This is a genomic window from Porphyrobacter sp. ULC335 (assembly GCF_025917005.1).
GTDB lineage: Bacteria > Pseudomonadota > Alphaproteobacteria > Sphingomonadales > Sphingomonadaceae > Erythrobacter.
The window spans coordinates 1,353,194-1,464,444 of sequence record NZ_CP078091.1 but is presented as its reverse complement, the minus strand read 5'-3'; the positions used below and the strand labels follow the sequence as shown (position 1 = coordinate 1,464,444).

The 111,251-nt window shown below is 63.9% G+C and carries 111 protein-coding genes, 1 tRNA gene, 1 pseudogene and 1 riboswitch (2 of these 114 running past the window's edge); of the genes and pseudogenes, 53 read left to right on the top strand and 60 right to left on the bottom strand.

Annotation, left to right across the window (positions count from 1 at the left end; translation table 11 throughout):
- Positions 1 to 21 carry the 3' end of a ligase-associated DNA damage response endonuclease PdeM gene (pdeM, locus tag KVF90_RS07160; RefSeq protein WP_264394159.1) on the top strand. Its footprint begins 690 nt before the window's first position, so the window shows 21 of its 711 coding nt (coding positions 691-711); its start codon lies beyond the left edge, outside the window; its stop codon occupies positions 19 to 21.
- On the opposite strand, the gene KVF90_RS07155 is transcribed toward pdeM, so the two are convergent.
- Complete coding sequence (locus tag KVF90_RS07155) at positions 18 to 524, bottom strand: MarR family transcriptional regulator (RefSeq protein WP_264394158.1); 507 nt, start codon at positions 522 to 524, stop codon at positions 18 to 20. The genes pdeM and KVF90_RS07155 overlap by 4 nt on opposite strands.
- Positions 525 to 851: 327 nt before the next feature.
- On the opposite strand from KVF90_RS07155, the gene infC reads away from it, so the two are divergent.
- The 6 genes from infC (at position 852) to KVF90_RS07125 (ending at position 8,085) form a co-directional block, all read left to right on the top strand.
- Positions 852 to 1,370: a translation initiation factor IF-3 gene (gene infC, locus KVF90_RS07150; protein ID WP_264394157.1), complete on the top strand. Its 519-nt coding sequence runs from the start codon at positions 852 to 854 to the stop codon at positions 1,368 to 1,370.
- Positions 1,371 to 1,656: 286 nt separating this feature from the next.
- Positions 1,657 to 2,778, top strand: a complete 1,122-nt coding sequence (locus KVF90_RS07145) for a DUF547 domain-containing protein (protein WP_264394156.1) — start codon at positions 1,657 to 1,659, stop codon at positions 2,776 to 2,778.
- A gap of 133 nt (positions 2,779 to 2,911) precedes the next feature.
- Complete coding sequence (locus KVF90_RS07140; protein WP_264394155.1) at positions 2,912 to 4,126, top strand: DUF547 domain-containing protein; 1,215 nt, start codon at positions 2,912 to 2,914, stop codon at positions 4,124 to 4,126.
- A 77-nt stretch (positions 4,127 to 4,203) separates the two neighbouring features.
- Positions 4,204 to 5,664 (top strand): SLC13 family permease, encoded by a 1,461-nt coding sequence (locus KVF90_RS07135; protein ID WP_264394154.1) that lies wholly within the window; start codon positions 4,204 to 4,206, stop codon positions 5,662 to 5,664.
- 166 nt (positions 5,665 to 5,830) lie between these two features.
- A complete protein-coding gene (locus KVF90_RS07130; RefSeq protein WP_264394153.1) occupies positions 5,831 to 7,144 on the top strand; it encodes a cystathionine gamma-synthase family protein in 1,314 nt (437 codons plus the stop codon).
- A 104-nt stretch (positions 7,145 to 7,248) separates the two neighbouring features.
- Positions 7,249 to 8,085 (top strand): SDR family NAD(P)-dependent oxidoreductase, encoded by an 837-nt coding sequence (locus tag KVF90_RS07125; protein ID WP_264394152.1) that lies wholly within the window; start codon positions 7,249 to 7,251, stop codon positions 8,083 to 8,085.
- 15 nt (positions 8,086 to 8,100) lie between these two features.
- Here KVF90_RS07125 and KVF90_RS07120 read toward each other — a convergent pair whose 3' ends face one another.
- Entirely contained in the window at positions 8,101 to 8,634 is a 534-nt protein-coding gene (locus tag KVF90_RS07120; protein ID WP_264394151.1) for a J domain-containing protein, read from the bottom strand.
- 180 nt (positions 8,635 to 8,814) lie between these two features.
- Between KVF90_RS07120 and KVF90_RS07115 the strand changes: the two genes are divergently transcribed.
- Entirely contained in the window at positions 8,815 to 8,961 is a 147-nt protein-coding gene (locus KVF90_RS07115; RefSeq protein ID WP_264394150.1) for a hypothetical protein, read from the top strand.
- Here the strand turns inward: KVF90_RS07115 and pal are convergent, their stop codons facing one another.
- The 12 genes from pal to hisB form a co-directional block, all read right to left on the bottom strand.
- Positions 8,962 to 9,483: a peptidoglycan-associated lipoprotein Pal gene (gene pal, locus KVF90_RS07110; RefSeq protein ID WP_264394149.1), complete on the bottom strand. Its 522-nt coding sequence runs from the start codon at positions 9,481 to 9,483 to the stop codon at positions 8,962 to 8,964.
- 26 nt (positions 9,484 to 9,509) lie between these two features.
- Positions 9,510 to 10,907, bottom strand: a complete 1,398-nt coding sequence (gene tolB, locus KVF90_RS07105; RefSeq protein WP_264394148.1) for a Tol-Pal system beta propeller repeat protein TolB — start codon at positions 10,905 to 10,907, stop codon at positions 9,510 to 9,512.
- A 1-nt stretch (position 10,908) separates the two neighbouring features.
- The gene (locus KVF90_RS07100; RefSeq protein WP_264394147.1) at positions 10,909 to 11,721 is read right to left on the bottom strand and encodes an energy transducer TonB; all 813 of its coding nucleotides are present in this window, start codon (positions 11,719 to 11,721) and stop codon (positions 10,909 to 10,911) included.
- Positions 11,722 to 11,734: 13 nt separating this feature from the next.
- Positions 11,735 to 12,172, bottom strand: a complete 438-nt coding sequence (locus KVF90_RS07095; RefSeq protein WP_264394146.1) for an ExbD/TolR family protein — start codon at positions 12,170 to 12,172, stop codon at positions 11,735 to 11,737.
- Positions 12,172 to 12,870 (bottom strand): protein TolQ, encoded by a 699-nt coding sequence (gene tolQ, locus KVF90_RS07090; RefSeq protein WP_264394145.1) that lies wholly within the window; start codon positions 12,868 to 12,870, stop codon positions 12,172 to 12,174. Before tolQ ends, KVF90_RS07095 begins: the two co-directional genes overlap by 1 nt.
- A gap of 4 nt (positions 12,871 to 12,874) precedes the next feature.
- The gene (locus KVF90_RS07085) at positions 12,875 to 13,324 is read right to left on the bottom strand and encodes a YbgC/FadM family acyl-CoA thioesterase (protein WP_264394144.1); all 450 of its coding nucleotides are present in this window, start codon (positions 13,322 to 13,324) and stop codon (positions 12,875 to 12,877) included.
- 237 nt (positions 13,325 to 13,561) lie between these two features.
- Positions 13,562 to 13,945, bottom strand: coding sequence for a histidine triad nucleotide-binding protein (locus tag KVF90_RS07080; protein ID WP_264394143.1), 384 nt, complete (start codon positions 13,943 to 13,945; stop codon positions 13,562 to 13,564).
- Positions 13,946 to 14,260: a phosphoribosyl-ATP diphosphatase gene (locus tag KVF90_RS07075; RefSeq protein WP_264394142.1), complete on the bottom strand. Its 315-nt coding sequence runs from the start codon at positions 14,258 to 14,260 to the stop codon at positions 13,946 to 13,948.
- A 14-nt stretch (positions 14,261 to 14,274) separates the two neighbouring features.
- A complete protein-coding gene (gene hisF / locus KVF90_RS07070; RefSeq protein WP_264394141.1) occupies positions 14,275 to 15,039 on the bottom strand; it encodes an imidazole glycerol phosphate synthase subunit HisF in 765 nt (254 codons plus the stop codon).
- The gene (gene hisA, locus KVF90_RS07065) at positions 15,036 to 15,767 is read right to left on the bottom strand and encodes a 1-(5-phosphoribosyl)-5-[(5-phosphoribosylamino)methylideneamino]imidazole-4-carboxamide isomerase (RefSeq protein ID WP_264394140.1); all 732 of its coding nucleotides are present in this window, start codon (positions 15,765 to 15,767) and stop codon (positions 15,036 to 15,038) included. The genes hisF and hisA overlap by 4 nt, the downstream gene beginning before the upstream one ends.
- The gene (gene hisH, locus KVF90_RS07060; RefSeq protein WP_264394139.1) at positions 15,764 to 16,390 is read right to left on the bottom strand and encodes an imidazole glycerol phosphate synthase subunit HisH; all 627 of its coding nucleotides are present in this window, start codon (positions 16,388 to 16,390) and stop codon (positions 15,764 to 15,766) included. The genes hisA and hisH overlap by 4 nt, the downstream gene beginning before the upstream one ends.
- Positions 16,383 to 16,991, bottom strand: coding sequence for an imidazoleglycerol-phosphate dehydratase HisB (hisB, locus tag KVF90_RS07055; RefSeq protein WP_264394138.1), 609 nt, complete (start codon positions 16,989 to 16,991; stop codon positions 16,383 to 16,385). Before hisB ends, hisH begins: the two co-directional genes overlap by 8 nt.
- A gap of 172 nt (positions 16,992 to 17,163) precedes the next feature.
- Here hisB and KVF90_RS07050 point away from each other — a divergent pair, with 172 nt between their 5' ends.
- From KVF90_RS07050 to KVF90_RS07035, 4 genes are all read left to right on the top strand, one after another.
- Positions 17,164 to 17,643 carry an SspB family protein gene (locus KVF90_RS07050; RefSeq protein WP_264394137.1) on the top strand — a complete coding sequence of 160 codons (480 nt, stop codon included), beginning with the start codon at positions 17,164 to 17,166 and terminating at the stop codon, positions 17,641 to 17,643.
- Between the two features lie 5 nt (positions 17,644 to 17,648).
- Complete coding sequence (locus tag KVF90_RS07045) at positions 17,649 to 18,065, top strand: hypothetical protein (protein ID WP_264394136.1); 417 nt, start codon at positions 17,649 to 17,651, stop codon at positions 18,063 to 18,065.
- Positions 18,066 to 18,107: 42 nt separating this feature from the next.
- Complete coding sequence (gene gmk / locus KVF90_RS07040; protein WP_264394135.1) at positions 18,108 to 18,758, top strand: guanylate kinase; 651 nt, start codon at positions 18,108 to 18,110, stop codon at positions 18,756 to 18,758.
- 124 nt (positions 18,759 to 18,882) lie between these two features.
- The gene (locus KVF90_RS07035; protein ID WP_264394134.1) at positions 18,883 to 20,541 is read left to right on the top strand and encodes a hypothetical protein; all 1,659 of its coding nucleotides are present in this window, start codon (positions 18,883 to 18,885) and stop codon (positions 20,539 to 20,541) included.
- Between the two features lie 21 nt (positions 20,542 to 20,562).
- On the opposite strand, the gene KVF90_RS07030 is transcribed toward KVF90_RS07035, so the two are convergent.
- The 3 genes from KVF90_RS07030 to KVF90_RS07020 form a co-directional block, all read right to left on the bottom strand.
- Positions 20,563 to 21,375: an SDR family oxidoreductase gene (locus KVF90_RS07030; RefSeq protein ID WP_264394133.1), complete on the bottom strand. Its 813-nt coding sequence runs from the start codon at positions 21,373 to 21,375 to the stop codon at positions 20,563 to 20,565.
- 4 nt (positions 21,376 to 21,379) lie between these two features.
- The gene (locus KVF90_RS07025; protein WP_264394132.1) at positions 21,380 to 22,519 is read right to left on the bottom strand and encodes an acyl-CoA dehydrogenase family protein; all 1,140 of its coding nucleotides are present in this window, start codon (positions 22,517 to 22,519) and stop codon (positions 21,380 to 21,382) included.
- A 149-nt stretch (positions 22,520 to 22,668) separates the two neighbouring features.
- Positions 22,669 to 23,862 carry an acyl-CoA dehydrogenase family protein gene (locus KVF90_RS07020; RefSeq protein WP_264394131.1) on the bottom strand — a complete coding sequence of 398 codons (1,194 nt, stop codon included), beginning with the start codon at positions 23,860 to 23,862 and terminating at the stop codon, positions 22,669 to 22,671.
- 211 nt (positions 23,863 to 24,073) lie between these two features.
- On the opposite strand from KVF90_RS07020, the gene KVF90_RS07015 reads away from it, so the two are divergent.
- From KVF90_RS07015 to KVF90_RS06980, 8 genes are all read left to right on the top strand, one after another.
- On the top strand, positions 24,074 to 25,510 hold the full coding sequence (locus KVF90_RS07015) for an MFS transporter (RefSeq protein ID WP_264394130.1): 1,437 nt from the start codon (positions 24,074 to 24,076) through the stop codon (positions 25,508 to 25,510).
- Between the two features lie 78 nt (positions 25,511 to 25,588).
- Positions 25,589 to 26,923, top strand: a complete 1,335-nt coding sequence (locus KVF90_RS07010; RefSeq protein ID WP_264394129.1) for an acyl-CoA dehydrogenase family protein — start codon at positions 25,589 to 25,591, stop codon at positions 26,921 to 26,923.
- 152 nt (positions 26,924 to 27,075) lie between these two features.
- On the top strand, positions 27,076 to 28,164 hold the full coding sequence (locus KVF90_RS07005) for a zinc-binding dehydrogenase (RefSeq protein ID WP_264394128.1): 1,089 nt from the start codon (positions 27,076 to 27,078) through the stop codon (positions 28,162 to 28,164).
- Positions 28,164 to 29,234, top strand: a complete 1,071-nt coding sequence (locus KVF90_RS07000) for a phosphotransferase family protein (protein WP_264394127.1) — start codon at positions 28,164 to 28,166, stop codon at positions 29,232 to 29,234. Before KVF90_RS07005 ends, KVF90_RS07000 begins: the two co-directional genes overlap by 1 nt.
- A 117-nt stretch (positions 29,235 to 29,351) precedes the next feature.
- Complete coding sequence (gene dapD, locus KVF90_RS06995; protein WP_264394126.1) at positions 29,352 to 30,188, top strand: 2,3,4,5-tetrahydropyridine-2,6-dicarboxylate N-succinyltransferase; 837 nt, start codon at positions 29,352 to 29,354, stop codon at positions 30,186 to 30,188.
- 116 nt (positions 30,189 to 30,304) lie between these two features.
- Positions 30,305 to 30,592: a hypothetical protein gene (locus tag KVF90_RS06990; RefSeq protein ID WP_264394125.1), complete on the top strand. Its 288-nt coding sequence runs from the start codon at positions 30,305 to 30,307 to the stop codon at positions 30,590 to 30,592.
- Positions 30,589 to 30,810 carry a DUF2945 domain-containing protein gene (locus KVF90_RS06985; RefSeq protein WP_264394124.1) on the top strand — a complete coding sequence of 74 codons (222 nt, stop codon included), beginning with the start codon at positions 30,589 to 30,591 and terminating at the stop codon, positions 30,808 to 30,810. The genes KVF90_RS06990 and KVF90_RS06985 overlap by 4 nt, the downstream gene beginning before the upstream one ends.
- Before the next feature lie 114 nt (positions 30,811 to 30,924).
- Positions 30,925 to 31,086 (top strand): hypothetical protein, encoded by a 162-nt coding sequence (locus KVF90_RS06980; RefSeq protein ID WP_264394123.1) that lies wholly within the window; start codon positions 30,925 to 30,927, stop codon positions 31,084 to 31,086.
- Here the strand turns inward: KVF90_RS06980 and KVF90_RS06975 are convergent, their stop codons facing one another.
- Positions 31,087 to 32,385, bottom strand: coding sequence for a dipeptidase (locus KVF90_RS06975; protein WP_264394122.1), 1,299 nt, complete (start codon positions 32,383 to 32,385; stop codon positions 31,087 to 31,089).
- Positions 32,386 to 32,448: 63 nt separating this feature from the next.
- Here KVF90_RS06975 and KVF90_RS06970 point away from each other — a divergent pair, with 63 nt between their 5' ends.
- Positions 32,449 to 32,889, top strand: a complete 441-nt coding sequence (locus KVF90_RS06970) for a cupin domain-containing protein (RefSeq protein ID WP_264394121.1) — start codon at positions 32,449 to 32,451, stop codon at positions 32,887 to 32,889.
- Positions 32,886 to 33,287, top strand: coding sequence for a DoxX family protein (locus KVF90_RS06965; protein WP_264394120.1), 402 nt, complete (start codon positions 32,886 to 32,888; stop codon positions 33,285 to 33,287). The genes KVF90_RS06970 and KVF90_RS06965 overlap by 4 nt, the downstream gene beginning before the upstream one ends.
- Before the next feature lie 80 nt (positions 33,288 to 33,367).
- Here KVF90_RS06965 and KVF90_RS06960 read toward each other — a convergent pair whose 3' ends face one another.
- On the bottom strand, positions 33,368 to 33,622 hold the full coding sequence (locus KVF90_RS06960) for an SWIB/MDM2 domain-containing protein (protein WP_413677019.1): 255 nt from the start codon (positions 33,620 to 33,622) through the stop codon (positions 33,368 to 33,370).
- A 28-nt stretch (positions 33,623 to 33,650) separates the two neighbouring features.
- A complete protein-coding gene (locus tag KVF90_RS06955) occupies positions 33,651 to 34,241 on the bottom strand; it encodes a YbhB/YbcL family Raf kinase inhibitor-like protein (protein WP_264394119.1) in 591 nt (196 codons plus the stop codon).
- 241 nt (positions 34,242 to 34,482) lie between these two features.
- Here KVF90_RS06955 and KVF90_RS06950 point away from each other — a divergent pair, with 241 nt between their 5' ends.
- Positions 34,483 to 35,964, top strand: coding sequence for a S41 family peptidase (locus KVF90_RS06950; RefSeq protein ID WP_264394118.1), 1,482 nt, complete (start codon positions 34,483 to 34,485; stop codon positions 35,962 to 35,964).
- 26 nt (positions 35,965 to 35,990) lie between these two features.
- Here KVF90_RS06950 and KVF90_RS06945 read toward each other — a convergent pair whose 3' ends face one another.
- Positions 35,991 to 36,398 (bottom strand): GFA family protein, encoded by a 408-nt coding sequence (locus KVF90_RS06945; RefSeq protein WP_264394117.1) that lies wholly within the window; start codon positions 36,396 to 36,398, stop codon positions 35,991 to 35,993.
- 29 nt (positions 36,399 to 36,427) lie between these two features.
- A complete protein-coding gene (locus KVF90_RS06940) occupies positions 36,428 to 36,856 on the bottom strand; it encodes a COG3650 family protein (protein WP_264394116.1) in 429 nt (142 codons plus the stop codon).
- 69 nt (positions 36,857 to 36,925) lie between these two features.
- On the opposite strand from KVF90_RS06940, the gene KVF90_RS06935 reads away from it, so the two are divergent.
- Together KVF90_RS06935 and KVF90_RS06930 are read left to right on the top strand one after the other, a co-directional pair.
- Entirely contained in the window at positions 36,926 to 38,161 is a 1,236-nt protein-coding gene (locus tag KVF90_RS06935; protein ID WP_264394115.1) for an FAD-binding domain-containing protein, read from the top strand.
- A gap of 72 nt (positions 38,162 to 38,233) precedes the next feature.
- Positions 38,234 to 39,454 carry a hypothetical protein gene (locus KVF90_RS06930; RefSeq protein WP_264394114.1) on the top strand — a complete coding sequence of 407 codons (1,221 nt, stop codon included), beginning with the start codon at positions 38,234 to 38,236 and terminating at the stop codon, positions 39,452 to 39,454.
- A gap of 18 nt (positions 39,455 to 39,472) precedes the next feature.
- On the opposite strand, the gene KVF90_RS06925 is transcribed toward KVF90_RS06930, so the two are convergent.
- Positions 39,473 to 39,685: a hypothetical protein gene (locus tag KVF90_RS06925; RefSeq protein WP_264394113.1), complete on the bottom strand. Its 213-nt coding sequence runs from the start codon at positions 39,683 to 39,685 to the stop codon at positions 39,473 to 39,475.
- A gap of 89 nt (positions 39,686 to 39,774) precedes the next feature.
- Positions 39,775 to 39,987, bottom strand: coding sequence for a cold-shock protein (locus tag KVF90_RS06920; RefSeq protein ID WP_264394112.1), 213 nt, complete (start codon positions 39,985 to 39,987; stop codon positions 39,775 to 39,777).
- Positions 39,988 to 40,251: 264 nt separating this feature from the next.
- On the opposite strand from KVF90_RS06920, the gene KVF90_RS06915 reads away from it, so the two are divergent.
- Positions 40,252 to 41,007: a GGDEF domain-containing protein gene (locus tag KVF90_RS06915; protein WP_264394111.1), complete on the top strand. Its 756-nt coding sequence runs from the start codon at positions 40,252 to 40,254 to the stop codon at positions 41,005 to 41,007.
- 43 nt (positions 41,008 to 41,050) lie between these two features.
- Here the strand turns inward: KVF90_RS06915 and KVF90_RS06910 are convergent, their stop codons facing one another.
- Positions 41,051 to 41,593, bottom strand: coding sequence for a hypothetical protein (locus tag KVF90_RS06910; protein ID WP_264394110.1), 543 nt, complete (start codon positions 41,591 to 41,593; stop codon positions 41,051 to 41,053).
- Between the two features lie 123 nt (positions 41,594 to 41,716).
- Between KVF90_RS06910 and KVF90_RS06905 the strand changes: the two genes are divergently transcribed.
- On the top strand, positions 41,717 to 42,172 hold the full coding sequence (locus KVF90_RS06905; protein ID WP_264394109.1) for a YaiI/YqxD family protein: 456 nt from the start codon (positions 41,717 to 41,719) through the stop codon (positions 42,170 to 42,172).
- Positions 42,173 to 42,204: 32 nt separating this feature from the next.
- Here the strand turns inward: KVF90_RS06905 and KVF90_RS06900 are convergent, their stop codons facing one another.
- Positions 42,205 to 42,942, bottom strand: coding sequence for a DNA-protecting protein DprA (locus tag KVF90_RS06900; RefSeq protein ID WP_264394108.1), 738 nt, complete (start codon positions 42,940 to 42,942; stop codon positions 42,205 to 42,207).
- Positions 42,939 to 43,775, bottom strand: coding sequence for a ComF family protein (locus KVF90_RS06895; RefSeq protein WP_264394107.1), 837 nt, complete (start codon positions 43,773 to 43,775; stop codon positions 42,939 to 42,941). The genes KVF90_RS06900 and KVF90_RS06895 overlap by 4 nt, the downstream gene beginning before the upstream one ends.
- 249 nt (positions 43,776 to 44,024) lie before the next feature.
- Here KVF90_RS06895 and KVF90_RS06890 point away from each other — a divergent pair, with 249 nt between their 5' ends.
- On the top strand, positions 44,025 to 44,159 hold the full coding sequence (locus KVF90_RS06890; RefSeq protein ID WP_264394106.1) for a hypothetical protein: 135 nt from the start codon (positions 44,025 to 44,027) through the stop codon (positions 44,157 to 44,159).
- 53 nt (positions 44,160 to 44,212) lie between these two features.
- Positions 44,213 to 45,100 carry a DUF6929 family protein gene (locus KVF90_RS06885; RefSeq protein ID WP_264394105.1) on the top strand — a complete coding sequence of 296 codons (888 nt, stop codon included), beginning with the start codon at positions 44,213 to 44,215 and terminating at the stop codon, positions 45,098 to 45,100.
- On the opposite strand, the gene KVF90_RS06880 is transcribed toward KVF90_RS06885, so the two are convergent.
- From KVF90_RS06880 to KVF90_RS06840, 9 genes are all read right to left on the bottom strand, one after another.
- Positions 45,097 to 45,480, bottom strand: coding sequence for a DUF6632 domain-containing protein (locus tag KVF90_RS06880; protein WP_264394104.1), 384 nt, complete (start codon positions 45,478 to 45,480; stop codon positions 45,097 to 45,099). The genes KVF90_RS06885 and KVF90_RS06880 overlap by 4 nt on opposite strands.
- A gap of 289 nt (positions 45,481 to 45,769) precedes the next feature.
- Positions 45,770 to 47,011, bottom strand: a complete 1,242-nt coding sequence (locus KVF90_RS06875) for a DUF4263 domain-containing protein (RefSeq protein WP_264394103.1) — start codon at positions 47,009 to 47,011, stop codon at positions 45,770 to 45,772.
- Positions 47,004 to 48,908: a phosphomethylpyrimidine synthase ThiC gene (gene thiC, locus KVF90_RS06870; protein ID WP_264394102.1), complete on the bottom strand. Its 1,905-nt coding sequence runs from the start codon at positions 48,906 to 48,908 to the stop codon at positions 47,004 to 47,006. Before thiC ends, KVF90_RS06875 begins: the two co-directional genes overlap by 8 nt.
- A 40-nt stretch (positions 48,909 to 48,948) precedes the next feature.
- A riboswitch (TPP riboswitch) is annotated at positions 48,949 to 49,058 on the bottom strand.
- Between the two features lie 38 nt (positions 49,059 to 49,096).
- A complete protein-coding gene (locus KVF90_RS06865) occupies positions 49,097 to 49,693 on the bottom strand; it encodes a DUF2585 family protein (RefSeq protein ID WP_264394101.1) in 597 nt (198 codons plus the stop codon).
- Between the two features lie 158 nt (positions 49,694 to 49,851).
- Positions 49,852 to 51,126, bottom strand: coding sequence for a S41 family peptidase (locus tag KVF90_RS06860; RefSeq protein ID WP_264394100.1), 1,275 nt, complete (start codon positions 51,124 to 51,126; stop codon positions 49,852 to 49,854).
- Positions 51,123 to 52,403, bottom strand: coding sequence for a metal-dependent hydrolase family protein (locus tag KVF90_RS06855; protein WP_264394099.1), 1,281 nt, complete (start codon positions 52,401 to 52,403; stop codon positions 51,123 to 51,125). Before KVF90_RS06855 ends, KVF90_RS06860 begins: the two co-directional genes overlap by 4 nt.
- Positions 52,404 to 52,475: 72 nt before the next feature.
- Positions 52,476 to 53,237, bottom strand: a complete 762-nt coding sequence (locus KVF90_RS06850) for a sulfite exporter TauE/SafE family protein (protein ID WP_264394098.1) — start codon at positions 53,235 to 53,237, stop codon at positions 52,476 to 52,478.
- A gap of 1 nt (position 53,238) precedes the next feature.
- Positions 53,239 to 53,766, bottom strand: coding sequence for a rhodanese-like domain-containing protein (locus KVF90_RS06845; RefSeq protein ID WP_264394097.1), 528 nt, complete (start codon positions 53,764 to 53,766; stop codon positions 53,239 to 53,241).
- Positions 53,763 to 54,095, bottom strand: coding sequence for an ArsR/SmtB family transcription factor (locus KVF90_RS06840; RefSeq protein ID WP_264394096.1), 333 nt, complete (start codon positions 54,093 to 54,095; stop codon positions 53,763 to 53,765). The genes KVF90_RS06845 and KVF90_RS06840 overlap by 4 nt, the downstream gene beginning before the upstream one ends.
- A gap of 64 nt (positions 54,096 to 54,159) precedes the next feature.
- Between KVF90_RS06840 and KVF90_RS06835 the strand changes: the two genes are divergently transcribed.
- Complete coding sequence (locus KVF90_RS06835) at positions 54,160 to 55,020, top strand: MBL fold metallo-hydrolase (protein WP_264394095.1); 861 nt, start codon at positions 54,160 to 54,162, stop codon at positions 55,018 to 55,020.
- Positions 55,021 to 55,032: 12 nt separating this feature from the next.
- Here KVF90_RS06835 and KVF90_RS06830 read toward each other — a convergent pair whose 3' ends face one another.
- Entirely contained in the window at positions 55,033 to 55,959 is a 927-nt protein-coding gene (locus tag KVF90_RS06830; RefSeq protein WP_264394094.1) for a MipA/OmpV family protein, read from the bottom strand.
- A gap of 153 nt (positions 55,960 to 56,112) precedes the next feature.
- Here KVF90_RS06830 and crtY point away from each other — a divergent pair, with 153 nt between their 5' ends.
- From crtY to KVF90_RS06795, 7 genes are all read left to right on the top strand, one after another.
- Entirely contained in the window at positions 56,113 to 57,375 is a 1,263-nt protein-coding gene (gene crtY, locus KVF90_RS06825) for a lycopene beta-cyclase CrtY (RefSeq protein WP_264394093.1), read from the top strand.
- Positions 57,372 to 58,934, top strand: a complete 1,563-nt coding sequence (locus tag KVF90_RS06820; RefSeq protein WP_264394092.1) for a phytoene desaturase — start codon at positions 57,372 to 57,374, stop codon at positions 58,932 to 58,934. Before crtY ends, KVF90_RS06820 begins: the two co-directional genes overlap by 4 nt.
- Positions 58,931 to 59,512 carry a TIGR00730 family Rossman fold protein gene (locus KVF90_RS06815; protein ID WP_264394091.1) on the top strand — a complete coding sequence of 194 codons (582 nt, stop codon included), beginning with the start codon at positions 58,931 to 58,933 and terminating at the stop codon, positions 59,510 to 59,512. The genes KVF90_RS06820 and KVF90_RS06815 overlap by 4 nt, the downstream gene beginning before the upstream one ends.
- An 8-nt stretch (positions 59,513 to 59,520) precedes the next feature.
- A complete protein-coding gene (locus tag KVF90_RS06810) occupies positions 59,521 to 60,516 on the top strand; it encodes a phytoene/squalene synthase family protein (protein WP_264394090.1) in 996 nt (331 codons plus the stop codon).
- Positions 60,517 to 60,599: 83 nt separating this feature from the next.
- Positions 60,600 to 61,094 carry a hypothetical protein gene (locus KVF90_RS06805; protein WP_264394089.1) on the top strand — a complete coding sequence of 165 codons (495 nt, stop codon included), beginning with the start codon at positions 60,600 to 60,602 and terminating at the stop codon, positions 61,092 to 61,094.
- Positions 61,091 to 63,040 carry an acetyl/propionyl/methylcrotonyl-CoA carboxylase subunit alpha gene (locus tag KVF90_RS06800; RefSeq protein WP_264394088.1) on the top strand — a complete coding sequence of 650 codons (1,950 nt, stop codon included), beginning with the start codon at positions 61,091 to 61,093 and terminating at the stop codon, positions 63,038 to 63,040. Before KVF90_RS06805 ends, KVF90_RS06800 begins: the two co-directional genes overlap by 4 nt.
- 234 nt (positions 63,041 to 63,274) lie before the next feature.
- On the top strand, positions 63,275 to 64,828 hold the full coding sequence (locus KVF90_RS06795) for an acyl-CoA carboxylase subunit beta (RefSeq protein ID WP_264394087.1): 1,554 nt from the start codon (positions 63,275 to 63,277) through the stop codon (positions 64,826 to 64,828).
- 82 nt (positions 64,829 to 64,910) lie between these two features.
- Here KVF90_RS06795 and KVF90_RS06790 read toward each other — a convergent pair whose 3' ends face one another.
- Complete coding sequence (locus KVF90_RS06790; protein ID WP_264394086.1) at positions 64,911 to 66,173, bottom strand: multidrug effflux MFS transporter; 1,263 nt, start codon at positions 66,171 to 66,173, stop codon at positions 64,911 to 64,913.
- Positions 66,174 to 66,300: 127 nt separating this feature from the next.
- Here KVF90_RS06790 and dinB point away from each other — a divergent pair, with 127 nt between their 5' ends.
- Positions 66,301 to 67,431 carry a DNA polymerase IV gene (gene dinB / locus KVF90_RS06785; protein ID WP_264394085.1) on the top strand — a complete coding sequence of 377 codons (1,131 nt, stop codon included), beginning with the start codon at positions 66,301 to 66,303 and terminating at the stop codon, positions 67,429 to 67,431.
- A gap of 265 nt (positions 67,432 to 67,696) precedes the next feature.
- Here the strand turns inward: dinB and KVF90_RS06780 are convergent, their stop codons facing one another.
- From KVF90_RS06780 to KVF90_RS06750, 7 genes are all read right to left on the bottom strand, one after another.
- Positions 67,697 to 68,176, bottom strand: a complete 480-nt coding sequence (locus tag KVF90_RS06780; protein WP_264394084.1) for an NUDIX hydrolase — start codon at positions 68,174 to 68,176, stop codon at positions 67,697 to 67,699.
- Entirely contained in the window at positions 68,176 to 68,790 is a 615-nt protein-coding gene (locus tag KVF90_RS06775) for a 6-phosphogluconolactonase (RefSeq protein WP_264394083.1), read from the bottom strand. The genes KVF90_RS06780 and KVF90_RS06775 overlap by 1 nt, the downstream gene beginning before the upstream one ends.
- Before the next feature lie 76 nt (positions 68,791 to 68,866).
- Positions 68,867 to 69,328, bottom strand: a complete 462-nt coding sequence (locus tag KVF90_RS06770; protein WP_264394082.1) for a Dps family protein — start codon at positions 69,326 to 69,328, stop codon at positions 68,867 to 68,869.
- A 122-nt stretch (positions 69,329 to 69,450) separates the two neighbouring features.
- Positions 69,451 to 70,014: a hypothetical protein gene (locus KVF90_RS06765; protein ID WP_264394081.1), complete on the bottom strand. Its 564-nt coding sequence runs from the start codon at positions 70,012 to 70,014 to the stop codon at positions 69,451 to 69,453.
- A 31-nt stretch (positions 70,015 to 70,045) separates the two neighbouring features.
- Positions 70,046 to 71,419 (bottom strand): alkaline phosphatase PhoX, encoded by a 1,374-nt coding sequence (locus KVF90_RS06760; RefSeq protein WP_264394080.1) that lies wholly within the window; start codon positions 71,417 to 71,419, stop codon positions 70,046 to 70,048.
- A 10-nt stretch (positions 71,420 to 71,429) separates the two neighbouring features.
- Positions 71,430 to 72,467: a phytase gene (locus KVF90_RS06755; RefSeq protein WP_264394079.1), complete on the bottom strand. Its 1,038-nt coding sequence runs from the start codon at positions 72,465 to 72,467 to the stop codon at positions 71,430 to 71,432.
- Positions 72,467 to 74,836: a TonB-dependent receptor plug domain-containing protein gene (locus KVF90_RS06750; RefSeq protein WP_264394078.1), complete on the bottom strand. Its 2,370-nt coding sequence runs from the start codon at positions 74,834 to 74,836 to the stop codon at positions 72,467 to 72,469. Before KVF90_RS06750 ends, KVF90_RS06755 begins: the two co-directional genes overlap by 1 nt.
- A 220-nt stretch (positions 74,837 to 75,056) precedes the next feature.
- Between KVF90_RS06750 and KVF90_RS06745 the strand changes: the two genes are divergently transcribed.
- The 10 genes from KVF90_RS06745 to KVF90_RS06700 all read left to right on the top strand — a co-directional run bounded on the left by KVF90_RS06745 (position 75,057) and on the right by KVF90_RS06700 (position 88,799).
- Complete coding sequence (locus KVF90_RS06745) at positions 75,057 to 75,851, top strand: SDR family oxidoreductase (protein ID WP_264394077.1); 795 nt, start codon at positions 75,057 to 75,059, stop codon at positions 75,849 to 75,851.
- Between the two features lie 129 nt (positions 75,852 to 75,980).
- Positions 75,981 to 77,051, top strand: coding sequence for an NAD(P)-dependent alcohol dehydrogenase (locus KVF90_RS06740; RefSeq protein ID WP_319641058.1), 1,071 nt, complete (start codon positions 75,981 to 75,983; stop codon positions 77,049 to 77,051).
- Between the two features lie 251 nt (positions 77,052 to 77,302).
- Positions 77,303 to 78,265: a DUF6733 family protein gene (locus KVF90_RS06735; RefSeq protein ID WP_264394076.1), complete on the top strand. Its 963-nt coding sequence runs from the start codon at positions 77,303 to 77,305 to the stop codon at positions 78,263 to 78,265.
- 331 nt (positions 78,266 to 78,596) lie between these two features.
- Positions 78,597 to 79,547 (top strand): TorF family putative porin, encoded by a 951-nt coding sequence (locus KVF90_RS06730; protein WP_264394075.1) that lies wholly within the window; start codon positions 78,597 to 78,599, stop codon positions 79,545 to 79,547.
- A 113-nt stretch (positions 79,548 to 79,660) separates the two neighbouring features.
- Positions 79,661 to 81,946 carry a penicillin acylase family protein gene (locus KVF90_RS06725; protein WP_264394074.1) on the top strand — a complete coding sequence of 762 codons (2,286 nt, stop codon included), beginning with the start codon at positions 79,661 to 79,663 and terminating at the stop codon, positions 81,944 to 81,946.
- 188 nt (positions 81,947 to 82,134) lie between these two features.
- Positions 82,135 to 82,866, top strand: coding sequence for a Crp/Fnr family transcriptional regulator (locus KVF90_RS06720; RefSeq protein WP_264394073.1), 732 nt, complete (start codon positions 82,135 to 82,137; stop codon positions 82,864 to 82,866).
- A 429-nt stretch (positions 82,867 to 83,295) separates the two neighbouring features.
- Positions 83,296 to 85,422: a tetratricopeptide repeat protein gene (locus tag KVF90_RS06715; RefSeq protein ID WP_264394072.1), complete on the top strand. Its 2,127-nt coding sequence runs from the start codon at positions 83,296 to 83,298 to the stop codon at positions 85,420 to 85,422.
- A gap of 161 nt (positions 85,423 to 85,583) precedes the next feature.
- The gene (locus KVF90_RS06710; RefSeq protein ID WP_264394071.1) at positions 85,584 to 86,906 is read left to right on the top strand and encodes an MFS transporter; all 1,323 of its coding nucleotides are present in this window, start codon (positions 85,584 to 85,586) and stop codon (positions 86,904 to 86,906) included.
- Positions 86,907 to 86,960: 54 nt separating this feature from the next.
- The gene (locus tag KVF90_RS06705; protein WP_264394070.1) at positions 86,961 to 87,404 is read left to right on the top strand and encodes a hypothetical protein; all 444 of its coding nucleotides are present in this window, start codon (positions 86,961 to 86,963) and stop codon (positions 87,402 to 87,404) included.
- Between the two features lie 99 nt (positions 87,405 to 87,503).
- Positions 87,504 to 88,799, top strand: a complete 1,296-nt coding sequence (locus KVF90_RS06700; protein ID WP_264394069.1) for an MFS transporter — start codon at positions 87,504 to 87,506, stop codon at positions 88,797 to 88,799.
- A gap of 213 nt (positions 88,800 to 89,012) precedes the next feature.
- Here the strand turns inward: KVF90_RS06700 and KVF90_RS06695 are convergent, their stop codons facing one another.
- The 8 genes from KVF90_RS06695 to KVF90_RS06660 form a co-directional block, all read right to left on the bottom strand.
- The gene (locus tag KVF90_RS06695) at positions 89,013 to 91,367 is read right to left on the bottom strand and encodes a glycosyltransferase family 2 protein (RefSeq protein WP_264394068.1); all 2,355 of its coding nucleotides are present in this window, start codon (positions 91,365 to 91,367) and stop codon (positions 89,013 to 89,015) included.
- The gene (locus KVF90_RS06690) at positions 91,364 to 91,756 is read right to left on the bottom strand and encodes a GtrA family protein (protein WP_264394067.1); all 393 of its coding nucleotides are present in this window, start codon (positions 91,754 to 91,756) and stop codon (positions 91,364 to 91,366) included. Before KVF90_RS06690 ends, KVF90_RS06695 begins: the two co-directional genes overlap by 4 nt.
- Complete coding sequence (locus tag KVF90_RS06685; protein WP_264394066.1) at positions 91,753 to 93,840, bottom strand: hypothetical protein; 2,088 nt, start codon at positions 93,838 to 93,840, stop codon at positions 91,753 to 91,755. The genes KVF90_RS06690 and KVF90_RS06685 overlap by 4 nt, the downstream gene beginning before the upstream one ends.
- Positions 93,833 to 94,990 (bottom strand): NAD(P)/FAD-dependent oxidoreductase, encoded by a 1,158-nt coding sequence (locus KVF90_RS06680; RefSeq protein ID WP_264394065.1) that lies wholly within the window; start codon positions 94,988 to 94,990, stop codon positions 93,833 to 93,835. The genes KVF90_RS06685 and KVF90_RS06680 overlap by 8 nt, the downstream gene beginning before the upstream one ends.
- The gene (locus tag KVF90_RS06675; protein WP_264394064.1) at positions 94,990 to 96,012 is read right to left on the bottom strand and encodes a hypothetical protein; all 1,023 of its coding nucleotides are present in this window, start codon (positions 96,010 to 96,012) and stop codon (positions 94,990 to 94,992) included. Before KVF90_RS06675 ends, KVF90_RS06680 begins: the two co-directional genes overlap by 1 nt.
- Positions 96,005 to 96,862, bottom strand: coding sequence for a sugar phosphate isomerase/epimerase family protein (locus KVF90_RS06670; RefSeq protein WP_264394063.1), 858 nt, complete (start codon positions 96,860 to 96,862; stop codon positions 96,005 to 96,007). Before KVF90_RS06670 ends, KVF90_RS06675 begins: the two co-directional genes overlap by 8 nt.
- A complete protein-coding gene (locus tag KVF90_RS06665; protein ID WP_264394062.1) occupies positions 96,859 to 97,839 on the bottom strand; it encodes a hypothetical protein in 981 nt (326 codons plus the stop codon). The genes KVF90_RS06670 and KVF90_RS06665 overlap by 4 nt, the downstream gene beginning before the upstream one ends.
- 345 nt (positions 97,840 to 98,184) lie before the next feature.
- On the bottom strand, positions 98,185 to 99,774 hold the full coding sequence (locus tag KVF90_RS06660) for a hypothetical protein (protein WP_264394061.1): 1,590 nt from the start codon (positions 99,772 to 99,774) through the stop codon (positions 98,185 to 98,187).
- 910 nt (positions 99,775 to 100,684) lie between these two features.
- On the opposite strand from KVF90_RS06660, the gene KVF90_RS06655 reads away from it, so the two are divergent.
- Both KVF90_RS06655 and KVF90_RS06650 read left to right on the top strand, forming a co-directional pair.
- The gene (locus KVF90_RS06655) at positions 100,685 to 103,000 is read left to right on the top strand and encodes a TonB-dependent receptor (RefSeq protein WP_264394060.1); all 2,316 of its coding nucleotides are present in this window, start codon (positions 100,685 to 100,687) and stop codon (positions 102,998 to 103,000) included.
- Positions 103,000 to 103,797 carry an SDR family NAD(P)-dependent oxidoreductase gene (locus KVF90_RS06650; protein ID WP_264394059.1) on the top strand — a complete coding sequence of 266 codons (798 nt, stop codon included), beginning with the start codon at positions 103,000 to 103,002 and terminating at the stop codon, positions 103,795 to 103,797. The genes KVF90_RS06655 and KVF90_RS06650 overlap by 1 nt, the downstream gene beginning before the upstream one ends.
- Positions 103,798 to 103,810: 13 nt before the next feature.
- On the opposite strand, the gene KVF90_RS06645 is transcribed toward KVF90_RS06650, so the two are convergent.
- Genes KVF90_RS06645 through KVF90_RS06635 form a run of 3 tightly spaced genes read right to left on the bottom strand, consistent with a single transcriptional unit; the run spans position 103,811 to position 107,413 of the window.
- Complete coding sequence (locus tag KVF90_RS06645; RefSeq protein WP_264394058.1) at positions 103,811 to 104,455, bottom strand: TetR/AcrR family transcriptional regulator; 645 nt, start codon at positions 104,453 to 104,455, stop codon at positions 103,811 to 103,813.
- 43 nt (positions 104,456 to 104,498) lie between these two features.
- Complete coding sequence (locus tag KVF90_RS06640) at positions 104,499 to 105,590, bottom strand: VOC family protein (protein WP_264394057.1); 1,092 nt, start codon at positions 105,588 to 105,590, stop codon at positions 104,499 to 104,501.
- Entirely contained in the window at positions 105,587 to 107,413 is a 1,827-nt protein-coding gene (locus KVF90_RS06635; RefSeq protein ID WP_264394056.1) for a PQQ-binding-like beta-propeller repeat protein, read from the bottom strand. Before KVF90_RS06635 ends, KVF90_RS06640 begins: the two co-directional genes overlap by 4 nt.
- Before the next feature lie 50 nt (positions 107,414 to 107,463).
- Here KVF90_RS06635 and KVF90_RS06630 point away from each other — a divergent pair, with 50 nt between their 5' ends.
- Positions 107,464 to 108,471, top strand: coding sequence for an alpha/beta fold hydrolase (locus KVF90_RS06630; RefSeq protein WP_264394055.1), 1,008 nt, complete (start codon positions 107,464 to 107,466; stop codon positions 108,469 to 108,471).
- A gap of 35 nt (positions 108,472 to 108,506) precedes the next feature.
- On the opposite strand, the gene KVF90_RS06625 is transcribed toward KVF90_RS06630, so the two are convergent.
- The 4 genes and pseudogenes from KVF90_RS06625 to KVF90_RS06615 form a co-directional block, all read right to left on the bottom strand.
- Positions 108,507 to 108,749, bottom strand: coding sequence for a phage integrase central domain-containing protein (locus KVF90_RS06625; protein ID WP_264394054.1), 243 nt, complete (start codon positions 108,747 to 108,749; stop codon positions 108,507 to 108,509).
- Positions 108,750 to 108,786: 37 nt separating this feature from the next.
- A pseudogene (locus KVF90_RS17425) lies at positions 108,787 to 108,867 on the bottom strand (DUF4102 domain-containing protein); the annotation flags it as partial.
- Positions 108,868 to 109,058: 191 nt separating this feature from the next.
- Positions 109,059 to 109,132 (bottom strand) — tRNA-Gly (locus KVF90_RS06620).
- On the bottom strand, positions 109,112 to 109,504 hold the full coding sequence (locus KVF90_RS06615; RefSeq protein WP_264394053.1) for a hypothetical protein: 393 nt from the start codon (positions 109,502 to 109,504) through the stop codon (positions 109,112 to 109,114). Before KVF90_RS06615 ends, KVF90_RS06620 begins: the two co-directional genes overlap by 21 nt.
- Between KVF90_RS06615 and KVF90_RS06610 the strand changes: the two genes are divergently transcribed.
- Both KVF90_RS06610 and KVF90_RS06605 read left to right on the top strand, forming a co-directional pair.
- A complete protein-coding gene (locus KVF90_RS06610) occupies positions 109,482 to 109,985 on the top strand; it encodes a DUF2141 domain-containing protein (RefSeq protein ID WP_264394052.1) in 504 nt (167 codons plus the stop codon). The genes KVF90_RS06615 and KVF90_RS06610 overlap by 23 nt on opposite strands.
- 25 nt (positions 109,986 to 110,010) lie before the next feature.
- Positions 110,011 to 111,251, top strand: the 5' portion of a protein-coding gene (locus KVF90_RS06605; protein WP_264394051.1) for a carotenoid oxygenase family protein. Its footprint extends 238 nt past the window's final position; 1,241 of the gene's 1,479 nt are visible here — the first part of the coding sequence; its start codon is at positions 110,011 to 110,013; its stop codon lies beyond the right edge, outside the window.

Below are 111,251 nucleotides of genomic sequence, written 5' to 3'. Positions count from 1 at the left end.
GGCCAGAAGACGCCGGGCTAATCGCTCAGGCGCTCCAGCACCAAGCCGACTGTCACCACACCCTCGCGCGTCAGGTTGATGAAGGTGACGCGCCGGTCGGCAGCGGATTGGGTGCGAATCACAAGACCCCGCTGTTCAAGCCGGTCAATGATCCTGAGCGCGGTCGTCTCGGGACAGCCCGCTATGAGCTGAAGCGATTTGGTCGAGACTTTTGCTCCGCCAGCGAATTGCCTGAACAATTCGAGGAGCATGTTCCACGCGGGAATGCCGATGATATCCGGGCCGATGGCGTCGTCGCGAACCTTTGCGCGACTTTGCTCTTTGGCCGCCACGACGCCAAGCTGCATGGCATTGCGTTCAATCCGCGCGGCCCTCGAAAACATCGGGTAGGTCGACCGGACGTGTTCCGAGTTGCAGTCCTGATCGATGGAATCTGCGAGCCGAAGAATTGTGGCTGCCAAATCGCGCAATGATGCTGACGAGAAATTCGACTCAAGTCCCTTCAGCAGCTTCTCGAATTCCACGTGGGGCCCCGGATTACGTCAATTACAGATCAGCCTCGCACCGGTTTTGTCGCTGTAATTGCAAAAAGTCAGCATAAACTGCTGATTTGGGTAAAAAAATTATACTTGGTTACAACCCGGCCGGAATTTTCATCCGATTTGAATGTATCACCGCCTCCGTTCTGGACCCTGTCGGCTGGCCGGCAGAACCCTTTTGTGGTGCCCGCGCTCGCTCGCGGCAGGACGGCGCAGACTCACCTAGCGCTCGCCACCGTTTCGGACTAAGGAGCGCGCAGCACGTAAGCCACCACAGGAGAACACCCCATATCACGTCCACCCCGGCGCTCGATGGCCCCGCCCGTAAAAAGCGGCCCGCGATTTGATAACATGATCAATGTCCCCAAGGTCCGCGTCATCGATGACGAAGGGGAAAACCTTGGTGTGATGTTCACCCGCGAAGCGATTGAGCAGGCCAACGAAAAGGGCCTGAACCTCGTCGAAGTGTCCCCCAATGCGGACCCGCCGGTGTGCAAGTACCTCGATGTCGGCAAATTCCGCTACGAAGCGCAGAAGAAGGCCAACCTGGCGCGCAAGACGCAGAAGACCCAGGACATCAAGGAAGTGAAGATGCGCCCGAACATCGACACGCATGATTATGACGTGAAGATGCGCAACGTCACGAAGTTCATCGAACATGGCGACAAGGTGAAGATCACCCTGCGCTTCCGCGGGCGTGAAATGGCGCACCAGCACCTCGGCATGGACCTGCTCAAGAAGGTGCAGGAAGACGTGGCCGAAGTCGCCAAGGTCGAAGCCTTCCCGCGGCTCGAAGGCCGCCAGATGCTGATGGTGCTCGCGCCCAAATAAGCGCGCTGTCAGTTCGGACATGAGCAAGGGGGCGGGTCGCGAGGTCCGCCCCCTTGCCGTTTCGCCGCCCCGTTCGACGGACTGCTTGCAGACTCGACAAAGCGCCGATGCAAACCGATTGCGGGCAACACCTTGGCCTGCGTTGATGCTATTGAATTGTCACGGGGGACAGGCAGGCGCCAGCTGGTCCCAGACCCCGCGCAGACCCCCTCTTGCCCGCTTTAGACCCGCTCCAGACCTCGCCACACCCCGCTTGCCGGGATTGTTTCACGGGAAACATCAAGCCATGCCGTTCCTGCCCTTCGTCCGCCCTGCGTTGCTGGCCACAGCCCTGATCGCTGCCGCTCCGGCCTATGCCCAGATGCAGTCTGGTGATGCCGACCTTGCGACCTTCGCGCCTTCCAAGACGCCGAACAACGACAAGATCGATTATGCGATCTGGGACGAGGCGATGAAGAACATCGTCATCTCGATGGGCCCCTCCCTGCGCGAAGGCGCGCCCCGCCCCGATCCCAGCTTCGGCACCCGCCGCCAATATGGCCACGTCTCGCGCTACCGGCTCGAAGGCACGCGGGTGATGTTCAGCTTCCTCGATCCCGACGTGATCGCCAGCTTTACCGAGTATCGCAAGGATCTGGAAAACACGGCGAATATCGTCGACATCCAGTCGCTTAGCCGCAACGAGCAGCTCGCCTTCTGGATCAATCTCCACAATGTCGCGATGGTCGAACAGATCGCCAATGCCTGGCCGGTCCGCCAGCCGCGCGAGATTCAGATCGGCGGCGTCCCGCTGGATGAAGCGCGCTTCATCACCGTGGAGGGCATCAAGCTGTCGCCGCGCGATATCCGCGAGAAGATCGTCTACCGCCACTGGAAGGATCCGGTCGTGATCTACGGCTTCTGGCGCGGCGAGATCGGCAGCCCTTCCCTTCAACGCGAGGCTTTCAACGCCGATAATGTCGGACGCCTGCTGGTCCGCGGCGCGGCCGATTTCATCAACTCGCTGCGCGGCTCGCAAGATCAGGATGGCCGCCTTCAGGTCTCCGAATACTACCGCGAGGCAGCCCCGTTCTTCTTCCCGAATTTCGAGTCTGATGTCCGCGCCCACCTGACCCGCTACTCGGACGAGAAGACCAACGCGCTCCTCGGCCAGACAAGCGGCGCGGACGCGGTGATCAAGGAATACGACATCGCCGATCTCGAAGGCGGCGTGCGCGAGCCGACCTATTCGAACATCACCTCCGGCGGTGTCTCGGTCAGCTTCCGCATCCCGCAAAGCATGGCCGCGCTGCTCAAGGAACGCGAAACCAAGTTCCAGGAGATCATCCGTCAGGGGCGCACCGGAACGGTCACCTTCAGCAACATCACTCTCCCAGGCGTCGAAGGCGAGCCGAGCGAGATCGAGTAGTCAGCGCTCTTGCGCACCCCGACTGTGACCTTCCGCACCTTCAACCTGCGTGAAGCTGCATTCATCGTGGGTTTATCCACCTGATATATCGTGCCTTTCGGACGGGCTCGATTCATCTGGTGGGAGAGATGAGATGCTGCCGAAAGTCGTGATTGCTCTGCTGGCCGGGTCATATCTGACCCTGCCTGCCATCGCTGCCGCCGAAACACCTGAGACCTACCGACAGACCGAAAGGCAAGAGCGCCATTTCGTCCCCGGCCTTACACAGGCCGATGATGAAGCCTCGTTTTCGGACGAACGGCTGGCGATCTTCACTCCGACCAGCGATCCCATTCGCCACAAGATCGATTACGAGATCTGGGATTACGCGCTTAAGAACATCCTGATCTCGATGGGACCTTCAAACCGGCAGGGTGCGCCGAGCCCTGCGTCCCTCACCGGCTCGCGGCTGAAGAGCGGGCCGCAGTCGCGCTACAGGCTCGAAGGTTCGCTCGTGCTGTTCCGGTTCTTCGACAAGAAGGTCGTCGAAAGCTTCACCGAATACCGCCAGGATTTGGAGCGGGTAGTCGAGATGCATGACATATCGGCCCTGCCGCGCAACGAACAGCTGGCGTTCTGGCTCAACTTCCACAACATCGCGATGATGGAGCAGATCGCCAAGGAATGGCCGGTGCGCGAGCCGCGCGACATCACGATCGGCGGCGAGCCGCTGGACGAGGCGAAGTTCATCACTCTGCGCGGCATTCCGGTCTCGCTGCGCGACATCCGCGAGAACATCGTCTATCGCCACTGGAAGGATCCCAAGGTGATCTACGGCTTCTGGCGCGGCGAGATCGGGATGCCGCATCTCCAGTCCCATGCCTTCACGGGGGCTAACGTCAGTTCGCTGCTGGATGTGGCCGCTGCCGATTTCATCAACTCGCTGCGCGGCACCCAGAAGAATGCCGGCAGGCTGGCCGTGTCGGAGCTTTATGCCGAAGTCGCGCCATACTACTTCCCCAATTTCGAGAGCGACGTGCGCGCGCATCTGGCGGGTTATGCCGAAGAGCCCGTCACGGAACTGCTGACGGAAACCAGTGGTACGGACGCCACGATCCGAGAAGCCGACATCGCCGATCTCCACGGCGGCGCGCGCCCGTCCAGCTATCAGCCGGTCGTGTCCGAGCCCGGCATCACCTCGGATCGACCAGTCTGCACCGAGCAGTTGGGGCAGGCGGCGTGTGATGTGATGTACGCCCGGTCGCTTAAGCTGCAGCGCATGAAGCGCCGCGATCAGGCGACCACGCGCGTGTTCTTCTCGAACATCGATCTGCCGGGTGATCCGCCGAACAAGAATGCGGTCGAATAGCGCGCCGCTTGCCGAGGCAGGCTCCGGGCTGATAGTCCTCCGGCCGGGCCATCAGGGCCGGAGGGATCAACGCGCACATGACGGCACGCCATATCGGCCTTCTGCTTGGCCCGCTGGCCTTCGCCCTGACGGCTCTCGTCGCCCCGCCTGCCGGAATGCCACCTGCGGCGTGGCTCGTTGCGGGGCTGACCTTGTGGATGGCCGCCTGGTGGATGACCGAGGCGGTGCCGCTTTCGGTAACGGCACTTCTGCCCTTTGTGGTCCTACCACTGGCGGGCGTCGCCAATGCCGAGAAAACCGCGAGCACCTATTACTCGCCGATCCTGTTCCTGCTGCTGGGCGGGGCCTTCATCGCGCTGGCGATAGAGCGGACCGGGCTGCACCGCCGCCTGAGCCTCGCGATCCTGCGATTGGTGGGCGCAAGTGGCGGGCCGGTGCGGCTGCTGCTGGCCTTCATGATCTCCGCTGCGCTGCTATCGATGTTCATCTCCAACACCTCGACCGCGCTGATCATGATGCCGATGGCTCTCGCCGTGCTTGAAGGGGGCGAACGCGGGGTGCAGCCGGATGCACCTCCGCCACAGGCCTCGCCCTCAAGTAGCAAAGCGGTAGGGCAACAAGAAGGCATCGCGGGCGCCCTGCCGATGGGCATCGCCTTTGCCGCCAGCATCGGCGGGCTTGGCACCATCGTCGGATCGCCCACCAACGCCATCGCCGTCGGGCTGCTTGACGAGATCGCCGGGGTACGGATCACCTTCGTGCAGTGGTCGATGTATGGTGTGCCGCTGGTGCTGGTGAGCGTGCCGCTGGCCGCCTGGATCGTCGCGCGGGTCCAGCGTGTCGCCGAGCACCCCTTCGACGTTGCCGCAGCCCGCGCCGCGATTCATAGCCATGCGGCATGGAACAGGCCCGAGAAGCGTCTGGTGCCGATCTTTGCCGTCACCTTTATTGCCTGGGTCACCCAGCCGCTGGTCGCACCGCTGCTGCCCCCGGGATCATGGACTGACGGCACGATTGCGGTGATCGCCGCGCTCGCCCTGTTCCTGCTGCCAGACGGCACCGGACGCCCGCTGCTGGTCTGGCAAGAGGCCGAGCGTGCACCGTGGAGCGTGATCTTCATGTTCGGCGGCGGACTGGCGCTGGCGGCAGGTATGCAGGCATCGGGCCTGGCGGGCTGGATCGGGCAGGCTTTGCTACCGCTTGCCAGCTGGCCGCTGCTGCTGGTCGCGCTTGCGGTGGTGGCACTGGTAATCCTCGTCACAGAATTCGCCAGCAATGTCGCAACTGCCACGGGGATTGTGCCGGTCGTGGCAGCGCTGGTGGTCGCGCTGGGCGCAGACCCCGTGCTGCTCGCGCTGCCTGCCGCGCTGGCGGCAAGCTGGGGCTTCATGCTCCCCGCTGGCACTGGCCCCAACGCGATCGCCTGGGCCACAGGCCGCATCCGGATCGAACGCATGGTGCTCGCCGGAGCGCTGCTGGACGTCGCAGGTATCGCACTGATCGTCGGCATAGTGTGGACGATTGCAGCGCTTGCGTGAAATCATTGGTGGCGGACTTGAAACTATTGTGCGCCATCGATACGCCTTGTCCAGCACAGCGACGGTAGCGGAGATGCGTTCCTGCGGAGGTTAGGAACGGGCGCCCTGCCCTTCGCCGACCCGCTCCCGCCTTCCTGGGAGCGTGAGCACAGGAAGGATGCGCCCCATGCCGGACGCCGTCGACGCCGTCGAAACCCCCACCCCCCGCCGCAAACCCAAGCCTGCCAAGCGCGAGATCGGCGGCCGGCCGCTGAAGCCATCCACTCTGATGATGGGCCACGGTTACGATCCGGTGCTGTCGGAAGGGTCGCTAAAAGCCCCCATCTTCCTCACCAGCACCTTCGCTTTTGAAAGCGCGGCGGCAGGCAAGCGCCACTTCGAAGGCATCACCGGCCTGCGCGAAGGCGGGGCTGAAGGCCTCGTCTATTCGCGCTTCAACGGCCCCAATCAGGAAATCCTCGAAGACCGCCTCGCCGTGTGGGACGGGGCCGAGGACGCGCTTTCGTTCAGCAGCGGCATGACCGCGATCTGCATCCTGATGATGGCCTATGCCAGCGCGAATGACGTGATCGTCCATTCCGGCCCGCTCTATGCCGCCAGCGAAGGCTTCGTCGCCAAGGTGCTGAGCCGCTTTGGCGTGACCTATGTCGACTTCCCGGCGGGAGCGACCCGCGCGGAGCTGGACGATGTGCTGGCGAAGGCCAAGGCACAGGCGACGGAACGCGGGGGCAAGGTGGCGATGATCTACCTCGAAAGCCCCGCAAACCCGACCAACGCGCTGGTCGATGTAGAGGCGGTGCGGGATGCGCGTGACGCGGCTCTGGAGGGCACACCCATCGCCATCGACAACACGTTCCTCGGCCCGCTCTGGTCACGCCCGCTCGATCATGGTGCGGACATCGTCGCCTATTCCCTGACCAAGTATGTCGGTGGCCATTCCGATCTCGTCGCCGGTTCGATCGCGGGTGACAAGCGGTGGATCAATCCGGTGCGCGCGCTGCGCAACACCATGGGCGGGATCGTCGATCCCCATACCGCGTGGATGCTGCTCCGCTCGCTTGAGACTGTGGAGCTGCGCATGCAGCGCGCGGGCGAGAATGCGGCGAAGGTCTGCGAGTTTCTGCGCAGCCACCCCAAGGTCGAGGGGCTCGGCTATCTCGGCTTCATCAGCGATGCGCGCCAGCAGGATATCTATGACCGCCACTGTCTGGGTGCGGGGAGCACGTTCTCTGTGTTCATCAAGGGCGGAGAGGCCGAGTGCTTCCGCTTCCTCGACAATCTCACCATCGCCAAGCTCGCCGTCAGCCTCGGCGGGACGGAGACGCTGGCGAGCCACCCCGCGTCGATGACCCACCTTTCGGTTCCGCAGGCGCGCAAGGACATGCTCGGCATCACCGACAACCTCGTGCGCATCAGCGTCGGCATCGAGGATGCGGATGACCTGATCGCCGACTTCGCGCAGGCGCTGGAACACGTCTAAGTGACAGTTGCCCACCCCCGACCCCTCCCGCAAGCGGGAGGGGAGCGAGACTTGCCGGCTCTGCCGCCTAGTCGCAGCGGGGTGGGAACCGAGGAGAAGCCAGCATGACCGATAGCCGTAAACCCGTGTTCCTCGTGATCGGCGCAGGGGCCGGCATCGGTGGCAACGCCGCCTTGCGCTTTGCCGCTGGCGGCTATCATGCGGTGCTGGCGCGGCGCTCAGACGAGGCCGGGCTGGCACGCATGGTGGCCGAGATAGAGGCTGCAGGCGGCAGCGCCTCGGGCACACTGCTCAACGCGGCCGAGGATGGCGCGATCGAGGAGCTGGTCGCTCGGACCGAGGCCGAGATCGGCCCTATCCACGCTGCGCTCTACAATCTTGGCGCGCAGATCGGGAACCGCGCGCTGGACCAGACCCCGCACCGCATCTTCGAGCTGGGCTGGCGGCTCGGCACCTATGGTGTGTTCCGCCTCGCCCATGCCCTTTTCCCCGCGATGGTGGAGCGGGCGAAGACCGGCGCGCACGGCACGCTGCTCGTCACCTCCGCGACCGCAGCGGTGCGCGGCAATGCGGGGCAGCACAGCCACGCCGCGGCGATGGGCGGACGGCGGATGCTATGCCAGACCCTGAACGCCGAGTTCGCGCGCCAAGGCGTCCATGTCGCCCATGTGATCGTCGACGGGCCGGTTGATGCGCCGGACACGCTCGGGAAGCTGCTGGGCGACAAGTATGAGGCCTTCAAGGCGGGCAAGGGGGCGGACGGCATCATCGACCCGGCGGCGCTGGCCGAAACCTACTGGCACCTCGCCCACCAGCCGCGCAATTGCTGGAGCCACGAGGTCGACGTGCGCCCGTGGACCGATGTGCCGTGGTGGAACGACAACCCCGATCCGCAGATTGACAGCCGGGGCAAGGGATTCGCGGGGCCGCAGACGGACTAGCCGCCAGTCAGCCGATCAGCCGCGCCACTCGCGGCGTTCCTCGGCAGCGCGCAGGACTTCGTAGCTGGTCTGGATCAGCTGGAACTGCTTGGCCGCTTGGGCATCGCCGGGCTTCACATCGGGGTGCACTTCTTTGGCCCGGGCGCGGTAGGCCTTCTTCACCGCGTTGAAATCGGCGTCGGCTTCCAGCCCAAGCACTTCCAGCGCACGCATCTCGTCCGCCGAACGCGAGCCATCGCCCGATCCGGCCCAGCCGTAATGCGCGCTTTCGGCATAGCCTGCGCTTTCCTGCCGTTCGGCCTTGGCGCGCTCTTCCTTTTCGGCGGCTTCCAGCCCTTCGAAGTAATCCCACTTGGAATTGTATTCGGCTGCGTGCTTCTGGCAGAAATACCAGCGGTCGGGGCTGTTGGGCGCCTTGGGCGCAGGGCAATTGCCCGGCTCGTCGCAGCCATGCCGGTCGCAAATGCGGACATTGGTCGCCTCCTGCGAGGAGCCATAGGGCCGCCAGCGCGGGAAGCCCCAATCCATTGAGCGGCGCGCGCCGCTCACCAGCGGTTCCCGAAGGTGCGGATCAGTATGTCGTTGGTCGATTGTCTCACGCGCTCAATCTAGGCGCACTAGCCCGTAATGGGAAGGCGTGAGAATGCGGGAACCAGTTGCAATGTGAAATGTTGCATCGCAGTAGACCCACGCGAGCGGATTGACCGCCGCGCCTGAAAGACCGGACCGATGAGCCAGCAACTGACCCTCTCCAGCCTGTTTTGCGTGCTCGCGCTGGCCAGCCTGTGCGTGGTCACCGGCGCACGCGATCTGGCCGGCTTCGATGCGCCTGTTGCGGTGCAGGCCGAACTTTCGCCCGGCCTGCTCCATAGCTGATCAGTTGATGATAACCGAGGCGGCGCGGCGGTTCTGCGCCCACGCCGCTTCGTTGGACGCCAGAGCAATCGGCTGCTCCTTGCCGTAGCTCACCACCGCAATGCGGTTCGCATCGACGCCGAGGCTGACGAGATAGGCTTTGGCAGCGGTCGCGCGCTTTTCGCCGAGCGCGATGTTGTATTCACGCGTGCCGCGCTCGTCGGCGTGGCCTTCGATGGTGAAGGTGATCTGAGGATAGCGCGCGAAATACTGCGCCTGTGCCTGAAGTGCGGCGGCATCCTGCGTGTCGACATTGTAACGATCGGTATCGAAATAGATCGTGGTCGAGGAACCCACGGCTGCGGCGAAGTGCTGCTGCGTGCCGACGGTCGGGCCGGTGGGTTGCACCGTCGGCGTCGGCTGGGTGTCGGGACGCGGGGTCTGCACCGGCTCGGGCGGCAGTGTTGTCGGAGCCTTCTTCGAACAGGCGGCAAGGCCGGTGGCCGAGGCCAGCAGCAGAATGGTCGCAAGCTTGGTGTTCATCGCTTTCGTTCCTTTCACGTGGATAGTCAGGGGCGGATCGGGCCCCATGCGGGGTCCGAGGCATCAACAGGGGTCGGCAGACGGCGTTCGTTCTGACCGGTCAGATCGACCTGCCATATTCCTGAACGCCCGGTGTTCTTTTCCGTGCGGAAGAACTGGATGATGCGGCCATTGGGTGCCCAGGTGGGGGCCTCGTCCTGCCACCCCTTGGTCAGAACGCGCATCCCGCCGCCGCCGGTGTTCATCACCGCAACATTGAAGTCGCCTGCGATCCGCGTGAAGGCGATCTGGTCCCCGCGCGGGCTCCATTCCGGCGTGGCGCAGCGCCCGCCGAAGAAGCTGATGCGCTTCTGGTTCTTGCCGTCCGCGTCCATCACATAGCATTGCTGGCTGCCCGAACGGTCGCTTTCGAAGACGATCTTGGTGCCGTCGGGCGAATAGGAACCACCTACGTCGATCCCCGGATTATCGGTCAGCTTGACGCTCGCCCCGCCCGTGGCGGGGACACGGTAGATGTCGGTATTCCCGGCAACACCCATGGAATAGAGGATCGACTTGCCATCGGGCGACCAGCGCGGGGCGATCGTCGGGTTACGGTTTTCGGTCACCAGCGTCTGCTTGCCCGTGCCGATGTCATAGACATAGATGCGCGGGTTGCCGTCGACATAGCTGAGATAGAGGATCTTCGAATAGTCGGGCGAATAGCGCGGGGTTAGCGCGGTGGCGCTGCCCAACGTGAGGAAGCGATGGTTCGCGCCGTCGCTGTCCATCACCGCGAGCCGCTTCACGCGGCGATCCTTCGGCCCGGTCTCGGCGATATAGGCGATGCGGCTGTCGAAGAACGGGCTCTCGCCGGTCAGGCGCGAAAAGATGAGGTCGGAGCACTTGTGCGCAGCGCGCCGCCAGTCGCCGGGCGCGACCACCCAGCCCTCGCGCACCAGCTGCTGCTGGAGCTGGACGTCATAGAGATAGCAGCCGACCACCAGCCGCCCATCGTCACGCGCGGTGACATAGCCTTGCACCAGCATTTCTGCGCCCTGCCCGCTCCACGTGCCATAGGAAGGCGTGCGGATCTGGGCGAAGGCGGGCTGGGGCAGGCTGTCGGGCCCGACCGGCTTGAACAGCCCGTTGTTGCGCAGGTTGGCGGTAATGACGCGCGCAACTTCGCGACCCAGTGCGCCGGTCCCGGCTTCGTTGGCAGGCGTGGCCCGCTCACGGTCGGTGGCGAAGGCCGGGATAGCGATGCCGATGTCGGACCACGCGCTTTCATCGGTGACGGTGCCGCGCAGCGGGCCATCATCCTCGCCATCGATAGCGACGCTCTCCACTTGCTGATCTTCTCCAATCGGCGCGCCGAGATCCTGCGCAGCGGCGGGCGCGGCGACAAGGGCGGCGGACAGAAGGAGGATAAGCTTATTGGTCATGTCAGAGCCTTCGGTCGAATTGCCACACGAGATCATCCCAGCGGCTATAGAATTGCTTGGGCAAATTGGAAAAGTCGCCAAGCTGCACTGCCCGGATGGCGCGTTCACAGTGCAAGGCGGCTTGCGGTCGGTTGCTGGTCGTAATGCTTTCCGGCTTGGTACGACAGGTCGGACGGCCTTTCAGTGTGCCGTCCGAGTTTAACTTCCAGCTAACCTCCGACACTAGCAGTTCGGCCTCCACCCCATTCGGCGCGGTCCAGTTCTTCTTGATCTGGCGCGATATTGCCGAGCGCAGATCGGCGGCTTCCTTGGCGCCGAAGGTCGCGGCGGGTGCGCGGGTTTCGGAGGTGGTGGTCGAGCTTCCCTTGCCCTCGAGGAAATCGTCACCGATCCGGCTGCCGCCGCCGCTCTTCGGCGTAGTCTTTGGCGGAGTGGTGGCAGCTTGCCGGGGCGGGGTGCGATCGGGACGCGAGCGGTCCCGCGTCGGCGCGGGCTGGCTGGTGGCGGTGCGCGTGGCCGGTTTGGGCGGAACGGGGGCGACGCGCGTGGCCGGCTCCGGCTTGGCCTGATCGGGTGCAGGAGCGGGATTGTCGTCAAGCGTCGGCGCTATCGAGGCACGGCTTTCGGAAACCGGATCGGGAGATGCCGCTTCAAGGCCCACTTCGGTCGCAAGACTGACCGTCATGCGCTCCGGGAATACAGAAACTTCGCTGCGCACCGTCTGCATCAGCAACACAGCCACCAGCGCGCCATGCAGCACCACGGCCGCGGCAAGGCCGAGCTTCTCTTCATTATGGAGCGCAATTTCACCCATCACTGCACCGGGACTATGGGGCCGAAACTGAACCATCGGTGACCAGCGAGATCGAGGTGAAGCCTGCACGGCCCAGCTCGCCCATCACCGCCATCACCCGTCCGTAATCAAGGCTGCGATCACCGCGCAGCACAACCAGCGGTTGCTCGCCCCCGCGATCCAGCGCTTCAAGCGCCGAAGGCAGACCGCCTGCGGCCACAGCCTCGTCCTCGATATAGATGACGCCCGCGCGGTCGATCGAGATGGTGATCTGGTCAGGCTTCTCTTCGACCGCTGCGGCGCGGCTTTCCGGCAACTCGACCGGCACGCCAACGGCAGGCAGCGTGACCGTGACCATGAAGATGATCAGCAGCACCAGCATCACGTCGACCAGCGGGGTGACGTTGATCTCGGCCATCGCGGCGCGGCGGGTGCGCTTGCCCTTGCGCCCGGAAGAGAGGTTCATCCCCATCAGGCGCGGTCCAGCTCGCGGCTGAGGCCGGTGTGGAGCCGGTCGGCAAAGCGTTGCAGGCCCGCCTCATAGCGGTCCACGGCCCCGCCGAAGCGGTTGTACGCGATGACGGCCGGGATCGCGGCGAACAGGCCGATGGCGGTCGCAAACAGCGCCTCGGCAATGCCGGGGGCGACGACGGCGAGCGATGCGCTCTGCTGCGCGCCGATCTGGAAGAAGGAGTTCATGATCCCCCACACCGTGCCGAACAGGCCGACAAAGGGCGCGACCGAGCCGACCGTGGCGAGGAAGTTCAGCCGTCCGGCGAGTTCATCGGCTTCCTCGGCGATCTGGCTTTCCATCACCGCCGCAATCCGCTGGCGCGTGGCATCGCGGTCGACCGGCTGCTTGGCCGTCGACTTGCGCCATTCGTCGAGCCCGGCGGCGGCGACCCGCGCGGCGGGCACTTCCTTGCGCACCTGCTTGGTCAGCAGCGCCTCACGATCGCGCTGTTCCCAGAACTCGCCCTCGTATTCGCGCGATTTCTTGCCCAGCGCGCCGATGCGCATGGAGAAGGAGACAATGATCATCCACACCCATACGCTGGCAAGGATCAGGCCGATCATCACGGCCTGGACGATGATGTCGGCCTGAAGGAACAGCTCGACGGGATCGAGCCGGGTCGGAGCAGCAGCGGCGCTGAGCAGGGCGAGCGTCACGGGTTCAATTGTCCTTGTTCATGAAAGTCTGGAAGGCGGCACGCCATTCGGCAGGCTGGCGGCGCGGGCGGCCGTCGAGGGTAATGAAGCCAACCCGGAGGTGAGCCTCGCACAGCGCGTCATCACCGCGCCGCGCGATCTGGTGCATCCGGCACGAGGCCGCGCCCAGTTCGGTGCAGCGGGTTTCGATTACGACATCGTCATCAAGCTTTGCGGGGCGAAGGTACTTCAGATTGACCTCGGACAGGGCATAGGCCCCCTCGCCGCTTTCGATTGCTCCACGCTGGTCGATGCCGAGCAACCGCAGCAGATCGCTGCGGGCGCGCTCGAACCAGCGCAGGTAGTTGGCGTGGTAGGTGATCCCCGAAAGGTCGGTGTCCTCGTAATAGACGCGAACGGCATAGAGATGCCGCGCACCATCGAGGATGCCGCCGGGAGGGTTGGGAGAGGTCATCAAGCGCCACCTAGCGCAGCGGGGATTCGCTGCAAAGGCAGGTCTTGCGAATTGTCGATGAATGCCGGTGAAACGAGGGGAAATATCGCCAGCCCCCCCCCTCCTCTTGAGAGGAGGGGCGCGAGACTTGGTGAGCGCAGCGAGCCTAGTCGCAGCGGGGTGGTGCGTTGCAAAGGCGCGAGCCTTCAGCACGCGCAACCACCCCCAACCCCTCCTTTGAAAAGGAGGGGCGTCATTCTATCCTCGGCGGGCGATCATCGGGCCAAGGGACTCCCCGCCGAAGATGTGCACGTGCAGATGCGGCACTTCCTGCCCGCCGTGCTGGCCGATATTGGCGAGCAGACGGTAGCCGGGTTCGACCAGCCCCTTCATGCGGGCGACTTCGCCGACCGCGCGTACGAACCCGCCGATCTCGGCATCCGAGGCCTTGGCGCTGAAATCGTCCCAGCTGACATAGCGGCCCTTGGGGATCACCAGCGTGTGCACCTCGGCCTGCGGGTTGATGTCCTCGAAAGCGAACCCCCAGTCGTCCTCGTAGACCTTCCGCGACGGGATTTCGCCGCGCAGGATCTTCGCGAAGATGTTGTTGTCGTCGTAAGGAAGGGTCGGGTCGATTGGCATTTATTCGCTCCGGCTGGCTTTTTCCTCGAGGCCTGACAGCCCCTCGCGGCGGTCGAGTTCGGCGAGCACCTGTTCAAGCTTCACGCCCTTTTCAGCGAGCAGCACCATGAGGTGGAAGATCACATCCGCCGCTTCGCCGACCAGCTCTTTGTCGTCACCCGCAAGCGCGGCGATGACCGTCTCGGTCGCTTCCTCGCCCAGCTTTTGCGCGATTTTATTCAGCCCCTTGGCGTGCAGCTTGGCGACGTAGCTTTCCTCAGGGGAAGCCATGAGGCGTTGGGCGATGGTCGCTTCGAGGCGGGTGAGGGTGTCCATGCGGCTACTTTCGGTCAAACCCCGCGCGCGGGCAAGCCTGCTGCGCGCAGGGCCGCGTGCGCCTCGGCAATAGTGTGCTGGCCGAAGTGGAAGATCGAGGCGGCCAGCACCGCGCTGGCGTGGCCCTTCACCACTCCGTCGACGAGATGATCGAGGCTCCCTACCCCGCCGCTGGCAATCACCGGCACGCTGACGGCGTCGGCAATCTCGCGGGTGAGATCGAGGTCATAGCCGCGCTTCGTGCCGTCCCCGTCCATCGAGGTGACGAGCAGTTCGCCAGCGCCCAGCCCTGCCACCTTCAGCGCATACTCGACCGCATCGATCCCGGTCGGCTTGCGTCCGCCGTGGGTGAAGATTTCCCAGTTCCCGCGCGGCGTGCGGCGCGCGTCCACACTGGCGACGACGCACTGGCTGCCGAAGCGCGAGGCGATTTCGCCCACCAGTTCGGGCCGGGCGACGGCTGCGCTGTTCACCGCCACCTTGTCTGCCCCCGCCAGCAGCAGCGCGCGCGCATCATCGGCGCTGCGCACCCCGCCGCCGACGGTCAGCGGCATGAAGCACACCTCCGCCGTGCGCCGCACCATGTCGAGCAGCGTTCCGCGCCCTTCGTGGCTGGCTGAAATATCGAGAAAGCACAGCTCGTCCGCGCCGGCCGCATCATAGGCGCGCGCCTGCTCGACGGGATCGCCCGCGTCCTTGAGGTCGACGAAATTGACGCCTTTGACAACTCGGCCATCGGCAACGTCGAGGCAGGGGATGACGCGGATGCGGACGGTCATGCCGCCCGCGCGCCCATCGCGATCGCCGCCGCCAGATCGAGCCGCCCTTCATAGAGGGCGCGCCCTGTGATCACCCCCTCGATCCCCTCGTGCGCGTGGAGCGAGAGGATGTGGATGTCGTCCAGCCCCTTCACACCGCCGCTGGCGATCACCGGAATGTCTACGCGGCGGGCGAGATCGACGGTCGCCTCGATGTTCACGCCCTTCAGCAGCCCGTCGCGGCCAATGTCGGTGAACAGCAGCGAGGCGACGCCCGCATCCTCGAAGCGGCGGGCGAGGTCGGTGACGGGGACGTCGGAGACTTCCGCCCAGCCCTCGGTCGCGACCATCCCGTCCTTCGCGTCCACCGCGACGACGATGCCGTTCTCCCACTCGCGGGCCATGTCCTTGACGAATTCGGGGTTCTTGAGCGCCGCCGAGCCCATCACCACGCGGGCGACACCGAGGTTGAACCAGCCCTCGACCGCCGCGGCATCGCGGATGCCGCCGCCCAGTTGCACATAGCCCGGGAAGGCCGCCACGATGGCTTCGACCGCCGCGCGGTTACGGCTTTCGCCCGCGAAGCTGCCGTCAAGATCGACCACGTGGAGGTGCTCGGCCCCGGCCTCGGCGAAGATCAGCGCCTGCGCAGCCGGGTCATCGCCGTAGATCGTGGCGCGCTCCATATCGCCTTCCGCGAGGCGGACGACCTGGCCGCCCTTGAGGTCGATGGCGGGAAATACAATCACGGATACCACTCCAGAAAGCGCCGGAGCGTCGCCAGCCCGTAGGCCTGGCTCTTTTCCGGATGAAACTGCACGCCGATGATATTGTCTCGGGCGACCGCTGCCACGAGCCCCTGCCCGTGGTCGGTCATGGCGGCAACATGCTGCGGATCAGTGGCAACGAAGTGGTAGGAGTGGAGGAAATAGGCCTCCCCCTCCTCGATCACCTCGTGATCCCGCGCATGGGGGAGCATCGCAACGTCGTTCCAGCCCATGTGGGGCACCTTGATTGCGGGGTCCGAGGGTTGAATCAGCCGCACTTCGCCCGGCACCCAGCCGAGGCCGTGGGTCTCGCCATGCTCAAGCCCGCGGGTCGCCAGCAGTTGCATGCCGACGCAAATGCCGAGGAACGGCGCGCCGCCCACCTGCACCCGCTCGGTCATCGCCTCGATCATGTGCGGGATCGCGGCGAGCCCCTCGGCACAGGCCTTGAAGCTACCAACGCCGGGGAGCACGATGCGGTCCGCCGCGCGCACCACGAAAGGATCGGCGGTGACGGTGACCTCGGCCCCCGCCGCCTTCAAGGCGTTGTGCACTGAATGAAGGTTGCCCGCGCCGTAATCGACGAGGGCGATGACTTCAGCCACCGAGCTGCCCCTTGGTGCTCGGGATCGCCCCGCCCTTCCTCGGATCGCGCTCCACCGCCTGCCGCATCGCGCGGGCAAAGCCCTTGTAGAGGCTCTCGCAGATGTGGTGGTTGTTGCTGCCGTAGAGCAGCTCCATGTGCAGCGTGATCCCGGCGCTTTGCGAAACGGAATGGAACCAGTGCTCGATCAGCTCGGTGTCCCATTCGCCGAGGCGTTCCTGTGTGAACTTGGCCTTCCACACCAGATAGGGTCGCCCGGAAATGTCCAGAGCAACCCGCGAAAGGGTCTCGTCCATCGGCGAATAGGCCGCGCCATATCGCCCGATACCCGCCTTGTCGCCCAGCGCTTGGCTAATCGCCTGCCCCAGTGCAATCGCCGAATCCTCGGTGGTGTGGTGCTGGTCGACATGCAGGTCGCCCTCCACCTTCATCGTCACGTCGATCAGCGAATGGCGGCTGAACTGTTCGACCATGTGGTCGAGAAAGCCGATGCCTGTGCTGACATCATAGGCGCCGGTCCCGTCGAGATTGACGGCGATGGCGATTGAGGTCTCGGTGGTGTTACGCTCTACCGAGCCGGTGCGGGCGGGGATGCTGGCCATGATCGGCGCTATAGTCCGCTTGGCCCGCATGACAAGCGTGCGGCGCATCCGGGCCGGACAACGTCTTGTGATCCTTTGCGCGATCCCCCGGGCGATCCCCGGCCAAAGCCGTGAAGCGATGCGCCAAAGGGCTTGACCACAGCCGCGTGTGCGGCCACGAATCTGCCCAGCCATGAACAGCGACACACCCGACAGCCTGATCCCCTATGACGAAATCGTGCAGGAAGCCCTGCGCGCGGTGGTCGGCCGGGTGCTAGGCTCGATCGTCGATGGCGGCAGTACGCTGCCCGGCACGCACCATTTCTACATCACCTTCAAGACCGGTGCCCCCGGCGTGTCGATCCCGCCGCATTTGCGCGAACGCTTCCCGGACGAGATGACCATCGTGCTCCAGAACAAGTTCTGGGATCTCGAAGTGCTGCCGCATCAGTTTTCGGTCAGCCTCACCTTCAATCAGGTGCCGGCGAAACTGACGATTCCCTTCGCGGCGATCACCGCCTTCGTTGATCCGGCGGTCGATTTCGGCCTCCAGTTCCAGGCCGCGGTCGAGGAACTGGAACCCGAAGCGCACGAAGACGCGGAAAACGACGGGCCGGACACCGATCCTGACGGGTCGAACGTCGTCAGCATCGATTTCGGCCGTAAGAAATAGGCCCGATGGCGGGGGGCAAACGGGCGAGCAAAGGCAAGCGCGGCAAAGCCGAAACGCCCGCTGGCTCGCCGACTCAGAGCGAGCCGACCGGCCCCGGCGGTCTGCCGCTTCCCAGTCCGGTTGCGGTCACCAATCTCGTCATTGCCGATATCGTCCTGCGCGCTGCAGGCGGCTTGCTGCGGGACCGGATGGAAAAGGGCATGCTCGTCAGGAGCTACGATAAGGCAAAGGCTGACAAGCTGGTCGACGGGCGTGGATTGGCCACCAGTGTTGCCCTGTGGGGCGCGAGTCACCTGGCCCGCCGCTCGCCCATGGGCCTCGCCGTGGTTGCCGGTGGTCTGGCCGCCAAGGTCTTCTACGACCGCGGGAAACGGCTTGAAGCAAAGCGGCGCAAGCGCAAGACACCGGACGCCGAATCCTGATCCCCGCTTGATTAGTGCCGCCCTGTTGGTGCAACGGGCGCTATGGGCGACTCCTCACACCATTCCGACGACCGGCTCCACCGCCGGGGGCTGATGTTCATCCTGTCCTCGCCCTCGGGTGCGGGAAAGACCACACTCTCCCGGATGCTGCTGGCGAAGGACGACGAGATCAAGCTCTCGGTCTCGGCCACCACCCGCCCGCCGCGCCCGGGCGAGGTTGACGGGGTGCACTACCACTTCGTCTCGCACGAACGCTTCGCCCAAATGATCGACGAGGATGATTTCTACGAGTGGGCCGAGGTGTTCGGCCACCGGTACGGTACACCCAAGGGCATGATCCGCGCCGGGCTGAAGCGGGGGCAGGACTTTCTGTTCGATATCGACTGGCAGGGCACCCAGCAGCTCTACCAGAAAGACCAGCAGGACGTGGTGCGGGTGTTCATCCTGCCGCCCTCGATCGATGCGCTGCACCAGCGGCTGAAGAACCGCGCCACCGACAGCGCCGAGGTCATCAACGCCCGCATGGAACGCGCCCGCGCCGAGATCAGCCACTGGGACGGCTACGACTATGTCATCATCAATGATGACGTCGACGTATGCTTCGAGAAGGTCCGCGCGATCCTTGAGGCGGAGCGCATGAAGCGCCAGCGCCAGACCGGGCTGATCCCCTTTGTGCGCGGGTTGATGGGCTGACCGGCACCGCGACGCTGCGGCAAGCGAAACGCTGGTTTGCTGTTGATTTCGCGAGAATTGCCTACCAGAATGCGCATCAATGCAGATGCATGGGCAGCATCGGCAAGGGGGCTACAAGAGCAATATGAAGCAATATCGGTTCGCGGCCTGCGCCGCGGTGGCGGCGCTTATGGCAGCACCGCAAGCGGCGCGTGCAGACGATTTCGAGTCCTGCGACGGATTCGCCGCCCCTACCAAGAAGACCGACGGCATGACCGAAGGCACGTGGATGTTTGGCCTGGCAACTGCCACAGTCGATCTGCGCGCCGCCGATATCAGGTTGGGTGACCGCGGCATCACGGCCTGCGACAAAGCGCTCGCCGATCCGCTGCTGCTGGCCGATCATTGGCTGCGGCGCGCGCACTTGCAGCAGGCCAAGGCGCTCCACGCGATCCAGGCGGGGAAGCCCGAACTTGCGCTCGAAGCCGCTGATCAGAGCGACGAGACCGGCAAGTCCGACCCGTTCTTCGCGGTCAGTCTCGGCCTTGGCAATCAGGCGCTCCGGGCACTCGCGCTTGGCAGGCTTGATCGCAAACAGGACGCGCTCGACGCACTCGAGAAGGTTAGCGCGGCCCGCCCCTGGTCGGCCAGTATCCAGCGACTGACAAACATGCTGCAGTTCCGCATCGATGCGCCGACAGCGGACGCCTCCTTCCGCAACAGCGTGCCGCTCGCCCCTGAAAATGCGCGGCTGCTCTACTGGGACGCGTTCCTGCGCGCAGACTATTCCGAGGCGATTGCCTACGCGCCGATTATCACGTGGGACCTGCCCAAGAAGCGCGGCGGCTGGACCATGGAGGGCGAGGCTGAGCGGCAGCTGGAAAACATCGAAGACCGTGCGCAAGTCACCGGCGCGCTTGCCTTCGCCATGAGAATGGAGGGCCGCACCGAGGAAGCCGCGCTGGTGGTTCAAGAAGCTGCCGACGATCTGGCCGAGGCGATGGCCCTGCCCCCGCAGCGCGCAGGCGGCAAGCCGCCCAAGAAGCGTGATGTGCAGGCGTGGGAGAAGCGCCAGCCTTACGCCGAGGCGGGCAAGCGCAAGCTTGATCTGTGGCAGCAGGCAGCCGAGTTCGTCGCCGGGATCCCCGCGCGCCATCCGGACGAAGCCTTCACTAACTTCGCCTCGGGGCCGTTCAGCGACCTGCCGATCTTCCCGGCGGTGATGGGACGGCTCAACCTGACCACGCCGGAGCAGATCGGCGCGCGAGAGGAGGCGATCAAGCAATATCAAGAGCAGCTCGCCAAGGAAAAGCGCGAGGCCATGGCGCTGACCACACGGCAGATCGCCGACCTGCTTCCCCGGCGGCTGACGGCCAAGATGATGCCGGTGATGAAGCCGGCGGGCGACGGCTATTTCCTGAGCGACACCGGCCTTTCGCGCGCGCAGGAGGGCACGAGCGACATCTGGACGATCCGCTTCGTCCACAAGACAGCGCCGATTCACGTGGTCGAGGAACTGGCGATGTATGGGGCAGCGATGACGGCCCAGCGCGAAGGCAAGGACAGCCTCGTCGTCCTGTCGCGCCGGTCGGCGGAACTAAGCACGACGATTGTCGGCTATTATTCGTCCGGAAGCACCTTTGCCTCGGGATACGAGGCGCAGCTTCGGGTGCGACTGGTCAATGCCAACGCTTTGCCGTCCGAATTGGCCGGGATGGAATATCGCGTGATCCCGGCCAGCGCGATTATTGACGACATGTCGAAGCGTGTGCGCGGGGGCAGCGGGATTACCATCGCCTGGTAATCACCGCTGCGCTGCTGCCGCTTAGTGCCCGCCGCCAGCCGGGTCGGCGAAGTGGTTGGGTAGCAGCGCGTTGACCACGCCGCCATCGACCGTCAAGGTCTCGCCCACCACGTAATCGCCCGCGCGGCTGCACAGATAGATCGCAGCGGCTGCCATGTCCTCTGCGGTGCCGATGCGCTTGGCCGGGATGCCTGACGCACTGGTATCGGGCGCGTCCTTGGCGGCCTTGTTCATTTCGGACGGGAAGGCCCCCGGTGCGATCGAGGAGACGACGATATTGTCCTGGATAAGCCGCGCCGCCATGCGCCGGGTCAGCTGGATCACAGCGGCCTTCGACGCCTGATAGGCATAGGTTTCCCACGGATTGATGCGCTGGCCGTCAATCGAGGAAACATGGATCACCTTGGCCGGATGCCCGGCCTTCCCGCCGGCAACCAGCAGATCGTGGAGCTTTTGCGTCAGGAAGAACGGCGTCTTGACGTTCAGATCCATCGTCCGGTGCCAGCCGGCTTCCGAGAATTCGAGATAGGGCTGGCCCCACGCGGCGCCGGCGTTGTTGATGAGAATATCCAGCCGCGTCTCACGCGCCTTCAACTCGTTGGCGAGGCTCACCATGCCGTCCATCTGGCTGAGATCGGCAGGGATGCCGATGACGCGATCCGCTCCGAATTCGTCGATCGTCGCCTGCATCTGGTCGAGCTTGCGCGCCGAGATGTAGACCCGCGCGCAGCCCGCCGCGATCAGGCCTTCGACGAACATCTTGCCGATCCCGCGCGAACCGCCGGTGACGAGGGCGATGCGCCCTTCGAGGGTGAAAAGTGATTGAATGTCCATGTGATCAATATCCGCTCAAGGTCGCCACGCGGTTCGCGTGGAAGTGGGCATCGCCCAGGAATTCGGCCAGCGCGCGGTCGCGCTTCATGTAGAGGCCGATGTCGTATTCGTCAGTCATGCCGATGCCGCCGTGCATCTGCACGCCTTCCTGCACGGCGAGGCGCGCGGTCTTGGCAACCTTCGCCTTGGCGACGCTCGCCATCAGCTCTGCGCTTGGCGCGCCCGCATCAAGCAGCTGCTGCGCCTTGATCGTCACCGCGCGAGCGATTTCGACTTCGGAATAGAGGTGGCTGGCGCGGTGCTGGAGCGCCTGAAACTCACCGATCAGCTTGCCGAACTGCTTGCGCTGCTTGAGGTAGTCGACGGTCATATCCATCGCCCCGCGAGCCACGCCCACGCCTTCCGCCGCCGCACCAACGCGCCCTGCGAGCAGCATGGCATCGAGCACGGCGCGGCCGCCGTCGATCTCACCGATCACAGCGTCGCCGTCCAGCTCGACCGCATCGAACCTGGTGTGGGTCGCCATTGAAGAGTCCACAAGGCGGACAACCTCATGGCTCATCCCCGAAGCGTCCTTGGGCACGGCAAACAGCGTGATCCCGTCTGCGTCCTCGTCCCCGCCGGATGTGCGCGCGGCGACCACGATCATGTCCGAGCTGGCGCCCTGAATGACGAAGCTCTTGGAGCCAGAAAGCTTGAACCCGTTGCCTGACTTCTCGGCGCGGGTGGCAATGCGGCTAGGGCGATGCTTGGCGGTCTCGTCAATGGCGACGGCGAACACCGAATCGCCCGCGATGAGGCCGGGGAGATAGCGGCCCTTGAGGTCGTCCGAGCCGTGCTTCAGTGCGGTTGCAGCCAGCACGGATGAGGTCAGGAACGGCGAAGGCGTGAGGTTGCGGCCGATTTCCTCGAGCACGATCCCGGCTTCGACATGGCCCATGCCGAGCCCGCCGTCCGCCTCGTCCACCAGCATGCCGGTGAAGCCCATCTCGGCCATCTGCTTCCACAGGCCATGGCCGAAACCGTCCTTGCAATTGCGGTCGCGCCAGTGGCGCAGCTGCCGGGCGATGTTGCCTTCCTCGGCAATGAAGCCGCGCGCGGTATCGGCGAGCATCGCCTGATCTTCGTTGTGATACAGGGGCATTCGAATTTCCTCTCCCATGCCCCCTCCCGCCTGCGGGAGGGGAGTGAGACTTGGCCGCGCCAGCGGCCTAGTCGCAACGGGGTGGGCCTCCGTGCGGTTGCACTTGCCCACCCCCGACCCCTCCCGCAAGCGGGAGGGGAGAATGACGTTTAAGCGCCCGGCAGATCGAGAATGCGCTTGGCGATGACGTTGAGCATCACCTCGCTGGTGCCGCCTTCGATTGAGTTCGCCTTGGTCCGCAGCCAGCTGCGTGACGGCTTGCCGCCTTCCGTCGCGTCACTCTCCCATTCGAGAGCGCGTGATCCGCCAACCGCCATCATCATTTCGTGGCGGCGCTTGTTCAGTTCGGTCCCGGCATACTTCATCATGTTCGGCTGCGCGGGATGCGCCTTGCCGACCTTGATCTCGTCAAGGAACTTCTCGCCCATCGCGGTGTAGGCCAGCGCATCAACATCGAACATGGCGAGTTCGGCGCGCAAGACAGGATCGAGATCATCGCCGAGCTTTGCGGCATGGCGCTTCATCGCCGCGCCTATCCCGGCGGTGCGATCCCCGCCGTCGGCGCCCGAAATCATCTCGCGCTCGTGGCCGAGCAGATACTTGGCCACATCCCAGCCGCGGTTGATCTGACCCACGTAAGCCGGGCAATCATCGCCGTAGGACTTGGGCACCTGCACATCATCGAAGAAGGTCTCGCAGAAGGGCGAGTTGCCGCTGATCAGCAGGATCGGCTTGGTGGTCACCCCTTCGCTCGCCATGTCGAACAGCATGAAGGTGATGCCCTGATACTTGTCAGCCTTGTCCGTGCGGACGAGGCAGAAGATCCAGTCGGCGTGATCGGCGTAGGAGGTCCAGATCTTCTGGCCGTTGACGACCCAGCTTTCACCCTTGTCCTCGCCGAAGGTCTGCAAGGACACCAGGTCGCTGCCTGAGCCCGGTTCCGAATAGCCCTGACACCAGCGAATTTCGCCGCGGGCGATTTCATTCAGGAAGCGCTGCTTCTGGCCTTCGGTGCCGAAATGCAGCAGCGCCGGGCCGAGCATCCAGATGCCGAAGCTGCTGAGCGGCGGGCGCGCGCCGATACGGCCCATTTCCTCGCGCAGCACCTTGGCCTCGGCCGGGCTTAGACCCGCGCCACCATAGGCTTTGGGCCAGCTTGGCACGGTGTAGCCCTTCGCCACGCAGGCTTCGAGCCATGCCTTTTGCGCGTCATTCTTGAACGTCGCACGGCGGCCGCCCCAGTAGATATCGCTCTCGTCACGCACCGGTTCGCGCATTTCGGCAGGGCAGTTCGCCTCCAGCCATGCTCGGGTTTCGCTGCGGAATGCTTCCAGATCAGCCATGGGCCGACTCTCCTCTCTCAAGCTCTCACTTGACGCTTACGTTAGTGGCATTTGGACGGGGCCTGCAAGCGCCGATCGCGCGCTCTGCGATGCCGTAGCGTCAGTCGCGCGCCGATTGACGGGGCGAGCAATCGGTCTAGGTTCGAAACCGAAAAGGGAGAGTGACGTTGTCCGGATTCGGCGATTGGCCTGGCCTCAAGGGCGGGCGCGGATGACCATCATCGCAGGGCCGCTTCCGGGCAGGCTCAAACTGATGCATGGCTTCGGCGCGGTCGCCTTCGGGGTGAAGGACGGCGGCTTTTCGTTCTTCCTGCTGCCGTTCTACAACCTTGTGCTGGGAGTCGATGCCGGGATCGTCGGCGCGGCGCTGGCGACGGCGCTGATCATCGATGCCCTCGCCGATCCGCTGATCGGGCACTTGTCCGACCGCACCTACACCCGCTGGGGCCGCCGCCTGCCGTGGCTCTACTTGGCGCCAGTGCCGCTGGCGATGGCCTGGGCGCTGATGTGGTCGCCGCCCTTCACCGGCGTGCCGACCTTTTGGGAGATCGTGCTGTTGGCCGTCGGCGTTCGGTTGCTGCTGTCTGCTTGCGAGGTACCTTCGATCAGCATGGTGCCTGAAATCACCAATGATTATGTGGAGCGCACCACGCTGTTCCGGTACCGCTTCCTGTCAGGCTGGGTCGGCGGGCTGACCATGTCTGTGTTGGCCTTCACGGTGTTCTTGCCGACTCCGGAGTCGCAGCTGCAGCCCGGTGGCTACGCCGTGTTCGGAATGGTCGGCGCGGTCGCCATTCTGGTTTCGGTCATTGGCTCGGCGCTCGGACAGCACAGCTATGTCGCGCGGATGCCTGAATCCGCGCCGCCACCCTTTTCGCTGCGGCTCGCCTTTGCCGACATCATCGAAGCCTTCCGTGAGCGAGCATTCGTGATCTTCGCATATGGAGCACTGGCCGCCTACATCAGCCAGGGAGTGACGCTGTCGATCACACTCTATGTGATCCGCTATGTGTGGCAGTTCAGCGAACTCGCATTCAAGCTCTACCCCTTGGCGCTGGGCCTGTCGGTGGTGGCGATGTTCGTTCTGGTCGGTCCGCTGCACCGCCGATTTGGCAAGCCGCTTAGCGGGGCAGGCGGCGCGCTTGCCGCGCTTGCCATCGCGGGGACACCTTACGTGCTCTACCTCGTCGGATGGTGGCCACAAACCGGCGGCGCGCTGTCGACCAGTCTTTTCATCGCCTTCATGGTGGCCGCCAACACCGCCGGGGTCGTGTCGATCATCTCGGCAACGTCAATGGTGGCCGAAATCGTCGAGGCCTTCGAGGAACGCACCGGCAAGCGCGCCGAAGGCACCTTCTATGCGGGCAATTGGCTAATTCAGAAGTCGGCGACCGGCGGGGGCATTCTGCTTACCAGCCTGATCGTCGAAACGATCGGTCTGGAGCCGGGCACCGCGCAGACTGCTGTCGCTCCCGCTGTGGTCGCCAACCTTGCGCTGGCTTACCTGCTGGTTACCGCCGTGCTGGCGGTTATTGGGGCATTCTGGCTCGCCCGTTTTCCGATCACGCGCGCCGATCACGAGGCTCGCCTTGCTTCGCGGATCGCGGGTGAGCGTGCCGCAACGGCAGGTGCCGCGCCCCATAAATGAGAGCTTGGCGCTGGCCGCGTGCTCTGCCACGGTTGGCGCAGATTAGATTGCAATTGAAGACGAGAGAGGAACACCCCCATGGATTTCGAACCCACCGAACGCCAGCTTTACTGGCGCAATCGCGTGCGCGACTTCATCGAGGCGCATGTGCGCCCCAACATGGCAGTCTATGACCAGCAGGAGCACGAAGGCGAGCGCTGGAAGGTGCTGCCGATCGTCGAGGAAACCAAGGCCAAGGCCAAGGCGGCCGGCATCTGGAACCTGTTCATGCCGCCCCGCAATGACAGCCACCATCATGTCGATGACTCGTTCGAATTCGAAGGGCCCGGCCTTACCAACCTCGAATACGCCATGTGTGCCGAGGAAATGGGCCGCATCGGTTGGGCGAGCGAGGTGTTCAACTGCTCGGCGCCCGATACCGGCAACATGGAAGTGTTCCACCGCTACGGCACACGCGACCAGAAGGAGCAGTGGCTGCGCCCGCTGATGAACGGCGAAGTCCGTTCGGCCTTCCTGATGACCGAGCCGAACACCGCCTCGTCGGATGCCACCAACATCGAAACCCGCATCGAACGGGACGGCGATCACTACATCATCAATGGTCGCAAGTGGTGGTCGTCCGGCCTCGGCGATCCGCGTTGCAAGATCGCGATCCTGATGGGCAAGACCAATCCCGATGCGCAGCGCCATTCGCAGCAGTCGCAGATCCTGATGCCGATCGACACTCCCGGCGTGAACATCCTGCGTCACCTGCCTGTGTTCGGCTATGACGACGCACCGCACGGCCACATGGAAGTCGAGATGGTCAACGTTCGCGTGCCCGCAGAGAACATCCTGCTCGGCGAAGGCCGCGGGTTCGAGATCGCGCAAGGGCGCCTCGGGCCGGGCCGCATCCACCACTGCATGCGCACCATCGGTGCTGCTGAAGAGGCGCTGGAGAAAATGTGCCGCCGCCTTCAGGAACGCGAAGCGTTCGGCAAGCCGGTTTACAAGCACTCGGTCTGGGAAGAGCGCGTGGCGCGTGCGCGCATCGATATCGACATGACCCGTCTGCTCTGCCTCAAGGCGGCCGACATGATGGACAAGGTCGGCAACAAGGCGGCCAAACAGGAAATCGCCATGATCAAGGTGCAGGCCCCCAACATGGCGCTGCGGATCATCGACGATGCGATCCAGGCCCATGGCGGTGGCGGCGTATCGGACGATTACGGCCTCGCCCGCAGCTACGCCAACCAGCGCACCCTGCGTCTGGCGGATGGGCCGGACGAAGTCCACGCCCGCTCGATCGCGCACATGGAGTTCGCCAAGCACGCACCCCGCCCCGGCCCCACGGCCAACGCCCTGCGCGGCGATCATGGCCGGGCGGTCGAACCGCAGAGCTTCAGCTCGGGCGACATGGGCGTGGCGCGCTGATCGCAATCTCCCCCTCCTCTTTAGAGGAGGGGGTCGGGGGGTGGTGGCGAGCGCAGCGAGCGCGACAGACACCACCCCGCTGCGACTAGGCGGCAAAGCCGCCAAGTCTCGCGCCCCTCCTCTCAAGAGGAGGGGGAAGACGGAGAAGGCCATTGGCAAAAGCCGCCATACTTGAAGCACCCGGCGAGGGGCTCAGAATCGCTGAAGTGACCTATGCCGATCCCGGCCCGCACGAGGTGCTGATCGACACAAAGGCCTGCGGGCTCTGCCATTCTGACCTGCACTTCATCGACGGGCATTACCCCCACGCCCTGCCCTGCATTCCCGGCCATGAGGCTGCGGGGATCGTGCGCGCGGTCGGCTCCGAAGTGCGTACCGTGAAGCCCGGCGATCACGTCGTCAGCTGCCTGTCGGCCTTCTGCGGCCACTGCGAGTTCTGCGTCACCGGCCGCATGGCGCTGTGCCTCGGCGGCGATACCCGCCGCGCCAAGGGCGATGCCTCGCGCATTGCCTTTGCCGACGGGTCGCCGGTCAACCAGATGCTCAACCTGTCGGCCCTGTCCGAACAGATGCTGATCCATGAACACGCCTGCGTCGCCATCGACAAGGACATGCCGTTTGACCGCGCCGCCCTGCTCGGCTGCGCAGTGACGACGGGCGCGGGGACGATCTTCAACGCCTGCAAGGTCACCCCGGGCGAGACTGTGCTGGTGGTCGGCTGCGGCGGCGTGGGTCTTGCCGCAATCAACGCCGCGAAAATCGCCGGCGCGGCCAAGATCATCGCCGCCGATCCGCTCCCCGAAAAGCGCGAACTCGCCAAGGTGCTGGGCGCGACCCACACGGTCGATGCCCTAGCCGAAGACGCGGCCAAGCAGATCATCGCGATTTCGGGCGGCGGGGTCGATTGGGGGATCGAGGCGGTGGGCCGTCAGGCTTCGGCGGATCTCGCGGTCGCCAGCCTCAAGCGCGGCGGGACGGCAGTGATCCTCGGCATGATGCCGCTCGACTGCAAGGTCGGGCTATCGGCCTTCGACCTGCTCGGCGGCAAAAAGCTGATGGGCGCGCTGATGGGGATGAACCACTTCCCCGTCGATCTGCCGCGCCTCGTCGACTTCTACCTGCGCGGGCTGCTCGATCTGGACACGATCATCGCCGAGCGCATCCCGCTGGAAGCGGTGAATGAAGGTTTCAACATAATGCGCGCCGGCACCTCGGCCCGCACCGTGGTGGTGTTCGACTGATGGATATTGATTTCGACACGGAAATGGTCGGCACGGTCGAAGTGACCGAGAAGGACGCACTCGATCTGGGCGCGCTGACCACATGGTTCGAAGCCAATGTCGAAGGCTTCGCAGGCCCGATCAGCTACACCAAGTTCAAGGGTGGCCAGTCGAACCCGACTTACCGGATCGACACGCCGAACGCCTCTTACGTCCTGCGTCGCCAGCCCTTCGGCAAGCTTCTCCCCAGCGCCCATGCGGTCGACCGCGAATATGCGGCGATGACGGGGCTGTTCCCGACCGGTTTCCCGGTCCCGCGCACCTATGGGCTCTGCGAAGACCCTGAAGTGATCGGATCGAAGTTCTTCGTGATGAGCATGGCAGATGGCCGCAGCTTGTGGAACGGCGCGCTGCCCGGCCTGACGCCAGACGAACGCCGCCAGCACTACAACGCGCTGATCGACACCATGGCCGATCTTCACCTGAACCAGCCTGAAAACATCGGCATGGGCGATTACGGCAAGCCGACCGATTACTGCGCGCGCCAGATCGCCCGTTGGACCAAGCAGTACAAGCTGTCCGAAACCGAGCTGATGCCCGAAATGGAGCGGCTGATCGAATGGCTGCCGCAGACCATCCCTCCGCAGATCGCGAGCAGCGTGGTCCACGGTGACTACCGGCTCGACAACGTGATCTTCCACAAGACCGAAGCCCGCATCATCGCGGTGCTCGACTGGGAGCTGTCGACGCTGGGCGATCCGATCGCGGACTTCAGCTACCTGATGCTCAACTGGCACAACCCCGCCGATGGCCGTGCCGGGCTGCTGGGGCTGGATATCGAAGCGCTCGGCATCCCCTCGCAGGAGGAAGCGGTAGAGCGCTATGTCGCGCGCACCGGCTGGCCGGTTCCGCCGATGGACTGGTATTTCTCCTACAATCTGTTCCGCCTTGCCGGGATCATGCAGGGCATCAAGAAGCGGGTAATCGATGGAACTGCCTCGAGCGCCCACGCCCAGGCGATGAGCGACCGTGTGCGCCCGCTGGCCGAGCGGGCGTATCACTTCGCGTTGCAAGCGGGGATGCCCGCGTAGCCATCGGGCCGTTCCCAAGGGGCTTACGTATGCGGGCCGCGATGCTGTGCGGCGCGCTTGCCGGTGCGGCCAAGGCCCGCTAGGCGCGCTTCTGCAACCTGACGCCGGAGCACGCCCATGACCGAAGCCCTGATCACCGCCATCGAAGCCGCTTGGGACGACCGCGCGTCTGTCTCTCCCGGCCATCCGGTGGGCGAAGCTGTCGAAGCCGCGCTCGCCCTGCTCGATAGTGGCGCGGCACGGGTGGCCGCGCCTGACGGGAACGGCGGCTGGCAGGTCAACCAGTGGCTCAAGAAGGCGGTGCTCCTGAGCTTCCGCCTGAACGACAATGCCGTGGTCGATGGCGGCGCAGCCAGCGCTCCTGCCTATGACAAGGTGCCGCTGAAGTTCGCCGGTTGGGACGAGAACCGCTTCCGCGATGCCGGTTTCCGTGTGGTGCCGGGCGCGGTCGTGCGGCGCGGTGCGCATATTTCCAAGGGCGCGGTGCTGATGCCGAGCTTCGTCAACATCGGTGCTTACGTTGGCGAGAACACCATGATCGACACCTGGGCCACCGTCGGCTCTTGCGCGCAGATCGGCGCGAACGTCCACATCTCGGGCGGCGCAGGGATCGGCGGCGTGCTCGAACCGCTTCAGGCCGAACCCGTCATCATCGGTGATGGCGCCTTCATCGGCGCCCGCGCGGAAGTGGCTGAAGGCGTACGCGTGGGCGAAGGCGCGGTGCTGTCGATGGGCGTTTATCTCGGTGCCTCGACCAAGATCGTCGACCGCGCGACGGGACAAGTCCACATGGGCAGCGTGCCGCCCTATGCGGTGGTCGTCCCCGGCTCGATGCCCGGCAAGCCCCTGCCCGACGGCACCATGGGCCCGAGCCTCTACTGCGCAGTGATCGTCAAAACGGTGGACGCGCAGACCCGATCGAAGACCGGCATCAACGAGCTGCTACGCGACTGATCTGGCGGGCGCGCCAGCGGCTCGCCTTGCCGCGTTTGCGCGCTGCATGGTCCTGCGCCCGCGAACAATCGCGCCACCGCGGCATAGTACCCTGCTCACAATAGCAGGAGACGCCTATGCCCCGGCCCGATCAGAGTAACCGCATCGACGAAACAGATGCCAAGGGTGGCAGCAACGAGGGTGTTGTGCGCTGGGTGCTGCTGTTCAGCCTCGGTCTTGCGATCATTGCCATGACGATCATCTGGGTGACCGGCGCGCTCACCCAGGACGCTGACGAAAGCCAGGGCACGGCAACCGGCCGCGCGGAGGTTGAGGCTGAGGCCGCTTCCGATGACAGTTCGATCGACGGGATTACCGTAGATGATCCGGACGCTGGCGCACCTCCGACTTCGGCGGACCGATGAGCGATACCTTCCGCAAGGGTCAGAAGGTCAGCTGGGACTGGGGTGAAGGCACAGCCACAGGCAAGATCAAGGACCGCTACGAACGCAAGGTGACACGTAAAATCAAAGGTTCGGATATCACGCGCAACGGCGATGCCGATAATCCCGCATACCTGATCGAGCAGGATGACGGCGACGAGGTGCTGAAGCTGGCCAGTGAGCTCAAACCTGCTGGCTAGCCCTTTGCGGAGTTCCCCAATTCGCCGACCGACGGGAACGATTTGTCCTGCGCGGGTTTGATTGACGTAACGGAAGTCCCTTCCGCTACGTCAACAGGCGCAGGGAGAGCGACCATGGCCGACAAGAACGACGGCATCAGCATCGACGAGGTTGCCGCCCGCGGCGCCGTGACAAATACCGGCTTGCGCTATGTGCTGGGCTTCAGCCTCGGCCTCGCCGTGATCGCGATGAGCCTCGTGTGGATCATCCCTGCCCTGATCAACGCGAGCCACTGATCACTCCGCCTTGGCGGGCGGATTGATAAGCGTCTCGATCGGCGGATCGCCAGCAGCGCTGGCTGCATAGGCTTCGGCCGCGCGCATAACGCGAAGCACGTTGCGGCTGGCAATCATCTCCAGCTCCGCCTGCGAATAGCCGCGCTTCGCGAGTTCGGCGAAGAGCAGCGGGTAGCCGCGCACATCCTCGAACCCGACCGGGCCTGACGGCATCCCGTCGAAGTCCCCGCCGATACCCAGCGATTCCACTCCGGCGATCTTGCGGATGTGGTCGATGTGGTCGGCCATATGCTTGATCGTCGTCGCAGGCTCGGGGCTCGCCTTGTCCCATGCAGCCATCGCCTCGGTGACCTTCGTGGGCTGGCCCTGCCAGAGTGCCTTCAATCGTGCTTCCTCGCCCGAACGACGGGCGAACCACTGCCGCCGTTCCTCGTTGAGGAAACCGGGGAGCGCGACCACCATCACGATCCCGCCGTTCTCGGGCAGACGTGCCAGAACGGAGTCCGGCACGTTGCGGGGGTGGCCATTCACGCCCCGCGCACCAGAGTGGCTGAAGATCACCGGGGCCTTGGCCACATCCAGAGCGTCCATCATTGTCGCCTCGCTGACATGGGAGAGATCGACCAGCATCCCCAGCCGGTTCATCTCGCGCACCACGTCCTTGCCGAAGTCGGTCAGCCCGTCATGCTTCGGCGCATCGGTCGCCGCGTCCGCCCACGGCGTGTTGCTGTTGTGGGTGAGCGTCATGTACCGCGCGCCCAGCGCGTGGAGCTGGCGCAGCACACCAAGGCTCGATCCAATCGAATGGCCTCCCTCCATGCCGAGCAGCGAAGCGATCCGCCCTTCAGCCATGGCACGCTCCACCTGATCGGCGGTGGTGGCGAAACGCAAGGCGTCGGGATTGCGCGCGATCAGCCGCTTGGTAACGTCGATCTGCTCGATCACCTGCTGCACCGCCTCGGGCTCGTCGGGGTTGGAGGGGACATAGACCGACCAGAATTGCGCGCCGACCTTGCCCTGCCGCAGCCGCGCCAGATCGGTTTGCATGGCGCGCCCCTCAGGGTGCTCGGCGGCAGTGGCGGTGGTGTCCTCGAAATCGAAGGCGTTGATCTGGTTCGCCACACGGTCACGCAGCTGGTTGGGCACGTCGTTATGTCCGTCAAAAATCGGCGCGGCGTCGAGCGCGGCGTTGGCGGTGGTCTTTGCAGCGTCGACCGGGGCGGCGTCCTGCGCGGCAAGGGGGCTCGCCAACAACAACGCAGCGGACAGGGCAAGGCGCGAGGGCGTGGAGAGTTGCATGGGGTAAGCTCCCGAAGCTAGAGCGCCTGCACCGAAAGCTTCGGGACAGGCAAGGACAGGCACATGGATAGCGCGGCAGCACTGATCGAACAATTGGGCCTCTCTGCCCATCCCGAAGGCGGGTGGTACAAGGAAACGTGGCGCGGCGCGAGCGGCGCTGATGGCCGGGCCAGCGGCACCGCGATCATCTTCCTGCTCAAGGCGGGAGAGGCTTCGCACTGGCACACGGTCGATGCTGCCGAATTGTGGCTGTGGCAGGCAGGTGATCCCGTCGAATTGCGCCTTGCTGCGAGCGACGCAGGACCTGTGAGGTCGGTCATCCTTGGCAGCGACGTCAGCGCGGGGCAGCAGTTGCAGGGCGTGGTCGCGCCCGGCGAATGGCAGGCCGCCCGGCCCTCCGGCGCGCCGCAGCATGGCTACTCCCTCGTCTCATGCGTGGTGGTGCCGGGCTTCGACTTTGCCGGCTTCACGCTGGCCGCGCCGGAATGGGAGCCGGGCGCTTGATCCGGATTGTCCTGCGATGGCTGCTGGCGGCGTTCTATCTGTTGGCGGGCGTGATCCATCTGGCAAGGCCCGCCCCGTTCCTCACCATCATGCCCGCCTGGGTGCCCGCGCCCGAAGCGGTAGTGCTGTGGACGGGCGTGGCGGAAATCCTCGGCGCGATCGGGCTGGTGCAACCCTTCTCGAAGCCGCTGAGGCAAGCAGCGGGGTGGGGGCTGGCGGCCTATGCGCTGTGCGTGTGGCCGGCCAACATCAACCATCTTCTGATCGACATGGCCCGTCCCGATGGTGGCCTGGGCCTCGGCTACCACGTACCGCGCATGTTTGCGCAGCCCGCGATCATCTGGCTGGCGCTGTGGGTGGGAGAGTGTCTGCCGCTGCCCAAACGCGGCGGCGCCTGACGCAAAAACGGCGCGGACCCTACCGGATCGCGCGCCGCTGATGCTTCAAGCTGAAGGCCACCCGCAGGCGACCGCCAGACTTACTTGAGGTGCTTAGAGACCGCTGCGGTCATCTTGAACATCGAGATCTGGTCCTTGCCGATCACGGCGCCAAGCTTGGCATCGGGATTGATCTGACGCTTGTCCTTGGTGTCCTGCAGGTTGTGGGCCTTGATATATTCCCACACCTTCGAGGTCACCTGGGCGCGGGTCATCGGACCCTTGCCGATCACAGCTTCGAGATCCCCCGAAAGCGTAACCGGCTTCTGCAGTGCGTTGGTCGTGCCAGCCATCATCTACTCCCTTATCTAAGTGGCAGGTAATTCAAAAGTCATCATCTTCAAAGTCCGCATCATCATCCTCCCCGCCGCCGGTGAAGGTGGCGTGAAGCACTGCGCAGGCCGTAATCGTCCCTTGCAATGATGCGAGCAGTTCCGCTCGCCCTGCGCCGGGCATCAGCACCAGCGGCAGGTCGGTCGCGAACAGTTGGAACAGGTAGTGGCGCGTCTCGCCCTCGGGCGGGGCGGGCAGCAGCCATTCGGAATTGCCGAGCGCGTTCTTGCCGGTGCGCGGCGGCACCTCGCCTTCCAGCAGCTTGCCGCGCTGGCCCGCAAGGCCCCAGACCAGCCAGTGGCACGCGGGCTCGGCACCCTTGGCCGAAGCATCCTCGACCATCAGCACCAGTTCCTGCGTTCCCGGAGGCGGCGCGCTCCATTCGAGCGGCGGGGCGACAGCATCTTCTTCGGCCGCGGTGAAGCTCGGGTCGAGCGCCTCGCCCGCATTGAAAGCGGGGCTGATGAGCGCAAACCCGCCACGCGCATATAGCTGCGCCGAACCCAGCTTCGCCACGGCGAGACCGGGATGACGCGCGGGCGCGGGCACATGGGGTGCAAGCCAGGCAGGAAAATCAGTCATGATTCTGTCGCTTCATCGCCCTCGTGCTAGTCCGTTCGGATGCCCGATACGAGACTTCGCAAGCCGGTTTTTCGCGGTTTCTGAGGAAAACCCCGCAAATGCGGGCAAAAAGGTCACGCTTTTCGCTGGATTCATGGGGAATTTCATCGGCCCGCCTTGCTCTTGGCCTCGCTCCATTGCATCCCTGACAGCCCGGACCGCCCCCTTGGCCCGTCCAGAATCTGCCGGAGATGCCCGCGCCGTGACGTTCGCCCGCACTGCTCTCAGCCTTGTTCTTGCCGTTCAACTGGCCGCCTGTGGCGGCGGCGGGTCGTCGTCCTCGCCCCCGGCGACCGGCGGAGGCGGCACACCCGCCCCCAGCCCGACGCCCGCCGCCTGTTCGCTACGCGCCCGGCAGGACTTCGCCGATCAGGTGCTCAACGAATGGTACCTGTTCCCCGAACTGCTCGCCACCGTGAACCAGAACTCGGTCACCAACCTCGACGACTATCTCGACGCCCGCGTGGCGCCCGCACGCGCGGCGAACCGGGATCGCTTCTTCACCTTCGCGACGTCCATCGCGGAAGAGAACGCGGTGATCAACTCCGGCTCCTCCGCGGGCTTCGGCATCCGCCTCTCCTATGACACGGCCAACCGTCGCCTGTTCGTGGTCGAGGCCTATGAAGGCGCGCCGGGGCTTGCCGCCGGGCTCGACCGCGGGACCGAGATCACCGCGATCGGCACCACCAGCGCAAATCTCCAGAGCGTATCCAGCCTCTTCGCCATCCCCGGCGACAATGGCGGCGCACAGGCCGTTGCCAATGCGCTCGGCCCGTCCGATCCGGGCGTTAGCCGCGTGCTGCGTTTCACCCAGCCGGGCGGCGCGGTGATAGAACGGTCGATCACCAAGACCGAATTCGCGCTCGATCCCGTCTCAGACCGCTACGGCGCGCTGATCCTCAACGATGGGGGCAAGCGGGTCGGCTATCTCAACCTGCGCACCTTCATCGTCTCGGATGCCGCCAATCAGCTGCGCACCGCCTTCGGCCAGTTTGCAGCGCAGGGCGTGACCGAGTTGATCCTCGACCTGCGCTACAACGGCGGCGGGTTGGTGAGCGTTGGCGACACCTTCGGCGACCTGATGGGCGCTGGCCGCGTGGGTCAGGTGTGGAGCAAGGAAATCCTGCGCGCATCGAAATCAGCGGAGAACAGCACGCGCCTGTTCCGCACCGAGGCCAATGCCATCGCACCCACCAAGGTCGCGGTGATCACCACCGGATCGAGTGCATCGGCGAGCGAGCTCGTTGCCAATTCGTTGATCCCCTATCTTGGCAGTAATCTGGCGCTGGTCGGGGCCAACTCCTTCGGCAAGCCGGTCGGCCAGTTCGGCTTTGACCTCGCCGCCTGCGACCTGCGCGTGCGGGCGGTGGCGTTCCGGACGGTCAATGCTAACGATCAGGGCGATTACTATACCGGCCTTGCCAGCGTGATGCCCAACACCTGCCGCGCGGGCGACGACATCGCCTTCCCGCTGGGCGACCCGCGCGAGGCTTCGATTGCGACGGCGCTCAACTTCCTAGGCGGGCGCACCTGTTCGCCGATCACTTCCAGCCGCACCGCCAGTGCGACCGGAGGAGCAACGCAAGGCGAACGCCTCGGCGGGGGTGTGGACCTGCCCGAGCGCGTGCCACTCCAGCCGCGCCGGCCGGGCCCTGCACAGCACGAGCTGCCGGGCCTCTACTGACGGCCCCGACGAACGTGCCGCGGGGCTTACAACCCCTGCGGCACAGTCTCGAACGCGGGCAGATCGCCGAGGTCGACCCAGTCCTGCTTGCTTTTGGCATAGCAGTGGAAGGCAGGCTTCAGGATGCTGGTATCGTCCAGCGTCCCGGCCTTGATGAACATCATCCCCGGAGGGCTGTCGACGCGGGTGAATACCGGCGAACCGCAGGTTCCACAGAACTGCCGCCGCACGGTCGCGCCGCTATCGCCGGTGTCATTATAGGTGGTGAGCTCGCCTTCGAAGGCGACCGCCGTATCCGGCACCCCGACGATCACCGAAAGCGCGCTGCCCGCCTGACGCTGGCAATTCTTGCAGTGGCAGGTGACGCACAGCAGCGGGTCGCTTTCGCAGGTATAGCGTACCTTGCCGCACAGGCAGCCTCCGGTCATCGTCATGGCGTTTCTCTCCCCTGTCTGCGCGCGCCTTATGGCGCTGCGTCGCCGGTGAACGGCTTGCTGGTCGTATAGCCGCAGCCTTCCAATGTCTCCCCGCCCAAAGCGATAGTGGCAACGAAGGGAAAGCGCCGGTCGCTCATTCCGTCGCTGCACGCGCCGGGGGTGAGCGTGGCCGTAAACGGATTGCCGTCGAGCGTGCCGGTGAAACCCAGACCGTTATTCCCGGCAAAGCGGGTCACGGCAAAGCGCGTGCCGGGCTGGTTGTCAGGCGTAGTCCACACCCCCTCGCCGCTTTCCACCTTCAGCGCCCAGAATGGCTCGGTGCCGACGAGGTTCACAGCTTCATCGGGCGCGACCGCATCGAAGGTCTCACCCTTGGGGTCGATGCCGTCCTGCTGGGCGGGCGTGCAGGCAACGGCAAGCATCATCGCGGCAAGGGCAGGAAGGCGGCGGATCATCGGGGTCTCTCCTGTGCGGTGGCCCAAGGATAGGCCGGAACCATGCGCCCGCCAAGGCATTGCCCGCCCATGGACTTCACCCCCACCCGCGAGGCCGCGCAGGCCCGCCTCGCCCAATTTCTTCCCGCCGCCGGCCGCCACTATGCCGAAACCCGCAATGCCGATGATGGCCCGGCCGAGGAAGTGCGCGGCAATGTTTCCCAGCTTTCGCCGTGGCTCCACGCCGGTTTGATCGGCGAACCCGAATTGCTGGAGGCAGTGCTCTCGCAGCATTCCCCCCGCGCCGCAGAGAAGTTCATCGCCGAGGTGTTCTGGCGGATCTACTTCAAGGGCTACCTGGAACAGCGCCCCGCGATCTGGGACGATTATCGCACTGGCCGAGACGGAGCGCTCGCCGCGATGGAGCGCAATGGGGGGCTGCGCACCGCCTATGCAGAGGCCACCGAAGGCCGCACCGGAATCGAGGCATTCGATGTCTGGGCGCGCGAGCTGGTGGAGACCGGCTACCTCCACAACCATGCGCGGATGTGGTTTGCCAGCATCTGGATCTTCACCCTGCGGCTTGACTGGCGGCTGGGCGCGGACTTCTTCCTGCGGCACCTGATGGACGCCGACGCAGCATCGAATACCCTTTCGTGGCGCTGGGTCGCGGGGCTGCATACCAAGGGCAAGCACTACCTCGCCCGCGCCGACAATATCGCCCGCTACACGGCGGGACGGCCCGGCGGCGCCTTGACCGCAGAGGGGCTGGCGGAGGATGCCGAGCCGCTGAGCGAGCCGCGGGACTATGGCCGCCTGAAGCTTGATCTGCCCGCGCCCGTTAGCGCCGCCGACCTTGCCGATCCCTTCGCGCTGCTGTTGCATGACGAGGCGGCGCATCATGCCCCCCTCGCCCTGCCAGCCGCACCCGCGCTGGTGATCGGTGCTTGCCGGCCGGAAGCACGCTCGCCGGCCGCCATTGGCTCCCCCGCCCGTGATTTCGCCACCGGCGCGCTGACCGGCGGAATGGCCGAGGCCACGTCTGCTTTTGGCTGCCCTGCAGTCACATGGCGCGCAGGGGAACCACTCGCGCCACTGCTGGCCGAAGCGGGCGTCCACCGCGTCGCCCTGCCCTACCTCCCCGCCGGATGGACCCGCGACGCGCTGTGGCCCGACCTGGCGCCGCTCGCTGCCGAAGGCCGTGTCGTCACACTGCTCGGCGATCTCGACCGCACCACCTGGCCGCTTGCCAAGGCAGGCTTCTTCGGCATCGCCAAGGCAATCGACGGACTTCTGGCCGAGTGCGGAATTCACGGCGAGGGCTGACCATCTCAACCCGGGGTTAACCCTGTCGCATTAGGCTGGTGCGCTACTGTCCACGCCGAGGCTCGTCGCGCCATGCTCTACCCCAATCGCCTTCAGGCTGCGCTCCTGTTCGACCGCCCGGTGGACGATCTCGAAGCGATCATGCGCGATTTCATCCGCATCGAGAAAATGCGCAGCGGCGCCGACTTCACCACAAGCGAGGCCAATCCGGGCCGCTTCTATCGTCTGTTCAATCCCGCAGACGAGCTGATGCTGACGTTCGAATACCTCGAGGTTCCGGCGGTCTCGCAGGTGTTCCGGGGGGCATTGTCCTCTCCCTATACCGGGATCGTCACGCCCGATATCCGCGACCGGCTGAGCCGTGCGCGCAGCCACATTCTGGTCGAAGCATCGCACGGAGTGATGGGCGGGGTGGAAGAAGATCCCAAGATCGCCGCCATGTTCGAAGCCATCGGCCGCCCGCGTTCGGGTGCCAGCCAGGCGCAGTTCGAGCACCGGCTGAGCGTGCTGTCATTGATGAGCCGCATCGTGACCGATCACGCCATGCCGCTTGCCGTGCATTGGACCCAGTCCGACCAGCTGCTCGGCGGCGAGGTCTTCGATAAGCTGGCGAGCGGCAGCGAGGCACCGGGGCCGCTGCACATCCACCCCTTCCTGTTCGGCCCAACCCCCGCACCGGGCGAGGACGCACTGGCCGGCTTCCGCACCTTCGGCGCACGTCACTGGCTGGGCCGGGAGATCATCGTCCAGCCCAATGTCCTGCCGTGGGCTGCCAATCTTGAAACGGTCTTTGCCTTCCTGCGGGTGGCGACGATGCCGAATGGCTATGTCATTCCCGACGGCGACACCTTCGGTCCGGAAGATCGCAGCTTGTCCTACCGCGTGATCCACCACGATACGGGCGCGAATATCGGCTACGCGGAGCCCGAGGCCGCCGACATGCCGATGTACGAACTGGTGCCGCTCAAGCATGTCGCGCTCGGCTTCGTTGCGCCCGATCATGTGCCCGACGCCAGCGTGTTCGACGACCGCGCCTTCCCGGCCGGCATCATGCCCCACGATCAGGACGCCAAGATGGAGCTGGCCAACGAATGGTCAGAAAAGCGAAAGCTTGCCGAAGGGATTGGCGGAAAGTTCGAGGTGCGCAAGCAGGTGGAAGATGATGCTGCGCCGGAACCGGAGCCGCCGGTGCCGCCTGCCAGAGTGGTAGCCCCCAGCCCAAGCCAGCCGGGACTTCCCGGTCTCAGCGGCCGCGGTCTGCGCAGCCGGGTGTTCGGGCGCAAGGGGGTTTAGGCCCCCGCGCCGCGCCGTTCAGGAAATCATGCTTTCCGCGGCGCGCTTTTCGGCCCGGACGCGATCGGCTTTCTCGCGCTCCTCGATCGTCTTGCGCGCCTGTTCGGCCAACCCGCGCCAGGTCTTTTCCGACCGCAGCTCACGGTCGCGCACGTTTTCAAGCGTCGCCTTGCCTGCAAGGGCGGCGGCTTCGTCGGCGCGCTCGCAATAAAATTCGTAGGTCTGGGCCATCGGGGGTGTCCTGCCATAGGAGGGGGTAGGCGGGATTCAGATGCAAAAGGGGCGAGTCGCGCAATCGCAACCCGCCCCCGGTATTCGTCTTAGGCAGCCGCGAGGTTCACAGCGCTTTCCTTGCCATTGCGGCCACGCTCGAGCTCGAAGCTCAGACGCTGGTCCTTTTCAAGGCTGTGCATGCCGGCGGCCTGCACGGCAGTGATGTGGACGAAGCTGTCCGACGAACCGTCGTCGGGCTGGATGAAGCCATAACCCTTTTCGGTGTTGAAGAACTTCACGGTTCCGGTCTTGGTGCTCATGGGGTGTTCCTTTCAAGAACAATCAATTACCTCCGGCAACATGCAGGAGGGGAGTGCGTCGTATCGTCCGATGAAAGGAAGTCGTCGTCTGGTAGACGCCGCGGGGCTTTGGGCCGGGCGGCGGAGCGCAAATTTCGAAGTCCGTCGCAAATTTCGACGTCAGCAATGCCTTCCTAGCACGCTTTACCCCATTCGCCTAATCACACCCTGCGGAGCCGCGCGTTAAGACATTCGCGAGAGGTCGCGTCTATCCTCGGCAAGGCTATGCCAACGTCCGCCGCCTTGCGCGCCACCAACGACGCCCTGCCCCAACTGCGCCGCCGCCTCTGGCGTACGGGGCTGATCGTCGTGGGCGCTTCGGTGTTCGCCTCGGCGTGCTTTGCGCACCTGTCCTTCACGATGTTCGGCACGATCGATTATGCCGGGACGATGGTCGCGGCAGTGGCGATCCCGCTGGTGGTGGCGAGCCTCGCCTTTGCCTGGATCGCCTCGCTCACCATCCGGCTCGAATTGTCGCGCCGGGATCTGGAGCGGCTCGCCTTGCAGGATTCGCTCACCGGCCTTGCCAACCGCCGCGCCGCGATCACCCGCCTTGGCGAATGGGCCGCGCGCCAGCCGCCGGCCGACATCGCGCTCGCCATTGCCGACATCGACTTCTTCAAGCGCGTCAACGACCGGCTGGGCCATGATGGCGGGGATACGAGCCTCGTCCACTTTGCCGCGATGCTCCGCAAGCTCCTGCCGGCCGACTGGCTGGTGGCCCGGATCGGGGGCGAGGAGTTCCTGATTGCCGCCCGCAGCGCCGACTATCCCGCCTTCGCCGCGCGGATCGAGGCCTTGCGGGTCGCGGTGGCAGAAACCCCGCTGATCACTGCATCCGGCCCCTACCGCCTCACCGCCAGCTTCGGCCTGGCCGAACGGCAGGGCGAGGAAGGCATCGACCGCCTGATCACCCGCGCCGACACGGCGCTCTATGCCGCCAAACTGGCAGGCCGCAACCGCACGGAAAAAGCCGCGTAGTTGCCTTTCGCGCGCCCATCCGGGGCCGGTGCAGCGCCTCCCGCTAGGGGCGGCGCTGATCCTGCGCAGGCGGCGTGCCGCGCGGTTCATTCTCATCGCGGCGTTCGCGGATTTGTTCGCCCGGCCTGCCTTCATTCAGACCTTGCTGATTCTGGCCGGTGGGATTGCCGCGCTGCTTATCGTCACGGTCTTCCAGATGGCGCGGATCGGCCTCGAGTGGCTGGAAAACGCTGCCGCCGCCGGGGGCCGACTGGCTTTCGCGGACCGCATCGCCATGTTGCGTCACCGCGCCCTGACGGCTGACCCCGTGGCTGCCGCCCGGTGATGCCGAGCCTGCGCCCTGATCGATCGCATAATCGCTGTTTGCCTCGCGCTGGCGATCCTCGTCGGAGCCCTTGCGGAGCGGTTCGAAGGTGCTGCCTTCGTGCGGCGTGCCGGTCATGTGCCCGCGATCATCCAAGCCATGTTCGGCATCGACGCCCGGGCGGCTGGCGGCGTCCTGATTGGCGCGGTTGCGGGCATCGTTCTGCTCGCCGGTGGTGCCCTGCTCGTCGGGCGCGCGGGGGGTGGTGTCACAGTCGGTCATGATGATCTCTCCTCGTGTGGTAGGGAGAGTGTGCGCCCGGCCACGCAGGGATGCGCTAACGTGGGAGGGTAACCTGCGGCGAGGCCCCTTACCGCGAGCGCGCCGCTCGGCTAGGCTGGCGCCATGTCACCCATCACCATTCTGATCGACGCCGATGCCTGCCCGGTGAAAGACGAGATCTACCGCGTCGCCGAGCGTTTCCGCTCCGAGGTGCGCGTGGTCAGCAACGCCGCCTTCCGCATCCCCGATAGCCCCCGGATCAAGCGCGTGGTGGTATCCGACAGCTTCGATGGGGCGGACGACTGGATCGCGGAGGCTGCCGACGCCCGGAGCGTGGTCATCACCGGAGACATCCTGCTCGCCGACCGCTGCCTGAAAGCAGGCGCGCGGGTGCTGAAACACAATGGCGAGGCGTTCACGGCGGCCAGCATCGGAGGCGCCATCGCCACCCGCGCGATCATGGCCGACCTGAGGGCGGGGATGGACGGGGTGGGAGGCGGCCCCGCGCCGTTCAGCAAGGCGGATCGCTCGCGGTTCTTGCAGGCGCTGGATCGGGTGCTGGTGGGAATGGGGCGGTGACGCTTGGATGGGACTGAGAAACTGGGAAGCTATTAAAAAAGCGAAGCTTGGCCCTTGGCAACCCTCCACTCTCCCTCACAGTACGACCGCGCGTCACTGATTAGTTCCGAAAGATTGGGTTGACCATTTTGTCTGTTTCGCTTCAAGCGCTTAGCACCAGAAGCAATGAGGTGCCGGTTTCCGGGGGCAACGGTCTCATCAAATCCATAATCGACCGCAAAGAGCGGCACTCCAATGCGTAACGCCTCCTCACCTGCCGCGCGAGTTCCACCCTTCTCCCCAGCTTCAATTACGATCATGGCACAGGACATCCCCATGATGACCTTGTTCCGTTGCATAGCTTGATAAGCGCGCCAAATGGCACTTGGCACGAACTGGCTAACTACCAGAACACGCTCCCAATCCCATACTTCCCTCAATTCGGGCGCAATCCGGAATCGATCCAGTCCTTCGGGCAGCACTAAAACTGTGGCTCCACCATTTAGCAGCGCCTCGAAATGGGTCGCACGATCAACACCACGGGCGTTGCCAGATGTGATGATGAAGTTCTCAGAGACGGCCTTCCGAGCGCAAAGCGCGGCAGCTTCAATGCCCTTCTCGGACGCGTTCCTTGCTCCGCAAAAGCTAACGGCATGGGACCCAAGCAGGTCTTGATTGCCAGCCACATGCAGTTCTGCTGGCGCGTGCGATCCAAGAAGCGACTTAAGGCGCTTAGGATAGGCATCGTCGCCCACTTTGAGAACGGAAAGATGAGGCAAAAGAGCGCTCATTGGTTGTCTGTGTCTCGCCTCCCCTTAGAAACGCACAGTAGGTGCAAATCGTCAGCGCCTGCCGCTCTCAGCTGCGATCCGACGTAGTGTGCCGTCGCACCCGACTGATACATATCATCAATCAAAAGCAGATTTTTCCCCGCCACCGATCCCGATACAAGCATACCTACGCCTGCGAGAGCATGCCACTTCTGTTCAACCGTAAGGGTCTTGATCTCCCCCTTTGGCCCAGCCCACGCAATTTCATTGGTCAGGTCGGGAACCATAAGCTTTTCAGACAGCCTCCTGGCCAGAAAGTTAGGCAGGCTCAACGACGCCGGGTTTGAGCTGGGAACGGAGATAATTGCCGAAATCCCGAGTGCAGCATGGCAATCCCTGTAGACCTCTTCTAGAATCACAGCCAGCTTTTCGCGAGCATCCAGATTTGCATCGTATTTAGCCGCCTTCTCAAGTTCTCCAATTTTGGTTCGGGCATCATCCGCGTAATGCTCCGCGGCGGCGATTGCCGTTGTAAAAAGCGATCGAATGAATACCAGATTCGAACGTTGCTCAAGCCATGCAGAAATTTGCGTGTATTCTTCGGTGGAATGGATGGAACGATAAAACCCACCGTGTATGCCTTTGGTGTTATTGAACATCTGCCACGGGAATATCGCTGAGAACGATTCAGAGAACGGGATGTTGAGAAAGCCCACCGCTTTGCCGCTTACAGCTTTCTTTAGGGCAGTCTTGTGAGTGGAGCCAAAGCAAATTCGCTTAGGCGACTTGGCGCGAAGCGCTGCAAAACGCTCAAAAGTGATGGGAGGGTAAAAGAGGTCGCGCAAATCTGACATACCCGCTCCTATGTTCTTCTTATGTTCCGGTCAACATTGAACTCGCCCGGTACCCTTGCGTCATCGTTTCGGGTGGACGCACAATCATAGCTAAACCATTGGCATGTCAATAAAAGAGAAACTCAGATTTCAAAAAGTTGGCTCTCGCTCTGTGCTCAACCCCCTGCCCCTTCTTCCCCACATTGACACCCCACCCCATCAGTCCCACGCTCCGCGCTCGGGCATTTCGCCCTCTGATCGGAAGTACCTATGGCCAAGGGCCAACAGAAGAAGTCCAAGGAAGCCCGCAAGCCCAAGGCTGACAAGGGGCCGAAGCAGAACGCCAGTCAGCCCAGCCTCAAGCCCGGCGGGATCAAGGGGCTGGAGAACATGAAGAACAGCTGAGCCGGCCCTCACGCGGCGTTGGCGGTGCGGGCGTCCTCGCCTATGGCGGGGCCATGCATCTGACCCATCTTCGCGATCTGGCGGTCGATACGCCGCTGCCCTCCGGCCACGCCTTTCTGTCCGCGGCGAGCGGAATGGTGGTTTGCGGCTCTGCGCTCTATGTCGTTGCCGATGATGCGCAGTGCCTTGGCGTGTTCGACCTTGGCACCGGAGAACCCGGGCGGCTGATCCCGCTGATCGCGGGCGAGTTGCCCAAGGATGCGGTCGAGCGGAAAAAACAAAAGCCCGATTTCGAAATCCTGCTCGCCTTGCCATGCGCAGGCGCGACCCGCTTGCTAGCAATGGGCTCCGGATCTACCTCGCAGCGGATGCGGGGCGCGCTGATCGATCTGCCCGACCACAATGCGCCCGCCAGCGTACGCCTGATCGATCTGCAAGCGCTGTTCGCCGCGATCGCCCCGCTGGTGCCAGAGATCAATCTGGAAGGCGCAGTGCTGCGCTGCGACCAGTTGCTGCTCTTCAATCGCGGCAATATGGAATATCCCGCCTCGCAGATCATCGCCGTGCCGCTATCAGCCCTGCTCGAAGGTGGTCCCATCACTGCGACACTTCACGCAGAGCTTCAGCTGCCGACCGTGTCGGGCGTTCCCCTGACGGTCACCGATGCCTGTCTGCTTGAGAGCGGCCATATCCTGCTGTCCGCTGTCGCCGAAGCCACCGACAACAGCTACGCCGACGGCGCGCTGCTGGGGGCGGCCATTGTAGAACTCGATGCGAATTTGAATGTGCGGGTGATTGAACCGCTCGACCCCATCCTGAAGGTCGAAGGACTGTCCGCGCAGATCATGGCGGACGGGGTGCACCTGCTGTGCGTGACAGACGCGGATGATCCTGATGCGGCGTCCAGCCTGTATCGCAGGGTGTTAGGCGCGCGGGCCTAGGCCGCTTCGCGCTGCGCCTTGGGCAGTAGCACCGCGAAGGCGATCGTCACCATCAGCAGTGCAGGCACATCGCCCAGCAGGTGGCCATGGTGCATCGGTGCGCCCAGCGATTGCACCGCCATGATCGCGGCGTGCACCGCGCTCGACACGGCCACGAACCAGATGAGCGACACATGCGCCAGCGGATCGCGTGCGGCGGCGATCATGAACAGGCCGAGCGTCGCGTAGACCCCCACGATCATCATGAAATATTGCGAAGCTATCGGCGGGCCTTCGTGCCAGGCCCAGCCGCTCGGCCAGACCATCGCCAGCGGTCCGACCAGACAGAACACCGCGCCGAAAGCGACAAGCAGAATTTGCAGCAGGCGATAGGCGTTCATGTGACGATCCCCCCGGACGAAGCACAACCCGGAGAGAGGTGTCTGCCCTTTCGCCGATCCGGTCAACGCGGCAGCATTAGGAACGGGGGATTAGCGGTCAATCTTGCGCATGGCCCGGCGCCGGTATCAGCTCCAGCACGGTGCGGTTGCGGCTGAACCATTGCTCGCCCGGCTCGTCGAGGAAGTCGACCTCCTTGAGCGTCACCATGCTTGCACCGTCGCGGGTGGTGGTCTCGCGGATGCGTGCCGGGCGGTTGTCGTCATGCGCAAATACCGTGGACCTGCTGGATCACCTCACCGCGAACGGCTCGTCGGTTGAAGCATTGGAGTTTAGATCTCCAAGGTCCGCGGTGAGCCGAGCCTTGATCAATTTGGCGCGATTGAGCAAATCATCATAGGTCAAAATCGAAATCCGTCCGGCCCAGTAAATATTGCGTCGCCGAAGTTTCTCAGCTGAGCTATCCGACATATCTGCCCTTCTGCCGATGATCACAAAGCCCTTCGGATTTGAGATGCCATTCAAACTTTGAGCAGCGTATGGATAGTTCTCTTCGACCCAAGCAAGCCAATCTAGAACCTGCTGCTCTGCGTGCGTCAATTGGCTGGAGGGATTGCCACTTTTAGTATAGATTGGAAGATTCGATGACTCTAACTCAATTAGATCGTATGATCCATCGAATCTCTGACCTGCATAATCCATCTCGTATTCAGAGCCAAGCCTGTGCTTCGGAAGTATTTTTACATACTCGACACCGAATAGTATTGGGTTGCGTGTTATACAGCGCTGTATAGCATTTTCATTGCGAGTCGAAACATTTATTTCGTACTCCAGCTCTTCTATGCCACGATCGAGTGCCAAAAGAACACTTTCGGCTCTGGTCAATCGAGCGATCTCGCGAAGCGCCACATCACGTATAAGCGCTATCTCAGCCGGAAATATCGTGATTGTGCAGTCAATCTCTTGAAGGCGGCCAACCTCAAGAAACTCGATAGTAGGCCTCTTGGAAAATTTCAGACGGACTCGATTCCCCTTGCCATCAGGAGCCGTAAACCCTTCAGTCAACAGTCGTCGGTGCAGTTCTGTAAGTCGCGGCAGAAACTCGGATTGGTTAGGAAAGACCGGCACTTCTTCCATCGCTGCAATTGCAAGGATATCGATAGCCTCTTCCTCGTCGGTCCGATCATCGTCGCTGGACGATATTTCAAAGAGCTGTCCCACCTCAATGTTTAGGGCGTCAGGATTGATGTAGTGGCTTATAGCGTGGAATATAATTTTTCCATCACGCTCATCATAAATAAGTTCACGGCAAGGCTTAATTAATTCGTTTAATGTAAACCCCTTGCCCTCCTTCTTAGGCTTGCCTTGATTCAGCTTACTCCAAAGCTCCAAGATGGCTTTGGCGTTTTCAGAATCACCTATGACACCAAATCCTAACTGCTTAGGCTCTTTCCAAAGGTTGAGGCGTGCTCCATCTCTACTGATGGATGTATCAGCTTTCTTGTGCGCGGGCTTGGGTCTGGATTTAGTCATGCTCGCGGTTGCCTGCTCCCACATAGAGCTGGTTGCCGGTCTCGCGGTACTTGGCGCTCATCTCCTCCATGCCTTTCAGCGCGGCCTGACGGCTCGCCTCAGCCGTGTCCGCGCCCAGCTTTTCCGAGGCGAGGAAGCTTTCGGGGCTGCTGTTCTGCTTGGCGGCGAAATCGCGGACGTCCTGGCTGATCTGCATCGAGCAGAACTTGGGCCCGCACATCGAACAGAAATGCGCCGACTTCGCGCCTTCCGCCGGGAGCGTCTGGTCGTGATATTGCTCGGCGGTTTCGGGGTCGAGGCTGAGGTTGAACTGGTCGCGCCAGCGGAATTCGAAGCGCGCCTTGGACAGCGCATTGTCACGCACCTGCGAGGCCGGGTGGCCCTTGGCCAAATCCGCCGCGTGGGCGGCCAGCTTGTAGGTGATCACGCCGACCTTCACATCGTCACGGTCGGGCAGGCCCAGATGCTCCTTGGGCGTGACGTAGCAGAGCATCGCCGTGCCATACCAACCGATCTGCGCCGCGCCGATGCCGCTGGTGATGTGGTCATACCCAGGCGCGATATCGGTCACGAGCGGGCCCAGGGTGTAGAACGGCGCCTCGCCGCACACCTGCAGCTGCTTTTCCATGTTCTCCTTGATCTTGTGCATGGGCACGTGACCCGGCCCTTCGATCATCACCTGCACGTCCTGCGCCCAAGCGCGGTGGGTGAGTTCGCCCAAGGTGTAGAGTTCGGAGAATTGCGCTTCGTCGTTCGCATCGGCGATGCTGCCGGGGCGCAACCCATCGCCCAGCGAGTAGGCGATGTCGTAGGCCTTCATGATCTCGGTGATCTCGTCGAAGTGCTCGTAGAGGAAGCTTTCCTTGTGGTGGGCGAGGCACCATTTCGCCATGATGCTGCCGCCGCGGCTGACGATCCCGGTGACGCGCTTGGCTGCCATCGGGACATAGGCAAGCCGCACACCGGCGTGGATGGTGAAGTAGTCGACGCCCTGTTCAGCCTGTTCGATCAGCGTGTCGCGGAAGATTTCCCAGGTCAGCTCCTCGGCCACCCCGCCGACCTTCTCCAAAGCCTGATAGATCGGCACAGTGCCGACCGGCACGGCGGAATTGCGGATGATCCATTCGCGGGTGTCGTGGATATTGCGCCCCGTTGAGAGGTCCATGATCGTGTCCGCGCCCCAGCGGGTCGCCCAGACCATCTTGTCGACTTCGCTCGCCACGTTCGAGGCGACGGCGGAGTTGCCGATATTGGCGTTGATCTTGACGAGGAAGTTGCGCCCGATCGCCATCGGCTCGGACTCAGGGTGGTTGATGTTGTTGGGAATGATCGCCCGGCCGCGGGCGATTTCATCGCGCACGAATTCCGGCGTGATGATGGTCGGGATTTCCGCGCCCCAGCTTTGCCCGTCGCGGATCATGTCGGCAGCGATTTCGCGCCCGAGGTTTTCGCGCTCGGCGACATATTCCATTTCGGGGGTGATGATGCCCTTGCGGGCATAGTGCATCTGGCTGACGTTCATGCCCGCCTTGGCGCGCAGCGGGCGCTTCACGGCATTGGGGAATTGCGGGACGCCGCCCGAACGGTCGGGCCCGAGCTGGCCGTTATCCTCCGGCTTGATCTCGCGCCCGACATAATCCTCGACATCGCCGCGGGCCATGATCCAGTCACGGCGCAACTGCGGCAGGCCGGCGTTGATATCGATATGGGCGTTGGGGTCAGTATAGGGGCCGGAGGTGTCGTAAACGCGGACCGACGGCTCGCCGCCCTCCAGGTCGATCTCGCGCATGGCGACCCGAATGCCGGAGCCGGTGCGCGCGCCGACATAAATCTTGCGGCTGCCACGGATCGGCCCGGTGGTGACGCCAATTTCGACGGGGCTGTTGATGTCGGCCATACTGCTCTCTCCTCAAGGCGGATGGAGCACGGGCGCAGTGGTGCGATGACCGGCCCACTCCCTCCGCCGATGCTAATCGGTTCAGGTTCGACGGGTCGTGGGGTGCTTACACCCACCTCTCAGCACAAGCGTGCTCCCCGGGGATGGGAGGGGATTAGGACAAGGCCGCAATTGAGTCCAGTGCGGCGTCAGGCGACCCCGCCCGCCGCCTGCCATTCGGCAATCGCTTCGATCGGATAGACCAGCATGATGACGTTGAACGTCAGATTGTCGCGCACCACATAGCCCGCCACCAGTTCTCCGATCAGCGCGAGCGCCACCGTCACCTTGACCGGCAGACGCAGCGCCAGCCAGAAGCCGAACGACATCCACATCAGGTCGGCCCCCGAATTGAGGACGCTGTCACCCGAATATCCATGGTTGGCGGTAACCGAGCGGAAGCGGTTGATCACCATCGGGGTGTTCTCCAGCACTTCCCACGCGGCCTCCAGCAGCACCGCAAGCGGCAGGCCCCAGCGGAACGCATGAGCGCCGCCCCAGCCACGCTTCACGAACATCCACCAGCCGAACGCGTAGAAGATCATCCCGTGAATGATGTGGCTGGGCGTGTACCAGTCGGTGATATGCTGGCTGTTGCCGCTATCGTTGATCTGCCCGTGCCACAGCTTGACATAGCCGCACTCGCAGATCGGCGCGCGGCCCATGGCGAGCAGGATGACGATGGTGACGACCGCAATGGCGATCGAGACGATGACCGTGCGGCGGTTAGGAATGAGAGTGCCCATAGGGCTTTAGCTGCCGCCGCCGCGCCGGATTGGCAAGTGGGCGGAGGGTGGCGGGTTTACAAAGCTGTGAAAGCTCTTGCGGCCCATCGCTGACAGGATCGCGGGGATTCCCGTCATGGCACTGACTGCCGCAAGGGCCAAATGGCCGCGGCCTGAGCTCAACGCTGGCCCCCGCCGCGCAACCGCGTCAATGCGACTTCCAGCGCGGGATCTGTGCCGTCGGCTGCGGTATCACCCGCGTCCAGCAGAACAAGGGGCTGCCAGTCTTCACGCGCCGTTCCCTCGGCAGCGGACAGCCTGTCCCATGCAAAGGACAGCGAGAGACAGCCATTGTCGGTCTCATTTGTGTTGAGCGTCCCCAGTAGGTCGGCCAACGGTGTTCCGATTGTGGTGACGCCCGCCGTCCGGTCAAAAGCCATTGCCAAGGCCTCGCCCACGCTGCCGGTCCAGCGCCCAGCGAGCACCACCACAGGGCGATCCCACCGCTCGCCGCGCGGAAACACATATTCTGCATATTGTCGAGGCACCCCGAACACCGCCTCCTCATAGGCATTGCGGTGGACCTGATACACCTTGGGCTCTGCAAGGAAGTGGCCAAGGATGGTGCGTGCAACCGTGGTGTTGCCACCCGATGGGGTGTCGCGCAGATCGATGACCAAGGGTTTTGCACCGGCAAGATCGTCAAGCGCCGCATCGAAAGCGGTGATCACGCCATTGTCGCCCAGCGTGTTGTGGAACCGGATCTGCGCAATGCCGCCGTGATCGGTTACGCTCAGCAGCGCCTGCGGGCGCGCCGTGATGCTCTGCTGAGCGGGTGGTAAAGCGACCTCGCGAAGAACGCCGTCCCCACGAACGGTGAAGCGCCGCGCCGCGCCCAACCGGCCGGTCGTGACCACGTTGACCGCATATCCCAACTGCGCGGCATCGGGATCGGTTTGGACCGGGGCAAGAGCTTCACGCGCCAGGGCGGCTACCGGCCGCCCATCCATTTCGATCAGCTCCCAGCCCGGCCGGAGACCCTGGCTGAAGGCCGCGCTGTCACGACGAACGTCGACGATGCGCCAAGCGTCGCCAACGCGCTCGACCCAGAAGTCGGACGAAGACGGGATCCATGCACGCTCCGGCCCGGCAACCGGGCGGACGTGAAAGTGCCCGTCGCGAAAGGCATAGCCGAGTGCTTCGGCTATCGTGCCGAGCTCTGCCACTGTTGTCGCTTCGGCTGCACGCGCTCCTGCGCTGACGAGCAGGGCGTCCAAATCGGCCACGCGGCTTAGATAGGCATAGTTCTGGCGCAGGATCGCTTCGACCTCGGGCCACGCAGCATCGCTACGCGCCCAGTCGTCGCAGAAAGCTGTGCTGGGCTGGGCGCTGGTTACGGATGATGCGAGCGCAAACGCTACCGCCAGCGCGGCGCTAGCAGCACGAGCTATCATTCAATCACCCGCCCGCGCACCATGACGAAGTCGATCTCTTCCAGCACGGCCACATCGGCCAGCGGGTTGCCGTCCACCGCGATGATATCCGCCGAATAACCCGGTGCGAGCCGGCCGATCTGGCTGTCCATGCCGAGCACCTTGGCCGCGACCGTGGTTGCCGAGGCGAGCACTTCGCGGTCGGTCATGCCCTGCTTCTTCATCAACGCCAGTTCCTCAGCATTGCGGCCGTGCTGGTACACGCCTGCGTCCGTGCCGAAGGCGACGGTGACGCCATACTGCCGTGCGCGGCTGACCAGCGAGGCCATTAGCGGCTGCACAGCGCGGATCTTGTCTTCGACCACCGGCGTGTAGACGCCCTTCCCCAGCCCCTCAGACACGCCTTCCAGCGCCATCAGCGTCGGCACCAGCACAGTGCCGCTGGCCTTCATCGCTTTGGCCGCGGCTTCATCAAGGTAAGTGCCGTGCTCGATGGAATCGATCCCGGCTTTGGCTGCCTGCTCGATCCCGCGCGCGCCGTGGGCGTGGGCCATGACCTTGAGGCCCAGCGAATGGGCTGTGTCGGCGATCGTCTTCATTTCCTCGAAGGTGAAGTGCGCCTCCAGCCCCCGTCCTTGCTGGCTGAGCACGCCGCCGGTCGCGGTGATCTTGATCACGTCACTGCCGTTCTGACTGGCGAGCCGCACCTTGGCGGCGCATTCGACCACGCCGGTGCAGGTGAAACCGCTGTCGAGCAGATCGTTGACCTCCGATCGGAAGCCGTTGACGTCGGCATGGCCGCCGATGATCGAGAGTGCGGGGCCAGCGGCGACAATGCGCGGGCCAGCCACCAGACCCTCGGCCGTGCCGCGCCGCAGCGCAAAGGCGGTGTCACGCCCGCTGCCTGCCTCACGCACAGTGGTGAAACCGGCAAGCGCGGTCAGGCGCGCGTTCTTGGCACCGATGACCATGCTCCACTCGTCGGGCTCGACGGCTTCCTTCCAGAAATCGCCGCCTGGATCGCCGGTGAGGTGGGTGTGCAGATCGATCATGCCGGGGAGTACGGTCTTGGTCGAAAGGTCGATCTCGCGGTCGGCGGTAACGGTGCCGTGGCCGGGGGTGATCGAAACAATCTTGCCGTCGGTCACGAGGATCGTTGCCGGGCCGCTTGGCTCTGCTGCGGCATCGGTGATCACCGCACCTGCGCGGATTGCGACGGTCTCGGCAGCGAGCGGCGCGGCCAGCATGGCGCCTGCCAGCGCGGCGCCCGCGGCCAAGGCTGTGCGGAAAATGTGCATCGTAACTCTCCCCTGTATCTTGCGCGGGTGATGGCCCGCCCGCGCCGTCAAGGCAAGCACCCTCGCGACAAGTCAGCCGAGCATGATGGCGATGGCGACCGCGATCACCATCAGCGCGAACAGCGTGCGTGCTAAGCCCGCCCGGCTCGCCAGCCTGCGTGACAGCGGCAAGGCGGCGAGCGTGCCCACCCCGCCACCCGCCACCAGCGCGCCGAACAGGGGCCAGGCGAATTGTCCGGCGGCAAGGTAGCTCAAGCTTGTCGCCCCGCCGAACAGCGCGACCGAAACAAGCGAGGAAGCCGCCGCATTGGCCAGCGTCATGCCGGTCGCCGCCATCAGCCCCGGCACGATCAGAAAGCCGCCGCCAATCCCGAAAAAGCCTGCCGCAAAGCCTGCGGCAAGGCCCACCGGCACCAGCTTCAGCACCATGTGCCGGTCAAGCCGGACCGCCGGATCGCCTGCGTTGCGGCGCGGCATCAGCATTGAGACTGCAATCGCGATCATCGCCCAGGCAAACCAGAACAGCAGCGCATCGCCATCCACCTGCCGCGCCAATGCCGCGCCCGCGATGGAACCGGCAATTCCGGCCACCCCGAAAGCGAGCGCGCAGGGCCATTTCACCTGCCCCGCCCGCGCCTGGCCGACCAGCCCGCCGACCGCGTTGACCGCGACAGCGGCCGCCGATGTGCCGATCGCCACATGGGTGTCGGCCACGCCGACGACAAAGATCAGCCACGGCGTCGCCAGCACCGATCCGCCGCCGCCGAACAGCGTCAGCAACAGCCCGACCAGCGCTCCGCCAAGCGCGGCGAGTGCGAGGGCTTCAATGCCCATGTCAGGCGGCGCGCGGACGGTTCCATGGCGCCAGCATCAGCAGCCGGGCCATGCCGCAGAAACCGGTCGCTCCGGCAAAGGTCAGCCCCGCGCCAACGAAGGCGGACAGCGCGAAGAAGCCGGGTGCAACCAGCCAGCCGAGCAGCACGCCGGTCAGCACCAGCAGGCCTGCGGCGATCTGCACCTGCCGCATGATCTCCATCGGCGCGCGCTTATCAACCGCGAGGGGCAGGCCCGCCTTGCCCCACGCATCCAGCCCGCCTTCGAGCACATAGGCTGGTCCCTCCACCCGCGCCGCCAGCCGGTCGCAGGCCCCGGCCGTGCGCATTCCGGAACGGCATGTGAAGATGACCTCACCGCCAGTGGGGAGTGCAGCACTATCCCAGGCTGACAGCGGCAACGAATGCGCGCCGGGTACGTGGCTGCGTGCGAATTCGTCGGCCTCGCGGATGTCGATCAGCACGGCGTTGCCGTTGGCGATCCGGGCGCGGACTTCGGCGGGGGGCAAAGGGAGCAGGGTCGCGGTCATGGCTGGGTCCTCATTTCGGGCGGGCAGAACAGTTCGGCGAGAGTCTGGATGATCCGCGCCGCTGCCGGGTCTTCAAGGCGGTAATGGATGGTCTGGCCCTCGCGCCGGGTGGCAACCACGCCTTCCTCGCGCAGCAGGGCAAGGTGCTGCGACAGGGCGGACTGGGACAGGCCGACACGCCGCTGGATCTCGCCCACGGACAGCTCCCCATCGGCGAGCTGGCACAGGATCATTAGCCGCTTCTCGTTACCGAGCAGCCGCAGCAATCCGGCAGCGCGTGCGGCGATTTCCTCGAACAGGGAGAGATCGAAACGGGCAAGGTCAAACATGGGGTGAATATATCACTTGATTCTAATTTAGCAAGTGCTAATATATTAGCCAAGGAGAACGAACGTGACCCCCATTGTGCAAGCCTGGTTTGATACCGCGACCAATACGGTCAGCTATCTCGTCCATGACCCCGCCACCCGCGAGTCGGCGATTATCGATCCGGTGCTCGATTTCACCGCCAACAACGCACGGATCAGCACCACCTCGGCCGATGCAATCCTAGCTGCGGTGGCCGAGCAGGGTCTGACGGTGCGCTGGCTTCTGGAAACCCACGCTCATGCCGATCACCTTTCCGCCGCGCATCACCTGCGCGAGCAGACCGGCGCGCCGATCGTCATCGGCCGCCACATCACCGATGTGCAGGCGATCTTCGCACCGCTGTTCGAGGCCGATGATGTCGTACCCGATGGCCGCCAGTTCGACCGGCTGGTGGAAGATGGCGACAGCCTGCCGCTGGGGGACATGCACATCGCGGTGATGCACACCCCCGGGCACACGCCCGCCTGCGTCACCTATGTCATCGGCGATGCCGCCTTCGTCGGCGACACCATGTTCATGCCTGACTACGGCACGGCGCGCGCCGATTTCCCGGGCGGTAGCGCCGAGACGCTGTACCGCTCGACCCGGCGCATCCTTGCCCTGCCCGATCAGACCCGCATCTTTGTCGGGCATGATTATCTGCCTGCCGGTCGGAGCGCGTATCGCTGGCAGACCAGCGTCGCCGACCAACGCGCTGGCAATATCCATGTGCATGACGGGGCGAGCGAGGCCGAATTCGTGGCCCTGCGCAATGCGCGCGACGCGACACTGTTAGCCCCGCAGCTGATCCTGCCTGCCTTGCAGGTCAATATCCGCGCGGGTGCCCTGCCTCCGCCGAGCCCCGGCGGTCAGACCTTTCTGCACCTGCCGGTCAACACGATCTAGGCGCGCGGGCAATCAGAAGGTGTAAGCTGCGCCCAGTCCGGCGATGAACTGGTTCGCATCGCCGCGCACCGCTGTGTAGGGCGTGTCCGCGCTGTCACCGATCAAACGCGAATAGCCGCCCACGCCGGTCAGGCTCCACCCGCCATTGAGCGGGTTGCGGTCGAGATCATAGGCAAGGATCGCGACGGTGCCGACACGGTTCAATCCCCCTTCGGCCCGGAATTGCGACAGGCCGGTCGCTGTCGCCTGCGCCGGACTGACGGTGAAGTAGTAATCGGCGAATTTGTCATCGACGAATTCAGCGCTCGCCTGCGCCTGCAAGGTGAATCCCTTGCCAAGCAGCGCGCGGTAGCTGACCTGCGGTTCGATAATCAGGCCCTCATGCGCGCCCAGCACATCGCGGCGTGCCTGCACGCCGACGCTCAGCTGGTCGAAGGGCTTGAACACGCCGGGGAAGGATACCGCGACATTGCCGCCGACTTCCAGCGCGGCATCGAGCTTGCCCGCGCGCGCCACAACTTCGTCGGTGATACGGTTGTTGCGGTCATTTCGAAAGCGTAGCGCCGGGCCAAAGGCGACGCGCGCACCCTTGCGCGGGCCCATCACGGGCTTGGGTGAATTGAGGTCGAGCACGAAGCCCGGACCGTTGGGGCTGATCCCCACCCCGCCGACCCGGCCAGAGATCAGTGGCAGCGGGAAGGCGATATAGTCGTTCGATCCCGCATAGCTCGGCACCATACCCACGCCGAGACCGATGGTCGCCCAGGTCTCGTCGAACACCGGCTTCGCGAAAGCGAACGACGTCGGCGCAGCGGGGGGCTGTGCGGGCTGGGCTTCACCAACTGTTTCGGCTGCAACTTCGGAATCGGCCTCTGCCTCCTCCGCAAAGGCGGGCGATACAACGAGGTTTGCGGCCACTGCTGCCGCGGCAAGGGACATTAGCGAATTCATCTGTGCGATCCTTGGGAGAGGGAACTGCGTTTCAAACTCGCGCGCTTCATATTGTTTCCGCGAGATGTTGCAACGTCGCAATTGGCTCATGACCACCCAGCATGATTGCCCATCGCGCGGCGCTGGCCTAGGGCAGGGACGATGGCCGATTCACCGCAAAGCTCCGGCGCGCCCGATGTTGCTGCCCTTGACGTGATCATCGTCGGCGGCGGGTTGGCGGGCGGACTCATAGCGCTTGCACTGCATCGTCATGCGCCCGACTGCCGCTTCCTTGTGATCGAGGCCGGGCGCACCTTTGGCGGCCATCACCGTTGGAGCTGGTTCGAAACCGATCTTCCAGCCAGGGCCCGTCCGTTTATGGCGGGGTTTGATCTCAACGGCTGGGACGAAGGCTATGACATCACCTTCCCCAGCCTTGGCCGCACCTTGCCGACGTCCTATCGCTCGCTCGCCAGCGCAGAATTCCACGCCAAGCTGATCGCGGAATTGCCCGCAGATCGCGTGATGCTGGAAACAAAAGCCGCAAGCCTTGATGCAGGCGGCGTGACGCTGGCAGACGGCAAGCGGCTTGCGGCAAGGCACGTGATCGACTGCCGCCCGTTCAAACCCTCGAAGGTTTTGAGCGGCGGCTGGCAGGTGTTCCTCGGCCAGCAATTCCGGTGCGAGACGCCCCATGGCCTGACCCGCCCCGTCATCATGGATGCCAGCGTCGATCAGCTTGCCCCGCACGGCAACGGTGCGGCCTACCGCTTCGTCTATGTCCTGCCGCTGTCGCCCACCGACGTGTTCATCGAGGACACCTATTACGCCGACCAGCCGAAGATGGACGCCGATGTGCTGAAAGGCCGGATTGCCGAATATGCCCACCGCAACGGGTGGAAGGGCGAGGTTGTCGACCAGGAAGCGGGCATCCTGCCGGTGATCTCAGGCGGGGACTTCAACGCCGCGTTGGCCGAGGTCGCGATACCCGGTGTCGCGCTGGCGGGCGCGCGCGGGGGCTTCTCGCACCCGCTCACCAGCTACACCCTGCCCTTCGCGGTCGAAAATGCGCTCGCCATTGCGCACCTCATTGCCAAGCGCCCCGACCTGTCGGGCGCGGAGCTCGCCGCCTTCTGCCAACGCCGGTCGAAGCGCCACTGGCGCGCCACCGCCTATTACCGGATGCTCAGCCGGATGCTGTTCGAAGCGGCAGAGCCGGACAAGCGGGTGGTGGTGTTCGAACATTTCTACGCCCTGCGCGGCGCGTTGGTGGAGCGCTTCTATGCCGGAAGGTCAACATGGCCTGACCGTCTGCGCATCCTGACGGGCAAGCCGCCCGTAGCTATTCCGCGCGCCATCCGCGCACTGTTTTCCTCGGGCAAGCCCCTCGACATCAAGCCTCTCAACATGGAGACCCCGGCATGAACGCCGATGTGAAGATCAACATCCCTGGCGCAAAGGGCATCAACCCCGCCTTGGCCGAACGTTATGCGGGCAAGACCGCCTGCGTGATCGGATCGGGCTTCGGCGGCATGGCGCTGGCCGTGCGCCTGCAATCCGCCGGCATCAGCACCACCGTGATCGAAGCACGCGACAAGCCGGGCGGGCGCGCCTATTTCTGGGAGCGGGACGGCTTCACCTTCGATGGCGGGCCGACCGTCATCACCGATCCGCCCTGCCTTGAAGAGCTCTGGGCGTTGACCGGCCACGACATCTCCGAAGATGTCGAACTGATGAAGGTCATGCCCTTCTATCGCCTGAACTGGCCCGACGGGACCAACTTCGAATATTCCAACGACGAGGAAAGCCTCAACGCCGAGATCGCCAAGCTGAATCCGGCTGACGTTGCCGGTTACGCGCGCTTCCTCGAATACTCGGCGCGGGTATACGAGGAAGGCTACCTCAAGCTCGGCACCAAACCGTTCCTCGATTTCAAGTCGATGCTGAAGGCCGCCCCCGCCCTGATCAAGGAGCAGGCCTGGCGTTCGGTTTATTCGATGGTGTCGAGCTATATCGAGCACCCCAAGCTGCGCGAAGCCTTCAGCTTCCACTCGCTGCTGGTGGGCGGCAACCCGATGAACACCTCGTCGATCTACGCCCTGATCCACAAGCTGGAGAAGGACGGCGGTGTGTGGTGGGCGCGCGGCGGCACCAACCGGCTGATCGCAGGGATGGTGCGCCATTTCGAGCGCCTTGGCGGCACAATGATCGTCGGCGATCCGGTGGTGCAGGTCCACACGCTCGGCACCAAGGCGACCGAGGTCGAGACCAAGAGCGGCTTCCGCCAGCGGTTCGATGCGGTGGCCAGCAACGCCGACATCATGCACTCCTACAAGGACCTGCTGTCGGGAAGCGAGCGCGGCAAGAAGATGGCCAAGAGCCTCAATCGCAAGAGCTTCTCGCCCTCGCTGTTCGTGGTGCACTTCGGGCTGGAGGGCACCTGGCCCGGCATCCCGCACCACATGATCCTGTTCGCCAAGCGCTACAAAGGCCTGCTCGACGACATCTACAAGAACGGCGTGGTGCCGGAAGATTTCGCGATCTACCTCCACCACCCGACCGTGACCGATCCCAGCATGGCGCCTGCGGGCAAGAGCACCTTCTACGCGCTGGTGCCGGTCGCCCACATGGGCAAGATGCCGATCGACTGGGACGAAGTCGGGCCGAAGCTGGAAAAGATGATCCTCGACGAGCTGGAGCGGCGGTTGATCCCGGACATTCACAGCCGGATCATCACCAAGTTCAGCTATGCGCCCAAGGACTTCAAGCAGGACCTCAGCGCCCACATGGGCAGTGCCTTCAGCCTTGAACCTGTGCTGTGGCAGAGCGCCTATCTGCGCGGCCATAACCGCGACGACGTGATCGATAACTACTACCTCGTCGGCGCAGGCACCCACCCGGGCGCAGGCATCCCGGGGGTGGTCGGGAGCGCAAAGGCGACCGCCGGGCTGATGCTGGAGGATCTGGCGAAGGTGGGTGCGTGAAACGTCTCGCCGTCTACTGCGGTTCGGCCTCGCCCGAAGACCCGCGCTATATCCAGCTTGCCTATGATGTCGGCGCGGAATTGGCCGCGCGCGGCATCGGGCTTGTCTATGGCGGAGGCAAGCTCGGGCTGATGGGCGCGGTGGCCAAGGGCGCGAAGGACGCTGGCGGCGAAGTGATCGGCATCATCCCCGAGCACCTCGTCAAGGCCGAGGTCGCCAACCATGATTGCGACGAACTCGTCACCGTCAGCGGAATGCACGAGAGGAAGCAGCGCTTCACCGATCTGTCGGACGGGTTCGTTACCATCCCCGGCGGGGTCGGCACGATGGACGAGCTGTGGGAGGCGATGAGCTGGTCGCAGCTTGGCTACCACACCAAGCCCGTTGGCCTGCTGAACGCTTTCGGCTTCTACGACGATCTGCTCGCCTTCAACGCGAAGATGGCGGCGGTCGGCTTCGTCCGGCCCGCGCACCAGAACATCCTGATCGCGGCGACCTCGATCAATGAACTGCTCGCCAAGATGGAAGCCTATCAGCCGCACACGCCGATCTTCCAGATGAAGGCCGAGGAGCTGTAAGCCCCGCCATGCCGGTCGATGCCGCCACCCGAGCCGCGCTGGTCGAACATGCGCGGCTGTCGATCAAGCGCGGGTCGCAAAGCTTCTCCGCCGCCGCGCGCCTGTTCGACAAGGAAACCCGCGAACGCGCATGGCTGCTCTACGCCTGGTGCCGCCGCGCGGACGACATTGCCGACAATCAGGAAATGGGCGGAGAACTGGGCGAACAGTCCGGTCTGGGCGAACGGCTCGCCCTTATCCGCCGCCTCACGGCATTGGCCTTCGCAGGCCAGCCGACCGGCGACCCGGCATTTGACGCCTTGGGCGTGGTCGCCGCTGAAGTCGGCCTGACCCCGCAAATGGCCGAGGACGTGATCGCGGGCTTCCAGCTCGACGCCGAGGACTGGCGCCCGCGCACCGAGGCTGACATGCTGCGCTATTGCTACCATGTGGCGGGCGCGGTGGGCGTGATGATGGCGGTGGTGATGGGGGTTGATCCCGAGGATCAGGAAACGCTCGACCGCGCGAATGACCTGGGGCTTGCCTTCCAGCTATCGAACATCGCCCGCGATATTGTCGAGGATGATGCAGCGGGCCGGTGTTACCTGCCGGAAATCTGGCTGGTCGAGCAGGATATCGAGCCCGGCCAGCACACCAAGCCGCACCACCGCAAGGAGCTCGCCGAAATGGCCGCGCGGCTGGTGGCGCTGGTGGAAAAGCACGAGGCCGCGGCGCGGGTAGGCGCGGCGAAGCTCCCCTTCCGCAGCCGTTGGGCGGTGCTCTCTGCGGCGCGCATATACGGCGCAATCGGGCGCAAGGTGAGGTCAAGAGGGGCCGAGGCATGGGCAAGCCGCACCTACGTGCCGCGCGGCGAAAAGGCGCTGTATGGCGCGCGCGCGTTTCTCTCGGCGGTGCTCAACCGCGAAAAGATGCCGGAAGGCGGGATCGACTGGGGGATTGCGAACTACCGGCCATCCACCCCCTCTCCGTCGCCCCGGACTTTATCCGAGGTCCCGCATATCTGAGCGGCGAAGAAGAAAGCGTGATCCCGGATCAAGCCCGGGAAGCCGAGGTTTATTTTGTCGGGGACTGGAGCTAATCCCTCCCCATGAAAGCCCTTCTCATCACCGCCGCGCTGCTGGCCGCCGCGCCGCTCGCTGCCGAGTCGCCCCACGAACACGCTCCAGAGCAAGCCGAAGTCATCGCCGCTGCCGATGCCTTCTTCTTCGCCCTCGGCAGCACCCGCAAGACCGATCTCGCCGAGGTCATGCTCCCGGGGGGCATGATCTTCATCCACGACCGCAGGACACCCGATGCCCCGCGTGTCGACATGGTACCGGTCGCGCAGCATCTGGAACGCTGGGCGCGCACCACCGGACGTTTCGTCGAGAACATGCGCTATGAGACCGTGCTGGTCGATGGCGACATGGCGCAGGTGTGGGGGCCTTACGTCTTCTTCGCCAATAGCGAGGTCTCGCATTGCGGGGTCAATTCGCTGAGCATGGTCAGAACCGAAAGCGGCTGGAAGGTCGCCAACACCAGCTTCACGATGGAGCCGCCCGGCGAGTGCAAACGGCTCGGCGCACCGGGGTTTGACCAATGATCCGGAAACTCCTGATCGCCAATCGCGGTGAGATTGCGTGCCGGATCATGCGCACCGCCCGTACCATGGGTGTGGCGACGGTCGCGGTCTATTCCGATGCCGATGCCAAGGCGCTACATGTGCGCCAAGCGGACGAGGCGGTGCATATCGGCCCCTCGCCTGCTCCGGAAAGCTATCTGGTGGGCGCGAAGATCATCGCGGCGGCCAAGCAGACCGGAGCGGACGCGATCCACCCGGGCTACGGCTTCCTGTCCGAGAACGCCGACTTCGCGCAGGCGGTGCTCGATGCGGGCCTCATCTGGGTCGGCCCCAAGCCTGCCAGCATCCGCGCGATGGGGCTGAAGGACGCGGCCAAGGCGCGGATGATCGAGGCGGGCGTTCCGGTGACGCCGGGCTATCTCGGCGCGGACCAATCGCTGGAACGCCTCACCGCCGAGGCCGAGGCTATCGGCTATCCCGTACTCATCAAGGCGGTCGCAGGCGGCGGCGGCAAGGGGATGCGCAAGGTCGATGCCCCCGCCGATTTCGCGGCCGCGCTCGAATCCTGCCGCCGTGAGGCCAAGGCCAGCTTCGGCAATGACGAGGTGCTGCTCGAAAAGTGGATCACCTCGCCCCGCCATATCGAGGTGCAGGTGTTCGGCGACAGCCACGGCAACGTCGTCCACCTGTTCGAGCGCGACTGTTCCTTGCAGCGCCGCCACCAGAAGGTGATCGAGGAAGCCCCCGCCCCCGGCATGGACGCGGCCACCCGCGAAGCGATCTGCGCCGCCGCCGTGCGCGCCGCCAAGGCGGTCGATTACGAGGGCGCAGGCACGATCGAATTCATCGCCGACGCTTCCGAAGGCCTGCGTGCCGACCGCATCTTCTTCATGGAGATGAATACCCGCCTTCAGGTCGAGCATCCCGTCACCGAGGAGATCACCGGCGTCGATCTGGTCGAATGGCAGCTGCGGGTCGCGAGCGGTGAGCCGCTGCCCAAGCGGCAGGAGGAGCTGTCGATCAATGGGCATGCGATCGAGGCGCGGCTCTATGCCGAGGACCCCGCGAAGGGGTTTCTGCCGAGCACGGGGCTACTGACTGAATTTGATCTAGGCTATCGGGGTCGCTTCGAAAGCGGTGTCGATCTTGGAGCCGAAATTTCACCTTATTACGATCCGATGATTGCGAAGATCATCGCCAAGGGTTCAAGTCGCGAGCACGCAATAGCGGCGATCATTGAAATGCTCAGCCAGCTCCAGATTTGGCCGGTAAAGACGAACGCCCACTTTCTCGTAAGGTGCTTGGAGCTTGAGGAATTCGAGATCGGGAAGCTCGATACTGGCTTGATCGAACGGAATTTCGACCAATTGGTTGCCCCAATCAAGCCGGACGACGATGAAAAGAGAGTAGGGGCTATCGAGCTTTTGAAGGGCATCGTCACCGACAAACGGGACTATCCTATTTTTGAACCTGATGGGTCTCCTGCGTTTCGAACCCATGCATCGTCGAAGATCAGTTCGCTTTTGGGCTTCCGATTAAATCGGGGCCCACAGCGTGTGATTCCGTTACTTGCTAACGGCGAGAGGTCAGAGGCCACGCTAATCGAACCCATCGTTCGAGATAACGAAATCCACTACAGTCGATACGGCGATAACTGGAACAGACTGCACGGGGGGGTCGTGCATCGGTACGAAGTTGCGCCTCTGTCGGAGCGCGGCACCGGCCACGCCTCTGCCGCCGATGGCGCGATCATCGCGCCGATGCCGGGCAAGGTCATCGCGGTCGATGTCGCCGAGGGCCAGGCCGTCACCGCCGGGCAGCGGCTCATGGTGCTCGAAGCGATGAAGATGGAACACGCTCTCACCGCGCCGTTCGACGGGGTGATCGAGGGGCTTGGCGTGAGCGCGGGCGGGCAGGTGCAGGTTGATGCGGTGTTGTGCCGCGTGGTGCCTGCTAGCAAAGAATAGACTTGCCCACCCCCGGCCCCTCCCGCAAGCGGGAGGGGAGAAGATGGCGCGACCAGTCCCCCTCCCGCTTGCGGGAGGGGTTAGGGGTGGGCCTGCCGCGCGCTCTCTTTTCGTCATTGCGAGCGTCAGCGAAGCAATCCATCACCTGACGTTGCAACACGCCGCACGGTCCGAACATGGATTGCCGCGTCGCCCCTTGCGGGGCTCCTCGCAATGACGAGGTGGGAGATTGGGATGTCTTGGCAGAAAGAACTCGAAGAACTGCGCGCGCGCGAGGCGCTGGCCGAGCAAATGGGCGGGGCGGACAAGGTTGCGCGCCAGCATGGGCGCGGCAAGATGGACTCCCGCGCGCGGCTGGCGGCGCTGTGCGACGAAGGCTCTTTCCGCGAGATCGGCAAGATCGCAGGCTCGGCGAAATATGACGCGAACGGCGACCTCCAAGCCGTCACCCCCGCCCCCTTCCTGTTCGGCAAGGCGCTGATCAACGGCCGCCCGGTGGTCGCCACCGCGGACGATTTCACCATTCGCGGCGGCGCGGCGGATGCGGGGATCGCGCGCAAGATGGTGCAGGCCGAGATGATGGCGCACCAGTTGAAGCTCCCGATCATCCGCATGATAGACGGCACCGGGGGCGGCGGCAGCGTCAAGACGCTCGAACAGATCGGCGCGACCTATATCCCGGCGGTGCCCGGCTGGGGCGATGTGGTGACGAACCTCGACACCGTGCCGGTGGTGGCGCTGGCATTGGGGCCGACCGCAGGCCTTGGCGCGGCGCGCACGGTAGCCAGCCACTATTCGATCATGGTCAAAGGCCTCTCGCAGATCTTCGCCGCTGGCCCCGCCGTGGTCGATGGCTTGGGCGATGCCTACAAGGGCGGCTCGGCCAATCACGAGGAGGCCAAGGAGGCGCTCGGCGGCTCGGCAATCCATACCCGCAATGGGGTCGTCGATGACGAGGTCGCCAGCGAGGCCGAGGCCTTCGCCCGTGCGCGGCATTTCCTCAGCTTCATGCCCGAATATGTCGGACAGCCCGCCCGCCGCACCGCGTGCGATGACCCCGCTGACCGGCGCGAGGAGGCGCTGCTCAGCCTCGTCCCGCGCGATCCCAAGCAGGTCTATTCGATGCGCCGCTGCATGGAGATGCTGTTCGATACCGGCACCGTGTTCGAGATGGGCAGACAATGGGGCCGCGCCGCGATTACTGCCTTTGCGCGGCTTGATGGCTGGCCGGTCTGCGTGGTGGCGAGCGATCCGAGCTACCTCGGCGGATCGTGGGAGGCCAAGACGTCCGAGAAGGTCGAACGCTTCGTCAAACTCGCAGACCAGTTCCGGCTGCCCATCGTCCACCTCGTCGACAATCCCGGCTTCATGATCGGGCGCGAGGCGGAGATGGCGGGGACGATCCGTTACGGCGTCAATGCGATGAACGCGATCTACCGCGCCACCGTGCCGCTCGCCAGCATCGTCCTGCGCCGCGCCTATGGCATTGCGGGCAGCGCGATGAGCAATGCCGACCGCTACCAGTACCGCTATTGCTGGCCGAGCGGCGACTGGGGCTCGCTGCCCATCGCGGGCGGGCTGGAGGTCGCTTACAAGTCGGAGCTGGAAGCCTCGGATGATCCGCAGGCTCTGCTGGAGGAGATCCGCGAGCGGCTGGCGAAGGTGACCTCGCCCTTCCGGTCGGCCGAACGCTTCAATGTCGAGGACATCATCGACCCGCGCGATACGCGGCCCTTGCTGTGCGAGTTTGCCGGGCTGGCGTGGAGAAAGCTCGAAAGCGAGCGCTAGGCCCACCCCCAGCCCCTCCCGCAAGCGGGAGGGGAGCGAGACTTAGCGAGCCGCAGGCGAGGTTAGTCGCAGCGGGGTGGGCCTACTCCGCCGGAGCGCCCTTCATCCCCGCCTCGGCATCACTCGGCCCGAACAGCTTGCCCTTCTCGCTCCACAGCACCAGCACGAGGCAGGCAAGGCCGCTCGCCAGCAGCGCCAGCGCCAGGGGCCGTGCCGTGCCGTCATAGGCATAACCGATCGCCCCGCCCAGCAGCGCCGCCGTCGTCATGCGCACAAAGCCGTGGGCCGAGCTGGCCGCGCCCGCGATGGCGAAGAACGGGTTCATCGCAATCGCGCCGAAATTGCTGCCGATGAAGCCGAGCAAGGCCATGTTGATCGCCATCAGCGGGACGAAGTGCCACAGCTGCTCGTCGGGCTGGAAGGCGAACATCACCTGCACCGCCGCCACCACGATGAAGGCGAACAGCGCGGTGTGGCTCACCCGGCGCGCGCCGAAACGCTCGACGATGCGCGAGTTCGACCAGCTGGCGATCGCCATCGATCCGGCACAGATGCCGAACACCAGCGGGAAGATGTCGCCCGCACCGAAGGTGTTGGTGATCAGCTGCTGCGAGGAATTGATGAAGCCGAACAGCGCGCCGAACACCAGCGCGGAACCGATCACGTAGCCCGCGACGCTCGGCTGGGTCAGCGCGCGGGTCATGTTGACAGCAATGGTGCGCGGGATGATCGGTTGGCGGTTTTCGTCGGACAGGCTTTCCGGCAGGCGGACATGCACCCACAGGCCCATCCCCACGCCCAGCACCGCCATCGCGCCGAAGATCGCGCGCCAGCTGCCGATTTGCAGGATGCCCTCGCCGATTGTCGGGGCAATCGCGGGCACCATCAGGAAGATCACGAAGATGAGGCTCATCATGCGCGCCATCTTGTCCCCGCCAACCCGGTCGCGGATAATGGCGGGCGGCAGGGCGACAATCCCGGCAGCGAAGAAGCCCTGCGCGGCGCGCACCGCGATCAGCGCGTCGTAAGTGGGCGCAAGCGCGCTCAGGATCGAGAGCACGATATAGACCGCGACCGAACCCAACAGGATCGGCCGCCGCCCGAAGCGGTCAGCCAGCGCGCCCGGTACCAGCGAGCCGATGCCGCCGGTCAGAAGAAAGACGCCGATCACGAATTGCCGGTCGTTGCCGCTGACCGAAAGATCGGCCGCCAGCGCATCGAGCGCGGGCAGAATCGCGTCGATCCCGAAGGCGTTCAGCGCCATCAGCATTGCCATCATCCACATCAGCTCGGTCTCACCGAGAGCCTTGCGGGCGGGCACGGAGGGGGCGGAGGCAGTGGCCATCGCGGGGCCTTTGCCGATGGGTTCGCCCGATGACCACTGTTCTTTTCGCATCTGCACAAAATGGGCCGGAGGGTGATTAGTTCCAGCAACAGTTCCTTCGCGCGGGCCAAGGTTCTATTTGCAAGGCATGACCCGCCCGGCTCCGTCAGACGAAGGTGAAGAAGCGCCCCAGCACCAGCTGGGTCTGCGCAAGATCATCCATGTCGACATGGATGCCTTCTTCGCCAGCGTCGAACAGCGCGACAATCCGGAGCTTCAGGGCAGGCCCGTCGCGGTCGGAGGCGCGGGCGGGCGCGGGGTGGTTGCCGCCGCCAGCTATGAGGCGCGCAAGTTCGGCGTGCGCAGCGCCATGCCCTCGGTCACCGCGCAGCGCCTATGCCCTGATCTCGTCTTCGTGCGGCCGCGATTCGATGCCTACAAGGAGGCCAGTCGCCAGATCCGCCGCGTGTTCGAACACTACACCGCGATCATCGAGCCGCTCAGTCTCGACGAAGCCTATCTTGATGTGACCGATGACAGGCTCGGCATCGGCAGTGCGACCCGTATCGCCGAACTGATCCGTCAGGAAATCCGCGCCAAGACAAAGCTGACGGCGAGCGCCGGGGTCAGCTACAACAAGTTCCTCGCCAAGTTGGCGAGCGACCAGAACAAGCCCGACGGGCTTTGCATCATCCGCCCGGGTCAGGGCGCGGATTTCGTCGCGGGCCTGCCGATCCGGCGATTCCATGGCGTCGGGCCCAAGGCCGAGGAAAAGATGCAGCGGCTCGGCATCGCCACAGGGGCGGACCTTGCGGCGAAGGACATCGCCTTCCTGCGCCAGCACTTCGGCAGCATGGCCGATTACCTGTTCCGCGCCGCCCGCGGCATTGATTTGCGACCCGTCGCCGCGCACCGCATTCGCAAATCGGTCGGCGGGGAACGCACCTTCTCGGACGATATCGGCAGCGGGGCGGCCTTACGCGAAACGCTGGAAAACATCGTCACCATCGTCTGGGAGCGGATTGGGGCAGCAAATGCGCGGGGACGGACGGTGACGCTGAAGCTCAAGTTCACCGATTTCCGGATCATGACCCGCGCGACCTCGCTTCCCGATTACGTCAGCGGCAAGGATGAGTTCGCGAAGCTCGCCCGCGCGCTGCTGGAGGCAGAGTTGCCCTTGCCCATGCCGATCCGGTTGATGGGGCTGACCTTGTCAGGGCTGGAAGGGGTCGAAGACGACAAGCCTGCCCGCGACGAGGCGCAGCTTTCGCTGCTTTAGAGCACTTTCCGACCAATCTGACCCACCCTGACGGAGCCAATTTGGGCGCAGGGCAAGGCGAGAGGAGCGAGCGATGCAGCGCATCGTGAGCGACGATCAACGTAGCCCTGCGCCCAAATTGGCCCGCCCCTTCGGGGGGTCGCGACAGGAATTCCGCTGGCTTTGTCACGCCACTTGCAGGGGCAACCAGCCCCTGCCGCGCGCCGTTCCTGTCCAGCGAAGTTCCTGACGCGATCAGGGTGGGTCAGATTGGTCGGAAAGTGCTCTAGCCCTGCTCGGTCCCCCGTGCCCGCCACACCGCGATCCGGGTGCGGGTGGTTTCGCCCAACGGCTCGGGCAGCGAGTGCGACGGGAAGAACCGTGCCTCGATCACCTCACGGCGGTCGGGCCTGGGTTCGCGGTCACACACGCCGGTGAAGATATGCGCGGTGTGGGGAGAACCCGACAATACTTCCTCGATCATGCCGACGGATTCGATCCGTGGCAGTCGGAGCCCGAGTTCCTCCAGCACCTCGCGCCGGGCCGCAGCCAGCGGGTCTTCGCCCTTGCCCAGCCCTCCGCCCGGCAGGCTCCACACATCGGGGCCATAGGAATGCTTGAGCAACAGCACATCGCCGGTCAAGTTGGTGATTACGACGCTCACCCCGGCGATCGGCGTCTTGCGCCAGCGCCGCCAGCGGTGCCGGATGCGGTGCGCCAGCGGCAGCAATGCGCGGTGAAGCGAAGCGGGGAGGAAGCCGGGCATCAGGTGAACACGGTGACCGGAATATCGCGCTCGCGCGCCGTGCGCAGCAGGCGGGCGACCGGAAGGTCGTTCTCGCCGCGCACCGCAGCATCGAACACCGCGCGCTTGTCGGCCGCACCGCCCAGCGTGAAGGCGATCGCGTCAGTATCCATCAAGGCCGGGATCGTCAGGGTGATCCGGTCGAATGGCGCGTGTGCAGGCAGCGGATCGGGGGTGAGGCGGCGGATGCTCAAGTCATCGTGGATCTGGGGATCGGTGTTGGGGAAGAGCGAGGCGATATGCCCATCCGGCCCCATGCCGAGCCATGTGAGTGCAAAATGTGGCGGGCTGGCGTCCTCGGTCAGCGGCACAATCCGCGCGCCCGCAGGTTCGAGCAGTGCGCGCAGCTTGCCGGTGTTCGAAGCTTCGTGATCTTCAGGCACAATCCGGTCGTCATTCGGCCAGACCACCAGCCCTGCCCAATTTGATTCGCCCGCATCGATCAGCGCCGTGAGGATCGGGAACGGGGTTGAGCCGCCCGGCACCGTAACAGCGCCACCACCGGCAACTCGCCCGCGCAGCCAGTCCGCAATTGCCGCTGTGTCGGCTCCGTCGATAATCGTAAGTTCGTACATTCCCGCCTGCATAGCAAAAGGGCCGCCCCCGACAATGGGGAGCGGCCCCTTTGCAGATAGCTTTGTCGCCAGCAACTTACGCCAGCAACGAGCGCAGGAACCAGGCGCGCTGTTCGGCCATGTCGGTCCAGTCGTCGAGCAGGCCGTCAGTGGCGTTGTCGCCCGCCTCTTCGGTGAGTTCCTTCATGCTCTTCAACCGCTTGATCACGGTTTCATTGTCCGCCAGCAGTTCGGCGATCATATCCTCGGCGGCGAGCGTCGTGCTGTCCTGATCCTTGATCTTGGTATGCTTGCCCATAGTGCCGATTGAGGTCAGGGTGTCGGCATCAAGCTTACGCACGCGTTCCGCGATGAGGTCTATCTGGTCCCGCACTTCAAGCGCTTGCGTATCGAATAGCAGGTGCAGGTCGTGGAAGCGCGGGCCCTTCACATGCCAATGAAAGTTCTTGGTCTTGATGAACAGCGCGAAGTGATCTGCGAGCAGTCCATTGAGCTCGCTAACAAGGGCTGCCTTTGAATTGTTTTTGGCGTCTGCCATGAATGTCTCCGTCTTTGGGTCCAGTGCGACCATGTCGCTGCTGTTGGCGCTTTCCTTTAAGTGGTGCGCCAACCTGGATTGTGTTCCGGGAGAATTCCGGTCGCGTTGATCGGATCTGGCGATCAAATCGCGGCGAAGCGCGCGTCGAGGCCGATGAAGAGCGCCGCTATCCCAAGGGACACCGCAAATCCCAGCCGCATCATCCGCAAGGGCCAGCGCGCAAGGGCATCTGCCCCCGCCCCCCAGCCAAGCGCGACCGCGGCCGCTCCGCCGAGCGCACCACCGATCCCGGCTGTCAGTGGCCAAGCAGTCCAGGCGGCGAGCGCGAAGACTGCAAAGCGCGCGCCATCGCCGATATGGCGGGCGAGCAACACGATAGCGATTGCGGCGAGCGACCGGGTCGGCTCTTGCGGCGTTTTAGCGCGCACCGGCAGCGCCAGCTCGGCCGCGGCGATTGCCAGAGCGAAGGCGATCAGCATCTGGCTGGCGCGGCGCGGCAGCATCGTGGCAAACTCGGCGCCGATCCACGCCATCGCCCCTGCGCTGAGGGCAGCACAGAAAACGGCCAGCGTCAGCAGCTGCACGCTCTTGCCAAGCGCGCCCGCCCATTGCGCCACCATCATTTGATCGCGTCCGCCCATCGCCAGCGCGAAGACCAGCAGCAGTGAAAGGAGAAAGCCGTCCACTCCCGGCGCCTGCCCTAGACCCGAAGGCGCGTCAGGCCGCCCACGGCCCCGTGATCGCCATCGTCACCGTGGGGCCATAGGCGTTGACGAACAGCACCTTGCCATCAGGCGAGAAGCACCCGCCGGCAAGCTCCGTCTGCGCCGTGAGCCGCGCGAGGGTGTAAGCCTGCCCATCGGGGGTGATGCCGCGGATGTGGTTATCGACCACGGCGGTATACTGGTCCTCGCACACGATGAGGTGGCCATTAGGAGTAACGGTGAGGTTGTCGCCGTAGTCGAATTGGTCCTTGCTTTCGCTTTCGAAGAACAGCTCGACCATATCGGGCGCGCCCGCCAGCCCCGGCGTCAGTTTGAGGATCTGGCCGAGCTGCTTCGCACCGCCGCTGGTGCAGCAGGCAAAGACTTCGCTCTTGCCACGGTTCACGCCCATGTGCAGCCCCTCGCCGCGCGCGACCAGCGCCGCGCCCTTGGCAACAGCGCGCTGGCGCAGGTCATCCTTGGGGGCCTCGACCTCATCGAGATCGACCCAGCTGACGCGATACGCCTTGCCCACCGGCATCGCAGGCGCGTTCCAGTTGCGGGTATCGGCCAGGCCTTCGACCACCATCGCCTGCAACCGCCCACCCTCGGCCAGCTTTCCGGGAGTCTTGGGGAGGAACCGGTAGATCACCCCGTCGTCGCGGTCTTCGGTCAGGTAGACGATACCGGTCGCCGGATCGACGGCAGCGGCCTCGTGATTGAAGCGGCCCATCGCCTTCAGGGGCACCGGATCGACGAGTCCGCGCGCGCTGGCGGGGACTTCGAACACCCAGCCGTGGTCCTGTTCCAGCCCTTCGCCGTAAAGCTGGCCGGGGCCAGTCGGCGCTTCCTCGCAGGTCAGCCAGCTGCCCCACGGCGTCACCCCGCCCGAACAGTTCCGGATCGTCCCGCCAAGGCTGCGGAACTGGCGCTTCACGCTGAGAGTCGCGGCGTCGAGCACGATGGTGGTGGTGCCGCCCGGAACAAACACGCCGTTGCGCTTGCCAAAACCCTTGGCAATCGGCCCGCCCGCATCGTGGCGCGGCTGCAATTCGTGGTTGCGCACCAGAGCGATCTCGCCATTGCCGAGGTCGAAGCAGCCCATCCCGTCAGCACGATCAGGCACGGTGCCGCCATCATCCATGGCGTCGCCCAGCCGCGAAATCACGCGGTAGGAAAAGCCCTCGGGCAGATCGAGCAAACCCGCCGGGTCGGGTACCAGTGCGCCATAGCCGGCAAAGCTGCCGCCCGTGGCAGGCGCCCGCGCCGTCGAGGCTGCGGGTGCGCCGCGCGTCATGCATCCGCTGGCGGCCAGCGCGGCAAAAGCGGTGGCGGTAGCGCCAAGGAAACGGCGGCGGTCGGCGGCGAAAGCTGGGGTCTGGGTCATCGCAGGTGAACTACCGATCCGCCGTCAGCGCCGCAAGCACTTCATCCCATCGGACATATTTGAAGTTCTGCGCGCTGGGCGCGTTGACCCCGTCCTGCGCGATGAACAGGCCTTTGGGGAACTCCGGGCCGAAATCGCGGCTGTCGAGTTCGATTCCGTCGGTTTCCTCGACACTGCCGAAAGAGCCCGCCGCGATACGGAAGCGACCGACCGGGGTTACATCCGGCAGGCGGAACACGGCATAGGCGTTGTCGCCCTGCGACGAGGCGACGAGATAACCGCCATTCTCGCCTTCTGGCGCAATGGCGAGGCCTTCGACGTCCGCGACCAGCATCTTGTTGTCGATGGCGGCGACCATGCACTTGGCGCCGGTGGTCATGTCGATCGCCCAGATGCCTGCGTCTTCCTCGCCGATATAGAGCGTGCCGGTGCGCGGGTCGGCGATGCAACCTTCGGTCTGGGTTGGTACTTGCGCCAGCGTGGTGGTGGTGCCCGTGAAGGCTCCGCCCGCTTCGGTGATGGTGGTGCGGTAAATCGTCCCGCCCTTGGGCGCGCTGAAGGCGATCACCTCTCCCTTGGCGGCGGATTTGACCATGCAGATGCCATAGCCTTCGCCCGGCCCGACTGCGATCTTGCCTGCGGGCGCGAGCTTGCCGGTTGCCGTATCAAGCACCGCGAGGAACAGTTGCGCCTGCGCCAGATCGCTGCGGTCGCTGGCGACCACCAGCACCCGATTACCGGCGATGTCGATCAGATCGACATTGTTGAGCCCCGGCGCAGGCAGAAAGCTCTTCTGCGCGCCCTTCAGGTCATAGACGTAGAGCCCGCCCTTCTTGTCCGTGCCGACGACAAGACTTTCGGCGGGGTTGGCCGGATTGCGCCAGATCGCGGGATCATCGGCGGCATCCTCACGTGCCGTGCCGACCGGCGGGGTTTCCGCCCGCGCCGTAACCGTGACCGCCGGATCACCTGTGATGGGGGGGACTGTTGCACAGCCCCCCGCGACCACGAGCGTTGCCAGCGCAAGACCGTAAAATGGCCGGATCATCAGAACGCATACCTCGCAACAATCTGGAACACCGGCCCGGCGCGCTCGCTTTCGAGTTCATACTCGTCGAAGTCGCGGTCAAACTGCTCTTCGACGGTGTTGAACTTGTTGAAGTCCTCATCCTTCGTGCTGTCGAGAAGGTTCGAACCCACCGCGCGGATGGTGAAGCTGTCACCGAAGCGCTTTTCGATGAATATCTCCAGATCCGCGCCGTAGCGGGTGAAGATTTCCTCTCCCACCACGCGACCAAAGGCTTCGCCCTGCTTGCGATAGGTCGCGCCGAAGGCCGCGCCATATTCGGGAATGTTCTGGATCGCGCCGAAGTTATAGACATATTCGGATTGGTCATTGAACTGTCGTTTGCCGAATTCGTCTGAGATGGTGCTGTCGAGCAGCGCAAGGTTCCCGAATACGCCTGTGTTAGGCAGGCCGAGGAACGACAGGCTGAACGAGGCGTCGAATTCGATCCCGTAAACCTCGCCATTGCCGGTGTTGCGCGGCGTGAAGACGAAGGTGCCCTGCCCTTCGGACCCTTCGACTGGGCGCCCCTGTGCGTCCAGCACGGTGGCGATTTCGGTGAGGTTGCTGACGTCGCGGTAGAACACGTTGACGCCGATCACCCCGCTTTTGCCGATCTTGTGCTCGTAACCCAGATCGCCGCCCCACGCGGTTTCCGGCGCAAGCAGCGGGTTACCGAGGAAGTCATTGTCACCCAGTTCCGCTTCGAGCAGACCGGAGAAGATGAAATCGAACCGCGGACGGCGCAGCGTGCGCGCACCCGACAGCGTGATCCGCCCGTCGCCAATCTCGTACTTGAGCGAGGCCGAGGGCAGGAATTCGTCATATTCGTTTTCGATGCCTTCGATATTGGCCGTGGTGTTTTCCCAGCGGATCCCGGCTTCGAAGGTGAGATTGTCGAACTCCCCTTCGATCAGCGCGTAAAGATCGCGGCGGTCTTCCTGAATGACGCTCAGGCCACCTGCCAGCGGCGGGAAGGGATTGGGGACGAATTCGCCCGGGTTGCGGGTGAACTGGTCATAACCCTGACGCGCGGACGTGGGCAGGTTGAACCGGCTGCGCACGGTCTGCAGCAGCGTGTCACGGTCCTTGTTCTGCATGAAGCCGCCGATGGCGAATTCGAGATTCTCGGTCAGTTCGAACTCGTGTTCGAGATTGACGAAGATTTCGGTGTCCTTGATGTCGAGTAGGGTCAGATCGCCGGTGAAGCGCGGGGCGCTGCGGTCGAAATCGACTTCGTATTCGAACTCGTCCTGAAGATCGTCGAAGCTGGCATAGCCGACCCGCACCTGCGTTTCCCCGAGGCTCCATTCGTGATCGAGCTTCGCGATTACCGACCAGCTCTCCGTGGTGATGTCGTTCACGTTGGCATTGTCGGTCAGCAGGTTGCCTGCCGGTGTGGCGCGCACGGGGCCGTTGATGGCGGTCGGGCTGTTATACTCGAACGAGCGTTCCGTCTCGGTGCGCTCGGTGCGCACGAAGTTGCCGAGGATTTCGAACTCGGTGCTCTCGCTCTCGATCCCCCAGCTTGCGTTGAAAGCGTAATCGGTGCCGTCGCGCACGTCGGTCTGGTCTTCGCGGTTGTCAAAGTCGTCGGTCGCGAAGTTCGGGTTGTTTTCGGGGGAGTCGCCGTAACGCAGGCTCGACTTTTCCTTGGGGTTGTAACGGCCCTGCACGTTCGCCCCGATCAGGAAGCGTCCACCGGCGAGAGCACCGCCATAATAGAAGCCGCCCGAAGGCTTGGCCTCGCCATCATCGAAGAACAACCCGCCTGCGCGCACATAGCCGCCGTCGAGCGAAAAGCCGTCGCGCAGCACGATGTTGAGGCTTCCCGCCACTGCATCGCCCGTGCGCCGCGCCGAGGACGATCGCACGATTTCCACGCGCTCGATAAGTTCGGCGGGGATCCGGTCGAGGAAGAACGAACGGTCCGACTGGCCACCCGGCACGCGTTCACCATTGATGAGGATCTGGGTGTAGCCCGGATCAAGACCGCGCAGACGGGCGCCGTCGCTTTCGATCACATCGGACAGGAAGGTCACGCCCGGCACGCGCTTCAGCGCATCGCCTGCGGTCAGCGGTTCGAAGCGCTGGAAGTATTCCTCGTCATAGACCAGCACCGGCTCGGCCGCGTCCGAACGGTTGCGGAAGCCGATGCCGCCCTGCACCACGATCTCCTTGGCCGACTGGACCTTGTCGTCCTCGCTCTCTTCGGTCTCGGCAATCGCGCCGCCAGACTGGACGCTGGCTGCCAGCGCCTGCGGATCGGTTTCGGCGGCAAAGGCCGGCGCAGCAAAGGTGGTGGCAAGCGCGGCAATGGCACTGCCGACAAACAGCTGGGTGCGGAGCATCTGGTATTCCCCCTGCGGCCAGCCGGGGATCGGGGCCGCGTTCTGCGGGGCGCTTAACCGCCAGCGGTGACAGGCAGGCGACGGGGCAATGACGGATCAAAGACACGTGGCCGACAGGCAGGATTCCGCCAGCCTGTGGCGCGAATGCCTCAATTGGACAGCTAGCGTGCTTGCGCCGAAAGGCTTAGCCAAGGGCAAAACACAAGCAGGGAGAAAATGGATGAAACTCGAACCGGGCATGGCTGCGGTCGTCACCGGCGGGGCCAGCGGGCTGGGCAAGGCGAGCGCCAAGGCCTTCGCCGATGCCGGGATGAAGGTCGCCATCTTCGACATCAACGACGCGGCAGGCGAGGAACACGCCGCAGCGATCGGTGGCACCTTCCACCATGTCGACATCATGGACGAAGCCAGCGTCGAGGCCGGGTTTGCCGCCGCCCGCGCCGCGCACGGGCAGGAACGGGTGACGCTCCACTGCGCTATGGCGAGCCGCCGCGGCAAGACGCTCGGTTGGGACAAGGAGGCGGGCGCCTTCAAGCGCCTCTCGACCGAGGACTACGCCTTCGGGGCAGAGGGCATTCTGGTAGCCAGCTACCGCGTCGCCAGCATCTCGGCGCTGGGCATGGCCAATGCCGACCCGGTGAACGACGATGGCGAACGCGGCGCGATCATCCTCACCGCCAGCGTCGCGGCGCAGGACGGGCAGATCGGGCAGGTGATCTACGGTAGCTGCAAGGCGGGGGTAAACGGCCTCGTGCTGCCGATGGCGCGCGATCTCATGGACGTGGGCATCCGCGTGAACTCGGTCATGCCGGGCATTTTCGCCACCCCGCTGATGCTGGGGATGAAAGACCGCAACCCGCCGATGTGGGCGCAATTGAACGCCAGCGTCCCTTTCCCCAAGCGGCTTGGCGAGCCCGAGGAGTTCGCGTCGCTGGTGCTGGAAATCGCACGCAACAGCTACATCAACGGCCACCAGTTCCGGCTGGATGGTGCGATCCGGATGCCGCCGAAGTAAAGTTCCCACCCCACGTCGTCATTGCGAGGAGCCGCAGGCGACGTGGCAATCCATCAACAGGCCTTTCCGCAAGCGGAACCGGCCGATCATGGATTGCTTCGCTCCGCTCGCAATGACGAGGTCAGAATTATGGCTACCCAGACCAACGAATATCCCAGCAAGGCCTATGGCGCGACCGCACCAGACAGCGGGGTCGGCCCGATGGCGATCACCCGCCGGGGGCTGCGCCATGACGATGTGCTGATCGAGATCACCCATTGCGGCATCTGCCATTCGGATCTGCACTCGGCGCGCAACGACTGGGGCTTCACCACCTATCCGATCGTGCCGGGCCACGAGATCGTCGGCACTGTCAGCGCGATTGGCGAGGGCGTTACCCGCCATAAGGTGGGCGACCGGGTGGCGATCGGCTGCATGGTCGATTCCTGCATGGAATGCTCGCACTGCGCCGATGACCTTGAACAGTACTGCCTCGATGGCGGGATGACCGGCACCTATAACGGCAAGGACCGGCGCGATGGCAGCCTCACCTTTGGCGGCTATTCCGAACGGATCGTGTGCCGCGAAGAATTCGTGCTCAAGGTGCCCGCCGGAATGCCGATGGCCGAAGCCGCACCGCTGCTGTGCGCCGGGATCACCAGCTACAGTCCCTTGCGGACCTGGAAGGTCGGGCCGGGCAGCAAGGTCGCGGTGGCCGGATTGGGCGGGCTCGGGCATATGGGCGTGAAGCTGGCGGCCGCGATGGGCGCGGAAGTCACCGTACTCTCGCGCTCCGAAAGCAAGCGTGCCGATGCCGAGAAGCTGGGCGCACACGCCTTCCTCAACACCGATGATGCCGCAGCGATGAAAGCCAAGCGCGGTTATTTCGACATGGTGCTGAACACGATTCCGGTGCGCCATGACGTTGTGCCCTATCTGCACCTGCTGCGGATCGACGGCGTGCAGGTGCTGGTCGGCCTGATCGGGATGATGCCGGAACTGCACACCGGCGTGCTGCTGGGGCGCAAGGTGCTCACCGGCAGCGGCATTGGCGGACTCGCCGAGACGCAGGAGATGCTCAATTTCTGCGCGGCGCATAACATCCTGCCCGATATCGAGGTGATTGCCATGCAGGATATTCAGACGGCTTATGACCGGATGGAAGCGAGCGACATCAAGTATCGCTTTGTGATCGATATGGAGAGTCTGCGGAATGGCTAAACAATACTCATATCTATGTGTATTGTTAGATACAGATATTCCGATACAATTAAATCAAAGTAATTGAATTTGTTTCTTGCACGCAACACTCTTGCGACAATCGGAGTCGAAGTGTTCTGAAACGAATTGTATGAAGCGCGCGCATGTCTATTGGCCTTTCTTGCTGAGCAATAGACAACGCCGCAACAATAGAAGGCCCGGGCACAGCACGCAGGCGGAACGATCCCACCTCTCAATCAGGAGCGTTCCTTATGAAAACCCGTTTTGCTTGCGCCGTTTCGGCGCTCACTCTGGGATGTGCCTTGTCGGCACCAGCCTTCGCGCAGGGCCCGGAAGGCGCAGCGATCGAAGCTGCCGCCACAACCATCGCGGTGACCGGTGCCGGCACGAATGGCGAGAGCGAAATCGTCGGCTTCGATCTGACCAAGGCCGCCGCACCGGCTGCAGCCGCCATCCCCGTTGGCGTGGGGTCGGGTGATGTTACAGTGTCCAGCGCCGCGATTGCCGCTGCCGCAGCTGCGGCCGCCCAAGGTGCCCCCGCCCCACGCGACGAGCGTTTCAGTGTGGTGCTGAACCAGGACGCCTTCTTCGGCTTCTTTCCGACCTTCAACGGGCTGATCCCGGTCAGCGACAATGTCGATCTCAGCTTCTACGGCATCATGTGGACCACCGACGCCTTCGGCAATGGCCTGGGCTCGGACCTGTGGACCGAATTCGGCATCGGCGCGAACTTCCTGCTCAATGACGGCAAGCTCCAGATCAAGCCGCAGGTCGGCCTCACCAACGGCGCACTGTTGTCGCGCGGCGTGCGTGACGATGATGGCGATCCGACCGGCACCGGCGGCAACTTCGCCGACGGCATCGTGCCGAGCCTGACCGTCAACTACTTGGACGACAGCTTCGAGGCCGAGTATTACGGCGGTTACTACGCTGCTCTGCGCAACCGCGACGAAGTCGGCGCTCTCGACTTCCTCCACACCTGGGTCAATGCGGGCTACCGGTTCACCAGCAACTTCTCGGCCGGTGCCCATTACGAATTGCTCAGCAACACCCGCACCGAAGGCGGCAGCACGGCAGTCGTGTACCAGTGGCTTGGCCCCTACGTGCAGTTCTCGCTGAAGAAGGGCTTCTTCGCCCGCTTCACCGCCGGGGCCGATATCGAAGAAGGCGGCGACGGCGATTTCTACAAGCTCGCGGTCGGCATGTCGTTCTGATTCCCTGAACCGAGAGGCACCGAAGGGGCGCTGTTGCCGATACGGCAGCAGCGCCCTTTTTGCATCTTGTCGGCAGACCCGGCTCGGGATGCGGGCAGTACGGCATGTCGCATCAATCAGATACTTAAGACTCGTAACATGCGAATGTGCAAACTGTTGCAGGAAGGTCACGCAACAACATAATATGGAGCGCGCCTTTCACATAAGCTTTGTGCGCAAGTGCAGCATGGATGATGATTGTCGTGACGTGACGGGAACCCGATTCTTCGGATAAAAACTTCTGCACGCCGCGCAGGTGGAACGATCCAAACCTCTTCATGGAGCGTTCCTTATGTCCATTCGTTTCGCATCGGCCGCTTCGGCTGTCGCCCTCGCCGCCTGCTTTGCCACGCCCGCCTTCGCTGGTGAGGCGGACACTGCAATCGTCGGCCCGGCCGCTGAAACAGAAATCGAAATCACCGATGCCGACGCCCCCTCGCTCGGTCTCCCCGTCATCGCGCCGATCGATCTTGCCACCGCCACCGGTCAGGAAGAAGCCACCCCGGCGATCACCGTTTCGGGTGCCGCGACCCTCACCTCGGACTATCGCTTCCGCGGCGTGTCGCAGTCGGACGAAGGCATGGCCGTTCAGGGCGGCATCACCCTTTCGCACTCGAGCGGCTTCTATGTCGGCGCGTGGGGTTCCAACCTGTCAGGCTGGGGCACCTTTGGCGGTGCCAACATGGAACTCGACCTGATCGCCGGCTTCAAGCTGCCTGTCGGTGAAGGCACGCTCGATACCGGCCTCACCTGGTACATGTACCCGAGCGGCGCGAGCGAGACCGACTTTGCCGAACTCTACGCCAAGCTTTCGGGCAGCGTCGGCCCCGTCTCGCTGACAGCAGGCGTTGCCTATGCGCCCAAGCAGGAAGCGCTCGGCAATGCCTTCCCCGTCGGCGCACCGGCCAATCCGGGCGACAAGGAAGATAACCTCTATCTTTCGGGTGACGCGGTTTACGGCATCGCCGATACGCCGATCAGCCTCAAGGCGCACATCGGCTATTCGGACGGTAACCCCGGCCTTGGCCCCAATGGCACCAGCGTTGCCCCGACCGGCACCTATTTCGATTGGCTGATCGGTGCGGACATCGTGCCGATTTCGGGCCTGACACTGTCGGTCGCCTATGTCGATACCGACATCTCGGAAGCCGAAGCCAACCTGATCCGCCCGAATTTCGCCACGCTCGACGGCGACTCGATTTCGGACGCGACCGTGGTGTTCTCGATCACCGCATCGTTCTGATCCGTCACTGAGACAGAGGGGGCGCTCTGCCACGCGGCGGAGCGCCCCTTTACTTTGCCTGCCCCATGCCGATAGGTCTCTGCCCGAAACCCGAAAAGGGCGATGGGAGAGAGATGATGGTGCGGATTTCCGTTCTGGCAGCAGCAGCGGCAGCGCTCTTGGTAGCTCCGGCAGGCGAGGCATCGGCGGGCAAGCGCTATCAGGCGACCATCACCCGCACCACTTTCGGCATCCCGCATATCGAAGCGCGCGACTGGCGCGGCGTCGGTTACGGCGTCGCCTATGCCTATGCCGAAGACAACCTGTGCCTGCTTGCCGAGGAATTGGCGACGGTGGCAGGCGAGCGCTCGCTCCATTTCGGACCGGAGGCCAAGGCGGTGCTTGGGTTCGAGGAAGTCGACAACCTCTCGTCCGACGTGTTCTTCCGCGCCGTGATCGATCTGCCCACCCTGCGTGAAGGCGCAAAAAACCTGCCCCTGCGGGTGCAGGATCTGATGGCGGGTTATGTCGCGGGCTATAACCGCTTCCTGAAGGACGCAGGCGCAGAAGGCATCCCCGCCGAATGCCGGGGCAAAGCTTGGGTGCGCCCGATCACCAGCGACGATATGCTGCGCCTCAATGAAAAGCAGATGCTGCTGGCAAGCTCGCTGAACCTTGCGCCTGCCATCGCCAATGCCGCCCCTCCGGGCAGCGCCGCCCCCAAGGTCGCGATTACCCTGCCCGATCCCAAGGAGCTGGGCATGGGCAGCAATGGCTGGGCCTTCGGCAGCGAAGCCACCGCCAACGGCCGCGGCATGGTGATCGGCAATCCGCACTTCCCCTGGAAGGGGCCGAACCGGTTCTGGCAGATGCATGTCATCGGCCCGAATGGCTATGATGTGATGGGCGTAGGGCTGGCGGGCACCCCGATGCCGACATTGGGCTTCAACAAGGACGTGGCCTGGACCCACACCGTCACCGAAGCGCGGCACTTCACGCTATACCAGCTGGCGCTCGATCCGACGGACCCCACCCGCTACATGGTCGACGGAAAAAGCGAGCCGATGATCGCGCAGACCGTGTCCGTGCCAATGCCTGCAGGCACCCCCGCCGTTTCCCGCACGCTCTATTCCTCCCGCTTCGGCCCGGTGTTCATCGTACCGTCGCGCGGCATTACATGGAGCGCGCAGAGCGCCTTCGCCTTGAAGGACGCCAATCGCGGCAACCAGCGCGGGATCGAAGCGTGGTTGCGCATCGGCGAGGCGAAGAACGTCGGTGAGGTCAAGGCGGCGGTCAGCGAGACGCTGGGCATTCCGTGGGTCAACACCATCGCCGCCGACCGCTTCGGCGACGCGCTCCACGCCGATGTGACCGCGGTTCCCAATGTCTCGGCCGAGAAGGCCAAGACATGCGCCACGCCGATCGCCGGCCTCTTCGCCGAGTTTGCGATCCTGCTCGATGGCAGCAAGTCGGCCTGTGACTGGGATGTGGCCGCCGGGACGCCCGCCCCCGGACTGATGCCTGCTAGCGATCAGGCAGCCACGATCGCCAAGAGCTGGCTAACCAATTCCAATGACAGCTACTGGATCAGCAACCCGGCGATGCCGCACCGCGAACTTTCGCCGATCCTCGGCAAGTACGCGACGGCGAGGAGCCTTCGCACCCGGTCGAACTTCATCGAAACCGCCGCGTTGCTAGCGGGCGGAAAAGTCGACCATAGCCGCGCGCAGGCCCATGCTTTCGCCAACAAGAGCCTGGCGGCGGACATGGCGATGGACACGGTCAAAACGCTGTGCGCCGCCACCCCGCAGCCCGTCGATGCCGCCGTGCGCGGCTGCAAGGCGCTGGCCGGTTGGGACGGCCGCTTTGAAGCGGACAGCCGCGGCGCGGCGCTGTTCCGCCTGTTCTGGTTGAAGGCCGCGCGCCTGCCGGGCCTGTGGGCTGTGCCCTTCGATCCGGCTGATCCGGTGAACACCCCGCGCGTCCTCGCCAACGACGAGACGAAGGGCGAAAAACTCCTCGCCGCTCTGGTCGAGGCGGTGGCCGAACTGGAATCGATCGACGCCCCGCTCGATGCGCTGTGGGGTGATGTGCAACGGGTAATGGCGGGGAACGAAGCCATCGCCATTCACGGCGGTCCCGGCACGCTCGGCATCCTCAACATGCAGGAATCGCGCCCCGCTCCCTATGGCGGTCTGATGCCGGTGCACGGAACGAGCTATATCCAGATTGTCGGCTTCGACGAGACTGGCCCCGTCGCGGACGCGATCCTCAGCTACTCCCAGTCCACCAATCCCGCCTCACCCCACGCCGCTGACCAGACACGCGCCTACGCCGCCAAACAATGGCACCGCCTGCCGTTCGACAGGAAGGCCATAAGCGCCAGCGCCATCGCCAAGCCGAAACGCCTGCAGGAGTGATCAGACACGCGGACAGCCGGCTGCCCCGATGTGACATACCGCCGTGCGGATCGATGGTTGCAACATAGGTCGGAACGCAAGGGTCTGATCCATGTCATGTTGCCGCATCATTCGGAACCTTTCCGCGCCCGGATGGCTGGGAGAACTCAGATGCTCCCGCGCATCGTCCCTTCCGGGAGCAGCCCATCATGTTCGATCATCCAACCCTTGCGCGTATGGTGCGCAAAATGGAGACGCGCGCGCCGCTCGACGATAATGATCGTAAGGCGCTGCTCGATCTCCAGTTTGTCGATCGGACCTACGAGCCATCCTCCTATCTCACCCGCGAAGGAGTGGTCGCAACCCGCTGTGCGCTGATCCTTGACGGCTTCGCCTTCCGCCAAAAGCTTGGCATCGACGGAGGGCGGCAGATCGTTTCCTTTCATGTGCCGGGCGACTTCGTGGATCTCGAGAATTCGCTGCTGAATATGGCCGATCACAATGTGCAGATGCTCACCCGCTGCCGGGTGGCGGAGATACCGGTGCAGGACATTATTGCGCTGATCGACACCAATCCGCGTGTGGCGCGGGCCTTGTGGGTCGACACGCTGATCGACGCCTCAATCTACCGCGAATGGATCATGAATGTCGGCCGCCGGCCCGCAAAGTTGCGCCTTGCACACCTCTATTGCGAACTCGCCAAGCGGTTGAAGCTCGCAGGGTTGAGTGACGAGAATGGCTACCAGATGCCGATGACACAGGAGCAGTTGGCCGATGCCACCGGGCTCACGCCCGTGCACGTCAACCGCAGTCTCAAGGCGCTCGAAGCGGACGGCCTGATCCGGCGCGAGGGGCGGTTGATCTCCATCCCCGATTGGCAGCGCCTGCGCGAGGCTTGCGACTTCAACGAGCTTTATCTCCATCTCGATCAAGTCATGTGATCCGGTCTTATGGACCGCCGGCACCCATTGTCAGGTCTGTCGAGCGACAAAGGGAAGCAAATTATCGGCACAATATATTGACAGACAATATTAAATTTTTGCCACAGCTTTCGATGAGCCCCTGCATGAGCCGGATCCCTGTAGGAAATATGGGACAATGTGGGCCAGATTTGAACTCGCAACCTGCCGACCAGCGGCGACCTGTCGAACGGCCGGTTTTGCCGAGAGCCGACATTGCGTCTTTATCCGATGGCTATCGAGAGCGGGTCGGAATCGGACTAATTGCAATTGAAAGGAGTTGCGGACCAGCTTGTCCGTTTGTCAGCCTCGCCCGTGGCTCAGATTTTTCGCTGCGATTGAGCAACCCTGATTGAATATTTTGTGCGCCTGTAGGATTGCGCTAAGCAGTAGTCCGCAGGGGGGAGCGGAATGGGTGGAGGCGGTCAGCAGGGTGCCCCAGGGCATGGAAAGGGCCTTGCCTACGCCTCGCTGTTCGGCCGCTTTACGCTCAGAGCGGCGGACGGAACCGAAATTGTCATTTCCAACCGCCGGGTGCGCGCCTTGCTGGCGATGCTGTGCCTGGTGCCCGACGAACCGCTCGAACGCGACCATCTCAGCGAGTTGCTATGGCCGGGACGGTTCAAATCACATGCCAAGGCCAGCCTGCGCCAATGCCTGCTCGAGCTGAGTAAATCGTTCGGATCGGGCGGTCACGGGATTGTCGAAGTGACGCGGAGCCGGATCAGCCTCCACCCGGCAGCCATCCGCACCGATCTTGGCGAACTGGAAAAGGCTCTGACGGCGGGCGACTGTGACATTGCCGCCACGCAACTCGCCGCGATCGGCACGGCCCCACTGCTAGAGAATATGGAATTGGGCGCGGCCTTTGCCGATTGGCTTGTCCGCCACCGCGCCAAGGCTGAGTTGCGGTTGCAGACCGCGATCACTGCGGGTCTTGCCGAATTGAAAAGCAATGGCGATCACGAGTTGCACGACCGTCTGCTCATCAGTTGGCAACAGCGCAATCCATCGGGGCAAAGCATCACTGCAGACGTTCGCGCGGCCGGCAAGACGCCGATCGCGGTCCTGCCGTTTCGCTCCGCGTCGCTGTCGGGGGATCACGACTACTTCACTGACGGCATGGTCGATGAACTCATCACCGCGTTGAGCGGGGTGGCCGGTTTGCAGGTGGCGGGCAGGACATCCTCGTTCCATTTCCGCGACAGCACGGAGACGCCGGCGCAGATCGCAGCGGAGCTGGGGGTCTCTCATCTGGTGGAAGGTTCGGTGCAGCGTCAGGGCGAAAAGGTGCGCATCCACGTCCATTTGCTTGACGGGGCGAGCGGATTCGAACTGTGGGGCAGTCGCTTCGACGGGGTGCTGGACGACATTTTTGGACTTCAGGAAGCCGTTGCACGCGGCGTTACCGCGGCGCTGGCCGGCGCATTGGGCATTGCCCTTCAGCCCCCCGTGGTGGGCAATCTCACGAACAGCAAGGAGGCCTATGACCTCTACCTGCAGGGCCGCGCCCTGAATGCACGCCTGTTCGGCGACGGGGTGCTGACCCGGGCGGCCGAATTGATTGAACAGGCGCTCGCGCTCGATCCCCGCTTTGCCGAGGCTTGGGTGCTGCTCGGCGATATCAACCAGCGCATGGGCATCTATCTGGCCGGCACCGATCAGACCGAAGCTTCCGCCAAGATGGCCGATTGCGTCCGCAAGGCGTTGGCGATCAAACCCGATCTCGGGCAGGCCTATGGCTTGCTGGCGCTCCACGAATTCACCCGCAACAATATTGTCGGGTCGCTCGATCTGGCCTTCGAAGCGATTGAGGTCGAACCCAACAACCCGGCTGTCTCGGTGCGAATTGGCGGGCTTCTGTTGTTCTGCGGCATGACGCGGCAGGGGATGGCATTTCTTGATCGGGCGATCGATCAGGACCCGGTCGATGGCAGAAACTACATGGTGCGCTCTGCAGGCCAGCTCAACCTTGGCGATGTCCACGCTGCGATTGCCGATGCGCAGCGCAGCGTGGATCTGGGTTTTCCCTCGATCTGGTTGGGCGTCGCGCTGACCGCAGCGGGCGAGCATGCGCGGGCGGTCGAAGCCTACCAACAGACACGCTATGCGATTGCGAACAGCATTCCGCCGCCCAGTGGCACCGGGCCGATGCCACCCGCGATGATCGATGCCTATTGGGATGTCGCGGCAAGGGGCGTGTGCAGCGGCAAGCCCGAAGAACGCGAGGCCTATTGCCGAACGCTCGATTTCCTGCACCTGTCGATGCAGGACAAGGAGCATCAGGCGATCACCCTGCCGGCGGTATTCATGGGCTATGCCGAGATGCTGTTCAAAACCATCGGTACGCGCATCACCTTGCAGAACCTTTCCTGCCTGATGTCGATCTGGACCGAGATCGATCCGATTTGCCGGATCTGGCAGCACGAGGAATTCATCCCCTTTGCTCAGCGTATCGGGATGGTCGAGGCGTGGGACAAGTATGGCTGGCCGGATTTGCTGCCGCGCCCGACCAACCGCCTCCAAGGGGTCGATTGACGCTTTTTTGACGCTTTATTGACGCACCCCCCGATTGACGATTGACGCTACGGAACCGCATTCTCCGGGCCGAAGCTTAGCATGACAAATCAGGGTTATTGCCGTCGGAACCGTGGGTTCCGGCTCATGCCCTGTCACGTCCGGCTCCGGGGGGAGAAATAATGGCGGTGACAGGCGAACAACAGGCCGCAATCGGCGCATCGGCGATGCGCAAGGCGTTCTGGCGGATCATTCCGCTGATCCTCGTCGCTTACCTGTTCGCCTACATGGACCGGGTCAACGTTAGCTTTGCGGCGGCCGACATGAACGCCGACCTCGGCTTCAGCGCGACCGTCTACGGGTTGGGCGGCGGGTTGTTCTTCCTCGGCTATGCCTTGTTCGAGATCCCTTCCAATCTGATGCTGGTTCGGTTCGGCGCGCGTCAGTGGATCGCGCGGATCATGGTCACATGGGGCCTGCTGTCGGCCGGCATGATGTTCGTGCAGACTGCCGAGCAATTCTACATTCTGCGCTTCCTACTCGGGGTGGCCGAGGCCGGGTTCTACCCCGGCGTGATCTATTACTTCTCGGGCTGGTTTCCACCGTGTCATCGCAGCCGCGCGGTCAGCCGGTTCTACATCGCCGGGCCGCTCGCTTCGATGGTGATGGGGGCAATGTCGGGCTGGCTGTTGGCGCTGGATGGCACTTCCGGAATGCATGGCTGGCAATGGCTGTTTCTGGTGCAGGGGCTGCCCACGGTCCTGGTCGGGTTGCTGGTGCTGCGGTTCCTGCCGGATAGTCCGACGAAGGTGGACTGGCTCAACCCGGCGGAGAAGGCGTGGATCGCCGATGAACTGGCGCGCGAACAGCGACTGATCGGCGGACCGGTGAGCCACAATGTCCTCGCCATTTTCCGCAACCCCAAGGTGCTGCTGAACGGCGCGATCGGGTTTACCTGCATCGGTGCGTTCATCACCTTCACGCTTTCGGCGCCGATGATCCTGAAGGCGGCAACCGGGCTGGATGCTACCGGCATCGGCTATCTGGTCGGTTTCGGCGGGCTGATCGGCACGGCGGCGACACTGTGGCTCGGCAACCGCGCCGATCAGCGCGGCGATCGGTTGATCTACGCTTTCGGCTGCGCGGCGGTGATGGCGGGGTCGCTCCTGATGATCTTGCTGGCCCCGTCGCCGGTGATCGTCGGTCTCGCTTACCTGACCTTTGCAACCGTGTCGTTTTCGGTCGCGATGCTGGTGTCCTCGGGCTGGGCGGATGCGCTGTCAGGCCGCGAGCTGGCGGTCGGGGCGGCGGCGATCAACACCATGTCGCAGATTGGCGCCTTCCTGACACCATTCGCATGGGGCGCGCTGGCCGATGCAACCGGCAGCTTCGATGCGGGGCTGCTCGGCATTGTGCTGATGATGGGGGTGAATGCCGCGCTGATCTGGGTGCTGCGCGAACAGGTGCGCGGGCCGACACGGCGCGCGGTGCCTGCTGCGGCTTAAGCTTTGAAGAGAGGGCCGCTCATTCCCGAGCGGACGGACTAGGGGAGAACGATAATGAAAATGATGAAATCACTGATCATCGGGGCAACGATGATGGCAGCGACGCTGGCAAACCCGGCAATGGCGGAAGAGACACCCTATACGCTCGGCACGGTCTGGGAGGCGAGCCGCATTGATGTGCTGCCCGGCCAAGGTCCGAATTACATCGAGTATCTCGCCGCGACCTGGAAGAAGAACATGGAGACGTTGAAGGCCGAAGGCTACGTCGTCAGCTATCGCGTGCTGGCAACCAACCATCGCCGCGGTGACGAGCCCGATCTGATCCTGCTCATCGAATTCAGGGATTATCAGACAGTTGCGCAGATTGAAGCCCGGCGTGCGCGAATGAATGAGCTCACGGGGCAGACAAACCGCAGCGCCGCGGCTGCCTCGGCCGAGCGCGGCAAGATGCGCGAGGAGCTTGGAACGACCCAGTATCAGGAATTGATCCTGAAATAAGCGCCCCGGTTTCAGGATCATGGCGGACGGCGCGTCCGGGGGGGTGCGCCGCCCGCCACACTTTTGTCGGCGACAAGCCCCTCTACCGGAGACTTCCCGATGGCAACCCAAGCTTTGTCGATGCTTCCAGCCAAGCCTTTTGCGCTGACAGAGCACCGCAATCTGCGCATTGCCACCCTGTTCCTGCTGTATTTTGCGCAAGGTCTGCCGTTTGGCTTCATCGAATTTGCGATGCTGGCATGGCTCGCGCAAAACGGCGTGTCGGCAGCAGCGATCGGTTCCGTCCTTGCAGCCCTCGCGCTGCCATGGACATTCAAGCTCGCCTATGGGTTCATCATGGACCGGTACGCGTTCCTGCCGATGGGGCGCAGGCGGCCATGGATCATAAGTGGTCAATTGGGTCTGGTAGCAGCCTTCGCTGCGATGGCCATTGCCAACCCATCCCCAGCCCAGATCGGCCTGATTGCCGGCCTTGCGTTCGTCATCGGTTTGTCGTCCGCGACGCAGGATGTCGCGGTGGATGGGTTGGCGGTCGACATTCTGCCGGAGGACGAAATCGAAAAGGCCAATGGCACCATGTTCGGTGGTCAGGCCTTGGGCATGGCCGCAGGCGGCGGTGTGGGTGGATTTTTGATCGCCTATTACAGTCTTGCGGCCGCAGCCATGACAATGGCGGTGCTGGTTGCCACGATCCTGATCCTGGTCATTCTACTGCGCGAACGCCCCGGTGAACGGTTGTTGCCTTGGACGGCCGGGCAAGCGTCTCAGCGCAATCTCGACATTCATCTTGGTGCTTTCATGCCGATCATCCACAATCTGTTCCGTGTGATGTTCACGCGGCAAACCTTGATCCTCATGCCCGCCATGGTTGCCGTTTGCGGTGCGACCGGCATCTTCTTGGGGCTTGCTCCGCTTTTCTCGGCCAACATCCTCGATTGGGAAAAATCAACATACAGCAGCTGGGCCAGCACAGCCTCGCTTGTTGCCGGCCTTGCTGCCATAATCTTGTTTGGTCATGCCGCATCGTGGTTGGGGGCGAGGCGCAGCTTCATCCTTTGTGCTGCGGCGACGGCAGCCATCGCACTGGCCATGCTGGCGCTGAAATCCGAGTGGTCCAACTCGGCAGTGTTCATTTGTTCGATCTTCGCTTTCAAGGCCATGTTCGTGTTGAGGGGCGTGACAGGAGGCGCTCTGTCCATGCGGCTTTGCGCGCCAGCGGTTGCAGCGACTCAATTCGCGGTGTTCATGGCCATCGCCAATCTGGGGCGAGCCATGGGTTCTGCTTCGCTCGGGTGGCTTGATAGCTTGGGCGGCATCCCTGCAATGTTCACCGCGATAGCGGTCTGCGGCCTGATGGCGGCGGCCTTTGCGATCGCTGCAAAAGTGGGGCGATGACATCGAGCCCAGCCCGCTTCGTTTACGTTCGGGACTGCCGGTGTCTGGGGGAACCAGACGTTCAGTCCGGCGGACGCGAACGACCGACATTGGGTCAAGAGGTGCCCTTGCTGGGCCGCGGGCCGGCCGACAGCGTTCCGCCTTTCGCCGCCGGGAACCCGCTATCCAGCAAGCGAGCGATGAGCCGTCTTTTGCCAAAGCCTGCTTTTCCCATCATCGCGTTACCCGATAGAGGGGAAGCGGGCAGCCTGTAGCTCGGGCGACAGGAAGGTTCGCCCTCGCCCATCGCGTACGTGCCGAGTCTCTGGAGAGCACGTAATCGACTTTCCATGCGGCCAGGAATGCGCGACTGCCGTGGGATCCAAGCCGCCCGTCTTCCATGTTGCGCGGCTCCATCATGGTCGCAAACCCGCCCAAGGCTCCAGCGCGAGCGGCGAACTTGTCATCGCCCAGCACCAGAATTCGCGCCCGAGGATTATCTTGCACGCAGGCTTGCAGCACGCGCAGATCGTCGGGCGTATCGAAGCCCGCCCATTGCGCTCGATCTATCCGACCCGCGCTCACTGCTTGAACGACTTGCGTAGTTGTCAATGCGGCGAGCGCCAAAGCTACGCTTGCAAAGGCCAATCGCGCCGTAAGCATGCGCTGATGTAGCGTGCGTGCTTGAGCAAGGCCCCAGCATCCTGCTGACAGCAGTCCGGCCCAGATTAACGCTGCGAAATAGCGGTGTTCAAGATAGCCAGTCAGCACCTGCGGCGCCAACAGCAGCGCGGTGATCACAGCAAAACAGGTCAGCGACTTCAGGCTATCATTCCCGCGCGGTCGCACGCCCGCAAGGGCAGCAAGCGCCCCAACAGGTGCCAGAAACGCTGCCGCAGTCAGCCCCATGCCCGTCGGCAGCAGCGTCGCACCTGTATAGGCATACCCCAACACATTGGCAGCCACGCGCGCAGCCCATGCCGCAGGATCATCGGCCAGACCCGGTTGCGGCGCTGGCCACCAATCGGTGACATAGGCGGCCGGGTCCAGCGCGGTGGCAATGCCGCTGTTGTCGGTCGCAAACGCCGTGCCGAAGGTTATGAGGGAATAGGTCACCCACGGCGACACAGCGACCCCTGCCGCCGCCAGAGCCGCCAATGCACGCCTGGGGCTACGTGTTAGCCACAAGATCATCACAGTGACCAGCAGTGGCAGCAATACCGCGTCAAAACGGTTTAGCAACGCAAGACCGGCGAGGAACCCGATCCCCGCCGCGCCGAGCAGAGTGATCCGGGTGCCTTGCAGCAGGCCGTTCAGGATCAGCGCGAACAACAGCAATTGCAGCGGGATTGTCCGGCCTGCGCCCAGTTCGGCGAGCAGCATATTCGGGCCGAGCAGACCGATCAGCGCCGCTCCCAGACCGATCCACGCCGCGCCGGTGACCTTTCGCCCGATCCATTCCGACACCATCGCAAACCCGGCAAAGCACGCAAAGGCCAGATACAATCCGGTGCGCGGCCCGGTGCCCAGCAGCCCATCAGCTATGGCCAGCAAGGTCGGATAAAGCGGCGGGAAACTGGCGGAATAGGCTGACGCGCTGGCATAGCTGCGCCAGTGATTGAAGCGGTAGAAATCGCCGAACACCGTCTGCGACAATTCGTACAGCGCCCAGGAATCGGGCGAAAAAGGCGGCGCGGCGATCATGCTCAGTAGCAGCGGGGCCAGCACCAGCAGCAGCACCGCGAGGGGCCACGCCATTGAAGTCTGCCCACGCACCGCATCATCTGGCGTGTGGCCGCCGGTCGCGGCGATCACGGTTTCCTTGAGCAGCGCCAATTTCGACGCAAAGCCGCCGATCTTGGTCGGCACCTTGCCGTCATCGGGATAGCGCCGGATCACCGGCACATGGGCCACCCTCAGTCCCACTTGCCCAGCGCGCACAGTGAGGTAGAACAACAGGTTGTAGACGGAAAACTCCTCGCGGAACGGGCGCACATCGGGGTGCGTCAGGTAGCGAGCGGAATAGGCGCGGAATCCATTGGTGGTGTCGGTAAACCAGTGCCGCCCGGCCAAACTCAGCAGCGGGGCGTGGATCAGCCGGTTGGCAATGGTGCGTTCGAGCGGAGTGTTCTCAGCCGCGCCGCCGGGCAGGTAGCGCGAGCCTTGCACATAGTCGCAGCCCTCCTCCAGCTTCGCGACCATGGCGACGATCGCCTCCACCCCATCCTTGCCATTGCCGTCGATGGTGACGATCCCGTCATAGCCCTGACGCAGGCACCAGGCATAGGCCATGCGCAGTTGCGCCGAAAGCTTGCCCGGCCCGGTCTTGGTCAGCACCGCGCGCACGCCCGCGCCGGTCACGAAGTCAGCATCGAGCGAGCCGTCGGTCGACCCACCATCGGCGATGACCACGTCTACCGGCAGGCCCGCGGCCTGAATACGCAGCAATTGGCCGCGAATCCGGTCCCCTTCGTTTATGACGGGGATCACTAGCGCATGGACGTGGCGCCGAGGGGCATAGACCGCCGCTTCGTGGGCGGGCACGTCCCAATTGCTATCGTCGAGGATCGGCGCGGGATGCAGGGTCATGGCGTATCCGGTTCGGCAGCGAAGACGACGAATTTGCTCAAGGCGAAGTTCACGAAAAACGATCCGCCCGCCCCGGCAATCAGGATCGCCAGCGGATATGCTCCGGCCAAGGCCCGGTCGAGCAGCACGACAATCGCCACCCGCACCGCCAGCGTGGCGAGCGCGACCAGTGCGTAAAGCCCCGCGCGCCGGGCCGAAAGGTTGCGCGGGCCGCTTTGGAAGCTCCAAGTCTGATGGATGACGTAATTCGCGCTCGCCGCCAGTGTAAAGCCGATCGCTGCGGCGAGCCACAGCGGTACGCCGAGCCCGGTGTGTAGCGCAAAGGCGATGGCGAGGTCGATCACCACCCCCATCACCGTCACGATGAAGAAACGCAGGAGTTCGTTCATGGCGCACCTTGCGCCAGATAGCGGTCGATGCCTTCGGGCAGGCGGGGCAAGGCGGCAGTATCGACCGGGGCGTAGACCTGTGCGGTGCAGGTGCCTGTACCGATATCCGATCCGTCAAGCACCTCCAGCGTCAGCCGGGTCGTGGTGCCCGCAGTGACAGGCGCAACCAGCGACACAAGTGCGGTGTTGCCGATGCCATAGCGGGGGAAGTCAGCCCAGCGGTCGGCCTTGGCGGCGGTATCGGGCGAAGCCTCGGTCACGGTCAGCATCGCGCTGCGCCCGGTGGCAAAGGGCGGTTGGCGGGTGACGCTGACAGAGGCCAGACCGGCGGCGGGCGATGCAATGTCGAGTGCCAGCGTGCTGCGCGACGGCGCGGAGACGCGGCAGGTCGCGGCGGCGGTGGGCGGTGTGACAGTCTCGGCGCGTACCCACAGAACCTGCTGATCATTGCGGGCGATGGGCGTGTAGTTTTCGTGCAGCGCCCGGAAAAATGACCAGTTGGCGCGGCGTATCCAACCCTCCCATCCGCTGTAGTCCGGCGCGATGGTGGTGACGGCGGCGACCTTGCGCTCACCGACCAGCGCGGTGAAGTTTGCCCGGTTGTCCGCACCCAGTGCGTGGATCAGCGATCCGACCGACGCAGGGCTTTCCACCCCGGCGGCGATATCCAGCGGAGAGGTATAGACCGACAGCATGCGTCGATCCTGCGCGATGCCTTGTGCGTCCCACGCCTGCGCCAGTTGCCGCATCGCTGCCAGATCCGCGGCATATTCGGGCGTCACGTGGAAGCCTAGCCCTGCGTCATAAGTGGTGCGGTCAGTGTCTGCCCAGACCGTCGCAAAGCGCGCCGCTTCGATCCCGACCATCGCCAGCGCTGCTCCTGCGACAGCCACGCCAACCGCCATGCCGGTCTTTGCCGGGGAGGCATTGCGCAGCACCGGCTTGGCCCAACGCAGCAACATCCGCTGCCCGATGATCAGCGGCGCGCAGAGGCCCAGCACGAAGGTGATGGCGTTGTACTCCGCCCCGATATGCCCGCCGATCTGTGGGATCAGCGCGGTGCCGATCACGCTTGCGCCAACGAACACGAAGGCGCTCCCGCGCACCGGCGCGCTGCGGCCGCGCATGCGCTGGAGCATCCCCCACAGCACGCACAGCGTCAGCACGATTAGGCTGGCGCTGGAAAGCAGCTCGCCGTGGCGCAGGATGTTGGGAAGGTCTGCCGGGCTTAGTATCCTAGTGCTGCGCTCCCACGGGGCGAAGAACCAGAACTGGTCGCCCGCGACATCGCGGAAGTTGTATTGCAGCCACGGCCCCGGGGCGCCGTGCGTCACCGCCAGCAGGATCGCACCCGCCGCTGCCATTGTGCCAATCCCGAATGCAGCCAGCGTCCACGCGAGCAGTGTGATGCGGCGATGCAGCGCCATGACCAGACCGAGCACGAGCGCGATGAACAGCGGAATCCCCGCGTCATTGGACCACAGCAGTCCCGCTCCTGCGACTAGCCCCAGCGACAGGCCGCCCGACAGCGCGCGGCCATCCCGCAGAACCCGGCGCACCAGCACGACAAAGAACGGCAGGACGATAAAGGGCAGAAACCCGCGCAGGGGTCGCAGCGAAACGCCGGGATCGAAGGTGGCGGGCCAGCGGATGCCCGCGCCTTCTGCCACCAGTGGCGCGGCGTAATAGAACCAGAAGACCAGCACCAATGCCGCCTGCCAGCGCGCGCGCGGCGGCACCGCCCGGATCAGCCATATAGTCGCATAGGCCGCGCCGAAGGCTCCCGCTATCACCGCCACATTCGCGGCCAGAGTCGAGGCGAACAGCGTCTGCCCGAACAGGAGAAACACCGGCAGCAGCGCCAGCACCATCGTGATCCCGAGATAGGACTGGAACGCCGTCCCCAGCTGATCCCCGTCAGCAAAGTGATCGAGCGCGAACCATGTCTGCAGCGCCCCGTCGATCGAATTGAGGCTGTGGTCGTACAGTAGCACGCCGGCACGAAAGGCACAGATCATCGCCGCCAGCCCCGCCAGCGCCCACCATCCGCGTGCCGCAGCCCCTGCCCGCAGCCGATCAGGCATAGGCGTGCCCGAAAACGAACCCTGAATTGAGGGAAGCGAATTCGGGCGCTGTATCCTTTACCGCTTCAAACAGGTCGTAGATATTGTCGATCTTGCCGCCGAGGATCGAGATCACCCGGCTGTCATCCGGCTTCTGGTGGTAAAGGATCGGGCGGCCATCGTCGGCCTCGTTCTTGATCAGGATGGTCTTCACATCATAGATCGACCGGCGATAGGTCGCCCCGGCAAGACAGGGCAGATAGCGCTGGGCATCGCGCTGCATGAAGGCAAAGCGCGTTTCGGGATCAAGATTGGCAAGATGGTGATAGGGATCGCGCCGCATCGGATCATCGGCCCAGCTTTCATGCGGAGTATAGCGCACATGGGTCAGCGAATAGAGGCTTTCCGACGGGTAGGGCATCGTCGAGAAAAACGGCCCGTCCATCACCGTCACGCCGATCTTTTCCAGTTCGCGCGGGGGTTCGATCAGCGCCAGTTCGGCAATTTCGTGCTTCAGCCGCGCACCGGGCAGGCCGGCCTTGGCCAGCACCGCATTGATCTGGGCATATGTGATGTTGAAGGCATAGCGCGCGGTCACTTCGCTGCCATCCGACAATGCGACCACCACGCCGCTGCGATGGTCAGCCAACCCGACCAGTTCGGTTTCAAGCCGCACTTCGATCCCGGCTTCGGCCAGCCGTGCGGCGACTTGTTTGCCTAGGATCGCGTGATCGAAGGCGACTTCGAAACAGGCGAACACGTCTTCGACCATGTCGGGATTGAACAGCGCCCGGTGGCTGGGCATGGCCGGTTCGATCGGGGCGCCCATGTCGCGAAACATGCGGTGGAATTTCTTGGCCGTGACCTTCGACCGCCGCCGGGCGATCGCGTAGAGCATCTGGAAATCGTCCACCACCGCTTCCGGGAAGTCCGCCAGAAAGCGGCGGTGCAGCAGCATCGATTTGACCGCAGTGGCCGCGGATCGGGGGTAGTGAAACCCGGTGTGCACCCGCGCCTGATTGACGCGCGATGCGCGGTTCATCAGCTGTGGCCCGGCCTCCACCACCAGCACGCGGGCCGAGATCGAGCGCAAATAGAGCGCAAGGCAGCAGCCATAAAAGCCGCCGCCGATCACGACGTAATCATATTCGGTGGCGGGGGCCTGCGGCATCAGTCCGGTCCTGCCGGACCAGCGCGGACATCGCTTTCCAGTTCGACATTGAGATCAAAGGCGACCTGATGGAACAGGTCGATCCGATTGACCTCTTCCGGCACGATCCCGCCCTTCAGTCGTCGCTGCTGTTTCAGCAGGTGTTGCAAGCCGAGGCTGAGGCCCAGCGTCGACATCCCCATGAACACCGCGCTGACCGCCAGCATCGCATTGGTGGTGAGCCAGCCCGATGCAAGCTGATCAACCAGCAATACCGCGCCCACGATCCAGGCGACATAGGCCATACCAAGCAGCGTCAGGATGGTCGAAGAAATCGTTACCAGTGTCAGGATCGTCGGCGTCAGATAGACCAACAGCGTCTGGAGCAGCTGCACGCGGCGCGTCAGCCCCATGAAGGCGGTACGCGCCGCCACATTGCGGTCGGTCCGAAACCAGTCGAGCTGCAGGCGCGGATCGCGCGGGGGAAAGCGCAGAGCAAGGCGCGGCTCGTCATGCTCCAGCAGCAGGTTGAGAAGCGTCCGAGGCACAGCGATGGACTGAAAGTCGCTCGGATCCACATAAAATCCGGCTAGCTTGCCCAGCGCGATAAAGGGCCAGGCCAGCAGCCGCTTCACCGGCCGGCGGACGGCGCGAAAGGCCATCGTCACGGCATTCTCGCGCTCGGCATGGTCGAGGAAGGCGATCAGGTCGATTTGCGCGATTTCATCGAGATTGCCGATCACCACCAGATCGCCAATCGCCTCCTCGGCGGCGATCACGCGACGGTCGTAATACTCGGTCCGCCGTCGTACCACGAACAGGCGGCAGTTGGGCACTTCGGCAATCAGCGGGAGGAAGGTCTCACGCTGGGTGTCGTCGACCACCAGAATGATCTCGCGGAAACGGAACGCCCGGTCGAGCGTGGCGGCGACATCGCGCAAGGCGGCGAAGGTACCAGGGTTGGCGGCAAGGTCGGAAAAGCACACAGACACGACCATGTCTTCGCGCGGTTTCTTGAACTGGCTGGCATCGGGTTCACGCATGGATCGCCCCCTCAGTCTGATGCGCTGCCGAATCCGCTTCGACCAGCCGCGCGACGGCACGCCGAACATCGGCAAGGCCCTGCGCCGGGCGCTTCATTTCGATCGACACCGCCTTGGCATAGCCAGCCGCAGCAAGGCCTTGCAGCACCGGCACCAGCACGCCGGCATCGGCCGGGGCCGGGGCCAGATCAGGCTCACTGACGTGGACATGATTGAGGCTCGGGGCAAGGTCGGGCAGGCGGGTCGGTACGCTCGCAAAACTGCCGTTCATGTGCATCGCACCGAGATCGAGGATCAGGGCAATCGCCGGATGATCGACAAGCGTAACGAACGCCTCGACCTCCTCCAGCGTGGGAAGGAAATTGGTGCCATAGGCGGCTGGATTGGCTTCGATGGTGATGCGCGTTCCGGCGGCGGCAGCGACATCGCCCAGTCGGCGGAACACGGCGGCGGCCTCTGCCAGTGCGTCGGCCATGGCCATGCCCGCAGGCACGCGGCGCTGTGCCGGGGAGCCGAACACCAGATTGGGAATGCCAAACCGCCCTGCCAGCGCGATTGCCCGCGTCATCCCGCGTTGGAACACGTTGCGCGCCTCGGCACCTTCAAACAGGGCCGCACCCGTGACGCCGAACAACAGCGATTGCATCGACACCAGCGAAAGCCCCGCATCCGCCATTTCGGACAATGCCTCGCTGGCGCTCGCTTCGTCAGGCACGAAGGGATCGTCGGCGGCGTGAAAGAAGAGGCCCGGCGCGATTTCAAGGCCCGTGATCCCCGCTTCGGCCAGGATCGCATAGGCCCCTAACCGTTCTTCCGCCGACCAGGCGATGTTCGACATGGCCAGCCTCATGCCGGCTGCCTTTCGCTGGCGTAGAAGGCGGCGAGCCGATCAAGCGTCGCGGCGGCGCTGAACTGATACGGCCCCTCAGCCCCCCACAGGGCGGAGTGGCGGGTGCGCATATCTTCACGGTGCAGGCGTGCGGGCGTGTCCGGCATGGGCCGCCCGGTCAGCCGCGCATGGATCGCGCTGGCAGTCAGCGGCTCTGCCACCAGATGCAGGTGCGACAGGCCCGCATCCAGCGCGATGCCGATGTCCTGCCAAAGCCGGTCGATGGCGTAATATTGGTAGGTCGTATCCGGATGATGGAACTGCGTCGCCGAAGCGCCCACCGCCGTTACCGCGTCCTCCAACGCCGCGCGCCGCCGGTCGGCATTGAGCGCTCCCCGGTCTAGCTTCAACATCCCGGTGACCGGATCGCTCGCAAAAAGCGCGCCCGCCCATGCAGCGAGCGCGGGATCGAGCGCCTTCATCAGTGCATCGTGCTTTGCCTCGGTCAGCAGCGATGGCACCGGGTTCATGAGATCGAACAGGAAGTTCTTGCGCAAGCCGTGCCCGAACAGCGCGGGCAAGCGCACAATCAGGCTGCTGGCGAAATGGTCTTCGACAAAGATCTCCAGCGCGCGGCGATGGCGGCCATAGGCGAGGTCCTGCTGGAAGGACTGCGTGCCTTCGTCATGGCCCCCGGCAAAGTCCGCCAGCACTGCGATGGAGGAAATCAGCACGAACCGTTCTGCCCGTATCATGGCCAGCCGCGCGATTAATCCGTCGATCTGCGCGGCGTCACGCTCTGGCGAACGGTTGGCTTCGAGCATCGAACCCGGCGCGGCGGCGCACACCAACGTGCCAAACGAACGTCCCTCGATGGCAGCGATCGTGGCGCTGTTGAAGCAGGCATCAAAGCGGGCCTGCCGCAGCAGGGCGCCGCCGACAAAGCCGGTGTGGCCTATCAGGCAGGTATCTTGGTAGGCATTTCCGAAACTTTCCATGGCGTCTTGGGCCCGTCGCTGCTTTCGTGCTTAGGGATAGTTCTCTTCGTTCACACGGAGGCAGAGCGGCTGCGATCCGCATGGCAGGGTGTCATTTCTGGTAATTCAGAATGATATCCATAAGGTTAACCAAACTTTTGTAAGCGCTGGGTGCGGCATGTGAGACGGTGGGAGTGGTTCTCGCGGTGCTGCCGGCAAAGCAGAACGTCGCCTTTCCACCCAGCTGCGGTCATAACGGGGGCCGATACGCGATCCCGAAAGCGGTATGTCGGCGTCAGCCCATTCCCGAAGGCTGCCAAGGGCTTCGAACTGCTGCTCAGGCGCTGGGTGATCGCGAGCACCACCTTACCGCGAATGACGCATGGCAAAGGCAGGAAAGCTTTCCTCATCGCCCCGGCGAATCTGCGCCTCCAACAGCGCAACCGCCGTATCCACATCGGCATTGGTGGTCCCCGTGGCCTGCGCCAGTTTGAGGCCATGATAGAATGTCGCGGGATACTCGGTGGTATATTCATAGACGCGCGGATCATCGATCGGCTTGTCGAAACTGTACCAGGGCCGCTGCGCGATATCGGCTGGCAGGCCGAGCACCTGCGCCATTTGCCGCCAGTCGCTGAACCAGCGCCCTTCCAGCCGTGCTGGCAGATTGAGGAAGCAGAAAGGCCCGCTTGCCAAAAAGCGCCGCGCCTGAAACCTTTCTGCAAAAGCGATTTGCAATTGGGACCAGCGCGGATCGGGATGCAGTCGCCGACCCCAATCCAGCGTATAAGCAATATAATTGACGATCGATCCCGTATAGACGCCGGGCCGCTGCCCCGTCCGGATCGATGGCCAGAAGGTCGGATTGGGCTGGCTGTCGCCGGCAGCGCCTTCCCAGAACATCCCCAACTGCCCCATCCCCGGCACTGCGAGAGCCCTCACCGCGCGGTCGAGATTGGCCGACAGGATCGCATCGAACCGTTCTGCGGTTGGCAACCAGTCAAGCGCCGGCATGGCTCGGAGCAGGGCATAGGCCAGAACAAGATCGCGCATTGACCACGCCCAGTCGCGGCCCTGATCCTGATCAACCAGTTTTCCGCTGGTACCGCGATAATCGGGGGTAACGGTGTTCAGGACGGTGCAGGCGGAAAACACCTGCTCCTCAACGAAAAACGGATGCAGTTCGGATAGCAAAGCCGGGATGAACGCCGGGCACGGGCGGTGGGCATTGTCGATGTCCCAATCGAACTGCATCCCGGGGCTCACGCCGATGACTCTTTCTTCGGGATAGTTCTGATAATATTGCTGCACTTTCAGCGGTATATTCGGGGTATCGAGCAGCAGCGGCAATCCGTCGGCCCCGCGCACATGCCACGGGATTGATGCCGCGGTCAGCCCGTAATTCATGGTGATGCGCCGCATCTCTGCGCTGCGTTCGATGATGTAGCGCGCCTGCCGGTGGACAATTGGCCCCACTTCATCGCGCAATCCGGTGGTCCCCATGGCCGGCGTGAGCCCGCCTTTGTTTAGCGGAGTGTAGTCCGGGACGGGGTCCAGATAGGACCATTCCGATGGTGCCTGCAGCTTTGGTCCGATGCCCCACGGCAACAACAAGCCGTTGGCTTGCCAGCGGTTCAATTCACGATCGGATACAGGCCAAGCGCGCGATGCGGCGATCCAGCGTTGAAAGTCTCCATGGCCGTACACCGGGAAGCTGCGGTCAAACACGCTCGCCTGATAGCTGACAGCAGGGGTCTCCGCCGCCAAACTGGTCCAGCGTTGCCGTTCTACGACCACCACATCAAACGGCTTACCATCCACCGGGGATGCCGCTTGCAGGTACCAGATCAGCGCCCATGGCCCCTTGCGCAGGAACACCCGCACCGTGTGCAGCCCCGCCCTCTGCCACAATGCATCGGGATCATCAGCCGTGAAGATTGTGCCGCCAAGGCGCACGGGCGGCGCGGCAGCGGCGATGGCGGGATCACGCGGGATTGCACCACCCCGCGTGGGTACTTGCGCTCGCAATGACGGGGACGCGGGGCCGGGCGAGAGCAGACCGGGCGCAACAATTGCTGCCGCTCCACTGGCCATCATCAATCGGCGAGACATCATCTTGCGTTTCCCCCGTAGAGCGCCTGGCTCTGTTCCGATGCGGCAAGTTATATCATCGCCCATAGTCTTGCTACCGAAGCAGGCTATCTGACCCAGAAACGAACAGGGTTCGTAACGTTCATTACGGTCAGATTGCTATCCGGCACTTTGCAAAGGTCGGCTCTTGCGCAAGCTGCAGTTGACCCGATGCGAAGGGGAGCGACTTTTCCCGGTTCTCGTATTTCAAAACCACTGAATTAACCGCAGGTTTGGACCAGCGTAATTCTGGCCAGGATTGACCGAGTTCGTAGAGGCGTCTGCCCGCATCTTCCGCCATATCCAATCGGCAGGTTTTGGCGCGAGCCGACAAACTTCCCCCAAGATATGTCGAATGTCTGGTTTTGATAGAAGCTGACAAGCTTCGTTCGTTCGACCGGCCCATCGAATCGCGAGGGAACGGGCCGAAGGCAGGGCCGCCGGTATTGCGTTCCCCGCTGCGCGAGGCGGGCTCGTCTGGCTTGGCAATGCCGGAATGGTCGAGTCGAGCATCAACAGCTGATCAGAAAACGTTGCGCAGTCGTCGCGGACCGCTTGGAGCGCGCCATGTGGCGCATTCAGTCAGCGGGGAGGGGAATTGGGCATAGTGACGAATAATGCCGCAAAGCCCCGTATTGGCGTGGCAAACACGCACTTATGAACTCGTATCGGTGTTTATATTGACGTTTAGTCCATTAAGTGCCATCTCCCTTCCCATAACGAGGGGAGGATACCAATGAAAAAGCTGTTCCCGGCCATCTCGGCCCTGCCGCTTGCTGCGCTGTGCAGCCAACCTGTGTTCGCACAGGAGGCTGACGAAGCCGCCGAGCAAAGCGAAAACGTCATCATCGTGACCGCCCAGCTGCGCGAGGAAAACGTGCAGGAAGTGCCCATCGCGATCACAGCCCTGACCGGCGAGAACATCCGCAATGCCCGCATCGAAGACGCGCTTGACCTTCAGTTCAACGCACCCAACGTCATCCTTTCAGCCAACCGCAACCTGACGATCCGCGGGGTCGGGTCGCAGTCCTTCGGTGGTTCCAACGACACCAACATCGGCGTCCTCATCAACGGCGTATTCCTGCAGCAGGGCAGCACATTTGGTGAATTCTTCGACCTTGAACGGGTCGAAGTGCTGCGCGGCCCGCAGGGCACCCTGTTCGGCCGTAACACCACCGGCGGCCTGATCAATTTCGTCACCCGCAAGCCGACAGATGCCTTCGAAGGCTATGTGAGCGCGCAGGTCGAGAACTTTGACGGGCGTCGCATCGAAGGTGCGGTGAACGTGCCGGTTACTGAAGGCTTCGGCTTGCGGTTTGCCGGGCACTATCTCAAGCGCGACGGCTATACCCGCAACCTCGAGGATGGCTCGCGCATCGACGGTCGTGACCAGTTCACCCTGCGCGGCAGTGCCCGGCTCGACACCGGCTCCGGCACGACGGTCGACTTCGTGGTCACGTATTTCGAAGAGGACAGCAACCGCGCCAACGCGGTGAAGACGCTGTGCACACCCGATCCGACTTTGGGCTGCTCGCCTGACTCGGTCACAAATGATTTCCCCGCCGTCAACTTCCCGATCGACCGCTTCCTGATCCCCGGGGTTGTGCGCGCCGATACATTCAGCGCCAATCCGGCCAATCTGCGTGAAGTTCGCATCGACGTTCTGCCTGAACAGAGAGCCAAGGACCTGCTCGCCACCTTCGAGATCAATCAGGACATCGGTGACTGGCTGCGCCTGACTTCGGTCACCGGCTTCCGGGACGGCAGCAATGATTCCGTCCGTGACTTCGATCAGGGCACGCGGCCCAATGCTTTCAATCCGACCGCGATTTCGCCCGCAAATGGCGCGGGCAATGGTGTCCTGACCTATCTGCTTGGTCCGGGCCAGGTGATTTCGTCGCCCGATTGGCGTTCAGCCCAGTATGGTTCGGGAGAGCGCGATCAGGTCAGCCAGGAACTGCGCCTTGCATCGGACTTGTCGGGGCCGTTCAACTTCCTGCTGGGCGGGTATTATCTGAAGGCCAACAGCGCAGGCGATGTCATCACCTATATGCCCGCCAACCGGACCGCCGGCTTTGTCGCGGCCGGGGTAACCACCGATGCGAGCGTTACCTCGCACGCGGTGTTCGGTGAGGTTTACATCGATATCACGCCTGAACTGAGTGTGCTGGGCGGCATCCGCTATACCAAGGACGACAAGTCCATTCGCACCGCCAGCGGCACCTTCGCGCTGGGCCCGTTCTTCGAAGGCGAGGCTTCATTCGATGCCTGGACCGGACGCGGCAGCGTGACCTGGCAGCCGACGCCGGACAACAATCTCTATCTGACCTTCTCGCGCGGGTTCAAATCGGGCGGTTTCAATCCGGGCAACGTCGGTACGCCAACCTTCGATTCCGAATTCATCAACTCGTGGGAACTCGGTTCGAAGAACACGCTGCTTGATTCCAAGCTGACCCTCAACGGGGCGCTGTTCCAATACGATTACAGCAATCTGATCGTCGGCAACATCGTTGGTACCCTTGCCACGAACGTCAACATTCCCGAAACCCGCGTGCGAGGCTTCGAGCTCGAGACGGTCTTCACGCCGCTTGAAGGGCTGCGACTGGAAGGGGCGCTGGGCCTGCTCAAGACCGATATCCGCAGCGATTTCCGGTCGTCCGATCCGTCGCGCGGGGGGGCGTTCTTCCAGATCCAAGGCAACGAATTGCCCAACGCGCCGAGCCGGACCCTCAAGCTGGCGGCAGAATACAACATTCCGGTTGCGGGAAGCTGGTCGCTCAAACCGCGTGTCGATTACTACTCGCAGACCGGCTTCTGGGCGCGGGAATTCAATGTCGCAGCGGACCGTGTGGGCAGCTGGGAGCAGCTCGACCTGCAGCTGCAGGTTGCCCATGACGACCGCGATCTGGCGCTGATCTTCTTTGTGAAGAACGTCCAGAACAACGACGACATCACGTTCCTCGAAGTGAACTCCAACCTCGTCGGCAGTTTCCGCAGCGCCTTCCTGCTCGATCCTCGCGTGTATGGCGTCAACCTGCGGGCGGGCTTCTGATGGACACAGCCACCAACAACACAGCCGCCGCCATGCCGCAGCTGTTCGATCTGACCGGACATGTCGCACTTGTGACCGGAGGCAATGGGGGCCTCGGCATCGGAATGGCGCGAGGCCTCGCGAGCGCCGGGGCCAGCGTTGCGATCTGGGGACGAAATGCCGAGCGCAACCGGGCGGCGAGCGCGGCGCTGAAGGCCAATGGGGCAGACGTGGCAGACTTCGCCTGCGACGTTACCGACCCGGAACAGGTCTCAGCAGCGATGGAACTAACGATCGCTCGCTTTGGCCGGCTTGACAGCTGTTTTGCCAATGCCGGCGGGTCGGGCGTGCGAAAGCCTTTCACCCAACTCTCTCCCGGGGACTGGCAAAGCACGCTCGACCTCAACGTCAACAGCGTGGTCTACACTTTCCAGGCAGCATCCCGGCAGTTCATGGCGCAAGGGAGCGGCGGAAGTCTTGTCGTCACATCTTCGGTCGCGGCGCTGCTGGGCGTGCCCGGTGGCGGCTATTCCGCAACGAAGGCTGCCGTCTCGGGCCTAGTACGCTCGCTTGCGGTGGAGCTGGCCCCTGCCGGTATCCGCGCCAATGCGATCCTGCCGGGGTTCATTGCAACCGAAATGAGCCTCAACACACCCAAGGCGTTCCAGGATGCGTGCTTGCGGCGGACCCCCTCGGGCAAGCTCGGCACTGTCGACGATATGGCCGGGGCTGCGGTGTTTCTGGCTGGCCCGGCGAGCCAGTATATGACCGGTCATTCGCTGGTGATCGACGGGGGGCAGTCGATCTTCCCGATGTAGGCCGCGGCGTTGGCTAACCTGCTGGTTTGCCGTCCCAAAGCGGTTTGCGGCGCGCGGCAAAATCGGTCTTGAGCGACGTCACCGATCCCAAAATCATGGAAACGGTGATGTCCTCAAGCTGCTGCCGGTCCATTCCGGTGCGCAGCAGGTAGGCTCCAGCCGAAGCCGGAAGGCCGAAGCTGATGTCGGTCGCCGCCCGGGCAACATCGGGCGGCAGGTCGAAATGGCGTTCGATGATAGCGGCGAGAAACTCGACCGCCGTGTCCCGGCCATATTCGGTCGGATCGTGAAAATCGCTGATCGAGGGTTCCTGCTGGAGCCGCTCGATGATCAGCCCCCGCTCCTCGATATAGGTGAGGTAGACGTGGGTGGTGGCGCGCACCATGCCCTCGAATGTCCCTGCGCCATTGACCGCCTCGCTCTGGAGCCGCCGCAGCCGCTTCAGTTCACGTTCGAGCAGCTCGCTCAGTAACATCTGGAGGTTAGGGAAGTAGTTGTAGACCAGCGATTTGCTCACCCCCGCCGCGCGCCCGATGGCCTCCATCGAGAGTTCGGCGATCCCCTCGCGCGCAATCATGTCGGCCGCGTGATCAAGGATCAACGAACGCCTCTCCTCCGGGGCGAGCCGGGTTCTGCGCTTGGTGGCAACAACAGTCATGGGCCAAGCCTAGCAGACTGGCCGCACCAATCCAGATGGCAACTTACTGCGGCGCCCTGTCCTTCAGCCACAGCATGTCGTCAATCGAACGCGCCGCACTGGCGCCGATGTTCTGCTGGAATGCGATGAGATTGCCTTCGGGGTCGCGGGCATAGCGCACCCGCCAACCGCCCAGTTCGAATGTCTTGCCGGCAAAGCGGACGCCCTCGCGTTCCAGCCGTTCGAGTGTGGCGGCAAGATCGTTGGTCTCGAAGACGATGGCATTGTAGCCGATCGCGTCGATCATCTGCGCAGCTGTGCCCTTGGGCGTGCGCGGTTCGACATAATGCCAGAACTCCAGCTCGAAATTGCCGACGTCGAACCAGCTCGCAGCGGCAACAATGCCGTCGATATCGGCAATCTCGTCGAAGGTCTGGCGCCGGGTCGGCGGCAGCTCGCGGCGGGGGCCATGGCCGAGGACCTTGGTGTAGAACGCCACCATCTGCTCCTTGTCGCCGGTGACATTGCCGATATGCGTTGCCCAGGCAGGAAAGCGCATCCGCTTGGTTCCAAGCTCGCCGTGCGCAGCAATCACCTCGGGCGTCAGCTGCTCCATCTCGATCATGATGCCGTCAGGATCGAAGCCATAGGCATAGGTCACCCCGTATCCGCCCAGATCGACAGGCCCGTCTCCGCGCGATAGCATGGCGAGGCCATTGGCCTTGAACACGTCGTATTTCGGCGCCGTCGAGGGCGACTGGAAGCAGATATGGGTATAGCCCGGCCCGATCACCGGGCGGCGTTCGGGCGGGGACTTGGCGTCGGGATCGATATCGATCAACTGCAGGAAGACGGTGGGCGTGCGCACCAGTGCGATTTCGATCTTGCCTTTGCGCCTGGTGAGCACTTCGGACGGAAAAGCGTCAGCATCGACCATCCGCCGCTCGACCAGCTCGTAAGGGACAGACCGGCTGTAGAAGGCGAGCGTGTCGTCGATGTCGCTGACAGTGATGCCGATGTGATGAACGCCCTTGATCGACCCTGCGATCACCGGGACAGGTGCGGCTGCCGCGGCACCCGGCGCAGCCGTGCCGGTGGTCGCTGCGCAGCTTGCAAGCCATACGCAGGCGAGTGCGGTAAAGGCAGGTCTTATCATCGGTCGGCTCCCTTGAGGCGATAGACCAGCAGCACATTGCCCGCGATCTCGCCGAACTTGTCGTATCCCGAGTTCACAATCACCATGTCCCCTGCCACCACCGGTCCTTGACCGTCGATCGTGCCGCCCTTGGCCTCAACCCCGTTGATGGTCGCAAAGGCGCGGTTGGTGTCTGTCTTCCACAGCACTGCGCCATCCTTGGCAGCGTAGGCGACCAACCGCCCGTCATGCCCTCCGCCGAACACCACCCCGGGGATCAGTGTGACCGGAGCGGATAGTGCGGTGATGCAGGCAAAGGAGAATTCCGGACAGCGAAGCTTTTCGATCCGCGACCACAGCGGGCGGCCCGTTGCGACGTCGAATGCATGGATGCCGGGGCGCGGATCGCCCTTGGCGAAACGGCTGCCGGGCGTGTCGGCAATAGGCACGAACAGCGTTGTGCCATCACTTGCCATTCCCCAGTGTATACCCCCGTTGAACCCGCCGCGCCCGACCCGCTGGCGCCACAGCACGCTTCCCCGGTCCGGATCGATCGCGAAGATCTCGCCAGATTTCTGTCCGGCGAGCAGGATATCGCGAGCGCCCGCTTTCACCAGCATCGGGGGCGCACCGAAATCGAAGTCGGGTCCATCCTGGGCCGGGCAATTGGCGCTTTGCTTTGTACCGCAAGCCGCATTCCACGCGTCTCCGGCGGTGGCCTGCATCACCCACTTGCGCCGGCCGGTGGCAAGTTCGATCGCGATGATCGCATCGCTTTGGTCATTGGCGGGGGAGGAGTAGTTTTCGCCCGTGCCGACATACAACAGTCCGCGCGCCGGATCGACTGTGGGGGTGCCCCAAACCGGCGCACCGCTCGGCGCGGTCTCGCCGCCCTTGTGCCTGACGGGCTTGTCGACCGAATACCAGCGCCACACCCGGCTGCCATCCGACACATCGAGCGCCGTCACACCGCCGCGGAAGGTGCAGCACTCGTAATCCTCGTTGAAAGCGCTCAGGACTTCGGTCGATGACATTGGCACGAACAATCGACCGCCATGCAGCGCGAGGCTGCCCGTGATCGTGCCGTCCGGATGGTCGCGCACTGTTGTGGTCCAGCGCAGTTTGCCGGTTTCGGCATCAACCGCATAAACACGCGCGTCAAAGTCCCCGAAATACAGCGTCGGGCCAGCGGCGGCATCGACGTCAAGGACGGGCGCATTGCGCACTTCGGCCTTGGCATCGAACGTCCACCAGATGCACCCCGTCATCCGGTCGAGCGCATAGACCCGGCCCGATTGGCTGCCGGTGAACACTGCCTGCTCGATTACCGCAGGTTGTGAACGGGCACGCTGCGCTTCGGGAAAGCCGAAGGCCCAGGCAAGCTCCAGTCGCCCGACATTGGCGGGCGTGATCGCAGTCTGACGCTGGTAACGCGCGTTGGACAGGCCGTTGCCCCAGCGGTTCCAGAGAGGCGTACCAGACACCGCGAGGCGACCCTCGCAGCGTTTTCCCGCCACCACCTGCGGCGGGGCATCAGTCCCCAGATGATCCGCGAGGATCGCGATTTCATAGGGATTAAGCGCAGAGCCCTGCGCCTTCATCACCCCGGTCGTGAGAGACTGTTTGATATAGGCAGCACTGCGTTTTTCGATGGCTGCCCGGACAGGGGCGCCGCCCGTGGCATTGTCATGACAGCTGCTGCAATGGGTGAGATAAAGGCTTTCGCCGAGCTCGGCCTGCCCGCTGAGTGAGGATGCGGCATCGGGCTTGGTTTCGCTTTCCGACGGCGCGCAGCCGGCGATCAGGAGACTTGCAGCCAAAGCCCCTGCAAACCTTAGTGACATTGAGCTCTCCCTCTGTTATTGACGAATATTGCAATAAAAAGGGGGTGTCAATGCGGATCATTGAGCTGGCGCGGCACTTGATTGCTGCCTTGGTCGCCGGACTGTTAACAGTGGCGGCTGCCACAGATCCCGCAGTCATTCATGCCAACCGCGTCGGCAGCCGCCCCTATACCGAAGGTTTCATCGGCAAGGGCGACGACCGCATCCACTACGTCTCCACGGGTGAGGGGCCGCCCGTGATCCTCGTCCACGGCTTTCCCAGCTTCTGGTATGTCTGGTTTGACCAGATGGAGGCCTTCGGCGAGTGCCGCAAAATGATCGCAATCGATGCGCCAGGGGCAGGCCTGTCGGGCCGTCCTGCGCGCGATGCTGACTACCGGGTGGCACGGCTCGCGCGGCAGCTTGACCGCACGATTGCGGCGCTGGCGCCTGGTCAGAAAGTCACGCTGGTGGGACACGACTGGGGCGGCGCGCTGGCATGGTCTTACGCACAGTGGAAACCGCAGCGGCTTGACCGGCTCGCCATATTCAGCGCGCCGCCTTATGACCTGTTTCTCGACATGCTGGCCGACGACCCGGCGCAGCGGGCAGCCTCGGCTTACGTCCCGCGCCTCCAGGCACTCAACCGTGAGAGCATCGAGCGGCTGAACGTGCCGTCCACCCTGTTCGAGACAGCCTATGGCCGCGCAATATCGGAAGGCGTATTGACCGCCGAGGAAGGCGAACTGTTCCGCAGTGCGCTGTCCGACCCGGCAGCGATTGACGCCGGTATTGCTTGGTACCGCGCCAATATCCCGCCCTTTGATGCCATAAGTCCCCGCAGCGGGTGGCCAAGGCGCACGGGCTCCAAAACCATGCCGGTGCTGTTGATCGAGGGAAGCGAGGACAAGACATTTGCTCCCACCCTCGCCAAGCGGGCCCGTGCCAAGTCAGAAAACCTCACCACTGCGATGCTCGCGGGCGTGGGCCACTGGACACCTTTCGAGGACCCGCAGGCTGCCAACGCCCTGCTCGGCGCGTTCCTTGGATTGCCGGATGGGCGCTGTCCGGGGGCCTAATCAGGCGATGGATACCCGGTGACCGGCCGCTCTTGTCAGAACCGGACGTTCGCCACCGCATAGCGGAATACTGCGCCGGCCGGTTGCAGGGTACGACGGGCGCTTACCAGTTGGCCTTGGCGTTCGATCTTGCGGACGGCCGCGAGCACATCAGCGGGCTCGATGTCGGTAAGGGGCATACGACCCAACCGCGCCTTGAAAAGCGAAATCAGGTGCTCGCTGCGGACAGCCTTGCTGGCAACCCAAGCATTCTGGCCGTCGCGCTTCCGCCACGCCAATGACGGGGTGGGCTCCGATGGCGAGCTTCTTCTCGCGGTCGTCAAAACGATACTTGAAACGCCATTGCCTCCCTCCGGAAGGCTGGATCAACACAAATGGGCCGAAGGCTACACCCATCTTGTGAGCTTCGCATTTCTGGGCGCTACGAAGATAAGAGCCATAGATACCAGCTCCTTCCGGTCTAGTGGCCCCCAGCAACGCCGGATTCAGCGGGAAGAATAGGGCCTCTCTCGGACGGCCGAGGGCCTAAAACCTTCTGATTTCCGAGGGCTTCAAAGACTTGTCGGGGCTGTTTGGGAAGGGATGCCTGGAGCGGGTGAAGGGAATCGAACCCTCGTCGTAAGCTTGGGAAGCTTCTGCTCTACCATTGAGCTACACCCGCATTGATCTGCAAAGCTCTGGATTTTCGGTCCGGCGTGTACCGGACTGCGCTTCGTTTTGCGCCGCTTGGCAAGATGCGGTCGCCCATTGCCACGATGACACGGGATTGGTCAACATACCTTGGGCGGATTCGTGACGCCTCATCGGCAGAGCAAGGGGTGACATCGCCTTTCCGACCTTCCCGGACGACCAGCTGACGAAGCGCAATGGCCATTTCACGCAGCGTGAAATGGTTTGTCTCCGCATTTGGCGAAGGATCCTTGCACATTGCGAAGCTGCGATGGCGCGGCACTGCGGCGGGCGGCAGACGGCAATCGTCATCAACCACCGCATGTGAAGGAACGCTTGCCATGACCCGTTCAAACACCACCATCTCCGCTGTTATCGGCCTTGCCCTGCTGATCCACACCCCTCGCCTCGCTGCCGAGGACGCCGTTCCGCCTGCTCCGACGGTGGCGCAGGCCGATGCGGAACGCGGCAGCCCGGTCGCCGGCGCCACGACGCTCCAGATCAACTTCACCCGGTTTGCCAGCCCGACCGGCCAGATCATGCTGGCTCTGTTCGACAGCAAGGATGCCTATGACAGCGGCAAGGCTCCGGTCCGGGCGATCGCCATTGCGGTCACCGGAGACACCGTCACGGCCACGATCGCCGATGTCGCTCCGGGGCGTTACGGGTTCAAGATCCTCCATGATGTGAACGCCGACGGCAAGATGAACACCAACCCGTTCGGGATGCCGATCGAACCCTTTGCCTTCTCCAACAACGCGGTCGGGAACATGGGGCCTGCCACATGGGATGCCGCCGCGTTCGAGATTGCCGGGCCCACCGTGCAGACGATTTCATTCCGGTAACCGGCCTGGCGCAGGAGCACGATCAATGACCAGCTTGCCTTCTTCCCCGCTCGACCGCCGCCGCTTCATCCAGTCGCTCCTGGCCGCCGCGGCAGCCAGCGCGGTCATCACCCCCGAACGGGCGCTGGCCGGGTCAGCGCCTGCGCTTTGGGCGTTGGGAGTCGCCGATGTCGAGGCCGATATCGCGCCGCGCACCCTGACCCAGATTGCGGGCCGTGCGCCGACAGATTTCGCAGGCACCCTCTACCGCAACGGCCCCGCCAAATTCCGGCGCGGCGGATCGAGCGCGGGCCACTGGTTCGACGGGGACGGGTTGATCCGGCGGTTCCGGGTTGCCGACGGCCGCGCGAGCCTCGCCGCACGTTTCGCCGATACGCCCAAACGGCGGCAGGAAGCCCGGCTCGACCGGATCGTGATGCCCGGCTTCGGCACGCCTGTCGGGGAAGGAGCGACCATCAACAACAACGATGATACCAACGCTGCCAACACCAGTGTGATGATGCTCGGCGGCGAACTGCTGGCCCTTTGGGAGGGCGGATCGGCGACGCAGCTCGACCCGGAAAGCCTGTTGACCGCGGGGATCAAGACCTTCCGCGACGATCTTCGTCATATGCCGTTTTCCGCTCACCCGCGGATAGAGGCTGACGGTTCGGTCTGGAATTTCGGCGGCAATGGGCGGGTGACGGGACTTTGGCATCTCGGCGCGGACGGGCGGTTGATTGATTTTGCCGTGCTGCCACTGCCGCGCGCCAGCTATTTCCATGACTTCACCATCACCGCACGGCACATCGTGATCGTGCTGCAACCGTGGCTGCAAACCCGCGGCGGCTTTCCGATCAGCACCACGATGGAATGGCAGCCCGGTCTTGGCACACAGATCCTGGTCGTCGCCAAGGACGATCTGAGCCAGCGCCGCATCTACGAGCTGCCGGCCTTCAGCGCCTTCCACTATGGTGATGGCTGGGAGGAGGCCGATGGCACCATCCGCTTTGCCGGCTGCATCGAGGCAGATCCGACCTTCGGCCAGACCAGCGCCAGCGCCATGCTGCGCGGGGAATATATCCGCGCGCCGCGTCCCGTGCTGCAGCAGATCGTGCTCTACCCCGACGGAAAGGCCGCGCTTGAAACCACAGGGATCGCGGCGGAATTCCCGGCCAGCGACCTGCGCCGCGCGCAGCAGCCGCACCAGTTGACCGTCCATGTGACGGGATATGACGACAACGGACCCTTTCCCCACGGCATCGCCACCTGGGACTGGCAACGCGG

What these genes read in the sequence shown, in the direction of transcription:
- infC (WP_264394157.1), top strand. Translation starts at nt 852, where the DNA reads ATGGCCCCGCCCGTAAAAAGCGGCCCGCGATTTGATAACATGATCAAT.
- KVF90_RS07145 (WP_264394156.1), top strand. Translation starts at nt 1,657, where the DNA reads ATGCCGTTCCTGCCCTTCGTCCGCCCTGCGTTGCTGGCCACAGCCCTG.
- KVF90_RS07140 (WP_264394155.1), top strand. Translation starts at nt 2,912, where the DNA reads ATGCTGCCGAAAGTCGTGATTGCTCTGCTGGCCGGGTCATATCTGACC.
- KVF90_RS07135 (WP_264394154.1), top strand. Translation starts at nt 4,204, where the DNA reads ATGACGGCACGCCATATCGGCCTTCTGCTTGGCCCGCTGGCCTTCGCC.
- KVF90_RS07130 (WP_264394153.1), top strand. Translation starts at nt 5,831, where the DNA reads ATGCCGGACGCCGTCGACGCCGTCGAAACCCCCACCCCCCGCCGCAAA.
- KVF90_RS07125 (WP_264394152.1), top strand. Translation starts at nt 7,249, where the DNA reads ATGACCGATAGCCGTAAACCCGTGTTCCTCGTGATCGGCGCAGGGGCC.
- KVF90_RS07115 (WP_264394150.1), top strand. Translation starts at nt 8,815, where the DNA reads ATGAGCCAGCAACTGACCCTCTCCAGCCTGTTTTGCGTGCTCGCGCTG.
- pal (WP_264394149.1), bottom strand. Translation starts at nt 9,483, where the DNA reads ATGAACACCAAGCTTGCGACCATTCTGCTGCTGGCCTCGGCCACCGGC.
- tolB (WP_264394148.1), bottom strand. Translation starts at nt 10,907, where the DNA reads ATGACCAATAAGCTTATCCTCCTTCTGTCCGCCGCCCTTGTCGCCGCG.
- KVF90_RS07100 (WP_264394147.1), bottom strand. Translation starts at nt 11,721, where the DNA reads ATGGGTGAAATTGCGCTCCATAATGAAGAGAAGCTCGGCCTTGCCGCG.
- KVF90_RS07095 (WP_264394146.1), bottom strand. Translation starts at nt 12,172, where the DNA reads ATGGGGATGAACCTCTCTTCCGGGCGCAAGGGCAAGCGCACCCGCCGC.
- KVF90_RS07085 (WP_264394144.1), bottom strand. Translation starts at nt 13,324, where the DNA reads ATGACCTCTCCCAACCCTCCCGGCGGCATCCTCGATGGTGCGCGGCAT.
- KVF90_RS07080 (WP_264394143.1), bottom strand. Translation starts at nt 13,945, where the DNA reads ATGCCAATCGACCCGACCCTTCCTTACGACGACAACAACATCTTCGCG.
- KVF90_RS07075 (WP_264394142.1), bottom strand. Translation starts at nt 14,260, where the DNA reads ATGGACACCCTCACCCGCCTCGAAGCGACCATCGCCCAACGCCTCATG.
- hisF (WP_264394141.1), bottom strand. Translation starts at nt 15,039, where the DNA reads ATGACCGTCCGCATCCGCGTCATCCCCTGCCTCGACGTTGCCGATGGC.
- hisB (WP_264394138.1), bottom strand. Translation starts at nt 16,991, where the DNA reads ATGGCCAGCATCCCCGCCCGCACCGGCTCGGTAGAGCGTAACACCACC.
- KVF90_RS07050 (WP_264394137.1), top strand. Translation starts at nt 17,164, where the DNA reads ATGAACAGCGACACACCCGACAGCCTGATCCCCTATGACGAAATCGTG.
- KVF90_RS07045 (WP_264394136.1), top strand. Translation starts at nt 17,649, where the DNA reads ATGGCGGGGGGCAAACGGGCGAGCAAAGGCAAGCGCGGCAAAGCCGAA.
- gmk (WP_264394135.1), top strand. Translation starts at nt 18,108, where the DNA reads ATGGGCGACTCCTCACACCATTCCGACGACCGGCTCCACCGCCGGGGG.
- KVF90_RS07035 (WP_264394134.1), top strand. Translation starts at nt 18,883, where the DNA reads ATGAAGCAATATCGGTTCGCGGCCTGCGCCGCGGTGGCGGCGCTTATG.
- KVF90_RS07030 (WP_264394133.1), bottom strand. Translation starts at nt 21,375, where the DNA reads ATGGACATTCAATCACTTTTCACCCTCGAAGGGCGCATCGCCCTCGTC.
- KVF90_RS07025 (WP_264394132.1), bottom strand. Translation starts at nt 22,519, where the DNA reads ATGCCCCTGTATCACAACGAAGATCAGGCGATGCTCGCCGATACCGCG.
- KVF90_RS07020 (WP_264394131.1), bottom strand. Translation starts at nt 23,862, where the DNA reads ATGGCTGATCTGGAAGCATTCCGCAGCGAAACCCGAGCATGGCTGGAG.
- KVF90_RS07015 (WP_264394130.1), top strand. Translation starts at nt 24,074, where the DNA reads ATGACCATCATCGCAGGGCCGCTTCCGGGCAGGCTCAAACTGATGCAT.
- KVF90_RS07010 (WP_264394129.1), top strand. Translation starts at nt 25,589, where the DNA reads ATGGATTTCGAACCCACCGAACGCCAGCTTTACTGGCGCAATCGCGTG.
- KVF90_RS07000 (WP_264394127.1), top strand. Translation starts at nt 28,164, where the DNA reads ATGGATATTGATTTCGACACGGAAATGGTCGGCACGGTCGAAGTGACC.
- dapD (WP_264394126.1), top strand. Translation starts at nt 29,352, where the DNA reads ATGACCGAAGCCCTGATCACCGCCATCGAAGCCGCTTGGGACGACCGC.
- KVF90_RS06990 (WP_264394125.1), top strand. Translation starts at nt 30,305, where the DNA reads ATGCCCCGGCCCGATCAGAGTAACCGCATCGACGAAACAGATGCCAAG.
- KVF90_RS06985 (WP_264394124.1), top strand. Translation starts at nt 30,589, where the DNA reads ATGAGCGATACCTTCCGCAAGGGTCAGAAGGTCAGCTGGGACTGGGGT.
- KVF90_RS06980 (WP_264394123.1), top strand. Translation starts at nt 30,925, where the DNA reads ATGGCCGACAAGAACGACGGCATCAGCATCGACGAGGTTGCCGCCCGC.
- KVF90_RS06975 (WP_264394122.1), bottom strand. Translation starts at nt 32,385, where the DNA reads ATGCAACTCTCCACGCCCTCGCGCCTTGCCCTGTCCGCTGCGTTGTTG.
- KVF90_RS06970 (WP_264394121.1), top strand. Translation starts at nt 32,449, where the DNA reads ATGGATAGCGCGGCAGCACTGATCGAACAATTGGGCCTCTCTGCCCAT.
- KVF90_RS06960 (WP_413677019.1), bottom strand. Translation starts at nt 33,622, where the DNA reads ATGATGGCTGGCACGACCAACGCACTGCAGAAGCCGGTTACGCTTTCG.
- KVF90_RS06955 (WP_264394119.1), bottom strand. Translation starts at nt 34,241, where the DNA reads ATGACTGATTTTCCTGCCTGGCTTGCACCCCATGTGCCCGCGCCCGCG.
- KVF90_RS06945 (WP_264394117.1), bottom strand. Translation starts at nt 36,398, where the DNA reads ATGACGATGACCGGAGGCTGCCTGTGCGGCAAGGTACGCTATACCTGC.
- KVF90_RS06940 (WP_264394116.1), bottom strand. Translation starts at nt 36,856, where the DNA reads ATGATCCGCCGCCTTCCTGCCCTTGCCGCGATGATGCTTGCCGTTGCC.
- KVF90_RS06935 (WP_264394115.1), top strand. Translation starts at nt 36,926, where the DNA reads ATGGACTTCACCCCCACCCGCGAGGCCGCGCAGGCCCGCCTCGCCCAA.
- KVF90_RS06930 (WP_264394114.1), top strand. Translation starts at nt 38,234, where the DNA reads ATGCTCTACCCCAATCGCCTTCAGGCTGCGCTCCTGTTCGACCGCCCG.
- KVF90_RS06925 (WP_264394113.1), bottom strand. Translation starts at nt 39,685, where the DNA reads ATGGCCCAGACCTACGAATTTTATTGCGAGCGCGCCGACGAAGCCGCC.
- KVF90_RS06920 (WP_264394112.1), bottom strand. Translation starts at nt 39,987, where the DNA reads ATGAGCACCAAGACCGGAACCGTGAAGTTCTTCAACACCGAAAAGGGT.
- KVF90_RS06915 (WP_264394111.1), top strand. Translation starts at nt 40,252, where the DNA reads ATGCCAACGTCCGCCGCCTTGCGCGCCACCAACGACGCCCTGCCCCAA.
- KVF90_RS06910 (WP_264394110.1), bottom strand. Translation starts at nt 41,593, where the DNA reads ATGACCGACTGTGACACCACCCCCCGCGCGCCCGACGAGCAGGGCACC.
- KVF90_RS06905 (WP_264394109.1), top strand. Translation starts at nt 41,717, where the DNA reads ATGTCACCCATCACCATTCTGATCGACGCCGATGCCTGCCCGGTGAAA.
- KVF90_RS06900 (WP_264394108.1), bottom strand. Translation starts at nt 42,942, where the DNA reads ATGAGCGCTCTTTTGCCTCATCTTTCCGTTCTCAAAGTGGGCGACGAT.
- KVF90_RS06895 (WP_264394107.1), bottom strand. Translation starts at nt 43,775, where the DNA reads ATGTCAGATTTGCGCGACCTCTTTTACCCTCCCATCACTTTTGAGCGT.
- KVF90_RS06890 (WP_264394106.1), top strand. Translation starts at nt 44,025, where the DNA reads ATGGCCAAGGGCCAACAGAAGAAGTCCAAGGAAGCCCGCAAGCCCAAG.
- KVF90_RS06885 (WP_264394105.1), top strand. Translation starts at nt 44,213, where the DNA reads ATGCATCTGACCCATCTTCGCGATCTGGCGGTCGATACGCCGCTGCCC.
- KVF90_RS06880 (WP_264394104.1), bottom strand. Translation starts at nt 45,480, where the DNA reads ATGAACGCCTATCGCCTGCTGCAAATTCTGCTTGTCGCTTTCGGCGCG.
- KVF90_RS06875 (WP_264394103.1), bottom strand. Translation starts at nt 47,011, where the DNA reads ATGACTAAATCCAGACCCAAGCCCGCGCACAAGAAAGCTGATACATCC.
- thiC (WP_264394102.1), bottom strand. Translation starts at nt 48,908, where the DNA reads ATGGCCGACATCAACAGCCCCGTCGAAATTGGCGTCACCACCGGGCCG.
- KVF90_RS06865 (WP_264394101.1), bottom strand. Translation starts at nt 49,693, where the DNA reads ATGGGCACTCTCATTCCTAACCGCCGCACGGTCATCGTCTCGATCGCC.
- KVF90_RS06860 (WP_264394100.1), bottom strand. Translation starts at nt 51,126, where the DNA reads ATGATAGCTCGTGCTGCTAGCGCCGCGCTGGCGGTAGCGTTTGCGCTC.
- KVF90_RS06855 (WP_264394099.1), bottom strand. Translation starts at nt 52,403, where the DNA reads ATGCACATTTTCCGCACAGCCTTGGCCGCGGGCGCCGCGCTGGCAGGC.
- KVF90_RS06850 (WP_264394098.1), bottom strand. Translation starts at nt 53,237, where the DNA reads ATGGGCATTGAAGCCCTCGCACTCGCCGCGCTTGGCGGAGCGCTGGTC.
- KVF90_RS06845 (WP_264394097.1), bottom strand. Translation starts at nt 53,766, where the DNA reads ATGACCGCGACCCTGCTCCCTTTGCCCCCCGCCGAAGTCCGCGCCCGG.
- KVF90_RS06840 (WP_264394096.1), bottom strand. Translation starts at nt 54,095, where the DNA reads ATGTTTGACCTTGCCCGTTTCGATCTCTCCCTGTTCGAGGAAATCGCC.
- KVF90_RS06830 (WP_264394094.1), bottom strand. Translation starts at nt 55,959, where the DNA reads ATGTCCCTTGCCGCGGCAGCAGTGGCCGCAAACCTCGTTGTATCGCCC.
- crtY (WP_264394093.1), top strand. Translation starts at nt 56,113, where the DNA reads ATGGCCGATTCACCGCAAAGCTCCGGCGCGCCCGATGTTGCTGCCCTT.
- KVF90_RS06820 (WP_264394092.1), top strand. Translation starts at nt 57,372, where the DNA reads ATGAACGCCGATGTGAAGATCAACATCCCTGGCGCAAAGGGCATCAAC.
- KVF90_RS06810 (WP_264394090.1), top strand. Translation starts at nt 59,521, where the DNA reads ATGCCGGTCGATGCCGCCACCCGAGCCGCGCTGGTCGAACATGCGCGG.
- KVF90_RS06805 (WP_264394089.1), top strand. Translation starts at nt 60,600, where the DNA reads ATGAAAGCCCTTCTCATCACCGCCGCGCTGCTGGCCGCCGCGCCGCTC.
- KVF90_RS06800 (WP_264394088.1), top strand. Translation starts at nt 61,091, where the DNA reads ATGATCCGGAAACTCCTGATCGCCAATCGCGGTGAGATTGCGTGCCGG.
- KVF90_RS06795 (WP_264394087.1), top strand. Translation starts at nt 63,275, where the DNA reads ATGTCTTGGCAGAAAGAACTCGAAGAACTGCGCGCGCGCGAGGCGCTG.
- KVF90_RS06790 (WP_264394086.1), bottom strand. Translation starts at nt 66,173, where the DNA reads ATGGCCACTGCCTCCGCCCCCTCCGTGCCCGCCCGCAAGGCTCTCGGT.
- dinB (WP_264394085.1), top strand. Translation starts at nt 66,301, where the DNA reads ATGACCCGCCCGGCTCCGTCAGACGAAGGTGAAGAAGCGCCCCAGCAC.
- KVF90_RS06780 (WP_264394084.1), bottom strand. Translation starts at nt 68,176, where the DNA reads ATGCCCGGCTTCCTCCCCGCTTCGCTTCACCGCGCATTGCTGCCGCTG.
- KVF90_RS06775 (WP_264394083.1), bottom strand. Translation starts at nt 68,790, where the DNA reads ATGTACGAACTTACGATTATCGACGGAGCCGACACAGCGGCAATTGCG.
- KVF90_RS06770 (WP_264394082.1), bottom strand. Translation starts at nt 69,328, where the DNA reads ATGGCAGACGCCAAAAACAATTCAAAGGCAGCCCTTGTTAGCGAGCTC.
- KVF90_RS06760 (WP_264394080.1), bottom strand. Translation starts at nt 71,419, where the DNA reads ATGACCCAGACCCCAGCTTTCGCCGCCGACCGCCGCCGTTTCCTTGGC.
- KVF90_RS06755 (WP_264394079.1), bottom strand. Translation starts at nt 72,467, where the DNA reads ATGATCCGGCCATTTTACGGTCTTGCGCTGGCAACGCTCGTGGTCGCG.
- KVF90_RS06750 (WP_264394078.1), bottom strand. Translation starts at nt 74,836, where the DNA reads ATGCTCCGCACCCAGCTGTTTGTCGGCAGTGCCATTGCCGCGCTTGCC.
- KVF90_RS06745 (WP_264394077.1), top strand. Translation starts at nt 75,057, where the DNA reads ATGAAACTCGAACCGGGCATGGCTGCGGTCGTCACCGGCGGGGCCAGC.
- KVF90_RS06740 (WP_319641058.1), top strand. Translation starts at nt 75,981, where the DNA reads ATGGCTACCCAGACCAACGAATATCCCAGCAAGGCCTATGGCGCGACC.
- KVF90_RS06735 (WP_264394076.1), top strand. Translation starts at nt 77,303, where the DNA reads ATGAAAACCCGTTTTGCTTGCGCCGTTTCGGCGCTCACTCTGGGATGT.
- KVF90_RS06730 (WP_264394075.1), top strand. Translation starts at nt 78,597, where the DNA reads ATGTCCATTCGTTTCGCATCGGCCGCTTCGGCTGTCGCCCTCGCCGCC.
- KVF90_RS06725 (WP_264394074.1), top strand. Translation starts at nt 79,661, where the DNA reads ATGATGGTGCGGATTTCCGTTCTGGCAGCAGCAGCGGCAGCGCTCTTG.
- KVF90_RS06720 (WP_264394073.1), top strand. Translation starts at nt 82,135, where the DNA reads ATGTTCGATCATCCAACCCTTGCGCGTATGGTGCGCAAAATGGAGACG.
- KVF90_RS06715 (WP_264394072.1), top strand. Translation starts at nt 83,296, where the DNA reads ATGGGTGGAGGCGGTCAGCAGGGTGCCCCAGGGCATGGAAAGGGCCTT.
- KVF90_RS06710 (WP_264394071.1), top strand. Translation starts at nt 85,584, where the DNA reads ATGGCGGTGACAGGCGAACAACAGGCCGCAATCGGCGCATCGGCGATG.
- KVF90_RS06705 (WP_264394070.1), top strand. Translation starts at nt 86,961, where the DNA reads ATGAAAATGATGAAATCACTGATCATCGGGGCAACGATGATGGCAGCG.
- KVF90_RS06700 (WP_264394069.1), top strand. Translation starts at nt 87,504, where the DNA reads ATGGCAACCCAAGCTTTGTCGATGCTTCCAGCCAAGCCTTTTGCGCTG.
- KVF90_RS06695 (WP_264394068.1), bottom strand. Translation starts at nt 91,367, where the DNA reads ATGACCCTGCATCCCGCGCCGATCCTCGACGATAGCAATTGGGACGTG.
- KVF90_RS06690 (WP_264394067.1), bottom strand. Translation starts at nt 91,756, where the DNA reads ATGAACGAACTCCTGCGTTTCTTCATCGTGACGGTGATGGGGGTGGTG.
- KVF90_RS06685 (WP_264394066.1), bottom strand. Translation starts at nt 93,840, where the DNA reads ATGCCTGATCGGCTGCGGGCAGGGGCTGCGGCACGCGGATGGTGGGCG.
- KVF90_RS06680 (WP_264394065.1), bottom strand. Translation starts at nt 94,990, where the DNA reads ATGCCGCAGGCCCCCGCCACCGAATATGATTACGTCGTGATCGGCGGC.
- KVF90_RS06675 (WP_264394064.1), bottom strand. Translation starts at nt 96,012, where the DNA reads ATGCGTGAACCCGATGCCAGCCAGTTCAAGAAACCGCGCGAAGACATG.
- KVF90_RS06670 (WP_264394063.1), bottom strand. Translation starts at nt 96,862, where the DNA reads ATGAGGCTGGCCATGTCGAACATCGCCTGGTCGGCGGAAGAACGGTTA.
- KVF90_RS06665 (WP_264394062.1), bottom strand. Translation starts at nt 97,839, where the DNA reads ATGGAAAGTTTCGGAAATGCCTACCAAGATACCTGCCTGATAGGCCAC.
- KVF90_RS06655 (WP_264394060.1), top strand. Translation starts at nt 100,685, where the DNA reads ATGAAAAAGCTGTTCCCGGCCATCTCGGCCCTGCCGCTTGCTGCGCTG.
- KVF90_RS06650 (WP_264394059.1), top strand. Translation starts at nt 103,000, where the DNA reads ATGGACACAGCCACCAACAACACAGCCGCCGCCATGCCGCAGCTGTTC.
- KVF90_RS06645 (WP_264394058.1), bottom strand. Translation starts at nt 104,455, where the DNA reads ATGACTGTTGTTGCCACCAAGCGCAGAACCCGGCTCGCCCCGGAGGAG.
- KVF90_RS06640 (WP_264394057.1), bottom strand. Translation starts at nt 105,590, where the DNA reads ATGATAAGACCTGCCTTTACCGCACTCGCCTGCGTATGGCTTGCAAGC.
- KVF90_RS06635 (WP_264394056.1), bottom strand. Translation starts at nt 107,413, where the DNA reads ATGTCACTAAGGTTTGCAGGGGCTTTGGCTGCAAGTCTCCTGATCGCC.
- KVF90_RS06630 (WP_264394055.1), top strand. Translation starts at nt 107,464, where the DNA reads ATGCGGATCATTGAGCTGGCGCGGCACTTGATTGCTGCCTTGGTCGCC.
- KVF90_RS06610 (WP_264394052.1), top strand. Translation starts at nt 109,482, where the DNA reads ATGACCCGTTCAAACACCACCATCTCCGCTGTTATCGGCCTTGCCCTG.
- KVF90_RS06615 (WP_264394053.1), bottom strand. Translation starts at nt 109,504, where the DNA reads ATGGTGGTGTTTGAACGGGTCATGGCAAGCGTTCCTTCACATGCGGTG.